106 protein-coding genes, 11 pseudogenes and 1 riboswitch (2 of these 118 only partly in view) are annotated in these 115,343 nt (G+C 44.3%); of the genes and pseudogenes, 78 read left to right on the forward strand and 39 right to left on the reverse strand.

What is annotated here, in order from left to right; genetic code table 11:
• From V9W66_RS10335 to V9W66_RS10405, 15 genes are all read right to left on the reverse strand, one after another.
• On the reverse strand, positions 1-273 hold the 5' end (the start) of the coding sequence (locus V9W66_RS10335; RefSeq protein ID WP_144094172.1) for a type IA DNA topoisomerase. 1,827 nt of this gene lie to the left of the window's left edge; the window shows 273 of its 2,100 coding nt (coding positions 1-273); it begins with the start codon at positions 271-273; its stop codon lies beyond the left edge, outside the window.
• Positions 266-1,342: a CD1107 family mobile element protein gene (locus V9W66_RS10340; protein ID WP_144094171.1), complete on the reverse strand. Its 1,077-nt coding sequence runs from the start codon at positions 1,340-1,342 to the stop codon at positions 266-268. Before V9W66_RS10340 ends, V9W66_RS10335 begins: the two co-directional genes overlap by 8 nt.
• On the reverse strand, positions 1,332-1,604 hold the full coding sequence (locus tag V9W66_RS10345; RefSeq protein ID WP_005541834.1) for a DUF4315 family protein: 273 nt from the start codon (positions 1,602-1,604) through the stop codon (positions 1,332-1,334). Before V9W66_RS10345 ends, V9W66_RS10340 begins: the two co-directional genes overlap by 11 nt.
• 26 nt (positions 1,605-1,630) lie before the next feature.
• Positions 1,631-3,610: a C40 family peptidase gene (locus tag V9W66_RS10350; protein WP_144094170.1), complete on the reverse strand. Its 1,980-nt coding sequence runs from the start codon at positions 3,608-3,610 to the stop codon at positions 1,631-1,633.
• Complete coding sequence (locus V9W66_RS10355) at positions 3,607-4,629, reverse strand: DNA cytosine methyltransferase (RefSeq protein WP_144094169.1); 1,023 nt, start codon at positions 4,627-4,629, stop codon at positions 3,607-3,609. Before V9W66_RS10355 ends, V9W66_RS10350 begins: the two co-directional genes overlap by 4 nt.
• Positions 4,622-4,795 carry a hypothetical protein gene (locus tag V9W66_RS10360; protein ID WP_007705948.1) on the reverse strand — a complete coding sequence of 58 codons (174 nt, stop codon included), beginning with the start codon at positions 4,793-4,795 and terminating at the stop codon, positions 4,622-4,624. Before V9W66_RS10360 ends, V9W66_RS10355 begins: the two co-directional genes overlap by 8 nt.
• On the reverse strand, positions 4,788-7,217 hold the full coding sequence (locus V9W66_RS10365; RefSeq protein ID WP_186290069.1) for a VirB4-like conjugal transfer ATPase, CD1110 family: 2,430 nt from the start codon (positions 7,215-7,217) through the stop codon (positions 4,788-4,790). Before V9W66_RS10365 ends, V9W66_RS10360 begins: the two co-directional genes overlap by 8 nt.
• A complete protein-coding gene (locus tag V9W66_RS10370; RefSeq protein WP_186290068.1) occupies positions 7,135-7,569 on the reverse strand; it encodes a PrgI family protein in 435 nt (144 codons plus the stop codon). Before V9W66_RS10370 ends, V9W66_RS10365 begins: the two co-directional genes overlap by 83 nt.
• A gap of 14 nt (positions 7,570-7,583) precedes the next feature.
• On the reverse strand, positions 7,584-8,453 hold the full coding sequence (locus V9W66_RS10375) for a VirB6/TrbL-like conjugal transfer protein, CD1112 family (RefSeq protein WP_021739912.1): 870 nt from the start codon (positions 8,451-8,453) through the stop codon (positions 7,584-7,586).
• Positions 8,454-8,473: 20 nt separating this feature from the next.
• Positions 8,474-8,689 carry a Maff2 family mobile element protein gene (locus V9W66_RS10380; protein WP_005541840.1) on the reverse strand — a complete coding sequence of 72 codons (216 nt, stop codon included), beginning with the start codon at positions 8,687-8,689 and terminating at the stop codon, positions 8,474-8,476.
• A 36-nt stretch (positions 8,690-8,725) separates the two neighbouring features.
• Entirely contained in the window at positions 8,726-10,483 is a 1,758-nt protein-coding gene (locus V9W66_RS10385) for a VirD4-like conjugal transfer protein, CD1115 family (protein ID WP_144094168.1), read from the reverse strand.
• On the reverse strand, positions 10,480-10,971 hold the full coding sequence (locus V9W66_RS10390) for a PcfB family protein (protein ID WP_007705957.1): 492 nt from the start codon (positions 10,969-10,971) through the stop codon (positions 10,480-10,482). The genes V9W66_RS10385 and V9W66_RS10390 overlap by 4 nt, the downstream gene beginning before the upstream one ends.
• A complete protein-coding gene (locus V9W66_RS10395; protein WP_144094167.1) occupies positions 10,972-11,868 on the reverse strand; it encodes a DUF6017 domain-containing protein in 897 nt (298 codons plus the stop codon). It lies immediately after the preceding gene.
• Between the two features lie 170 nt (positions 11,869-12,038).
• Positions 12,039-12,560 (reverse strand): DUF5720 family protein, encoded by a 522-nt coding sequence (locus V9W66_RS10400; protein ID WP_117907916.1) that lies wholly within the window; start codon positions 12,558-12,560, stop codon positions 12,039-12,041.
• Positions 12,561-12,632: 72 nt separating this feature from the next.
• The gene (locus V9W66_RS10405; protein WP_114000934.1) at positions 12,633-12,830 is read right to left on the reverse strand and encodes a helix-turn-helix domain-containing protein; all 198 of its coding nucleotides are present in this window, start codon (positions 12,828-12,830) and stop codon (positions 12,633-12,635) included.
• 631 nt (positions 12,831-13,461) lie between these two features.
• Here V9W66_RS10405 and V9W66_RS10410 point away from each other — a divergent pair.
• Positions 13,462-14,022 (forward strand): annotated as a pseudogene (locus tag V9W66_RS10410) (replication initiator protein A); the annotation flags it as partial.
• Here V9W66_RS10410 and V9W66_RS10415 read toward each other — a convergent pair.
• Together V9W66_RS10415 and V9W66_RS10420 are read right to left on the reverse strand one after the other, a co-directional pair.
• A pseudogene (locus V9W66_RS10415) lies at positions 14,021-14,938 on the reverse strand (IS91 family transposase); the annotation flags it as partial. The pseudogenes V9W66_RS10410 and V9W66_RS10415 sit on opposite strands and share 2 nt — an antisense overlap.
• On the reverse strand, positions 14,935-15,783 hold the full coding sequence (locus tag V9W66_RS10420; protein WP_144094166.1) for a tyrosine-type recombinase/integrase: 849 nt from the start codon (positions 15,781-15,783) through the stop codon (positions 14,935-14,937). The gene V9W66_RS10420 and the pseudogene V9W66_RS10415, both read right to left, overlap by 4 nt.
• A 326-nt stretch (positions 15,784-16,109) precedes the next feature.
• Here V9W66_RS10420 and V9W66_RS10425 point away from each other — a divergent pair, with 326 nt between their 5' ends.
• Complete coding sequence (locus tag V9W66_RS10425) at positions 16,110-16,319, forward strand: DUF6219 family protein (protein WP_008392833.1); 210 nt, start codon at positions 16,110-16,112, stop codon at positions 16,317-16,319.
• Between the two features lie 105 nt (positions 16,320-16,424).
• Here V9W66_RS10425 and V9W66_RS10430 read toward each other — a convergent pair whose 3' ends face one another.
• From V9W66_RS10430 to V9W66_RS10440, 3 genes are all read right to left on the reverse strand, one after another.
• Positions 16,425-16,694, reverse strand: coding sequence for a hypothetical protein (locus tag V9W66_RS10430; RefSeq protein ID WP_243121734.1), 270 nt, complete (start codon positions 16,692-16,694; stop codon positions 16,425-16,427).
• A gap of 168 nt (positions 16,695-16,862) precedes the next feature.
• Complete coding sequence (locus V9W66_RS10435; RefSeq protein WP_243121732.1) at positions 16,863-17,177, reverse strand: ImmA/IrrE family metallo-endopeptidase; 315 nt, start codon at positions 17,175-17,177, stop codon at positions 16,863-16,865.
• Between the two features lie 91 nt (positions 17,178-17,268).
• Complete coding sequence (locus V9W66_RS10440) at positions 17,269-17,727, reverse strand: helix-turn-helix domain-containing protein (RefSeq protein WP_005423558.1); 459 nt, start codon at positions 17,725-17,727, stop codon at positions 17,269-17,271.
• Between the two features lie 249 nt (positions 17,728-17,976).
• Here V9W66_RS10440 and V9W66_RS10445 point away from each other — a divergent pair.
• The 7 genes and pseudogenes from V9W66_RS10445 to V9W66_RS10475 form a co-directional block, all read left to right on the forward strand.
• A pseudogene (locus tag V9W66_RS10445) lies at positions 17,977-18,324 on the forward strand (DNA repair protein); the annotation flags it as partial.
• Positions 18,324-18,596 (forward strand): annotated as a pseudogene (locus V9W66_RS10450) (PDDEXK nuclease domain-containing protein); the annotation flags it as partial. The pseudogenes V9W66_RS10445 and V9W66_RS10450, both read left to right, overlap by 1 nt.
• An 80-nt stretch (positions 18,597-18,676) precedes the next feature.
• Positions 18,677-18,844 (forward strand): sigma factor-like helix-turn-helix DNA-binding protein, encoded by a 168-nt coding sequence (locus V9W66_RS10455; protein WP_243121730.1) that lies wholly within the window; start codon positions 18,677-18,679, stop codon positions 18,842-18,844.
• A 228-nt stretch (positions 18,845-19,072) separates the two neighbouring features.
• On the forward strand, positions 19,073-19,696 hold the full coding sequence (locus V9W66_RS10460) for a TetR/AcrR family transcriptional regulator (protein ID WP_055066854.1): 624 nt from the start codon (positions 19,073-19,075) through the stop codon (positions 19,694-19,696).
• Between the two features lie 110 nt (positions 19,697-19,806).
• Positions 19,807-21,579 (forward strand): ABC transporter ATP-binding protein, encoded by a 1,773-nt coding sequence (locus tag V9W66_RS10465; protein ID WP_144094165.1) that lies wholly within the window; start codon positions 19,807-19,809, stop codon positions 21,577-21,579.
• A gap of 1 nt (position 21,580) precedes the next feature.
• The gene (locus tag V9W66_RS10470) at positions 21,581-23,314 is read left to right on the forward strand and encodes an ABC transporter ATP-binding protein (protein ID WP_144094164.1); all 1,734 of its coding nucleotides are present in this window, start codon (positions 21,581-21,583) and stop codon (positions 23,312-23,314) included.
• A gap of 19 nt (positions 23,315-23,333) precedes the next feature.
• A pseudogene (locus tag V9W66_RS10475) lies at positions 23,334-24,139 on the forward strand (class I SAM-dependent methyltransferase).
• 454 nt (positions 24,140-24,593) lie between these two features.
• Here the strand turns inward: V9W66_RS10475 and V9W66_RS10480 are convergent.
• Both V9W66_RS10480 and V9W66_RS10485 read right to left on the reverse strand, forming a co-directional pair.
• Positions 24,594-24,842, reverse strand: a pseudogene (locus V9W66_RS10480) (ATPase); the annotation flags it as partial.
• A 36-nt stretch (positions 24,843-24,878) separates the two neighbouring features.
• Positions 24,879-26,639, reverse strand: coding sequence for a diguanylate cyclase domain-containing protein (locus V9W66_RS10485; protein WP_144100484.1), 1,761 nt, complete (start codon positions 26,637-26,639; stop codon positions 24,879-24,881).
• A 371-nt stretch (positions 26,640-27,010) separates the two neighbouring features.
• Here V9W66_RS10485 and V9W66_RS10490 point away from each other — a divergent pair, with 371 nt between their 5' ends.
• The 13 genes and pseudogenes from V9W66_RS10490 to V9W66_RS10550 all read left to right on the forward strand — a co-directional run bounded on the left by V9W66_RS10490 (position 27,011) and on the right by V9W66_RS10550 (position 34,049).
• Entirely contained in the window at positions 27,011-27,148 is a 138-nt protein-coding gene (locus V9W66_RS10490) for a hypothetical protein (protein WP_207705773.1), read from the forward strand.
• Complete coding sequence (locus tag V9W66_RS10495) at positions 27,111-28,208, forward strand: RNA-guided endonuclease TnpB family protein (protein ID WP_439362776.1); 1,098 nt, start codon at positions 27,111-27,113, stop codon at positions 28,206-28,208. The genes V9W66_RS10490 and V9W66_RS10495 overlap by 38 nt, the downstream gene beginning before the upstream one ends.
• A 741-nt stretch (positions 28,209-28,949) precedes the next feature.
• On the forward strand, positions 28,950-29,078 hold the full coding sequence (locus V9W66_RS10500; protein WP_015526470.1) for a hypothetical protein: 129 nt from the start codon (positions 28,950-28,952) through the stop codon (positions 29,076-29,078).
• Positions 29,079-29,117: 39 nt separating this feature from the next.
• Complete coding sequence (locus V9W66_RS10505) at positions 29,118-29,333, forward strand: hypothetical protein (RefSeq protein ID WP_015526469.1); 216 nt, start codon at positions 29,118-29,120, stop codon at positions 29,331-29,333.
• A 21-nt stretch (positions 29,334-29,354) separates the two neighbouring features.
• Entirely contained in the window at positions 29,355-29,492 is a 138-nt protein-coding gene (locus V9W66_RS10510; RefSeq protein WP_243121710.1) for a hypothetical protein, read from the forward strand.
• A 1,036-nt stretch (positions 29,493-30,528) separates the two neighbouring features.
• Entirely contained in the window at positions 30,529-30,939 is a 411-nt protein-coding gene (locus V9W66_RS10515) for a peptide deformylase (RefSeq protein WP_015526465.1), read from the forward strand.
• A 56-nt stretch (positions 30,940-30,995) separates the two neighbouring features.
• Positions 30,996-31,364: a VOC family protein gene (locus V9W66_RS10520; protein WP_144094058.1), complete on the forward strand. Its 369-nt coding sequence runs from the start codon at positions 30,996-30,998 to the stop codon at positions 31,362-31,364.
• Between the two features lie 10 nt (positions 31,365-31,374).
• Positions 31,375-31,785, forward strand: a complete 411-nt coding sequence (locus V9W66_RS10525) for a DUF188 domain-containing protein (protein WP_330575340.1) — start codon at positions 31,375-31,377, stop codon at positions 31,783-31,785.
• Between the two features lie 72 nt (positions 31,786-31,857).
• Entirely contained in the window at positions 31,858-32,010 is a 153-nt protein-coding gene (locus V9W66_RS10530) for a DHHA1 domain-containing protein (RefSeq protein WP_144094067.1), read from the forward strand.
• Between the two features lie 17 nt (positions 32,011-32,027).
• Positions 32,028-32,606: pseudogene (locus V9W66_RS10535) on the forward strand (DNA methylase); the annotation flags it as partial.
• Positions 32,602-32,748, forward strand: coding sequence for a hypothetical protein (locus V9W66_RS10540; RefSeq protein ID WP_243121712.1), 147 nt, complete (start codon positions 32,602-32,604; stop codon positions 32,746-32,748). The pseudogene V9W66_RS10535 and the gene V9W66_RS10540, both read left to right, overlap by 5 nt.
• Before the next feature lie 261 nt (positions 32,749-33,009).
• On the forward strand, positions 33,010-33,696 hold the full coding sequence (locus tag V9W66_RS10545) for an MBL fold metallo-hydrolase (RefSeq protein ID WP_144094068.1): 687 nt from the start codon (positions 33,010-33,012) through the stop codon (positions 33,694-33,696).
• Positions 33,693-34,049: a VOC family protein gene (locus V9W66_RS10550; RefSeq protein WP_015541530.1), complete on the forward strand. Its 357-nt coding sequence runs from the start codon at positions 33,693-33,695 to the stop codon at positions 34,047-34,049. The genes V9W66_RS10545 and V9W66_RS10550 overlap by 4 nt, the downstream gene beginning before the upstream one ends.
• 108 nt (positions 34,050-34,157) lie before the next feature.
• Here the strand turns inward: V9W66_RS10550 and V9W66_RS10555 are convergent, their stop codons facing one another.
• The 3 genes from V9W66_RS10555 to V9W66_RS10565 form a co-directional block, all read right to left on the reverse strand.
• Complete coding sequence (locus V9W66_RS10555; protein WP_144094059.1) at positions 34,158-34,562, reverse strand: HI0074 family nucleotidyltransferase substrate-binding subunit; 405 nt, start codon at positions 34,560-34,562, stop codon at positions 34,158-34,160.
• On the reverse strand, positions 34,543-34,824 hold the full coding sequence (locus V9W66_RS10560; protein WP_092071024.1) for a nucleotidyltransferase family protein: 282 nt from the start codon (positions 34,822-34,824) through the stop codon (positions 34,543-34,545). Before V9W66_RS10560 ends, V9W66_RS10555 begins: the two co-directional genes overlap by 20 nt.
• A 137-nt stretch (positions 34,825-34,961) precedes the next feature.
• The gene (locus V9W66_RS10565) at positions 34,962-35,477 is read right to left on the reverse strand and encodes a helix-turn-helix domain-containing protein (protein ID WP_144094060.1); all 516 of its coding nucleotides are present in this window, start codon (positions 35,475-35,477) and stop codon (positions 34,962-34,964) included.
• 421 nt (positions 35,478-35,898) lie between these two features.
• Here V9W66_RS10565 and V9W66_RS10570 point away from each other — a divergent pair, with 421 nt between their 5' ends.
• From V9W66_RS10570 to recD2, 6 genes are all read left to right on the forward strand, one after another.
• Positions 35,899-36,138: a hypothetical protein gene (locus tag V9W66_RS10570; RefSeq protein WP_186290061.1), complete on the forward strand. Its 240-nt coding sequence runs from the start codon at positions 35,899-35,901 to the stop codon at positions 36,136-36,138.
• A gap of 195 nt (positions 36,139-36,333) precedes the next feature.
• Positions 36,334-36,759 (forward strand): GNAT family N-acetyltransferase, encoded by a 426-nt coding sequence (locus V9W66_RS10575; protein ID WP_144094061.1) that lies wholly within the window; start codon positions 36,334-36,336, stop codon positions 36,757-36,759.
• Between the two features lie 159 nt (positions 36,760-36,918).
• Positions 36,919-37,731, forward strand: coding sequence for a purine-nucleoside phosphorylase (locus tag V9W66_RS10580; RefSeq protein WP_022427082.1), 813 nt, complete (start codon positions 36,919-36,921; stop codon positions 37,729-37,731).
• A gap of 38 nt (positions 37,732-37,769) precedes the next feature.
• Entirely contained in the window at positions 37,770-38,960 is a 1,191-nt protein-coding gene (locus V9W66_RS10585) for a phosphopentomutase (protein ID WP_015526454.1), read from the forward strand.
• A 12-nt stretch (positions 38,961-38,972) separates the two neighbouring features.
• Positions 38,973-39,641 carry a deoxyribose-phosphate aldolase gene (deoC, locus tag V9W66_RS10590; protein WP_144094062.1) on the forward strand — a complete coding sequence of 223 codons (669 nt, stop codon included), beginning with the start codon at positions 38,973-38,975 and terminating at the stop codon, positions 39,639-39,641.
• A 415-nt stretch (positions 39,642-40,056) separates the two neighbouring features.
• A complete protein-coding gene (recD2, locus tag V9W66_RS10595; protein ID WP_144094063.1) occupies positions 40,057-42,687 on the forward strand; it encodes an SF1B family DNA helicase RecD2 in 2,631 nt (876 codons plus the stop codon).
• A gap of 29 nt (positions 42,688-42,716) precedes the next feature.
• Here recD2 and V9W66_RS10600 read toward each other — a convergent pair.
• A pseudogene (locus V9W66_RS10600) lies at positions 42,717-42,800 on the reverse strand (AsnC family transcriptional regulator); the annotation flags it as partial.
• A 35-nt stretch (positions 42,801-42,835) separates the two neighbouring features.
• On the opposite strand from V9W66_RS10600, the gene V9W66_RS10605 reads away from it, so the two are divergent.
• Both V9W66_RS10605 and V9W66_RS10610 read left to right on the forward strand, forming a co-directional pair.
• Positions 42,836-44,170, forward strand: coding sequence for an MATE family efflux transporter (locus V9W66_RS10605; RefSeq protein WP_144094064.1), 1,335 nt, complete (start codon positions 42,836-42,838; stop codon positions 44,168-44,170).
• A gap of 39 nt (positions 44,171-44,209) precedes the next feature.
• Positions 44,210-45,166 (forward strand): 2-hydroxyacid dehydrogenase, encoded by a 957-nt coding sequence (locus V9W66_RS10610; RefSeq protein ID WP_144094065.1) that lies wholly within the window; start codon positions 44,210-44,212, stop codon positions 45,164-45,166.
• Between the two features lie 70 nt (positions 45,167-45,236).
• On the opposite strand, the gene V9W66_RS10615 is transcribed toward V9W66_RS10610, so the two are convergent.
• Together V9W66_RS10615 and V9W66_RS10620 are read right to left on the reverse strand one after the other, a co-directional pair.
• On the reverse strand, positions 45,237-46,433 hold the full coding sequence (locus V9W66_RS10615; RefSeq protein ID WP_144100411.1) for an MFS transporter: 1,197 nt from the start codon (positions 46,431-46,433) through the stop codon (positions 45,237-45,239).
• Positions 46,434-46,436: 3 nt separating this feature from the next.
• A complete protein-coding gene (locus tag V9W66_RS10620) occupies positions 46,437-46,589 on the reverse strand; it encodes a hypothetical protein (RefSeq protein ID WP_015526448.1) in 153 nt (50 codons plus the stop codon).
• Positions 46,590-46,740: 151 nt separating this feature from the next.
• On the opposite strand from V9W66_RS10620, the gene V9W66_RS10625 reads away from it, so the two are divergent.
• A complete protein-coding gene (locus V9W66_RS10625; protein WP_227573957.1) occupies positions 46,741-47,628 on the forward strand; it encodes an AraC family transcriptional regulator in 888 nt (295 codons plus the stop codon).
• A gap of 69 nt (positions 47,629-47,697) precedes the next feature.
• On the opposite strand, the gene hcp (V9W66_RS10630) is transcribed toward V9W66_RS10625, so the two are convergent.
• The gene (hcp, locus tag V9W66_RS10630) at positions 47,698-49,272 is read right to left on the reverse strand and encodes a hydroxylamine reductase (protein ID WP_144100413.1); all 1,575 of its coding nucleotides are present in this window, start codon (positions 49,270-49,272) and stop codon (positions 47,698-47,700) included.
• A 149-nt stretch (positions 49,273-49,421) separates the two neighbouring features.
• Here hcp (V9W66_RS10630) and V9W66_RS10635 point away from each other — a divergent pair, with 149 nt between their 5' ends.
• The 6 genes and pseudogenes from V9W66_RS10635 to V9W66_RS10660 all read left to right on the forward strand — a co-directional run.
• Positions 49,422-50,114, forward strand: coding sequence for a Crp/Fnr family transcriptional regulator (locus V9W66_RS10635; RefSeq protein ID WP_144092701.1), 693 nt, complete (start codon positions 49,422-49,424; stop codon positions 50,112-50,114).
• A 109-nt stretch (positions 50,115-50,223) separates the two neighbouring features.
• Positions 50,224-50,913: a Crp/Fnr family transcriptional regulator gene (locus V9W66_RS10640; protein WP_144092699.1), complete on the forward strand. Its 690-nt coding sequence runs from the start codon at positions 50,224-50,226 to the stop codon at positions 50,911-50,913.
• A gap of 20 nt (positions 50,914-50,933) precedes the next feature.
• Positions 50,934-51,932, forward strand: coding sequence for an anaerobic sulfite reductase subunit AsrA (gene asrA / locus V9W66_RS10645; protein WP_144092697.1), 999 nt, complete (start codon positions 50,934-50,936; stop codon positions 51,930-51,932).
• 1 nt (position 51,933) lies between these two features.
• Complete coding sequence (asrB, locus tag V9W66_RS10650; protein ID WP_144092696.1) at positions 51,934-52,722, forward strand: anaerobic sulfite reductase subunit AsrB; 789 nt, start codon at positions 51,934-51,936, stop codon at positions 52,720-52,722.
• Positions 52,723-52,736: 14 nt separating this feature from the next.
• On the forward strand, positions 52,737-53,702 hold the full coding sequence (gene asrC, locus V9W66_RS10655; protein WP_118064000.1) for a sulfite reductase subunit C: 966 nt from the start codon (positions 52,737-52,739) through the stop codon (positions 53,700-53,702).
• Between the two features lie 153 nt (positions 53,703-53,855).
• A pseudogene (locus V9W66_RS10660) lies at positions 53,856-54,206 on the forward strand (GNAT family N-acetyltransferase); the annotation flags it as partial.
• A gap of 60 nt (positions 54,207-54,266) precedes the next feature.
• On the opposite strand, the gene V9W66_RS10665 reads toward V9W66_RS10660, so the two are convergent.
• Positions 54,267-56,027, reverse strand: a complete 1,761-nt coding sequence (locus tag V9W66_RS10665) for a diguanylate cyclase domain-containing protein (protein ID WP_144092692.1) — start codon at positions 56,025-56,027, stop codon at positions 54,267-54,269.
• Between the two features lie 234 nt (positions 56,028-56,261).
• Between V9W66_RS10665 and V9W66_RS10670 the strand changes: the two genes are divergently transcribed.
• Positions 56,262-56,816, forward strand: coding sequence for an MATE family efflux transporter (locus V9W66_RS10670; RefSeq protein ID WP_243121593.1), 555 nt, complete (start codon positions 56,262-56,264; stop codon positions 56,814-56,816).
• Positions 56,817-56,844: 28 nt separating this feature from the next.
• Complete coding sequence (locus V9W66_RS10675) at positions 56,845-58,182, forward strand: MATE family efflux transporter (protein WP_186289978.1); 1,338 nt, start codon at positions 56,845-56,847, stop codon at positions 58,180-58,182.
• 90 nt (positions 58,183-58,272) lie between these two features.
• On the opposite strand, the gene V9W66_RS10680 is transcribed toward V9W66_RS10675, so the two are convergent.
• Positions 58,273-61,092, reverse strand: a complete 2,820-nt coding sequence (locus V9W66_RS10680; RefSeq protein ID WP_144092688.1) for a bifunctional diguanylate cyclase/phosphohydrolase — start codon at positions 61,090-61,092, stop codon at positions 58,273-58,275.
• Between the two features lie 308 nt (positions 61,093-61,400).
• Here V9W66_RS10680 and V9W66_RS10685 point away from each other — a divergent pair, with 308 nt between their 5' ends.
• The 3 genes from V9W66_RS10685 (at position 61,401) to V9W66_RS10695 (ending at position 63,668) form a co-directional block, all read left to right on the forward strand.
• Positions 61,401-61,622: a hypothetical protein gene (locus tag V9W66_RS10685; RefSeq protein WP_144092686.1), complete on the forward strand. Its 222-nt coding sequence runs from the start codon at positions 61,401-61,403 to the stop codon at positions 61,620-61,622.
• 2 nt (positions 61,623-61,624) lie between these two features.
• Complete coding sequence (locus V9W66_RS10690; protein ID WP_144092684.1) at positions 61,625-61,837, forward strand: hypothetical protein; 213 nt, start codon at positions 61,625-61,627, stop codon at positions 61,835-61,837.
• A 313-nt stretch (positions 61,838-62,150) separates the two neighbouring features.
• Complete coding sequence (locus tag V9W66_RS10695; RefSeq protein WP_144092682.1) at positions 62,151-63,668, forward strand: CoA-acylating methylmalonate-semialdehyde dehydrogenase; 1,518 nt, start codon at positions 62,151-62,153, stop codon at positions 63,666-63,668.
• 227 nt (positions 63,669-63,895) lie between these two features.
• Here the strand turns inward: V9W66_RS10695 and V9W66_RS10700 are convergent, their stop codons facing one another.
• Together V9W66_RS10700 and hcp (V9W66_RS10705) are read right to left on the reverse strand one after the other, a co-directional pair.
• The gene (locus tag V9W66_RS10700) at positions 63,896-64,660 is read right to left on the reverse strand and encodes a DeoR/GlpR family DNA-binding transcription regulator (RefSeq protein ID WP_144092680.1); all 765 of its coding nucleotides are present in this window, start codon (positions 64,658-64,660) and stop codon (positions 63,896-63,898) included.
• 94 nt (positions 64,661-64,754) lie between these two features.
• Entirely contained in the window at positions 64,755-66,395 is a 1,641-nt protein-coding gene (gene hcp, locus V9W66_RS10705) for a hydroxylamine reductase (protein WP_144092678.1), read from the reverse strand.
• Positions 66,396-66,649: 254 nt separating this feature from the next.
• Here hcp (V9W66_RS10705) and V9W66_RS10710 point away from each other — a divergent pair, with 254 nt between their 5' ends.
• The 5 genes from V9W66_RS10710 to V9W66_RS10730 all read left to right on the forward strand — a co-directional run bounded on the left by V9W66_RS10710 (position 66,650) and on the right by V9W66_RS10730 (position 71,078).
• Complete coding sequence (locus V9W66_RS10710) at positions 66,650-67,066, forward strand: Fur family transcriptional regulator (RefSeq protein ID WP_015526434.1); 417 nt, start codon at positions 66,650-66,652, stop codon at positions 67,064-67,066.
• A gap of 17 nt (positions 67,067-67,083) precedes the next feature.
• The gene (locus tag V9W66_RS10715; protein WP_420313819.1) at positions 67,084-68,013 is read left to right on the forward strand and encodes a metal ABC transporter substrate-binding protein; all 930 of its coding nucleotides are present in this window, start codon (positions 67,084-67,086) and stop codon (positions 68,011-68,013) included.
• 39 nt (positions 68,014-68,052) lie between these two features.
• Complete coding sequence (locus tag V9W66_RS10720) at positions 68,053-68,715, forward strand: metal ABC transporter ATP-binding protein (RefSeq protein ID WP_114002505.1); 663 nt, start codon at positions 68,053-68,055, stop codon at positions 68,713-68,715.
• Positions 68,712-69,509 (forward strand): metal ABC transporter permease, encoded by a 798-nt coding sequence (locus V9W66_RS10725; RefSeq protein ID WP_144092674.1) that lies wholly within the window; start codon positions 68,712-68,714, stop codon positions 69,507-69,509. The genes V9W66_RS10720 and V9W66_RS10725 overlap by 4 nt, the downstream gene beginning before the upstream one ends.
• Positions 69,510-69,605: 96 nt before the next feature.
• Positions 69,606-71,078 (forward strand): S1C family serine protease, encoded by a 1,473-nt coding sequence (locus V9W66_RS10730; protein ID WP_144092672.1) that lies wholly within the window; start codon positions 69,606-69,608, stop codon positions 71,076-71,078.
• 137 nt (positions 71,079-71,215) lie between these two features.
• Here V9W66_RS10730 and V9W66_RS10735 read toward each other — a convergent pair whose 3' ends face one another.
• Positions 71,216-71,974, reverse strand: a complete 759-nt coding sequence (locus V9W66_RS10735) for a helix-turn-helix transcriptional regulator (protein WP_144092670.1) — start codon at positions 71,972-71,974, stop codon at positions 71,216-71,218.
• 308 nt (positions 71,975-72,282) lie between these two features.
• On the opposite strand from V9W66_RS10735, the gene V9W66_RS10740 reads away from it, so the two are divergent.
• From V9W66_RS10740 to V9W66_RS10765, 6 genes are all read left to right on the forward strand, one after another.
• Positions 72,283-73,638, forward strand: coding sequence for a Na+/H+ antiporter NhaC family protein (locus tag V9W66_RS10740; RefSeq protein ID WP_144092668.1), 1,356 nt, complete (start codon positions 72,283-72,285; stop codon positions 73,636-73,638).
• 12 nt (positions 73,639-73,650) lie between these two features.
• On the forward strand, positions 73,651-75,267 hold the full coding sequence (locus tag V9W66_RS10745; protein WP_144092666.1) for an amidohydrolase: 1,617 nt from the start codon (positions 73,651-73,653) through the stop codon (positions 75,265-75,267).
• A gap of 12 nt (positions 75,268-75,279) precedes the next feature.
• Positions 75,280-76,761 carry an aldehyde dehydrogenase family protein gene (locus V9W66_RS10750; RefSeq protein ID WP_144092664.1) on the forward strand — a complete coding sequence of 494 codons (1,482 nt, stop codon included), beginning with the start codon at positions 75,280-75,282 and terminating at the stop codon, positions 76,759-76,761.
• A 109-nt stretch (positions 76,762-76,870) separates the two neighbouring features.
• Positions 76,871-77,485 (forward strand): AAA family ATPase, encoded by a 615-nt coding sequence (locus V9W66_RS10755; protein WP_144092662.1) that lies wholly within the window; start codon positions 76,871-76,873, stop codon positions 77,483-77,485.
• 101 nt (positions 77,486-77,586) lie between these two features.
• Positions 77,587-78,447, forward strand: a complete 861-nt coding sequence (gene aguB / locus V9W66_RS10760; RefSeq protein ID WP_144092660.1) for an N-carbamoylputrescine amidase — start codon at positions 77,587-77,589, stop codon at positions 78,445-78,447.
• 124 nt (positions 78,448-78,571) lie between these two features.
• On the forward strand, positions 78,572-79,684 hold the full coding sequence (locus V9W66_RS10765; protein WP_144092658.1) for a 4-hydroxybutyrate dehydrogenase: 1,113 nt from the start codon (positions 78,572-78,574) through the stop codon (positions 79,682-79,684).
• A gap of 61 nt (positions 79,685-79,745) precedes the next feature.
• Here V9W66_RS10765 and V9W66_RS10770 read toward each other — a convergent pair whose 3' ends face one another.
• Positions 79,746-80,753, reverse strand: coding sequence for a LacI family DNA-binding transcriptional regulator (locus tag V9W66_RS10770; protein WP_144092656.1), 1,008 nt, complete (start codon positions 80,751-80,753; stop codon positions 79,746-79,748).
• Between the two features lie 408 nt (positions 80,754-81,161).
• On the opposite strand from V9W66_RS10770, the gene V9W66_RS10775 reads away from it, so the two are divergent.
• The 6 genes and pseudogenes from V9W66_RS10775 (at position 81,162) to V9W66_RS10800 (ending at position 86,922) form a co-directional block, all read left to right on the forward strand.
• The gene (locus V9W66_RS10775) at positions 81,162-82,562 is read left to right on the forward strand and encodes an L-fucose/L-arabinose isomerase family protein (protein WP_144092654.1); all 1,401 of its coding nucleotides are present in this window, start codon (positions 81,162-81,164) and stop codon (positions 82,560-82,562) included.
• Positions 82,563-82,679: 117 nt separating this feature from the next.
• Entirely contained in the window at positions 82,680-83,510 is an 831-nt protein-coding gene (locus tag V9W66_RS10780) for a transketolase (protein ID WP_144093824.1), read from the forward strand.
• A 2-nt stretch (positions 83,511-83,512) separates the two neighbouring features.
• Positions 83,513-84,445: a transketolase family protein gene (locus V9W66_RS10785; RefSeq protein ID WP_144093825.1), complete on the forward strand. Its 933-nt coding sequence runs from the start codon at positions 83,513-83,515 to the stop codon at positions 84,443-84,445.
• Positions 84,446-84,455: 10 nt separating this feature from the next.
• Complete coding sequence (locus tag V9W66_RS10790) at positions 84,456-85,976, forward strand: FGGY-family carbohydrate kinase (protein WP_144100415.1); 1,521 nt, start codon at positions 84,456-84,458, stop codon at positions 85,974-85,976.
• Between the two features lie 165 nt (positions 85,977-86,141).
• Positions 86,142-86,368, forward strand: a pseudogene (locus V9W66_RS10795) (gamma-glutamyl-gamma-aminobutyrate hydrolase family protein); the annotation flags it as partial.
• Entirely contained in the window at positions 86,365-86,922 is a 558-nt protein-coding gene (locus tag V9W66_RS10800) for a TIGR00730 family Rossman fold protein (protein WP_144092705.1), read from the forward strand. The pseudogene V9W66_RS10795 and the gene V9W66_RS10800, both read left to right, overlap by 4 nt.
• A 198-nt stretch (positions 86,923-87,120) precedes the next feature.
• On the opposite strand, the gene V9W66_RS10805 is transcribed toward V9W66_RS10800, so the two are convergent.
• Together V9W66_RS10805 and V9W66_RS10810 are read right to left on the reverse strand one after the other, a co-directional pair.
• Positions 87,121-88,533 (reverse strand): alanine/glycine:cation symporter family protein, encoded by a 1,413-nt coding sequence (locus V9W66_RS10805; RefSeq protein ID WP_186289980.1) that lies wholly within the window; start codon positions 88,531-88,533, stop codon positions 87,121-87,123.
• Between the two features lies 1 nt (position 88,534).
• Positions 88,535-88,642, reverse strand: a riboswitch (glycine riboswitch).
• Between the two features lie 175 nt (positions 88,643-88,817).
• Positions 88,818-89,717 (reverse strand): LysR family transcriptional regulator, encoded by a 900-nt coding sequence (locus V9W66_RS10810; RefSeq protein WP_144092709.1) that lies wholly within the window; start codon positions 89,715-89,717, stop codon positions 88,818-88,820.
• Between the two features lie 331 nt (positions 89,718-90,048).
• Here V9W66_RS10810 and V9W66_RS10815 point away from each other — a divergent pair, with 331 nt between their 5' ends.
• The 14 genes from V9W66_RS10815 to V9W66_RS10880 all read left to right on the forward strand — a co-directional run bounded on the left by V9W66_RS10815 (position 90,049) and on the right by V9W66_RS10880 (position 108,705).
• On the forward strand, positions 90,049-91,314 hold the full coding sequence (locus V9W66_RS10815) for an SLC13 family permease (RefSeq protein ID WP_144092711.1): 1,266 nt from the start codon (positions 90,049-90,051) through the stop codon (positions 91,312-91,314).
• 216 nt (positions 91,315-91,530) lie between these two features.
• Positions 91,531-92,436 (forward strand): L(+)-tartrate dehydratase subunit alpha, encoded by a 906-nt coding sequence (ttdA, locus tag V9W66_RS10820; RefSeq protein WP_144092713.1) that lies wholly within the window; start codon positions 91,531-91,533, stop codon positions 92,434-92,436.
• Positions 92,437-92,456: 20 nt separating this feature from the next.
• Positions 92,457-93,089 carry a L(+)-tartrate dehydratase subunit beta gene (ttdB, locus tag V9W66_RS10825; RefSeq protein WP_144092715.1) on the forward strand — a complete coding sequence of 211 codons (633 nt, stop codon included), beginning with the start codon at positions 92,457-92,459 and terminating at the stop codon, positions 93,087-93,089.
• A 341-nt stretch (positions 93,090-93,430) separates the two neighbouring features.
• On the forward strand, positions 93,431-94,072 hold the full coding sequence (locus V9W66_RS10830) for a YczE/YyaS/YitT family protein (protein WP_144092717.1): 642 nt from the start codon (positions 93,431-93,433) through the stop codon (positions 94,070-94,072).
• Positions 94,073-94,847: 775 nt separating this feature from the next.
• The gene (locus V9W66_RS10835) at positions 94,848-95,768 is read left to right on the forward strand and encodes a hypothetical protein (RefSeq protein ID WP_144092719.1); all 921 of its coding nucleotides are present in this window, start codon (positions 94,848-94,850) and stop codon (positions 95,766-95,768) included.
• A gap of 320 nt (positions 95,769-96,088) precedes the next feature.
• Entirely contained in the window at positions 96,089-98,161 is a 2,073-nt protein-coding gene (locus tag V9W66_RS10840) for a beta-galactosidase (RefSeq protein ID WP_144092721.1), read from the forward strand.
• 101 nt (positions 98,162-98,262) lie between these two features.
• Positions 98,263-98,784: a cysteine hydrolase family protein gene (locus tag V9W66_RS10845; protein ID WP_144092723.1), complete on the forward strand. Its 522-nt coding sequence runs from the start codon at positions 98,263-98,265 to the stop codon at positions 98,782-98,784.
• A 31-nt stretch (positions 98,785-98,815) separates the two neighbouring features.
• A complete protein-coding gene (locus V9W66_RS10850) occupies positions 98,816-100,816 on the forward strand; it encodes a CHAP domain-containing protein (RefSeq protein ID WP_186289981.1) in 2,001 nt (666 codons plus the stop codon).
• 213 nt (positions 100,817-101,029) lie between these two features.
• Positions 101,030-102,637, forward strand: a complete 1,608-nt coding sequence (locus V9W66_RS10855; protein WP_144092725.1) for a response regulator — start codon at positions 101,030-101,032, stop codon at positions 102,635-102,637.
• 21 nt (positions 102,638-102,658) lie between these two features.
• Positions 102,659-103,510 carry a sensor histidine kinase gene (locus tag V9W66_RS10860; RefSeq protein ID WP_144092727.1) on the forward strand — a complete coding sequence of 284 codons (852 nt, stop codon included), beginning with the start codon at positions 102,659-102,661 and terminating at the stop codon, positions 103,508-103,510.
• Between the two features lie 5 nt (positions 103,511-103,515).
• Positions 103,516-104,937, forward strand: a complete 1,422-nt coding sequence (locus V9W66_RS10865) for a hypothetical protein (RefSeq protein WP_144092729.1) — start codon at positions 103,516-103,518, stop codon at positions 104,935-104,937.
• Positions 104,938-105,109: 172 nt separating this feature from the next.
• Positions 105,110-106,624: a sugar ABC transporter ATP-binding protein gene (locus V9W66_RS10870; RefSeq protein WP_144092731.1), complete on the forward strand. Its 1,515-nt coding sequence runs from the start codon at positions 105,110-105,112 to the stop codon at positions 106,622-106,624.
• Positions 106,621-107,583, forward strand: a complete 963-nt coding sequence (locus tag V9W66_RS10875) for an ABC transporter permease (RefSeq protein ID WP_118608938.1) — start codon at positions 106,621-106,623, stop codon at positions 107,581-107,583. Before V9W66_RS10870 ends, V9W66_RS10875 begins: the two co-directional genes overlap by 4 nt.
• A 51-nt stretch (positions 107,584-107,634) precedes the next feature.
• Positions 107,635-108,705, forward strand: coding sequence for a sugar ABC transporter substrate-binding protein (locus V9W66_RS10880; RefSeq protein WP_243121594.1), 1,071 nt, complete (start codon positions 107,635-107,637; stop codon positions 108,703-108,705).
• Positions 108,706-108,946: 241 nt separating this feature from the next.
• Here V9W66_RS10880 and V9W66_RS10885 read toward each other — a convergent pair whose 3' ends face one another.
• Positions 108,947-110,272, reverse strand: coding sequence for an IS4 family transposase (locus tag V9W66_RS10885; protein WP_186290058.1), 1,326 nt, complete (start codon positions 110,270-110,272; stop codon positions 108,947-108,949).
• Between the two features lie 237 nt (positions 110,273-110,509).
• Between V9W66_RS10885 and V9W66_RS10890 the strand changes: the two genes are divergently transcribed.
• From V9W66_RS10890 to V9W66_RS10905, 4 genes and pseudogenes are all read left to right on the forward strand, one after another.
• Positions 110,510-111,427 (forward strand): sugar phosphate isomerase/epimerase family protein, encoded by a 918-nt coding sequence (locus tag V9W66_RS10890; protein WP_144092942.1) that lies wholly within the window; start codon positions 110,510-110,512, stop codon positions 111,425-111,427.
• An 86-nt stretch (positions 111,428-111,513) separates the two neighbouring features.
• Positions 111,514-111,834, forward strand: a pseudogene (locus tag V9W66_RS10895) (glucose PTS transporter subunit EIIB); the annotation flags it as partial.
• A gap of 121 nt (positions 111,835-111,955) precedes the next feature.
• Positions 111,956-113,056 (forward strand): YibE/F family protein, encoded by a 1,101-nt coding sequence (locus tag V9W66_RS10900; protein ID WP_144092944.1) that lies wholly within the window; start codon positions 111,956-111,958, stop codon positions 113,054-113,056.
• Positions 113,053-113,832, forward strand: a complete 780-nt coding sequence (locus V9W66_RS10905; protein WP_144092940.1) for a YibE/F family protein — start codon at positions 113,053-113,055, stop codon at positions 113,830-113,832. The genes V9W66_RS10900 and V9W66_RS10905 overlap by 4 nt, the downstream gene beginning before the upstream one ends.
• Positions 113,833-113,848: 16 nt before the next feature.
• Here the strand turns inward: V9W66_RS10905 and V9W66_RS10910 are convergent, their stop codons facing one another.
• Positions 113,849-114,283, reverse strand: a complete 435-nt coding sequence (locus tag V9W66_RS10910; protein ID WP_144092937.1) for a Fur family transcriptional regulator — start codon at positions 114,281-114,283, stop codon at positions 113,849-113,851.
• A gap of 193 nt (positions 114,284-114,476) precedes the next feature.
• Between V9W66_RS10910 and V9W66_RS10915 the strand changes: the two genes are divergently transcribed.
• Positions 114,477-115,343: the 5' portion of a metal ABC transporter substrate-binding protein gene (locus tag V9W66_RS10915; protein WP_144092935.1), read on the forward strand. 120 nt of this gene lie beyond the right edge of the window; the window shows 867 of its 987 coding nt (coding positions 1-867); it begins with the start codon at positions 114,477-114,479; the stop codon falls past the right edge of the window.

Consider the following 115,343-nt stretch of genomic DNA (forward strand, 5'->3'; position numbering starts at 1 on the left):
CATCAGAGCACGGAGATTTTCAAAGGCGTCCTCTTTACCCGATGCCAGCACATAGCGGAACGGCTCCGGCAGAATGGGGAGATCGTCATAGCGCCATTTCTTGAAATTCTCGTCATAGCCGCCCGCATCCATCGGGGATACCAGGTGTCCCACGCACCAGGATACGAGAAGGCCGCTGCCCTCATAAAAGCCATCGGCCCTGGATGAAGCACCCAGGGCCGACGCGATAGATTTTGCTACACTTGGTTTTTCTGCGATAATCAGTTTACTCATTCTTTTCCTCCGTTTCCTCGTCCTCGGTCAGATATTCTTCTTCATCCTCCAGGTCGAAATCATCCAGATCAGCGGGAACTTTCTTGCCCTGCTTCGGTTTCAGCACCAGGAAATAGACCGCCGCGCCGCCTCCGGCTGCCAGGATCAGCAGCACCGCCAGGATCGCCCCGGCATTACTTTTCTTTTCAGGCTCCGGATTCTCCGGCTCGGTGGGCTCCGCAGCTTTCTGTTCTGTGCCAACACATTCACTAAAGTTTTTTACGCAGACCGGGCAAGCGGTATTGACCGCTCCGGCCTGGCACTTCTCCGTACAGGTGCAGACAATAGGCGTTTCCGCCTTTTCTCCGTCCTCCGTGAGTGCCATGAGATCGGCTTCATCCACCTGGTTCAGAAAATGCACGGTTTCCTCGCCCTCATCGTCACGGTCGATAATGAGATAGAACACATTGCCGTTCTTCGTTTCCACTGTAATAAACTGCTTGCCGCTGGCGGTCGGGCTGCCAATATCGTCGATCAGTGACAGGTTCCCATCCGGCGTCAAAGCGGCACCGCCATTCAAACCACCGCCCAGCATACCCAGCAGATTTTCCAGCGTTTCCGTGTCCAGAGAGAAAGAACCTCCCCCGGAGCCAGCCTCGCCGTCACTTACCGTCATGTAGCCGGAATAGACATAGCCGACTTTCTCCGGCAGGATGACCTTCAGCCAGTCGCCGTCCGTGCCGATCACCTTCACGGTCGTTCCATTGGGAAGCTGGGTGAAGGCGGTATAATCCATTCCCGCACCCGTGCGGACATTCAGATTGCCGCCGCCCGTGGTGACGGTGCCGGTCTGCCCGGAGTCATTTTCGCCGGAACTGAACTGGATACCATCCTCGGTGACGGATACCGTGACCTGGCTGCCTGCCAGAGCGGAAAGCAAATCAGAAACTTCCTCGGCTGTTTCCTGCTCAGCCACGGACACGGTGGTTTCCTCGCCGCCGCTGGCAAAGGCGGTGATAGAAAAAGCGGCAGTGCTGAGCACTACCGCCAAAAGAGCCGATGCCATTTTTGTCATAAAGTTATGCTTCATCCTCGTATCCCTCCGTTTCCTCATTCTCGGTGTTGCCCTCCTGCAGCATACCTTCCGGCAGGGAGATCATGCCGCTGGCATAGGCTTTCAGGAAAGCGGTCAGTTCCTTGTTGTCCATCTTCACGGCTTTCACCATGCGGACGATTTCCAGATTTTCTTCCTCCGCAAGCTGAGCCTCCAGCGCACGAAGGCGTTTCTGCTGCTCCGCGATCTTTTCTTTGGTTTTCGCAATGTCATTGCGGATCTTCTGTGTCGTTGCCATAAATCAAATTACCTCCATATCGTTTTTTAGTTGTAGGGTGGTCGCCCGAAAGCGTAAAAGTGGGATTGCCAGTAGCTTGTGTTGATATCTGCATACTGGATGGGGTCGCCGCAATGCAGCATTTTTCCACCGCCCACATAGATACCCACATGGGAAACGCCCGGTGTATCGTAAGTGCCGACGAAAAAGATCAGGTCGCCGGGTCTTGCGTTGGCAGAGGATACCGGGGTTGAAATATTGTAGAGTCCTTGGGCTCCCAGTCTGCCCGTATTGCAGACGCCGCTTTGCGTCAGCACCCAGGATACGAAGCCGGAGCAATCAAAAGAAGTGTTCGGATTGCTGCCGCCCCAGACATAGGGATAGCCGATGTACTTCTCCGCCTCGGTAATGAGCGCTGCAAAGGTTTCATCTTCCAGTGCGGAAGGCGGAATATCATAGGTGGTGGGCGGTTTGGTGTACTTGTCTACATAGCCGGAGCCTGGAAACAAATCTTCCCGGTTCCCCAGCGTTGCCATATAGACCGCATACAGGGAAAGAGTTTCTTCGTCCATGATGTAGACCGGCACATGGGAAAGGTCAAAGTTTTCCAGCTTTACCTTGCAGATATAGTAGTTGTACGGTACTTCCACGTCATAGTCGTTTCCCTCGCTGTCTGTCCGCGTCTCCGTCCGATAGCGTACCTCCACCTCCACGGTCTGCGTCAGGATGTACTGCTTTTCAAAGAGCATTTGCAGCTCCGCCTGAACCTCATCGATGGTGAACACCCCTTCATGGAACGCCGTGAGAATGGAGATCAGCACATAAGGGTCATGCTCGATCTCGTCCAGGTCAAAACGGTATTCGTCATATCCGGGATGCAGAGCCTCATAGTGGTCCAGCTCATATTGAAGCTCCTGCTCCAGTTCGCAGTAGGCCGCCTCCGCAGCCAGCATATCCGCGTCCTCGGAGAGATAAGAAGAAGTGAATACACCGCCCACGCCGGAGCCTGCCATCATGGAACAGGAAGATACCCCGCCAAACAGCAGGGCAACACAGGTGCCAATGCCGATCACCAACAGCACCGCCCGGCTATGGTGCTTGATGTAGAGGAATGTTTCCTTGAAGGCGTCCTTTGCTTTCTGCGCTGCACTTTTCGCCGTGGCCGCTGTGTTCTTTGCGGTTTTCTCTGCCTGTCGCAGCTCCTTTGCATAGTTCCGCCTGATCCGCTGTTTCTGCAGAAAGCGGGATACCGGGTTAGAAGCCGCCAATGCAGGATCATCATGCAGTGCCTTTTGGTAAAGGTAGTCGGCGTTTGCCTTAAAAGAAGCCTGCTCTGCCTTCGCCGCGTCACGCCAGGGCTTTGTGCGGTGATGGTGGACGGCGGCACGGACTTTGCCTTTTCCGTAGGCAAGCCCGCGTTCCGTCAACACCTCGCCTTTGTGTCCGGCCTCTACACCCACATTTTCCTGCTCTACCTCATGCACCTTCGCATGGGCAGCGTGGACGATCTCATGGACCGGCCGAGAAAGCGGATTGTGCCGCAGGCGTCCATTGGGGCGTTTCTCTACTTCTTCAAAGTGAAGCTGCGTTTTGCCTTTTCCGGCTGTCTCGTCAAAAACACGCTCGGTACGGAGAACTTTCTTTGTGGGGATAGCGGCCGTTGCCGCATCCAGCCGATCCGCCGCACGGTCGGAACGGTCAATGTATTTCCCAAGTGCGGGATCGGCACGTTCTTCCTCGGTGAATTGCAGACGGGAGGACGGGCGCTGCCTTGCAGCAGAACCATCCCGCACCGCCTGGGTATCAGCCTTTTCAGCCTTTCGTGCGCTTTTCTTCTCATGGTGCTCCGCCGCACGCAGGGCAAGATCAGCCGCAGCGCCAGCGGATTCTTCCGAAGAAGCGGACAGTTCCGTTTCCGGCTCCCGGCTGCTGATATGTTCCACCTCTCCCGTGGCAAGGTTTTCCGATACCGCACCGTCACGGGTCATTTTCTGCGCGATCTTATCGGTCGCTTTCAGTTCCCTCATAGGCAGTCACCTTCCTTTCCATAAGGGCAAAAGTCGCCGCAGGTGCCATTCTCGATCATGGCGATATAGCGGAAAATGGGATAGGCCTGGGGCGGGCAGACCGCATTTCCCAATGTTTTCAGCCGCAGCGCCCGGTCATCCATGCGCTCGGTCATGCGGGGGATTCCTTCCGGTTCGGCGGCCCAGAGGATACGTCCGTCCATCCTTTCGGAAAGCCCATGAGCCATTCCACCCAATCCGGGTTCAGTGCTGCCGTTTCGGACACCGGCCGCTCCTGGGAGATGATCTGCGCCGACAGGTTCCCGTCCTTCTTCGTCGGATCGAAGGCCGATGGCTTCAAGGTTGAGCGGAAACCGTCCGACGCCACCGGGGTCAGATAGAATACCGCCGCCGACAGGCTCAGGCTCCAAATCGCCCCGTTTCGGTTCCTCTTGCGGAATATCCCATTGTCCGACAGGAACACATCCAGGCTTGCCGCGTCCCTGGCGGTGTTGTTGTCGGAGGCAAGGGGTGTGGGAAACATCAGCCGCGACGATAAAAGTTCGCTGGCGCTCATGCCATGCGCCGACGCCGCAAGCCGGAAATACGAATGGGAGAACAGCGTATCCCGCTTTTGCCAGGTCAAAGATCGTTTTGTCGAGCCCCATATTGATGAAGCCAGCAACATTTTCCCCAAGCACCCAACGGGGCCGCAGCTCGGTAATAACGCGGCACATTTCCGGCCACAGGTAGCGTTCATCCGCAAAGCCCTTCCGTTTTCCGGCGGTGGAGAAGGGCTGACAGGGAAAGCCGCCTGAGATAACGGTAACTGTTTCAAGTCCTGTTTTTTCAAAAAACGCCTCCTTCGTAAAAGTAGTAATATCCCGGAACCTGGGAACATCCGGCCATCGTGCGGAGAGGACGGAGTGCGGAAAATCCGCCCACTCACACTGGCAGACGGTTTCAAACCCGGCAGCCTCCGCCGCCAGGTCCAGACCGCCAATGCCGGAAAACAGGCTCACATGGGTCAGTTTATTCATGGCCCTTCGGTACACGGAACGGTTCGATCTCACTTTCCAACTCCGCAAGGACCGCCTCCATATCCGCCGTGACCGCCTTACTTCTGGCAATCAGCCGGTTCATCACATCAAAGAAGGTTTCGCCCTCCTGTTTTTCTTCCGTATGCAAATAGCGGGGATCATTCATGTTCGTTTTCTCCTTTCCCGGTTTCACCAAGTTTTGTTGTCATAATGCTGTAAAGTTCATTGTCCTTCGGGAAGTCATCCACAAAAGGCAGAATCACATTACCAAAGAAGATCAGCCCCTCGCCGGGGCCTGCGTTGCTGATATGCGCCGCCTGCTGGTTGGAGATATTCAGGCGCTCGCAAAGGATTTTCCTGTCTCCGCTGGCCTGGTTCAGAAGGTACACAAAATCGCTGTTTTCAAAGATATTCTCGATCTCCGGGGAGGAAAGCAGGTCCTTGATGTTCTGCGTGATTCCCGTGGGGATACCGCCCCATTTGCGAAAGCGTTTCCAAATCTCTACGCTCCAGGAACCAACCTCGCCGCGCAGCAGAAGGTGGAACTCGTCCACGAAATACCAGGTGGATTTGCCCTGATCCCGGTTTTGGGAAACACGGTTCCATACCTGGTCCTGGATCACCAGCATACCCAGGCTTTTGAGCTGCTTTCCCAGCTCCTTGATATCAAAGCAGACAATGCGGTTGTTGATATCCACATTGGTACGGTGGTTAAAAACATTCAAACTGCCATGCACATACAGTTCCAGTGCCGCCGCGATCCGCTGCGCCTCCGGCTCCGGCTGCCGTTTGATCTCGTCATACAAATCTTCCAGCAGCGGCATATTCTCCGGGCGGGGGTCTGCGATATAGGGGCGGTACACGATCCGCACGGCACGGTCAATGACCGTCTTTTCCACCGGCTCCAGACCGTTCCGGCCACCTGCCGCCAGTTCGCAGAATGACAGGATAAAGTCGGATTTCAGTGCCAGCGGGTTATCGTCCTCGCTGTAATTGAGGTTGATATCCATAGGGTTCACATACTGCGTGCTGGTTGGAGAGATTTTGATGACCTGGCCTTCCAGCCGGTTCACCAGCGGAAAATATTCCGCCTCCGGGTCGCAGATCAGGATATCGTCCTTTGTGTTCAGGAACACACCCACGATGGAACGCTTTGCGGAAAAGCTCTTGCCGCTGCCGGGCGTACCTAAGATCATGCCGTTGGGCGTTTTCAGCTTTTTGCGGTCGGCAAGGATCATATTGCCGGAAGTGGCATTGAGCCCGTAGTAGAGGGCTTCGCCGCCGTGGAAAATCTCCTGTGTGGTGAAGGGAACGAACACCGCCACCGCCGAAGTGGTAAGCCCGCGCTGTATCTTAATGCGGTTGACACCCAGTGGCAGAGCCGACACGAAGCCGTCCTCCTGCTGAAAGTCCAGCCGCACCAGGGAGCAGTTATATTTCTGTGCCACGCTTGCCGCACGGAGAAGGTCATTCTCCAGCTTTTGCTTGCTGTCTGTAAAATTCACCACCAGGAAGGTCATCAGGAACATTCGCTCATTTCTGCTTTGCAGGTCACGGAGGATATTCTTTGCCTCGCCGGCATAGGTGGCAAGATCGGTGGGGATGATATCCATATCGAAACCTTCCCGCACCGCCTTTTTCTGCGCGTCGATCTTCATACTGTCAATGTCGGTGATCTTCCGCTTGACCGTTTTGATCGCCTCGTTCTGGTCCATGCTGCGGATATGGAGGCTGACAAGCAGCCCGCTATCCGTATCCAGCAGTTCGGTGAGCATACGGTCATCCATTTCCGGTGCGCTGATCTGCAGAAAAGATGCGGCACAGAATTTATCCGCCATCGTGAACTTCCTTGCTTCACCGAAGCGGAAGGAGGAAGGTGCGATAAAATCCTGGAGCGACAGGCCGGAAGGGGCAAGCCAGCTCCATTCAAAGGCAAACCGTTCCCCGTCCGGGTGCAGGATGCCGTGGAGCATTTCCAGCCACTCCTTGCCGCCAAGCTCCTTTGCCAGAGCGCCCATGACCTTGAAATGGTTGAGGGCGTCCATGACGATCCGGGAAAATCGTGCCCGTGCGGTTTTGCTGTCCCGTGCCTCGATGGTGAGGGTCAGGTACTTTGTTTTGATAAGACCGTTGTTGCCCCGTTCAAGCTGCTTGCGGAGCATCTGCGTGTAAAGCTCACGGATATGGTCGAAGTGATCTCCCTGCACCGCGATCTCGATACGCTTTACAAAATCCTCCCGGTTCATGCGGCGGCTCACAAGGGAGAGCTGCATCCCGATAGAAGCGTCATGGGCGTTATACATATCGCAGAGGGCTTCAAAAATCGCTGTTTGATCGTCAGGTTTCGCAAGCTGATAATTCACATCCTCGAACTCGATACACTTCGACCAGGTGTGGTCGTCCAGCTTGCACAGGCCGTCCGGGTACATCTGGCGGAACGGTAAGGTGTCCTGTGCAGAATGTACCTTGCCGTCGCCTCTGGCAGTTTCCAAGATACGGCTGATCTCACGCTTTTCTGCGGCGGTGAGCTTTACCGTGGGTTTTGCCGCCTGTCGTGCCTGCGGCTTTGGCTTTCGCTTTCTGAACAATGGCTTTCACCTCCTTTTCCGCCTGGACCTGCCGCTCCAGGGCTACATAGAAATTGTTTGTCTGGTAAGGCCGCTCTTTCGTCCGCAGGAACATACAGCGGATGACCTGTCCGGCCACCACTTCAAGAGGTTGGCCGTGCCGCTCATACATGGCGAGCAGAAAGAACGGGAGCATGACGATAATCATGCAGAACGCGGCGGCGCTGTTGCTGGCCGTGCGTCTGAGCAAAAAGAAAAGCGGTACTCCGATGAGTGCCGCCGCTCCGAAACATATAAGCTGCCGTTTGGTAAGCCCAAACAGCACTTTGGATTTTACTTTCGTCAAATCCTTTGGAATGGTTACATACGCCAATTTATCAAGCCTCCTTAATGCGCTCCGAACAGGCTCTTAGAGAGACTGCCGGTCTTGAACAGGGCGAAGCACAGCAGGACCGTGTAGCCCATGCAGGCCCATATTGCGCCTGAAATATTTCCGTCCGTGGCGATACTCTGTACCAAAACAGAGTAGATTCCCACGCACACCATGATTAGAAATGCCTGGAATGCCAATGCAAACAGGGATTTCAAGTAGTTCTGTCCTGTATGGCTCCAATCCCGGTTTGTCATAGTGGCAAGCGGAATCGGTCCAACGGAAGTCGTCAAATACACCTCAATCATGCGGCCGTAGATGACAAGCATGATACAGATGGAAAGGGCGTTCATGGTAAGCCCCACGAAAAGGGACTGGAACCACAGCCCGAACAATTCTCCCGTGCCCAGGGCTTCAAGCTGCGCCTCCATATCCGTGATGACGCTGCTGATATCAATGGAGGTATTCCCGATGATGACGCCTGCGCTGCTGTTCACAACGCTTTGCCCCACATCGAAGATACCCATGACGATATTCCACGTGTTTGTCACAATGAGAACGGCACAGAAAGTCTTGAAAATCCACTTGAAGAACATCCATGTATCTACATCGTGCAGATTGTTTTTCTCTGTCACAAGCTGGATCAGCTCATAACACATTACAAATGTCAGGATAACCCCGGCGATTGGAACGATCACCGTTTCAGAGAGGTTTCGGATCATAGAAAAGACGCCGCTGTTCCACGCCAGCGGCGTCTGGCCCACTTCACCGGCGATCTCGCCTACTTTGGTATTGACCGTATCGAACATGCCCGACAGGTTTCCCGTGATCCCCTCGATGAGCAGACCTCGGAGCCATTCATCGAGTTTGTCGAGTATGCCGCCCATAAGCGATCACCGCCGGACGATCAACCGAACAGGCCGGAGAGCAGAGGTACAAGGGTGATGCCGATGAGGGCGACACCGCCGCCGGCCATCAACTGTTTCATACCCTGGCTTTTGGAAGCAGGGTTGTCCTGGCCGTAACCTTCCAGAAGGTTGATAACGCCCCAGATACCAAGACCTGCGCCCAGGGCCACTACGAGAGTCTGCAAAACACCAACTGCACTGTTGAAAAATTCCATAAAATAATCCTCCTAAAAAATGTTTTTGATTTTGGGTTAAGTTGTTGCGTCAATCTCGTACACATCGAAGGTGTCCGTGGGTTTTACCACGGCACGCTGCTTCTTCATGTACCGTTCCATGTCAAAGACATTTTTAGGGTCGGCGTCGGCCGTGTATCTGTAATTCGGGTGCCGGGTGAGGTCGTACTTGTCCGAAAGGAACGGACGCACGCCTCGCAGCATGAAGATACACTTGCCGCCGTCCATCACTGCCAATTCGTCCTGGGTCATCAACTCCTTTCCTAATTTCTGATAACTGAGGCCGTGGGAAACCTGGCTGCCCCGGTTTTCGGACTGGTTATAGAGATCAATGGTCTCTTTCCCCAGCAGCTCCGAAATTTCCTTGAGCGTGGATTTCTCCTTGCCTCCCAAAAACAAAGTGCTGTCACAGTTACCGACAATAGTATCTGCGGCGTCCTTGTAGATGGTCTTTAACTGGCTCTGCGATTGCAAAATAATAGAAGCCGATATTTCACGGCTTCTAATGGTGGCGATCAGCTTATCGAAGTTCGGTATCTGGCCGATGTTTGCGAACTCGTCCAGGATCAGGCGTACATGGACAGGCAGTCGCCCGCCGTAGAAGTCATCCGCCTTGTCGCAGAGCAGATTGAAAAGCTGACTATACATGAGGGCGGCCACGAAATTGAAAGTGCTGTCCGTATCTGACAGGATCACAAACAGCGCCGTCTTTTGGTCGCCCAGGGTATCCAGTTCCAGTTCGTCATATTCCATCAGGTCCCGCAGCTCCTTGATATCGAAGGGAGCAAGCCGGGCGCCGCAGGAAATGAGGATGGATTTTAAGGTCTTGCCCGCCGCCATCTTGAATTTGCGGTACTGCTTCACGGCGAAGTGGTCCGGCTCCCGTTCTTCCAACTGAGAAAAAAGCAGGTCCACCGGGCTTTGATAGGTTTCGTCATCCTCTCTGGCTTCACTGGCATTGATAAGGTCCAGAAGTGTGATGAAGTTCTTTTCTTCCTCCGTGGCCTCGTACCAGATGTAGCCGATCAGCGCGGAATAATAGAGGCGTTCCGCTTTGACCCAGAAATCTTCCGAAGATTTTTCGCCTTCGCCCTTCGTGTTCATAATCAGGGCGTTCACCAGCTTTAAGATATCCTTCTCTGACCGAATGTAGGCCAGTGGGTTGTATCTCATGGATTTTCGGAAGTTTATCAGGTTGAGGCACTTGATACGGTATTTCTTCCGTTCCAGGAAAGTGCCGATCTCCGGCAGCAAGGTTCCTTTCGGATCGGTGCAGACATAGGACGAATGGGCTTGCAGCAGCGACGGCTTACAGAAGAACCGCGTCTTGCCGCTGCCGGAACCGCCGATCACCAGAATGTTTTTGTTTCTGGCATACTTCGGCTGCTTTGGACGGCTCGCCATTGTGATCCGCTCCGTCTGCGTCATAGGGATGTTCTGGAAAAAGTCCTTGTCCATGTAGGGAGCGATATCTGCCGCTGTTCCCCAGCGGGCAGAACCATATTCGATTCCGTGGCGGTATTTCTTTGCGTTCTTGCCTTTCAGATAGACCGCCATGCGAAGGATCACCGCACCCGCTATGCCGATCAGCAGGTCCGTGGGATGGAAACTGAGCCACGGGGAGGAAATGGCTGCCGTGAAGCCGTCCCCAATGGAGAGCAGCTTGCCGGAAAGGTCAGCACCGGGCGCAAGCCGGAAAGCCTGTGCCAGCTTATCGAAGGGATACACGAACAGAAGATACGGGAGATTCAGCAAAAACAGTTTTTTCATGTTCATCTCTGCACGCTCCGATCTTTGACCTTTACTTTCTCCCGGTCAATGGTGCGGTGTTCCGTTTTCTCCGCCGCCTGTTCCTTCGCCTGGGTCAGCCGTTCCCGGATGGAGGGCTTTTCCTCACGGCTCATTTTCCGGCTGGCAAACTCCTGAAATGCCGCTGTGATGGCATCCGCGTCCCGGCTTTTGAAAAAGACCAAGTAACGGGGCTGCTCTGCGGCGGTGTCCTTCTTCAAGGCAAAATCCACATGGTATTTCTTCGCCACACGGGAGAAAGCCTTGATATTCTTGTCACTGATCTCGATATTGGCAAGACCGGCGTTCTGGCTGGCAAGCTGTTTAAGGCTCTGCCTGCCGCGGTAGATTTTGGGCTTCTGGCTTTTCTGGATTTCCTCCAGGAATTTTTTGACGGCCTTTTCAAAGACCTGCTCACTTAGCTTGGCTCCGTCAACAATGAGTGTCACGGCGCCCCGCGTTACTTCCTCCTGCATTTACCCTCGCCCCCTTTGCCCGTCCCCGTACATATCGTGCTGCACCAGGGAAGAATAATAGCTGTTGATGGTGGTCGGGGCGTTATACAGCGCCGCCAGCAGATATTTCTTGATGTTGCGGACATAGGAGGTATTCTCCTTCATGCAGTCTATGACATACTGCACATGGGAACTGTCCAGCTTCATAAACCGGGACTTTACTACCTCCGCCGGATAATCATCTCCGGCAATGCGGATGACTTTGCGGGCAGAACATACGGTATCCACGATCAGGTCAACGATCTCGTCAAGCTGCTCACGGTCGATATGGCTGTCCTGCACCAGATAGCTGTACTCGATGTTATCCAAAATCACTTCACGATAGCATTCTCTGGCTCCCATCCGATCCATTCCCATCCTTGCCCCTGCGGGGGTAGGGGGATTTGATTGGATAGGATTTGATATCTCCGTACTTGATAAATCAGTCTTTGTTTGATTAGTATTTAATTGTGCGGGGTTTTCCGTACACGGTTCCGCCGTATCCGGGACACCCATATCCGGGTTTTCCGTATATGGCTTTGCCGTACCCGGTAAAGGCGTACCTGGGCTTGACGGCGGCTCGCACTGAGGCATTTCGTAAATGACATACTCGGTATCCGTGATCTTGCCTTTTTCATCCCGAAGCTGGGTGCGCCGGATATACCCGTGGGTTTCCAGCTCCTTCAATGCCGCACCGATGCTGTCCACACCTTCCCGGCAGATCGCCGCAAGACCTCTGGTGGTGTAATTCCACTCGTCAGGGAGCGACAGCATCATGGACAGCAGCCCTTTGGATTTCAGGGTCAGCGTTCGATCTTTCAAGTGATGGTTCGACATGACCGTATAATCACGGGTCTTTTCAATACGAAAAACAGCCATCTTCGTACCTCCTTCCTGTGAAAATAAAAAGTGTTGATTATAAGCGGTTTATCCGTTTGTACGCCTCCATAGCCTCCCACATGGGAAAACATCTACACCCTGTTCAGAACGCAAGCCACGGAGGAAGAAACAGAAGATTTTCCGCTGATTTTGATACATTTTGGGGGCGACTACCTCTCACGGTCTTTATGGTCATAGTGGAGATCGCCAGAAAGCACTTTCGCATGGTTACGGATTTTGATATGTCCCTTTTCCTGATTTTCCAAAGCCTTGCTGTATCCGGTGTCGGTCAGGAACAGGCGCATTTTCTCACCCTTCCAGCCAACAGGCGAGTCATGGGTAAGCACATCAAAGACGATCATGTGCCTGGTTGCCGGGTCGAAACGCTCCAAAGCCATAATGTCATGGCCGGATAACTTCTGCGCCCCGGATCGTTGCCTGGCTTCTGCCAGCATTTCCCCGATGGTGCGGGCTTTCTCCGGCAGACGGTATTCGGCCTGCACCTTGCGGATCAAATCCATGCACTCCTGATCCGACAGTGGGCGGAGCTTGTCCAGAAGGCCTTCCGCCGTTTCTTTCGTTGCCGGGTTCGGCGCATAGCGCCATGTCATGTAAATCTCATTCAGGGCAGCGTTCTGATTGGTACTTTCAATCTGAAACACCATCCTCATTTCTGCTTCTGTCAGTTTCATTGCCAGCCTCCTTCAAAAATGGGTATAAAAAAACGCCATAGGTTTTTGAGCCTACGGCGTTTCTTGCGATATTCACAATTCCAAACTTTCCAGCCACTCGTCAAAAGATTTCTTGGAGACGCGGATCGCATTTCCGATGCGGACGATCCTGAACTCCTCCTGCTTGACGAGCTGATATGCGGTTGTGCGGCCAATGTTGAGCATGGCCGCAATCTGTTCCACGGTATATGTGCGCGGTTCCGGCAGTGACTTTTTCTCTTTCTTGTCCATAGTAACCTCCATGTATTTGCCTTGTCATTTTGACTAAGGGAGTGAAGAATGGCAGTAGCAATCGGCTTTGGCTGGGTGTCCTCTTGCTAAGAATTTGCTAATAGGACCACCCAACGGACACATAAAACTGCGTCAGAATAGGTGTTTTGCACCATAAAGTTCGTTTACTACAAGTCATTCTGCGTAAGGGATGATATTGGAAGTTACATCCGAACCGTGTATCACATGGTAAGCCATACTCCTAAGCGAGGGGTCGGAGGTTCAAATCCTCTTGGCGACGGGCTTCAAAGCGTTCGAAAATGTTAGCTGGATTAGCTGAAAACGAACGCTTTTGTTATTTTCAAATCACGTTCGTGACACAAAATTCCATTCAAAATGATCAATTTCCAGCTAACACAATCCGATTTTTGTTAGCTGACAGCTAATCAAAATTACCGGTCTGCAAACATGGGTTTTAGAAAGTCCAGCTAACATTTGGGTTCCGCTCTGTTGTCACCCCTTATTCGGCGATGTAAATCAGAGAAAAGCCGGGAAAAGAAACAATCTCTCCCAAACCTGCAAACATAAATTAGCTGAAACAGTATTCAATTCTATTAGCTACAGCTAATGGTCAAACAGCAATGTCTGTTTGGAACTTTACTATGGACTGATGTTGGATCGAATGTCTCTTTCCATCAAGAATCAGTGGTTTGACGAGAAAAACAGAGCATATATCTACTTTTTCATCGAAGATATCATGGAATTACTGAACTGTGGCAGAAATAAAGCCATCAAATCCATGAGAGAACTGGATGACGAAACAGGAATTGGTCTGATTGAGAAACGAAGACAGGGATTTGGAAAGGTGAACGTCATCTACGTGAAAACCTTTATGTCTGAGAAAACAGATGAGAAAAAATTTGAAGAGGAATTAAAGAAGTTTAAAAAACAAACTTCTGTGGAAAATGAGGAACCTACAGAAGTTTACAATTCAAACTTCATGAAGTCCCAAAATCAAACTTCTAGAAGTCCCGAAAACAAACTTCAAGAAGTTTACTTTTCAAACCCTAATAATACTAATCTTAGTGATACTGAAATGAATGATAATAAATCTAATCATATTGTATCTGTGGATGAGGAAAGATTTGATAGCGATAATTGCTCTGAGGATTATCAGACTTATGAAAACCTTGTCAAAGAAACCATTGATTATGCATTAAAAATCGACGGATAAATTCCTCGCTGGATAAGGTGATCTCTTTCCAAAGCCCTTGGTTTTTGTAATCTTTAGCAGAAAATGTAACTGTAGATTCTGTCATGTCTTTGATACGGTAGTTGCTGATAGCAATCCGGTGGGTGTATTTTCCAAGGTATCTGATGACAGATTCGGCACCGTCAAATGGTTTCTTGCAATAAGGAATCCATTCCTTTGCATAGCAGGTATTTAACAATTCCTTGAAAGTATAGTAGTTTTTGTAAGGTGCAGCCGATCCATGAAATTCAAGCCTGTCATTTTCCCAGAGCTGCTTAAGTTCAGCCATGTATTTTCCACGAAACGTTTTTGAGATTACCTTAATCGGAAGGAAAAAATCTTTCCCATTGTCTTTCCAATGATTTTTCACATCCAGCCCTCCACCAAGAACAATCGCATGGATATGAGGATGAAAGTTCATGGTACTTCCCCATGTATGGAGAATACCAATATAGCCGATATCAGTCCCAAGGTATTTACTGTCAGCAGCAAGTTCACTGAGAGTATCTGAAGCCGCATGATAAAGAACAGCGTATAAGAATTTCTGGTTGCTGTAGATAATGGGATTGAGTTCTTCCGGAACTGTAAAAACCACATGGAAATAAGGAGCATCTAAGATATCCTCACGCCGTGCATCTACCCATTTTTCTTTTGGAAATTCCTGACACATAGGACAGCACCTGTCACGGCAGGAGTTATAGTGGACTGACATGCAGCCGCAGTCCTCGCATACGCTTACATTCACACCAAAGGCACCAGTTTTGCAATTCATGATGTGATAAGCGGCCTTTCGCTGAGCGGGAGAAATACTATGTGTGGATTCAAAAGATGAATAAAAACGATGAAAAACATCCTGAATCGTACAATCCTTACTCATGATTCACCACCTTCCGGGTTGTCGAACGGGCTGCGGATTCCAAGAAGTGTCTTGTTGCTCACATGAAGGTAAACATCTGTAGAGCGAGGATCAACATGTCCCAGAAGTGACTGGATATATTTTATATCTGTGCCATTTTCGAATAAGTGGCTGGCAAAACTATGACGGCACGCATGAGAGGAAACATGACGGTTAATGCCGGCGAGTTTAGCACTTTTCTTAAAGAACTGGTTAACACTGGCTATATCAAGATATCCACCGGGCCAGGAACTTGGGAAAAGGATATCTTTAGGGCGGCCACATTTGTACCAATACTCTGTGAGAAGGTCTAAATTCTTTTGAGACAGAATTGTATACCTGTCAATTCTGCCTTTGGTTTCACGAACATGAATTGTCATGTTGGTACGTGAAATGTCATCATAGTGAAGATGGATCACTTCAGAAACCCTCATGCCAGAAGAATACATGATTGCGAACATAGCCTTATATTTGATGTCGTCAACAGCAGATAACAAACGGTCAATCTCAGAGGCGGTCAGTACAGTCGGAAGTTTATGTTCCAGGATCATACGAGGAACTGTGATATCATCCCAAAGGATATGCAGGACATTCCGATAGAAAAAACGGATAGCAGAATTATAGAGATTCAGGGTTGTGGCTTTCAGTCCTTCCTCTTTTTTCGCAAGCAAAAAAGTCCTGACATCCTGACAGGTAAGCTCTTCAGGATTCTTATTCTGATATTTCAGAAAATAAGAGACATAGTTTTTATAGCAGTTGATGGAACGTTCTTTAAGGTTATGGATTTTTCCGGCTTCCTCAAGCTGTTCTAAATATTTTTCATACATAATAAAATCCTCCATATAAAATCAGTAGTTATCCGGAACACTGCTTTATATGGAGGTGCATTTGGGTCATAAAACCGCTTGCCAACCAAGCGGAAGGGTGGTATTCTTTTCATAGGCAGTGGGAAGGTCGATCCTGTTTGATTGTTTCGTTGTGGTGACTTAACAATACTACCTTTAGGACTTGCTTTCCACTGTTTTGTTATAGAAAAAAGAAAATCGCTATGCCATAGCCTTGGTAGGCCATCGCGCAGCGATTTTGTTCAATTCCAGTTTGTATATATCTTTTAAAAGGTATATGATTAAGAAAAACGGCAGGAGGTATCTGAATGAAATCACATAAATATTGGTCTATCGGTGCACTGATTACAATGCTTGGAACTTTTTATACAGGTTATAAGGGATCAAAAGAAGGCCATAAGTACTTTGCAGCAAGTTCTTTGCTTTGCATGATTATGGCTATTTATACAGGACACAAGATGATTTCTGGTAAAAGTAGGAAGAAAAAAGAAGTTTCAGTAGAGAGTGTTGAAGATTAAAAAACAAAATATTTTAATAAATAACGCCAGTGCGGGATTTTTGATATCCAGTACTGGCGTTATTTATTCTACAGGGGCTTGGGGGTGTAGCCACCAAATATATTATTAATTTTCTTCTTCGGTAAGTTTGTTAAGGATCCACTCCCTATTGATAACAATATCCTCATCATCGCGGAGATCTTTGAAATCAGTGCAGTGTGAAGAAGCAAATTCATACATATTGTCAATGTCAACTGCACCAGTGATTTCACCCTTATTAATGATTATAAGAATATTTGTTCCGTCGTCGTCGACAGCAAAGCGCAGTTCATCAAATTCTTTATTAGGATTATTCTCGTGAAGAGAATCTGCCACAAGTAATTTAACAAGTTCCATTATCCTGTCATCTTTACCTGCATCAAAAATCTGTATCTTTTCAACGAGCTGACTTTGGTGATGTTACGATTCGGGCTAAATATTTTTTAGTACGAAAATCAAACAAAGCATTTTCACCATAAAACATTTCATATGTCTTCTCTACTTCTGATTCAGAAACCAGATAAATCATGATAAGATCTTCCATCTGGTGATATTGTAGAGGGTATCATCTTGCACCGGAGCCATTTTCAGCTGGGAACGATGCAGGATGATATGCCCTAATTCATGGGCGGCAACGATCATCTTTTCTTCTTCTGAAAGGAAACTGCTGATCATGACATAGATCGTCTTGCAGCTCATAAAACAATATCCTTTCAGTGTCTTATATCTGGAAGTTTCCCCGACAACAATGTTCATCTGATCCATGATCTCAAATGGATCTCGGGTTCCATATTTCTTGATTAATTTCTTTGTTTCTGTATATATGTAAGTGTTTCTCAAATAAATCACCTCAAAAGTAAAAAATAAAAGGGCAGAAATATCCTTGTAACTATAAGGTAACAGATTAGGTGTACAATAATCCCGCCTTCTATTATTTTTCCTCTTGGTTTTTCAGATATTTTTTCGGTGTAAATTTCTTTGCACGTCTTTTGGAATCCAGATAAAGGCTCTGGATCTCATCCATAAAAGCTATTTTATCTTCGTCTGTCAGTGATCCACCGGCAAACATAGCTGCAGCCTGTTCCAGGATCTGCTGAGCCTGTCTGGCACCACGGTTACCAAACTGTTCGGATGCTTCTGTGATAAAAGCTTCATTCTCACTCATGAGATAAGAAACGTCACACTGTAATGCATCTGCCAGTTTCTGATACAGAACATTTTGTTTTGGAAAACGTCCTTCTACTTCCCAGGATCGAATGGTCCTATATGAAACACCAACCATACTGGCCAGTTCCTGCTGACTCATCTTTTTTTCTTTTCTTAATGATCTTACTTTTTCACCGAATGTCATAAACATACCTCTTTCTAAACCTTGTCTTATAAGTTTCATTAGCCGCTTCAAGGCAAAACGGGAAATGTGTCTCCCAAAAAAAATAAAAATTAATCTTAACAAAGGGAAATATCTCTCCTATAATGTGAATCACAGATAAGGGAAACATCTTTCCTATAAGATGCACAATATTTCCTCTTTTGTCAATGAATATGTGAAATGAATTTCCTGTATTTTGAAGAAAACAGGAAAGATAGACAGTCATTGATAGTTAAAATGGGATACGTGTTACAAAAAGAGGAAAGACGTATGGGAGGTGGCAATGTGAGTCAGGATCAGACTTCTATTATCTGTATTGATCTGAAGTCCTTTTATGCTTCTGTAGAATGCGTAGAACGTGGACTGGATCCATTTAAAGTAAACCTGGTGGTTGCAGATCCGACCAGATCAAAGTCAACAATCTGCTTGGCAATCACTCCGGCTATGAAGTCTCTTGGCATCAAGCACCGGTGCCGGATCCATGAGATACCGGATTGTGTGAAGTACATTACAGCCATGCCGAGGATGCAGTTGTACATGGATTATTCCGCAAAGATCTATGGAATCTATCTGCGGTATGTCTCAAAAGAAGATATCCATGTGTACAGTGTTGATGAGAAATAAAAACAGGAAAATTTGATTCTTCTTATGCAGGTCAATTGGGAACTTATGTTGTGGCTGTTAATCATCAGATGAAAACAGAAGCCGATAATCCTACATTGGGACTTCTGATTTGCAAAGATATGGATAAAGTAGAAGCCCAGTATGCATTAGAATCTACTAGCCAGCCACTTGGTATTTCTAGCTATGAATTATCAAAACTTATACCAGAAGAGTTTAGAGGTAGTATGCCTACTATTGAAGAGATTGAGGCTGAATTAAATGAATAATTTTTAGTTTGGGAAACTTGTTGTTGAGTTAAAAATGAATTTAAGTTCGTGAAATCATAGAGTGTATTGAGAATCAGGAATTGTATCATGTACTGATCACCGTGGACAGGCTTACCCTTCAGATCGTTCTGATGAAGATCCAGGGGTATAGCACTCATGAAATCGCCAGGTATCTGAAGATTACCGAAAAGGCGGTTTACAGGCGTATGGACAGGCTGAAAGAAAAAGTGAAGAAGATCTTTGGATAATTCATGATAATCACAAAGCAGGGTGTGAGAACAATCTCCGCCCTGCTTATCATTTACTAGAAAAAATAAAACTGTTATAAAAACCAGTATTTAAAAATTTTATCAGTAATAAAGTGCAGAATGATGTTTGGATTGCTGTTTTTATGCAACTATTTCTTGTTGCTCTTGACAAAATCATTTTTAGAGATTAAAATTATAACAGTGTTATATAGCGCTGTTATATAGGAGGTGTGCAAAATAAACGGAAATGGAACGACTTTAGAAAATATCCACCGGGCAGCGAAAGCAGAATTTTTAGAAAAAGGATATAAAGACGCTTCCCTGCGGAATATTGTGAAATCCGTGGGAATGACTACCGGAGCCTTTTACGGATATTACAAAAGCAAAGAAGAACTTTTTGAAGCCATCGTTGGTGAGCATTACGAATATATTCGTAACCGTTTTATAAAGGCACAGCAGGAGTTCGCCGAACTACCAGCTGCCCAGCAGCCGGAAGTCATGAGTGATATTTCGGGAATCTGCATGTACGATATTCTCTATTATGCGTACGAACATTTAGAGGAATGTAAACTGATCCTCTGCTGTTCGGAAGGAACAAAATTTGCCGGGCTAATTGATGAAATGGTGGAGATTGAGGTAGATGGGACGCATGCCTATCAGGATGTCTTAAGGCAGCTTGGACGGTCCTCTCCGCATATCGATCCTTCGCTGGAGCATATTCTGATCACCGGAATGTTTCATACTTTTTTTGAATTGATCATCCACGAAATGCCGCTCAAAGATGCCGAAAACTACGTTAAAGAAATGCGCGCCTTTTATACAGCGGGATGGATGAAAATTATGGGGCAGTAATGCCTTATAATTTTTGTTCAGCAGTTAACTATAACTAACCTAAATTCGGATATTGTAAGAACATAGACGTGTTCTCTTTATCATAAACACAAAGAAAAGGAGGGATTTTTTTGAAAAAGCAATCCAATTTATCACGCCTGCTGGAAATTGCAGGCAGCCATAAGTACCTGACCTATGCTTCCTGGGTGCTTTCTGCCATCAGTGCCCTGATTGCTCTGGTACCATTCTATTACATCTGGAAAATGATCAAGGAAGTATTGGAGGTGGCACCGAATTTTAGTCAGGCACAGAACCTGACCGGTAATGGCTGGATGGCAGTATTGTTTGCGGTTATAGCGGTGCTTGTCTACATAGCAGGGCTGATGTGTTCACATTTGGGTGCATTTCGTATTGCTACAAACCTGCGTATCCAGACCATGGAGCATATTGTTAAGCTTCCTCTTGGATTTGCCGAGAGTTTTGGCAGCGGAAAACTGCGCAAAATCGTCAACGAATCCAGTGCAGCCACCGAAACCTATCTCGCCCATCAGCTTCCCGACAGAGCCAATGCCATTGCAACCCCCTGCGGTCTTTTGGTGCTGTTGTTCGTGTTTGACTGGAGACTGGGACTGTTGAGCCTTGTTCCGGTTGTGCTGGGCTTTCTGATCATGATGGCAATGACCGGAAAGCAGATGCAGGAAAAGATGAAAGAATACCAGAATGCGCTGGAGGATATGTCCAATGAAGCGGTAGAGTATGTCCGCGGGATTCCGGTGGTAAAAACCTTTGGCCAGACGATCTTTTCCTTTAAGAAGTTTAAAGACTCCATCGACCGGTATAAAGTATGGGTGATCGCCTATACCAAGCAGCTTCGGACGCCGATGATGTTCTATACAGCTGCGATCAACGGAGTTTTTGCCACACTGATCGCCGGAGGACTGTTGCTTACACAAGACGGTGTGACTTCCGGTTTCTTACTGGATCTCATTTTCTATATTATCATTACACCGGTTATTTCTGTTACACTGACACGCATCATGTTCCAAAGTGAAAATGCCATGATCGTAGATGACGCTTTACAGAGAATTGACAGCGTTTTGCATTTGAAGCCTCTGGAGGAAACCAAACACCCAATGCATCCGCAAAATGCTTCTGTGGAACTGAAATCGGTTCATTTCAGCTATGATGGAAAAAAAGAAGTATTAAAAGATATTTCACTGACCATTCCTGAAGGACGAACCGTAGCTTTTGTCGGCCCGTCCGGCGGTGGTAAAACAACCCTTGCCAACCTGATTTCCCGATTTTTTGATCCCCAGAGCGGAATGGTAAAAATAGGTGGTGTCAATGTGAAAGACATCCCGAAAGAGGAACTCATGAATACGGTGTCTTTCGTATTTCAGAACAGCCGTCTGATCAAGGCGTCCATTCTGGAAAATGTGCGTATGGGGAAACCGGAAGCTACCCGTGAGGAAATTCTGGCTGCCCTTCATCACGCCCAATGCGATGATATTCTGGAAAAACTCCCACAGGGTGTGGATACGGTTATCGGTACAAAGGGTGTCTATCTTTCCGGCGGCGAGCAGCAGCGAATTGCCATTGCCCGTGTAATGCTGAAAAATGCTCCGATTATCATTCTGGATGAAGCCACTGCCTTTGCTGACCCGGATAACGAAAGCCGCGTACAGGCTGCTTTCTCAAAACTTTCCGAGGGAAAAACGGTGATTATGATTGCCCACAGGCTTTCTACCGTAACAAATGTGGATCAGATATTTGTCATTTGCGACGGACAGGTTGCCGAGTGCGGCAACAGCCGTGAATTGCTTGCAAAAGACGGCATTTTCAGCCGTATGTGGAAAAATTACCAGACTTCCGTGCAATGGAAGGTAACAAAGGAGGTGCAGTGATATGATCAAAAAACTGCAGAAAAAATATGCCCTGTCTGAACAGGGAGCAAAAGACCTGATCAAAGGCTGCCTGGCCTGTGTCCTTCAGAATCTGTCTTTGATGTTTCCGGTAGGACTTTTATATTACCTGGTCAGCGATCTGATGAACGGGGGTGTTCCCGGTGGGAAAATTCCATTTTATGTGGCAGGCTGCGTGGTGTGTATCGGCCTGATACTGCTGACTACTTTCTTTCAATACAATGCCACCTATTTTGCCACTTACAAAGAAAGCGGTATCCGCCGTATTACTCTGGCAGAGCATCTGCGCAAAATCCCCCTTTCTTTTTTCGGGAAAAAGGATTTAGCCGATCTTACCAGTACGATTATGGCGGACTGTACCTTTCTGGAACAAAGTTTTTCGCATTTTATCCCTGAGCTTGCAGGTTCGATCATTTCTACGGTTCTGATTTCCATCGGTCTGCTCTTTACGGACTGGAGAATGGCACTGGCTGCCTTATGGGTTCTGCCGGTTGCCTTTGCGATTGTGGGATTTTCCGCTAAGATTCAGGAAAATCTGAACCAGAAAGCGATGGACGTGAAGATGGCCTGCGCAGACGGGATACAGGAGTGCATTGAAACGGTTCGTGACCTGAAAGCGAACAATGCGGAGCAGGCATATTTAAAAGGTCTGGAAAAGAAGATCCGTGCCGTGGAGCATCGTTCCATCCTCAATGAATTCGGCCTTGCTGTTTTTGTGGTTTCCGCATCGCTGGTGCTGAAGCTTGGTATTGCAACGGTTGCGCTGGTGGGAGCTGTTCTGCTCATGCAAGGGAGCCTCTCCGTGCTTACATTCTTTATGTTCCTTCTGGTAGTATCCCGTTTGTATGACCCTCTGCAGGGCGCGCTCCAGAATCTTGCGGCAGTCATCAGTACACGAACCAACATTGCCCGTATGAATGAGATTCTCGATCATCCGATCCAGCAAGGCAGTGACAGGCTTTCCAATCAGGGGTATGATATTGTCTTTGACCATGTTGGGTTTGCCTACAATACCGGAGAAACCGTATTGAAAGATGTTTCCTTTACGGCAAAACAGGGAGAGGTTACGGCTTTGGTCGGCCCATCTGGCGGCGGAAAAACAACCGTATCCCGGCTGGCAGCAAGGTTCTGGGATATTAACAGAGGAAAGGTTACCGTGGGAGGCATGGATGTATCCCGAATTGACCCGGAAACACTGCTTTCTCTGTATTCCATCGTATTCCAGGATGTCACACTGTTTGACAATACGATTCTGGAGAATATCCGAATCGGAAACAAAGACGCCACAGATGAACAGGTCATTGCGGCTGCGAAACTTGCCAATGTGGATGAATTTGCGGAAAAACTGCCGGATGGATGGCATACCAATATCGGGGAAAATGGCTGTGAACTATCCGGCGGAGAGCGCCAGCGTATCTCTATTGCCCGTGCATTTCTGAAAAATGCGCCGATCATTCTTCTGGATGAAGCGACTGCTTCCCTGGATGTGGAAAATGAAACTCTGATACAGACAGCCCTTTCCCGTCTGATCGCAGATAAAACTGTTCTGGTTATCGCCCACAGAATGCGTACCGTAGCCGGAGCGGATAAGATCGTTGTCCTTTCTGATGGCACCGTGGCAGAAGAAGGATCACCAAGGGATCTGGAAGAAAAGAATGGTGTATATGCCCATATGGTAAAACTGCAGACAGAAAGCCAGAACTGGAAACTTGCATAAAGAAAAAGGAGGGCTGGTTATGCAAACATTAGGCGTTGTGGAGGATACCCTGTTTGTCCCTATGCTGGGCAGAATCTATGCCAGTGAGCATTGCCCACAAATTGTATATGATAGAAAAACATTAGAATTGAAAAACAGGCTGCCTTCAGACTTGATTAAACAGAATATGCAGAACCAGTACACCCTCTTGGCCTCTGCTTCCCGGTCTGCCAATATGGATTGGTTCATTCGATCTTTTCTGGAACGCAGACCGGACGGTGTGATTGTCCAGCTGGGCTGTGGCCTGGAAACAACCTATCACCGATGTGATAACGGAAAAACACACTGGTATGCCGTGGATCTGCCTCATGTAATCGAATACCGGCGAGGACTTCTTCCCGAACCGGAGCGGGAATTCTATATTTCAGGGGATGCCTTTGTGAAGGACTGGATCATAAAGGTTCGCAATGATGTACTTGATGCTCCTATTCTCGTTACTGCAGGCGGGTTGTTTCATTATTTTGAGGAACATAAGGTCATTGCCCTTCTGCGTATGATTGGGCAATTTGGAAATATGGAAGTTGTTTTTGATACGGTGAACAAAAGAGGCATGACCATGATGAAGAAAAAATATATGAAACAGGTCGGCCATGCCGATGCACAGATGTTCTTTTATGTGGATTCAGCGGAAGAACTGGCAGCAAAAATCGGGGGTAATGTGAAAGTGATTGCGGAGGAACCATACTATCGTTACATCCCTAAAACGGCTTAAAGTTGTTCACAAAGGTCAGTATGGCGGTTTCTGATCAATTCAAGATGGTAAAGATGATACATCTAAAACTATAGTGGATATACAATATCAGAGGGATAGAAATTTATTGTCGAACGGAGTATTTTTACTGTTAAAGAGTTGGAGAAGAACAAAATAGGCGATATAATAAACAGTGGTTAGTTATTGCTGACCACTGTTTATTTAAAAGAGAAGATGATATCAATGGCCAAAAACACAAATAAGATGGCTCTTCCTCAAAGGGTTGCCATGCTTCATGGAACTGGTTTTGGTGCAGAAATCATTTTGTTCATCTTCTAAAAAGTGAAGCAAATTGTTTTGTTGAAGTAATGATCTCATTCATCGTGAGGAGCAGAGCCTATTTCTATTGTTTCATAAAAATTCAAAATCCAAATGGAGTATATAAAACTCTTTTCGTAGGATGCTTCGTCTGAATTCATCTGCAATCTCCGTCATAATAAAAATATCTCCATCATTTCAAAAGAGAATGCTGGAGATATTTCGTCTTGCTTATTCTTGTAGTAAACAATCGGCTATATCGTAAATTACGATTCCTTCATAGCTATATTGGGGATGTTTGGTTCTAGCAATAATCATTTTCGGATAAGCATCTCGAATCTGAAGCCGAGGAAAGCATTCTCTCTCAAATGTTTACTGCCCGGAAATGTTGTCGCTGATCTGAATATAAAACTTCTCGTTGCTTCTCTGAGCAATAAAGTCGATTTCCTTTTGATAGAGCTTGCCGACATAAACATTATGTGAAAATAGATCATACGCTCTGTTTTTTGCAATATTTTATCTTGCGAATTTATCATTGTAACGAATATGCATATCTTCCCAATCCATGAACAATACATAAAATACTTTCCCGTATTGCGGGCTCTCTACAATTCTTCCATGATCAAGAACAGAAAAATAAGTTCCGTCAGCTTTTCGAAGATGAAAGTGAATATAGTCATTTTCATTGCCGTTGTCAATCTGTTCCCAGATACTTGATTCTATCTGTTGCTGTTCATCTTCACGAACCAAGTTGCGAAAACTTTTCTCAGTAAGTCTGAACAGTTCATCTATATCTTTATATCCGGATATATGAAGAAATTCATCATTTGCAAAAAATAGTTCATCATCTTCTTTGTCAGCTCTGTATATGATGAATGCACCTGGAAGATGTTCAGAGATATCCTTGAATGCGAATCCAAGTTGTTTGCGGGCACCTGACCGAAGTCCTTCTCTGTAGACCATACATCCATTTTTTCCATGAAGTTTTATTTCATAAAGAGCGGCATCTGCGCAGCGCATGAGTTGTGAACGATTGGATGCAAATGTTGGATATTCTGCATATCCTAGAGAAATATAAAATGCATGTTCCTTACCATGGTATGAGAATGATTTAGGAAGTTTGGTGAATTTCTGCAGCTGTATAGCTGCTTCTGCAAAGGTACAATTTGGTAAAAGAATGCAGAATTCGTCACCACCATTTCTTCCAAGTAATGCATCGGATGGGAAAAAAGTCTTCATGCTGTCTGCAAGATTCTTTAGTGCCCTGTCTCCGTAATTATGTCCATAGATATCATTAATAAACTTGAAATCATCGATATCAAGGAGAGCAGCCACAAAATGTGCTTTTGGATTTTTTTGAATCATTTTTTCTGCAAATTCATCAAATCCATAGCGGTTATAAATATTTGTAAGAGAATCTGTGCGCGCCAGTATCTGAAACTTTTTCTTATGTTCTTTTGCTACTAACCATACTCTGGTAAGAACTGACAGGAGAAGGCTTATTGTAAGAAACATTCCGATGATGATTATCAGTAGTGTGGCATTTCTCCATCCACTTTTAGGAGTTACTTCAAATTTCCAGTTTTCATCTCCTATTGTAAATGTATAAGAAACAGGACGATTTATTTGCCCATCTGATTGATAAACCACTTTATAAGTATCGCTCCATGGAGCGTCTGTTTTTGAAATTTTGTATTCGTATCCAAAATTTGAAAGTGCACTGATTGAATCTGAAAAAATATCCGGAACACGCAGGATAACAATAGTAAATCCCCAGAAATACTCATGTCCATTTTTATCTTTCAGGTATACGGGATTGCGGACTGCAATTCCATATCCTCCCTGTTTTAATTTGAAGGGGCCCTGCGTAATGATTGTATGGTTGTCTCTTGCGTAACAGGAAATTTTTCCGCGGTCTTTATCATGGATCAAATCAATCTTACCTGTCTCATTTCCATTAGCCGGATAAATATCTGTAACAACACCATTAGGAGCGAGCTGTACACTTTCAATAGAATCAGACATAAGATTTCCTGCAATTGTTTCAAACTGATGGATGTCGCCATCTTCACTTATTAAGATTTGCTTCAAGGTATCTGTGATCTCAATTCCATTTGTAATTTCATTCTTTATTTGTTCGCCATAGGTGGCTACGTTTAATTGTGCTGTTATGTGTCTCTGCTCTTTTTCGTGGGTGTCTGTTTTGTATACAATCAAACTAACAAGGCATATGCCCAGTAAAAAAATGATAAGAGGCACAAGTGTTTTCTTTTTCACTTGGTTCACCTTATTTTGTCCATGGAAATTATTATAATAAAGCATTATATCACAGAAGTTGAAAAACAGAATAAGTTTTATGAAAAAAACGAACTGTGCAAAATCTTTATACATCTATGACAGAAGAATGTATATCGATAGGGATTTGTGAAATCTATATATTTTAACAAATGTAGCAAGAATTCTCCCACCTCTTCAGGTGGGGAGATGAATTGCACATCTGAGCATATCTGCTCAAAAAAATCTCTATAGTATAAAAGAAACACTTGTTCTCCCTTCCTTGATGTAGTATACTGAAAAAGAACAATTAGTTCATAAATACATATCCGTCGATATAAGAAAAAGGATGATAAATATAATGGAGTTAGACCATGAAAGATGCATTCTGGGGTCAGATCTTCTGTCTGCTCAATGCAGGCGGAGCAACGATTGAAACGATACGGCAGTATATAGAAAGCCAGGGTGAGAAGAATGAACCGCGCCGTAAAAATAAGGATTTATCCAAATAAAGAGCAGAGAGTTCAGATAGAGCAAACAATCGGCTGCAGCCGCTTTATCTATAACCAGATGCTTGCAGATAAGATCAGCTATTACCAGAAAGAAAAAAAGATGCTCCGGAACACACCGGCCGGATATAAAAAGGAATATCCATGGCTGAAGGAGGTGGATTCCCTTGCCCTGGCGAATGCGCAGCTGCATCTGGAAAGTGCGTTCCGGAAGTTTTTTCGGGAACCAGCCTGTGGATTTCCACATTATAAATCAAAGAAGCATGCAAGAAATTCATATACGACCAATGCACTAAACGGAAATATCCTTTTGCAGGATACCCATCTGAAACTTCCAAAGATGTCCGTCATAAGGATAAAACTTCACCGTCAGATTCCATCAGACTGGAAACTGAAGTCTGTAACTGTGAGCCGTGAGCCATCCGGGAAATATTTTGCCAGCCTTTTGTTCTGCTGTGAGAACCAAACAGTGGAAAAAAGACCGGCAGAGAGATTTCTTGGGATCGATTTTGCCATGCAGGGAATGTGTGTATTTTCTACAGGAGAAAGAGCCGGGTACCCTATGTTTTACAGAAAAGCAGAGAAAAAACTTGCAAGAGAACAGAGAAAGCTCTCCCACTGTGAAAAAGAAAGCCGGAACTATCAGAAACAGAAAAAAAGGGTAGCTTTATGTCATGAAAAGATAAAGAACCAGAGAAAAGATTTCCAGCATAAGCTCAGTAGGGAGCTTACGGAAAGATATGATGCAGTATGTGTGGAAGATCTGAATCTGAAGGGAATGTCCGGAGGGCTGCACCTTGGGAAAGGTGTGCAGGATAACGGGTACGGTCAGTTTCTGTTCATGCTGGGATACAAGCTGGAAGAATGCGGAAAACATCTTATAAAAGTAGACCGTTATTTTGCATCCAGCAAGATCTGCAGTGTATGCGGACATAAGAAAAAGGAACTGGCATTGTCGGATAGAATGTATGTTTGTGAATGTGGAAACAGGATGGACCGGGATGTGAATGCAGCAGTCAACATCCGTGAAGAAGGAAAAAGAATCTATAAAGAATGTGCCTGACGGCACAAGAAAAAAATCCGTAACCGGATAAACATAAAAAACAAAACCGCGGGACACGCGGGGATAGCCTGTTTTAGCTTTGCCCTAAAGGGTAATCGAGCAGGAAGCCCCCACTTCAAAATCGTAAGATTTAAGTGGTGGGAGAATGTCACGAAGGAGCCTTGGAATCATCATAAATATCCTGTATTTTTGCTTTTACAGCTTTACGACGTTTTTCTGTATCAGAAGGTACGTGGTGGAGCCATGCAAGATATCCTGAGCGAGAGACACCTAAAAATTTCAACATTCCGGAGACGGAAACCCGACGTCCAGCCTTTTTGGCAGCTTCCGTCTTCTCAGACACTTCAAGATAAATGGCTTCCGTCATTTTCCCAGAATGTTGATTGCTTTTTTTAACACATCAAGTGCATCTTGGGAATCACGTAATTCACGTCTGCACATATTCAAGCACATGGAAGTTTTCGATACTTTTCGCATATTTTCTGTTTTCATTTTGCAAGTTTTTAATTCGCATAGCATAATCTCCCTTTTAATAATAATTTATGATGTTGCTCGGATATGCTTATTATAAAAAAGGCAGCATAGATAGGAAACAATTCGTGCAGAGAAATATAAAGACAGAATTCTCAAAATTCGAGAAATATAAAGATGCAATTCTTCATGGTGGATGTGTATTATGAAAAATAAATTTGTTATAGTGACAATATCAACAAAAAAACAGAATATAAATGGGGTGATCAGATGGAAGCGGCACAGAGAATTCGATTAATCCGGATAATAGAAAAAATGGAGAAAAATCCGGCATTCAGTAATAAGCTTGGCATAAAGAACACATCTGAATATTTAGCAGAAAAAGAACAGAAAAAATGAAAGACACATATCAGAATGAGTTTCAGAAGGAGTAAAAAAATGTTATCGTTATTATTTGCAATTTGTATGATTTGGTTTGTTGGAAAATTTTTTGTTTTTGGGTTAAGAGCATCCTGGGGAATTATGAAATTACTTTGCACAGTTATTTTCTTCCCGGTGATATTGATTGGTATGGTTGTAGGTGGACTGATGTACATTGCTTTTCCATTGTTGATTGTCGGTGGCATTATAGCATTGGTGACGTCACATTCATAATCGATCAGGATGAGCAAACGAGTGGGATATGATATTGAAAAAGAAAAAAGAGAAGCAATGGAAGCTGGACGTAGAGCTTTGAACAGTCTTCAGGCAGCAAAAGAGAATTTAAACAGTGCAAAGAACTGGGGACTGGGTGGTCCAGGATCGAATCAATAATGCAAAAAGACAGGTAGAAGAAGCTATTCGAAGAACAGAAAGTATCGTCAATCAATTACAGCGTATGTAAAGGAAAAGGCAATGAGTCAGAAATGGTTCATTGCCTTTCGTCGCGTTATGGCTTATTTTAATTTTTCTTTTTTGGCATTTAAGAGCTCAAGATTCTTGGTGAAGGCGCTTTCTCCGGAACCTTGATACCAGCTTTGCAGATCATAGCATCAAAATTTTTTCAATTATATGCAGGGTATTCTGTTGCTTCTGGAGATCCTGCTTTTCTTTTTTTGCTGAGGACAGTTCTTCTTCCAGTTCCATCTGTTGGCGCTGCAGTTTTTCAGCCGACGGAAGTTTGTGAATACCAAATTCTGAGCACGTATGATGTCACGACAGGCCCGATAGACTTCACAGTGTTTCTGAATTACTTGTTGATTTTGAATTGCCAGCCTCGTTTGTTGAATCTTATTATCGGTGGCATGAATGGAAGCCTCCAAATCTGCAGCATGATTTTGGAATTCTTCGTAGTTTAGTTGGCAATTAAAGGCCTTTAATCAGCGTTTAATCTGCCATAGGACCCAATTATTCCCGCCATAAAACCAGTTGGTTGTCGGGATTTTCGCACAGCCATTTATTGTAAGATGATAACATCAAAAAAGAAGAAAAATCCAAGGAGGACTGGCAGATGAAAGGTTATAACACAAGGTCAGTATGGATAATATCAGCAGAAATAAGGTATCTGCTGTCGGAACAGAAAAAGTTTCAAAATAAATCAAAAAATATTGATGAAGTCTACCAATCAGTGTTTTTTCGTTGTATAATGTTTTTGTCGTACAGGGTCACTTTCCTTTGTAATGTTTTGGGTCAAATTCATTATACATCAGAAAGTCCTGTACGATATTTTTTTATGAAAAAGTTGTAAAGTGGTGTTAGATAATAAAATATTGGAATAATGAAAGAGGAACAGGAAATATTTGAGCGAATTGTTATGACGAGAAAGATTTCTGGTCAAGATAGATAAGAATTAGAGTACAGGAGAAAGTAAATGGTAAAACAAATAGTAAGAGATGTTTTCTTCTTAGGCCAGCCATCTGAACCGGCCACGAAAGCTGACATCCAGGTTGGAAAGGATCTGCAGGATACGCTGCAGGCGAACAGAGAACGTTGTGTTGGTATGGCGGCGAACATGATTGGTGTAAAGAAGAATATCATCATTGTGAATATGGGATTCATAAATGTTGTGATGTTCAATCCGGTGATTGTTTCAAAACGTGACATGTATGAGACAGAAGAAGGCTGTCTGTCGCTGGATGGTGTTCGTAAGACGACCAGATACCAGGAAATAGAAGTAGAGTATTATGACTTCAAATGGAAAAAACAGCGCCAGAAATTGTCAGGATGGACAGCACAGATCTGCCAGCATGAAATTGATCATTTGTCCGGAAAGATTATTTAACCGCATGAGGATTGCGAATATTCGCTTGACTCAAAGCGGATTGCGAGGTGTCTGACATGTTAAAAAACGTACTGATCGTGGTGGATGATATAGAAAAATCCATAGAGTTTTATAGGGACTTATTTGGACTGCAAGTGATTCTTAAGAATGAAGGTAATGTGATCTTATCGGAGGGACTTGTTTTGCAGGATGCCGACGTATGGGGGAAAACATTGAATGAAACTTCTACGCCATTCAATAACATGATGGAATTGTATTTCGAGGATTTTGATATAGATGGATTGCTTGCAAAATATGAATCTGGTAAGTATTTCGTCCGATATGCCACTGAACTGACAGAACTTGCAGGTGGGCAGAAGCTTGTAAGGCTGTATGATCCGAGTGGTAATCTCATCGAGGTTCGTACGCCATTTATGTGTAATTAAAGGAGAAGATATGCAGATTTTTGTTGATGCAGATGCCGTGGATTATAAACTGATCAGCATTTGCCATAAAGGCGATATTGTTGTATCACAGGATTATGGAGTTGCGGCAATGGCATTAGGAAAAAATGCGTATGCGATTCATCAATCCGGGAAATGGTATACCAATGAGAATATTGACCAGATGCTTATGGAACGGCATCTGAATAAGAAGGCACGAAGGGCATCCGGAAAGAATCACTTAAAAGGCCCACGAAAACGAACAGCAGAAGATGATGAGCATTTCAGAGTGTCTTTTGAGAAAATGATACATATGGCAATGAAGGTGCTGGAAAACCCGCAGGTGATTAAGACACCGGTTGTCCGTAATGGAAAACAATCCACTCTTGGATATCAGCCGGATATCTGGAAGGCGTGGAAGTAAGAAACAGGATGTTTTACCATGTATGAGGAAGAAAATCGCTGGCGTTGTTCCTTCTGATCTGATGGAAAATGGATCAATGTAAACGAACTTCTGCAGACGTTAGGCGGAGGTGGACATGCTGCAGCAGCTGGTGTGCGCAAACGGACGAATGATGTTGAAAAATTCAGGCAGGAAATCCTTGAGCGGATTGTTATGATGAGAAAGTTTTCCGGGCAGGATAAATAAGAATTAGAAACAGAACACAGGAGAATCGGGATCCTTTGACGACCAATCTTGTGGTTGCAGATAAAAGCAGAACAGAAAAGACAATCTGTCTTGCGGTATCGCCAGCCTTAAAGTGTTATGGGATACCAGGAAGGGCTCGTTTATTTGAGGTTGTTCAAAAAGTAAAAGAAGCCAACAGCGCCTGCAGGTGGAAAGTGCCGAACAGAACTTTTATCGGAGCCTCTGATGACAGCACAGAATTAGATACCAATCCGGAACTGGAGATAGATTATATTGTTGCTCCTCCCCGGATAGCTCTCTATCTGGAATACAGCACCAGAATTTACAGTATTTATCTGAAATATATTGCGCCGGAAGATATTTTCCCGTATTCGATCGACGAAGTATTTATGGATGTAACGGATTATCTGCATACTTATAATATGACAGCAAGAGAACTTGCAATGACCATGATACAGGATGTGCTGAAAACGACAGGTATAACGGCAACTGCTGGAATCGGAACGAATATGTATCTGTGTAAGATTGCGATGGATATCGTGGCGAAGCACATTAAAGCAGATAAAGATGGTGTACGGATTGCAGAACTGGATGAATCATTATGACAGTAGAGGCCACAAGGTTGGAGAAACAAGACCGGGATTCTCTGGCGGAATGAATCATTATGATGACAGCGGTCGCAAGACTGGACACAGTGACAGGAATTTCCTGGGAGACAGGAATCATTATGATGATTAATAAAAAAAGCTGGAATGATAGTTACATCGAATGAAAACTGGTATAGGAATTGTTTTTTAAAAATGTGGACAATGTCAGAAATAGCTGTTAAAATTTTATAGGAAAACTTTGATACGGTAAAGTAATAATCATAAGCCGTTGATCAAAAAAGAAACGAGGAACAAGAATAGTCCAATCGGTCGTATTGTAGAACCGGAAGAAATCGCAAAGGCTGTTTATTTTATGGCAATCGATCTTTTAAATACTATTACAGGTGATATCATGAAAATTACTTACATTAACCACAGTGGATTTTTGGTTGAAACCAGAGATTGCTACTATATTTTTGATTATTTCAAGGGTGAATTACCGTATCTTGACAAGAAAAAAGAGGTAATCATCTTTTGCAGTCACTTCCATAAGGATCATTTTAACCCACAAATCTTTGGGATCCTTGATGATATGGGGATGACGTATCAGGCAGTTCTGGCGAATGATATACGAAAAAGGAATCATTTGTCGGATATGAAGATCACATATGTTTATCATGATCAAACTTATAATCTGGATAATGATACCAAAGTCGATACATTGCTATCTAACGATAGTGGTGTAGCATTTATCGTTAAAACAAAAGAAGGCACCATTTATCATGCCGGTGATTTAAACGACTGGTATTGGGATGGCGAGCCGAAAGCTGACAACCAGAGACTTACTTCAGCATATCATGCGGAGATCAGGAAAATCAAAGGTATGCATTTTGACGCTGCATTTGTCCCCCTAGATCCGAGACAGGGAGATCACTATGCTGATGGGATCCTGTATTTTCTTAAAAATATAGATTGCAATGTCATTTTTCCAATGCATTACTGGAATGATGCCAATGTAATTAAGCGGTTTATTACTGAATATCCGCAATATAAGTCACGTATTAAAAACACAGAATGTACAAAAGGAGAAGAATTATGAAATTTAAGATGATTCATGAAAACTACAATGTATCAGATCTGGACCGATCTATTAAATTTTACAACGAGGCCCTTGATCTGCACGAAGTGAGAAGAACGACTACCGATGATTTTATCATTGTGTATCTGAGCAACAATGTAAGTGATTTTGAGTTGGAGCTTACCTGGCTTAAAGATCATCCACAGCCATATAATCTGGGTGAATGCGAATTTCACCTGGCATTTCAGGCAGAGGATTACGAAGCAGCGCACAAAAAGCACGAAGAGATGGGATGCATTTGTTTCGAAAATGAAGCAATGGGAATCTATTTCATTGTAGATCCAGATGGCTACTGGCTTGAGATCCTGCCGTAAATTTGGTTGGAAAATCTAATAAAGCGGATGTATATTGACAATTTTAAAATCACCTTCGGGCTATAATAAACAAAATAGTCTGAAGGTGATCCTTCTACGAAACACAGTTTACTGCTTATAATATTTCGCAACATCGTTTTTGAATTTTTCAAAAAGAGGATAATAAATATTTATAATGTCCTGAAATTTCTCTGCGGCGAAAGTACCATCGTAATCATGAGACAAATGATTTCTGGATTTCAGCATTTGCAGCCAGGTGTCATCATCAATAATACCATTGGTAAATGCCTGCTGCAGAGTTTCGCGTGGAGAGCCAACTGCAAAATCAAGAATTCCCATTTTTTTGATCAGAATATCTTTCATAACTTTCCAGGAGATGTCGAAAGTAAGACTGAAATTGAGAACAGTTCCTTCGAGAACAAAATCGGTCTTGGAGTCGGCTGTTTTGCTTTTGGCAAGATTGGAGAGACTTTTACAGAAAGTGTTATAGCGGTTAATAAATTTGTTTTCCATATTTTTTTATATCCTCCAATAAATACTCATTTTTTATACTGTCAAAGTCAAAAATATCAATTTTCCTTAGCGTTTCAATCTGCTGAAGATCATCTTCTAACTGCATTAGATTATCACAGCCGTATACTACAAAATCAATATCACTGGTGGGGGTCGCAGTGCCTGTGGCGAAGGAACCAAATAAATCAAGGCGCTTTACATTATTTTTTTTGCAAATCATGGTTACTTTTTCGATGATTTCGGAAATGGGCATTACGTTCATGATCCACTCATGTCCTCCTTTACCTGGAAAATTCTGATAAAAATATGATAGCAGTTTCTATAGATTAATTCAACTTTAAAGACACCGACTGCGGTTGGTGTTATTCTATAGTCGTAATCCTTTCGTGGTGTTATGGATTATTTTAATTTTTCTTTTTCGGCATTTAAGAGTTCAAGATTGAGCTCCTGTTCTCCAGCTGTTTTATCTACCCAAAGATTCAAGGAGTCTATGGCTAAAGAAATTTCATCAAGTTTTTTACTGATATAAGCAAAATCTTTCATTTCATCATCGCTGATCTTACCGTCACGGGCAATCTGGATCAGACGACCGGTAAGAGGATTGATTTCATTTAGACTGGCAATTGTCTCCAAAATGATATTTGACAGATCGGTCATTTCTATTTCTGGAACATAACGATAGCCGATTTCGCATTTGTGAGAGCAATAATAATTGCAAAGATCTGGTCTTTTATAGGCATCTGCCATCTGGAGGATATCATAAGGCGTAGGTTCTTGTGTTTCATATTCAAATTTTTCAATTTTTGAATCAGAGACAGCATCCATTCTTTCACTGGCTTCTGCTCTTGTAAGTCCTGCCGCTTCTCGGCAAAGCTGGTAAATTGTTTTGTTTTCCCTGGTGGATTGTTTACCCATGAGAATTTCCTCCTCGTATATCGCTAAACTTGCGGATTATTTATGTTCCAGGCCGCATGCTGAGTGTGTATTTCTTATATTAATTTTATTATACATAAATTATGAACTAACAACAAGTAATAGACTTTGTAAAATTACCTATTTTATAAATCATTTCACGGGAATTTTTTACAATTAAATAATCCATTCCAAGGAAAAGCCAGCCCAGCTATTCATTGGAAAGACCATAGAAAAGACAGGTTCAGATACACTGATTAACCTCAGTATGTCCGGAACTGTTTTTTTGTTGCTATCGTTACTTTCGGGTGCCTTTGCCACGCTTGCTTCCTGGAGATTTCAATGACAAACCCTCTCCCATAAGGTATAATAAAGCAGAGTATTTTGTTTTGTTCACCACGAAACGAGAGGGAGATCTACATTAATGGATGCGAATGTGATCAATGAATTGAAAAGCGGCTTAAATGCTGCTTATATAAATGGTTCTGTGGCAGCAAATCTGGCGTATAAGCCAGCATTTGTGTCGAATAATCCGGAAGATGGGAAGAAAGTTATTTCATCTGTGGAGGATGAATTGCTGCGCTGTGATCAGTTTCAGATCAGTGTTGCATTTATCACGATGGGTGGTGTGACACCGCTCCTGCAGACCTGGACAAAACGATAGAATATTATAATCAAAATGTGGATATGTTTGTCCAGGGGACTCGTTTGGTAGATTTTACGGTTGTACAGGAGCGGTTCACTAAAATGCTTCCGGTAGGTTCAAGGATATTAGATTTTGGTTGTGGTTCTGGTTGAGATTCACGATATAGCTGATTGGTTGTTACAGAGAAATCAAAGTTGATGGAGAATATTTGTTATGATCAGAAAGATGCAGAACATAGATATTGATAGAGTCGCTGACATATGGTTAAAGACTAATTTAAAAGCACATTATTTTATTCCTGGGCAATATTGGACAAGTAATTATGAATTAGTGAAAGAAATGATGTTACAAGCGGAAGTCTATGTGTATGAAGATGATAAAATGATTCAGGGATTTGTCGGATTAAGTAACGAATACATGGAAGGTATTTTTGTTTCTGATGAAATGCAGTCATGTGGTATAGGTAAACTTTTATTAGAGTATATCAAGAATAAAAAAGTTAGATTGCGATTAAACGTATACCAGAAGAATGCCAGAGCCATCTCTTTTTACCAAAGAGAAGGGTTCGATATTCAGTGCGAAGGATTCGATGATGCTACTGGTGAAAAAGAATACACAATGTTGTGGCAACAGAAATAGAAAGCGGATTTTTGGGGAGGATTTTATATGGAGTTTAACAATAAGGTAGTGATTGTGACGGGAGGCGCGCAGGGCATTGGAAAGACCATTGCAGAGGAATTGCCTTTATGAAAAAACATAAATATAATGACAACACCCAAAAGAAAGGAAGAGGTAATCATGTATAAAAAATTAATGACATGCCTGGAAAGCGTAAGAAAGAAAATTGATTTCAAACCAGAAGTTGCACTGATCCTTGGATCCGGACTTGGAGATTTTGCAGATGGAATTCAGATTGAACAGACCATCGACTATACGGACATCGAGGGATTTCCGGTTTCTACTGTAAAAGGGCATAAGGGACGTTTTGTGTTTGGGTATGTGGAGAAAACACCGGTTGTAATCATGCAGGGACGTGTTCATTATTATGAAGGATACGCAATGTCAGATGTTGTTCTTCCAACGCGTCTTATGGGAATGCTCGGTGCGAAAAAAATCCTTCTCACTAATGCAGCAGGAGGAGCTAATCCTTCCTATAAACCGGGAGATTTCATGATGATCACAGATCACATTACAACGGGAGTTCCAAGCCCTCTGATAGGACCGAACATGGATGAGCTGGGAACCAGATTTCCGGATATGAGTGAGGTATACAGCCGCCGTCTTCAGGATGTGATCCGCAAATGTGCAAAAGAATGTGACATCAAACTTCAGGAAGGTGTTTATGTACAGTTTACAGGACCAAATTATGAGACTCCTGCAGAAGTAAGACTTGCACAGAGATGGGGTGGAGATGCAGTTGGAATGAGCACCGCATGCGAAGCTATGGCTGCCCGGCACATGGGAATGGAAATCTGTGGAATTTCCTGCATCACAAATATGGCAGCAGGAATTTCCCAAAAAGAGCTTAACCATAAAGAAGTGCAGGAAACAGCAGACCGCGTAGCGAAATCCTTCAAGGAATTAGTAACAAAAGTTGTTGTAAATATGTAAGACCCATAAGTAAGACAACAGAAAGGAGACAAAGAATTATGAAGAAATATAAGAGAATATTTACTATTGTAATAGACTCCTTTGGGGCAGGAGAAATGCCGGACGCAGCCCAGTACGGAGATGAAGGAACAGATACTATGGGACATATTTCCCAGAATGTAGATGAATTTACGATTCCAAACCTTCAGAAGCTTGGAATTGCAAATCTTCATCCGTTGAAACAGGTTGCAGCAGTGGAGCGACCAATGGGTTATTATACATTTTTAAAAGAAGCCAGTACCGGAAAAGATACTATGACAGGACACTGGGAAATGATGGGGCTTCACATCACAAAACCGTTTAAGACTTTTACAGAGACCGGATTTCCAAAAGAGCTGATCGATGAGCTTGAGAAGAGGACGGGACATAAAGTAATTGGAAACAAGAGCTCCAGCGGAACAGAGATCCTGGATGAACTGGCTGAGGAAGAAATCGCTACCGGTCATATGATCGTTTACACATCTGCTGATTCTGTATTGCAGATCTGCGGAAACGAGGAGACTTTCGGACTGGATGAACTGTATCGCTGCTGTGAGATCGCCCGTGATATCACCATGAGGGATGAGTGGAAAGTCGGACGTGTTATTGCAAGACCTTACCTTGGTAAGAAAAAAGGTGAGTTCAAACGTACCAGCAACCGCCATGATTATGCACTGAAGCCCTACGGAAAAACTGCGCTTAATGCATTGAAGGATGCAGGTTATGATGTGATCTCCGTTGGAAAGATTTTTGATATTTTTGACGGCGAGGGACTGACAGAGTCCAATAAGTCAAAAAGCTCTGTTCATGGAATGGAGCAGACAATTGACATTGCGAAAAGAGAGTTTGAGGGGCTTTGTTTTGTAAATCTTGTAGATTTCGATGCTCTTTGGGGACATCGACGCAATGTAAAGGGATATGCAGAGGAACTTGAAAGATTTGATGTAAAACTTGGTGAACTTCTTGATGAGCTTCGTGAGGATGATCTTCTGATCATTACAGCTGACCACGGAAATGATCCGACGCATACAGGAACTGATCACACAAGAGAAAAAGTACCATTTTTTGCTTATTCCCCATCTATGGAGGGATACGGAAAACTGGAAGATCAGAATACTTTTGCAGTAATCGGTGCAACGATCGCAGATAATTTTGAAGTTAAGATGCCGGAGGGAACAATTGGAAGTTCTCTTCTGGATGAGCTGAAGTAAAAGGAACGTAAAATGGATAAAAAAGATATATTAAAAAAGGTGGATCACACATTACTTGGACAGACTGCAACATGGGATGATATTCGAGGAATCCTGGATGATGCCATGAAATATGAGGCTGCATCTGCATGTATTCCGGCTGCTTACGTAAAACAGGCAGCGGAATATGTAGCGGGAAAACTTCCGATTTGTACAGTGATCGGTTTCCCGAACGGATATAATACAACTGCTGTAAAGGTATTTGAAACAAAAGACGCCATTGCAAATGGTGCTTCAGAAATCGATATGGTTATTAACATCGGATTTTTAAAGGATGGAAGATATGAGGAAGTAGAGAATGAGATTCGTGCGATCCATGAAGCTTGTGATGGAAGAATCCTCAAAGTTATCATTGAGACATGTCTTCTCACCGAAGAAGAGAAAATTAAAATGTGTGCGATCGTTACAAATGCAGGAGCAGAATTTATCAAAACTTCTACCGGATTTTCTACAGCGGGAGCAACTTTTGCAGATGTAGAGCTGATGAAGAAATATATTGGAAAAGATGTAAAAGTAAAGGCAGCAGGTGGAATTTCATCTTTCGATGATGCAGAAAAATTTATCAGTCTTGGCGCAGAGCGTCTTGGAACAAGCCGTCTTATTAAGATCCTGAAAAATACGGACACTGGCGCAGGATATTAACGCTGTGAAAGAGGACTGTCAAAGACAGGATTATACATAAATTATGAACTAACAACAAGTAATAGAATTTGTAAAAGTATCATTTCACATTTTTCTACCAGCTGTGGATAAAGGATGGACGGAATCTAAAAAATACGATAAAATCTGTATTAGAAATGCTGTTGTCGTGAAATTTACAAACGCTCGAAAAAGGAAAAATAAACATGGCAAAGAAAGATTTGCTATCCGGTACCGGCGTTAATTTATACAGGTGATATTATGAAAATTACTTACATTAATCACAGTGGATTTTTGGTTGAGACCAGAGACTTACTTCAGCATATCGCGCGGAGATCAGGAAAATAAAGGGTATGCATTTTGACGTTGTATTTATTCCGTGGTCATTTGTGATGAATTATGAGAGAAGGAGACGGGCATGGAGCACTTACGTTGTGTGGTTGAAAGAATTACATATCAGAATGCCGACAATGGCTACACGGTTCTGAAATGTGCGGTGAAGAATTACAGTGATCTTGTCACAGTAGTTGGCACGATGCCGGATACCCATGTTGGTTCTGTGCTGTCTCTGGAAGGTATGTGGAAGATGGATGCCAAATATGGGCGGCAGTTTTTGGTGGAGAAATTTGAGGAGACACTTCCTGCTACAGTATATGGAATCGAAAAATATCTTGGTTCCGGTCTGGTGAAGGGCGTTGGTCCAAAGTTTGCAAAAAGAATTGTGGAAAAATTCGGGAAGGATACACTGGATGTTATTGAAGAGACACCAGATGAACTGCTCAAAGTATCAGGTATAGGAAAAGTACGTGTAGACCGGATCAAAACAAGCTGGCAGGAGCAGAAAGAGATCAAGAATATCATGCTTTTTCTGCAGAGTCATGAGGTCAGCACCTCTCATGCGACAAAGATTTTCAAGACATATGGAAGTGAGAGCATTGCGATCGTAAAGGAGAACCCATACCGGCTTGCAGATGACATCTGGGGAATTGGATTTAAGACAGCGGATTCCATTGCACAGAAGATGGGGATTGACAAAGGCAAATTTGTCCGTCTGCGCAGTGGTATTTTTTATACATTGAATAAGCTGGCAGAAGCAGGTCATTGTTATACAACAAGAGAACAGCTGACTGGAAGGGCAAAGGAACTTCTGGAAGTGGAAGAACCGGAGCTGGAGATCACCTTGGATGAGATGATCCGCACGAATGATGTGATCAGAGATGAAGCAGAAGATCGGGAAGCAATCTATCTGCCCCCATATTATTTTTCAGAAAGTGGCTGTGCAAAACGGCTGCTTCGGTTGATGTCCTGTGGAAAGAAGAAATCTGAGGATACGGAAGAAATATTGAAGAAAGTAGCAGCTTCATCAGAAATTACTTATGACGAGATTCAGTGGCAGGCGGTAAAGACAGCAGTTTCCTCTAAGGTCATGGTGCTGACCGGTGGACCTGGAACCGGAAAGACTACAACAACTCTGGGAATTATTTCTGCATATAAGCAGGCTGGATGTCAGATCATTCTTGCTGCACCGACTGGAAGAGCAGCAAAGAGAATGTCAGAAGCAACTGGAATGGAAGCAAAAACGATTCACCGGTTATTGGAATATAAACCTCCGGAAGGCTATCAGAAAAATGAAGAACATCCGCTGGAAGGAGATGTGCTGATACTGGATGAATGTTCCATGATCGATATTATGCTGATGTATAATCTTTTAAAAGCATTGCCGCAGCAGATGTCTCTGATTCTGGTAGGCGACATTGATCAGCTGCCAAGTGTCGGAGCGGGCAATGTTCTCAGAGATATTATTGATTCCGGATGTGTTCCTGTAGTTCGTCTGACACGGATTTTCCGTCAGGCACAGGGAAGTCGGATCATCATGAATGCACACCGGATCAATAGAGGGGAAGGCATTGATATGAGAGGTGGGAAAGATGCCGACTTTTTCTTTGCCACCAAAGAGAGTAATCAGGAAGTGGTGGATACTATCGTCCAATATTGTAAGACGAACCTGCCGAGATACTATCATGTAGATCCACTGCAGGATATTCAGGTGCTGACTCCGATGCAGAGAGGCGAATGTGGGGCAGTAAATCTGAACCAGGTGCTGCAGGAAGCCATGAATCCGTCAAAGATCTTTCTGCGGAGAGGCGGCACACAGTACCGGCTGAAGGATAAGGTGATGCAGATCCGGAATGATCACGATAAGGAAGTATTTAACGGAGATATTGGTACTATCACAAAAGTTGACGTGGAAGAACGGGAACTGACAGTTCTGTTTGATGAACGGGAAGTAGTCTATGATGTGACAGAGCTGGACGAACTGGCGCTTGCCTATGCAGTAACGATCCACAAATCCCAGGGAAGCGAATATCCAATCGTTGTCATGCCATTTACCATGAGTCATTTTGTCATGCTGCAGAGAAATCTCCTTTATACGGGTGTGACCAGGGCGAAAAAGATCCTGGTACTTGTCGGAGAGAAGAAAGCTGTGTATTATGCGATAAAAAATGAAACGACAACTGGCAGAAATACATGTCTGGCAAGACGTCTGCAGCCGGACAGCAAAGAAGCACAGGAAGTGAAGGCACAGCTTTTGAAAGAAGCAGTAGACGAGACCGCAAATGAGAACGGAAGTGACAGTAAGAAGATGATCGTCTATAAGGGCAGCATCCAGCCTTCTATGGTATGTGAGACACCGGCAGTTTATGAGGGAAATCTCTGGAAACGCCTGTCGCAGTCAAAGTTCAGAAGCAGTTTTTCCCTGAAGGCAAACGATCGGAGTTATGTATCAGAAAAGGGAATGGAGAAAGTACGTGAGCATGCCTGTGATTTTATCAGAAAGCGTCTTGCACCGGCAGAAATACCAAATGATGGAAAACAGACACCGATGAGAGGGCATCCGGTTTTTGTAGCCCAGCATGCCACAGCTACCTGTTGCAGGGGATGTCTGGAAAAATGGCATCATATTCCGAAAGGACGGGAATTGACAGAAGCGGAGCAGGAATATATTGTAAATGTGATCATGGAATGGATCGGTCGGGAAATTCATTGAGAGAATGTCTCAGCTTTGGGGCCTGATTTCTATAGCCGCAACCCTTTAATATCTTTAATATGTGATAAGATCGTATTGCAGCTGCAGCTGATAACGCCGGGCAGTGTAGCAATAAATGAAATTATGAAACCTGTGGAGGAATATGATAATGTCAAAAGATGAATATTTGATCACAGATGCGCCTCTTAAAGCGCTGACGGTTTTTGCAATGCCAATGATTTTGGGCAGCTTTTTTCAGCAAATATACAATATGGCTGACTCTATCATCGTCGGCCAATTTGTTGGTTCCTCCGCACTTGCAGCTGTCGGGGCCTGTGCAGCGCTGACCAATGTTTTTATTTGTGTGGCACTGGGGGCAGGTGTCGGTGCCGGTGTGCTGGTGAGCCGCTATTTCGGTGCCAGGGAGTATGGAAAAATGAAGACCATCGTGTCAACATCCTTGTTTAGCTTTTTAATTCTAAGTATAGTCCTTGGGGTTTTTGGATTTTGCTTTTCCCACTGGATGATGAGTGTGTTACAAACCCCTGGCGATATACTGGATGATGCAGTGTTATATCTGAGGGTCTATTTCGTGGGATTTCCGTTTCTGTTTATGTATAACATTCTTTCCAATATGTTTACTTCCATAGGCGAATCAAAAATCCCGCTGGGGCTCCTGATATTTTCGTCAATCTTAAATATTTTTATGGATCTCTGGATGGTGGCCGGACTTGGTCTCGGTGTGTTTGGTGCAGCCCTTGCGACTCTTATAGCACAGGGAATTTCTGCGGTGTTTTCACTTTTGCTTTTCCTTAGCCGGATGCGTCGATATAAAAGTCGTTTTGACTGGTTTGACAGGCAGGAGTTACATTCCATGCTTCAAATTGCGGTACCTTCGGTTCTTCAGCAGTCTACAGTGTCCATTGGTATGATGATCGTACAGGCTGTTGTAAATCCCTTCGGTACACAGGCACTTGCGGGGTATGCGGCGACGATGCGGGTAGAGAATGTTTTTTCATTGATTTTTGTATCCATTGGCAATGCGGTTTCCCCATATGTTTCCCAGAATCTTGGCGCAAAGAAAATTGAACGGATCAAAAAAGGATATCACGCTGCACTGGTGTTAGATGTATGTTTTGCAGTTCTTGCTTTTATAGTCATTGAAACACTGCACACGCAGATTTCCTCGCTATTCCTTGGTAAAGATGGAACTGCCCTGGCCTATCAGGTATCCGAGGGTTATATGAGATGGCTTGGTTACTTCTTCATCTTTATGGGAATCAAAATGGCAACCGATGGGGTTCTTCGTGGTCTTGGGATCATGCGCCCGTTCCTCATTGCAAATATGGTGAACCTGGCGATCCGCCTGTCTGTTGCTTTGATCTGTGCACCGCGTTTTGGCATTGTATTTGTCTGGCTTGCTGTACCAGCCGGTTGGTTTGCAAACTTTTTAATATCCTATGTGGCTCTTCGGAGATCATGGCCGACTGATAAAGAGGTATAATCCCGATAGCCTAAAGTAATTTAAGGAGGAATTTATAGTATGAACGATAAATGTGTGGTATTGAATGCAAAGAAAATGAATTTTGATGGGAAGCTGGATTTTTCCGTTTTATCTTCTGATGTTACAGTATATGATGATACAACAGAACAGCAGCTGTCAGAGCGTATTCAGGGTGCAGATATCATTGTAACAAAGGAGATGTCTGTGAGTGCAGAAATGATACAGAAATTCCCGGAATCTGTTAAACTGATCTGCGAGGCAGGTACAGGATATAATAATATTGATCTTGAAGCAGCACGGAAGAAGGGGATTACAGTCTGCAATATCCCGGCATACAGCACAGAACGTGTGGCACATACTGCGATTATGATGATATTAAATCTGAGTTCTGCAATGCAGGTACAGATGAAGATGCTGGCATGCGGAAATCATGACAATTTTACCAGAAATCTTCAGGTTCCGCATGTTGAGGTAAATGGTAAAACACTTGGTGTTATAGGTGCAGGACATATTGGCAGGAAAGTTATCCAGATCGCACAGGCGTTGGATATGAACATACTTGTATATACCAGGACACCGAGAGAGGATGAGAAAGGTATCCGCTATGTATCGCTTGAGGAATTACTCAGGAATAGTGATTATGTTTCCATGCACTGTCCATTGACGGAAAGTACAAAACATATGATCAACAAAGAGGCTTTATCACTTATGAAGCCCTCAGCGTTTATCATTAATACCTCAAGAGGTGCACTTATTGATGAGGCTGCTCTTATAGAAGCATTGGAAAATGGTACGATTGCAGGAGCCGGACTTGATGTTCAGGAAACCGAACCACCTGAAGAAACCAACCCTCTTTATACTATGGATCATGTCCTTTTGACGCCGCATATGGGATGGAAAGGACTTGAAACAAGACAGCGGCTGGTTTCTATTCTGGCGGATAATATAAAGAAGTTTATGGAAGAGGATCCGATCAATGTTGTATCAGGTCTATAGTATCTGGCAACAAAGTGATGATACAGCTTCCGGGTTTGCAGAGTGAAAAAATATAATTACAATCAATAAGTCAGTGCTTTGATATCTTCTTCCGATACAGCAGGAATAACATAAACAATAGAATTACTGGAAAAATAAGTCCGAATCCCATGCCGATCTTAATATTATTTCCAGCATTCTGAGTGATACGACCAACAATTCCAGGTCCAATGCTGCCACCTAAATCTCCTGCCATGGCAAGAAGAGAGAACATAGCCGTTCCACCTGTTGGAAAAGTTTTTGAGGAAATACTGATGGTTCCAGGCCACATGATTCCAACTGAAAATCCACATGCAATACAACCGATCAGTCCGATGATCGGGTTGGATGACAAAGCAGTAAGCAGATAACAGACAACGCATAATATGCCTGAACCACTCATAAACTTTATTAAATCTAACTGTTCTCCATATTTACCAAAAATTATACGGCTGATTCCCATTGTTACTGCAAACATACATGGACCTGTTAGATCTCCCAGAGCTTTTGATAATCCCAGTGCTGATTCTGCATAAGCAGATGCCCATTGAGCCATTGCAAGTTCAGAAGCTCCGGAACAGATCATCAGACATATTGCAACCCAGAAAAATGGCTTGGAAAACAGATCCTTAATTTCCATTCCAGAACCATTGTCAACCAGAGATTCGATGGGACAGGTCATGAAGTTATAAGTATTAATTGCAGGAATGATTGCCCATATTACGGCGAGCCACTTCCAACTGTCTATTCCAAATATCAGGAAAAATAAGCTGGAAATCAAAATTGTCCCAACAGCTCCCCAACAGTAAAATGAATGGAGCAGACTCATAGTTGCTTCTTTGTTTTCAAACGGACAGGCCTCGATAATAGGACTGCAAAGTACTTCTATTAAACCGCTTCCGATGGCATAAACAATAACACTACATATAATTCCAATAAAAGGATCAGGTAAAAAATCAGGTAAAAATGCCAGTCCAAGCAGACCCAATGCAGCAAATATTTCTGATGCAACAATGCACACACGATATCCGATATGATCTACGAATTTGGCACAGAACAGATCAACCAGAAGCTGTGTGAAAAAGAAGAAAGTGGATATCAGAGCAATGTTACCGAGAGAAATATGGTAGTCACTGTGAAATTTCAAAAAAAGAAGCGGTGTGAAGTTTGCCGCAATAGCCTGTGTGATAAATCCCATATAACAGGCTATTTTTGTCTTATGGTAGTTAGTTTTTTTTACAGCATTCATTTTTTATTTTCCTCTTCTAATGTTTTTAACAGTTTTATGTTCAATCTTCACATTCATCAATACTTCCACAAAAAAGTCTGTTCTGGGTGGTGCGGTTATTTCAATTTTGTCGCCCTCAATGTTGATCTCACTTTCATTCATCCATTTAAAAATCATAAGAATACCTCTTTCCTTTTTTTACTTGATTATATAGCAAATATCAGATATATACATTGAATTAAATTATAGAAATACTGTATAATATCGTAAAAAAGAAAGAACGTGATATGGGATGGATTATAATAAAATACTTACAGACGAGGAGTTCATGGAAATTAAACAGCATGGAAGCAGTGATTATCCATTCCAGTATTATTATGATAATCTGGAATTGTTTGATTTTCATTGTATTGAGTGGCACTGGCACAGAGAATTTGAGTTTTTATATGTCGAGTCCGGACAAGTTACATGCGGAATAGGAGAAAAACAGATTATATTGTCAGAAGGAGAAGCAATTTTTATTAATTCTAAAATATTGCACCGCTTTTACGCATCATCAGGTGGTATCATTCCTAACTTTGTATGTATGCCGGAATTTATTGCGCCGGAGAACAGCCTGATCTATAAGAAATATATCTTGCCAATCATTTCATCGAATATATATTTCCAGCGTTTTCAGCCTGATGAACTATGGCAAACAAAGATTATACAAACTATGATAAAAATAATGGAAATACAGAGGAATGAGAAAATAAAAGAACTTGCTACTTTGGCATTGCTGCAGGATTTATGGCTGACTTTTTATGAAAATGTAAAGTTATCTGATAAAGGAGATGTACAGACAGTGGATGAAGTTGCACAGAAAAGAGTGCAGTTGATCATGCAATATATACATGAAAACTATAATCGCAATTTGTCTCTGGATGAAATTGCTTCGCATATAGGAATCAGCAAAAGTACTGCACTTAATTTGTTCCACCGTTTTTTACATACTACACCGGTTAATTATCTGATAGGATATCGACTTCAGGCAGCTTCCTGGTTATTGAAAAATACGAATAAAAAAGTAAAAACGATCGCTTATGAAAGCGGATTTCATAACGTTGATTATTTTTGCAGATTGTTTAAAAAACGTTATCATTTAACTCCATCAGAATATCGCTGCACATGTTTAAAAGTGTTGTCGGCTGATCCGAGTCTTCAGACCTGTAAATAAAGCCGATGCAGGACTTTTGGAATCCTGTATCGGCTTTGTTGATTTTGTAAAGGCTTTGAAAAATTTATTTTACTGGTTCATCAGTGCTTTGATATCTTCTTCCGGTGTGGTGATAGGTGCAATACCATAATTTTCAACCAGGAAGTTCAGAATATTAGGAGAAAGGAACGCCGGAAGAGAAGGACCAAGACGGATATTTTTGATACCCAGATGCAGGAGGGTTAACAGGATACAGACTGCTTTCTGTTCATACCAGGAGAGTACGAAGGAAAGCGGAAGCTCATTTACAGAACATCCAAATGCATCTGCAAGTGCCACAGCAACCTGGATCGCACCATAAGCATCATTACACTGACCCATATCCATCAGTCGTGGCAGACCACCGATCTCTCCCAGATCGAGATCATTGAAACGGAATTTTCCACATGCCAGGGTGAGAACGATACTGTCAGAAGGTGTCTGCTTTACAAATTCCGTATAATAGTTTCGACCTGGCTTGGCACCATCACAGCCGGCAACCAGGAAGAAATGGCGGATCGCGCCTGATTTTACAGCCTCTACCACAGTACCTGCATGGGACAGGATAGCTGCATGACCAAAACCAGTTGTCACTTTTTTACCACCGTTGATACCGGAGAACATCTGATCTTCTTTGTAACCACCCAGCTCCAGTGCTTTTTCAATAAGCGGTGTGAAATCTTTCTTCTCGTCAATATGGACAGCTCCCGGGAAGGCAACCACTTCTGTTGTAAACACTCTGTCAGCGTAGCTGCTTTTTGGAGGCATCAGACAGTTGGTAGTGTAGAGGATCGGGGCCGGAAGATGGTCAAACTCTTTCTGCTGATTCTGCCATGCAGTTCCGAAATTGCCTTTCAGGTGAGAGTATTTCTTTAAGAATGGATAGGCATGTGCAGGGAGCATTTCACCATGTGTATAGATATTGATTCCTTTTCCCTCAGTCTGTTCAAGTAAAAGCTGCAGATCTTTCAGATCATGTCCGGTCACGACAATAAAAGGCCCTTTTTCTACCGTAAGTGTAACATCAGTTGGCTCTGGTGTTCCATAGGTTTCTGTATTTGCCTTATCAAGAAGTGCCATGCACTTCAGATTGATCTCTCCTGTTTTGAGTACTGTGGAAAGCAGTGCTTCTGTGCTTTCTTCATAACCGATCTTAGATAATGCCTCGCAGAAGAACTGATTCACTTCGGCATCTTCATAATTCAGAACATTTGCATGATAGGCATAGGCAGCCATTCCGCGGATACCAAAGAGAATAAGAGACTTCAAGGAGCGGATATCTTCATTGGCATTCCACAGCTGCTGAAGATCATATTCCTCTGTTCTGCAGTCAGGAACCAGTCTTTCTTTTTCAGCTCTGACTTTTTGTATCATATTTTCGATTGCTGCATTGTCAAAACTTACATTTGTAACTGTAGTAAACAGTCCTTCGATTATGATCTGTCCGGTCCTTTTTGAAATAGTTTCCGTGCTGTCGGCAGCTTTAGCCAGACTGATCAATGCACCTGTTAACTCATCCTGTAATTTCGCTGTATCTGCTTTTTTTCCGCAGACACCGGCATTTCCTGTACAGCCGGTACATCCGGCTGTCTGTTCACACTGGAAACAAAACATTTTTTTATCCATTATTGTATTCTCCTTTTATTCTGTGATTTTTCCGAAGGATCTTTCTTATTATTTTATCCTCGGTCAGTAGTATTTATCCTTGGTTTCTGTTAGGAGTATAGTATAATAATTACAACGTGTATGTTTGATTTCCAACAGGAGGATTAATTTTGAAAAAATATTTACCCATTCTAAGAACGAGCCCTTTCTTTAAAGGTCTTACTGATAATGAGATATTATCCATACTGCATTGTGTAAATGCAGCAACGATCTCCAGAAAACGGGATTCTTATATTTTCAGAGCCGGAGAATCTACCGAAGTAATGGGACTTGTGGTGTTAGGCTGTGTTCTTGTTATTCAGGAAGACCTGTGGGGACATCGGAATATTCTGTCAAAATGTCATGCAGGAGATTTTTTTGGTGAACCATATGCAGCAAGTCCGGGAGCTGTTCTGAATGTCAGTGTGGTAGCAGACGAAGATTGTGAGATTATTTTATTAAATGTTCAAAGGCTTCTGGTTTCCTGCCCAACAGTATGTGACCATCATCAGAAGCTGATCCGTAACCTGGTCGGTGTCCTGGCAAATAAGATCCTGATCCTCAACGATAAGATCACACATGTTGGCAAGCGAACGACAAGGGATAAGCTGCTGTCCTATCTGTCGTCGGTATCTATCAGACAGGCATCGTTATCCTTTGATATTCCTTTTGACCGGCAGCAGCTGGCAGATTATCTTTGCATTGACCGTGCGGCAATGTCTTCGGAGATATCAAAGCTGCAAAAAGAAGGGCTTATAAAAACAAACAGAAACCATTTTGAGCTGACTGTCTGTAATGATACGGATTCAGGAATAAAAATGTGATATACATCACGGAAAACGATAAACTTTTTCATTATAATACAAAAGGAAAGCGAGACAAGAGTAGTTTGTTATCAGAAACTGCAAAAGCTATACCAGTGAGGTTGATACAATGGGACAGATAACACTCAGGGAACTGGAGAAGATGGATTTTTTTAAAGAAATCCCAAAGGATATTCTGCAGAATCTGCTTAATGAAAGTGAAGTTGTTTCTTATAAGAAAAAAGAAGTGATTTTTCATTCACGCAGCAGAACCAAAACAGTATATTTTGTGTATTCCGGCGAAGTGATGCTTTATAATCTGACCAAGCATGGAAATCGAAAGGTGATTTTTATCCTGGGAAAAGGGCGGCTTTTAAATCAGAGCATTGTAAGCAAAAAGCCGAATGCACTTTTTTGTGAGGCTGCCTGTCCGGTGCAGGTGATAGAAATTGCAGAAAAACAGTTTCTTCAGCTTATGGAACAGAGCCATGCTTTGACAAGAGCTGTTTTGAGAGAGTATGAGAGAAATCTCTGGCGAATGGGGCACCAGCTAAAGAATACGACCGGAAATATGCAGATGGAGCGAAAAATAGCTGCAAAATTATGGAAGCTCGGTCGTGATTTTGGCGTAGATACGGAAGACGGGGTGATGATAGATATTGATCTTACCATTACCCTGATGGCAGATCTGGTTGGTGCACCAAGGGAAAATGTATCTCGTGCCTGTAAGGTTCTTACGGACAGAGGTCTGATCCGTTATGGTAATAAGCGCTTTATTCTGATAGATTTTGATGGTCTTGCAGAATTTTATAAAATGTGATTATGAGAAAGGGGTATCTGATGGGAAAACGAGTCAGCAGTGATGAGATGCAGAATGTTTTTGAAATTTTGCAGAAATCCTATGATGTGTATGGACCGAAAATTTACCAGGGGACAGGATGCTTTTCAGATACAGATGTAGTTCGTTATGGTCTGCTGAACAGCTGGGAAGAAATTGTCTGGAATCAGAAGTCGGATTACAGCTTTAAGGAGGTACTGTTTCCGATTTCAGAGACGATTCTTTATTTTACGGAGAATGAGATGAAAACAGCAGACGGGGCGGCAAGACAGAGGTTGATTTTCTTGAAAAGCTGTGATTTTCATGCCCTGAAACGTCTGGACGACATGTATTTGAAAAATGGTGCAGAGGATTATTATTACAGAAGAATGCGGGAAAACACGGTTTTTGCTGTGATGGGGTGTAAGGAATCCGGAAAAAATTGTTTTTGCGTAAGTATGGGAACGAATCGTTGTGAAGAATATGATATGTATATTTTTCAGGATGAAGATGGATGTTACATGGAGCTGAGATGCAGAGAACTGGAAGAATTATTATGGGATTATGGACAGAATGTTCAGGAGAAACCGATTTTTGTGGAAAAAAATGAGGTTCATATAGAGGTTCCGGAAAAACTTTCAAATACAATTCACCAGGATTCCATGTGGCAGGAATATGGCAGTCGATGTATTGGCTGTGGCCGCTGTAATTTTGTCTGTCCTACGTGTACCTGTTTTACTATGCAGGATATTTTTTATAAAGATAATCCAAAGGCCGGAGAGCGTCGCCGTGTATGGGCTTCCTGCCAGGTAGATGGATATTCTGATATTGCCGGAGGACACAGCTTCCGCCAAAGTCAGGGTGAAAGAATGCGCTTTAAGGTATTACATAAAATTTCAGATCATAAGAAAAGATTCGGATATCATATGTGCGTCGGCTGCGGGCGTTGTGAAAATGTCTGTCCGGAGTATATTTCCTATATCGAATGTCTTCAGAAACTGAAAGAAAAGGAGGGAAAGTAAGATGACGAATGAATATATTCCTTTCTTATCTAAGATAAAAGAAATCGTGAAGCATACAGAGACAGAATATACATTCCGTATGACATATGTGGGTGAAGTAAGACCGGGACAGTTTTTTGAAGTTTCTATTCCTAAATATGGTGAGGCACCGATTTCTGTCAGTGGTATAGGAGAAGATTATGTTGATCTGACCATACGCAAGGTTGGCAAGGTGACCGGAGAGATTTTTGAACTGAATGAGGGAAGCTGTTTTTTTATGCGTGGCCCGTATGGAAACGGTTTTGAGAAGGAGAATTATCAGGGAAAAGAACTGATCGTGGTAGCTGGTGGAACAGGAGTATCTCCTGTGAGAGGAGTGATCAGTTACTTCGGTGAGCATCCGGATGAAGTGAAAAAATTACACACGATCCTTGGGTTTAAATCGCCGTCAGATATTTTGTTCCGTGAGGATCTGAAGATCTGGGAACAGCAGATGGAGCTGATCCTGACAGTGGATTCCGCTGATGACGATTCTTATAGGACAGGACTTGTTACAAAATATATTCCGGAACTTGAGCTTGATAATATCCATGAGACTGCAGCTATTGTTGTCGGACCACCGGTCATGATGAAATTTGCAGTAGCAGAGCTTTTAAAGCTGGGAGTGGAGGAAGAACAAATCTGGATATCTCAGGAGAGAAAAATGTGCTGTGGACTTGGTAAATGCGGGCATTGTCGAATGAATGATACCTATATTTGTCTGGATGGTCCGGTATTCTGTTATTCAGAAGGCAAAAAAATGTTTGATTAGGGGAGGAAATCGTAATGGATATCAATACAAAGAAACTAAAGAAAAATGCCTTCCGTGTATCAAAGGTCCGTGGGCTTACGGCTTCCAGAGTTCGTGTTCCGGGAGGGTGCTGTAATGCAGACGTTATGCAGCAGGTGGTGGATATTGCCAGAAAATATGGAAACGGACAGATCCATGTTACCACTCGTCAGGGATTCGAAATTGAAGGAATCCATATGGAAGATATGGATAAAGTTAATGAGATGCTTCAACCGATCATTGATAATCTTCAGATCAATCAAAATGAGGCAGGCACCGGGTATTCAGCATCAGGAACCAGAAATGTCTGTGCATGTATCGGAAACAGAGTCTGTCCTTTTGGAAATTATAATACAGCAGCTTTTGCGAAGAGAATCGAAAAGGCTATATTTCCTAATGATCTTCATTTTAAAATTGCACTTACAGGTTGCGCCAATGACTGTATCAAAGCAAGAATGCACGATTTTGGAATTATCGGTATGACAGAGCCACAATATGACCCTGATCGTTGTGTATCCTGTGGCGCCTGTGTAAAAGGCTGTGATAAGCTTTCGGTGGATGCGTTAAAGATGGATAATTACAGAATCGTGCGCAATGAAGAAAAATGCGTAGGCTGTGGAGTATGTGTGACAAAATGTCCTACCAGAGCATGGACCAGAAGTGAAAAAAAATATTATCGTCTGACACTTATGGGACGAACTGGAAAGAAAAATCCACGTCTGGGAGAAGATTTTTTGATCTGGGCAGATGAAGACACTATCGTCAAGGTTATCCTGAACACCTATAAATTTGTAAAAAAATATATTGATCCAAATGCGCCTGGCGGCAAGGAACATGTGGGATATATTATTGACCGTGTAGGGTTTGCAGAATATAAAAGGTGGGCGTTGGATGGTGTAGTACTTCCGCAGGAAACGATAGTGAAAGATAATATTTACTGGAGCGGAATACATTACAGATAATTATAAATAAGATAATTCCAATATAAGGAATTTTGCAAAAGAAGGTTGACCGGAAAAAAACCTGACCGTTTAAAAGGATGCTATTGTTATAAGCCTTCCTTTATCTGGAATCCACACGATGGTATTATGGTATGTATAAAGAATCTGTGAAACCAGTTATTGAAAAACAGGAGGAAAAAATGCTCATCAGAAAAGCCAATATATGTTGCAGCGGATGAGGCTGATGTTTGTGTGGGGTATGCATTTTGTCAATTAAAGGAGCAGCCTTTTTCAAACAATATGGTACCGTTTAAATCTCTTTTTATAGATGACCTGTGTGTCGATCAGGAGACACGAGGTCAGCATATTGGGGAAAGCCTGTTTGAATATGTAAAAAATAAAGCAAAGCAGCTGGGATGCTATGAAGTGACATTGAATGTGTGGGCAGGAAATACTTCAGCAGAAAAATTTTATGAAAAAATGGGAATGCGGACAAAAGAAAGGCAGATGGAATACATATTATAAGATGTTGAATTGTTCAGGAAAAAAACAGCCGGCTAAGATACAGACTGAGATGTCTGTACCTTAGCCGGAAAATTTATCGCTGTAATGAATATGCATGGCTTCCCAGTCCATAAACAATACATAAAATACTCTTCCGTATTGCTGGCTTTCCACGATTCTTCCGTGATCAAGCACAGAAAGGTAAGTGCCGTCTGCTTTTCGAAGATGAAAGTGGATATAGTCATTGTTATTGCCGGCATCGATCTGTTTCCAGATGCTTGTTTCTATCTGCTGTTGTTCATCTTCCCTGATCAGGTTGTGGAAGCTTTTCTTTGTAAGGCTGAAAAGTTCATCTATATTTTTATATCCGGTCATTTGAAGGAACTCACGGTTTGCATACAGGAGCTCATCATCATCTTTGTCCGCTCTGTATATGATAAATGCACCCGGAAGGTGTTCAGAGATATCCCTGAATGCGAATCCGAGCTGTTTGCGGACTCCTGACCGGAGCCCGTCCCTGTAAGCCATACATCCGTTTTTTCCGTGAAGCTTTATTTCATAAAGTGCTGCATCTGCACAGCGCATGAGCTGTGAGCGTGTGGATGCAAAGGTTGGATATTCTGCATATCCGAGAGAAATATAAAACGGATATTCTTTTCCCTTGCATGAAAAGGTCTTTGTAAGATTTGTGAATTGCCGCAGTTGTTTTTCTGCTTCTTCATAGGTATGATCCGGCAGAAGAATGCAGAATTCGTCACCACCGTTTCTTCCCAGTAATGTATTTGGCGGGAAAAAAGCTTTCATGCTATCGGTGAGACTCTTTAATGCTTTGTCTCCGTAGACATGTCCGTAAATATCATTAATAAACTTAAAGTCATCAATATCAAGGAGTGCGGCCACAAAATGCGCTTTTGGATTTTGGGTGATCATCCTTTCGGCTAATTCATCAAATCCATAGCGGTTGTAAATATTGGTGAGAGAATCTGTGTGTGCCAGTATTTGAAATTTGTTTTTATTTTCTTTCGATACTAACCATACCCGGGTAAGACCTGAGAAAAGTAAAACGATAGCAGTAAACATTCCGCCGACGATTACCAGTAATTTAAGGTCTCGCCACCCGCTTTCAGGAGCTACTTCTAATTTCCAGTTCTCTTCCCCCATCGTAAAACCATAAGAAACAGTATGAGTAAATTGGTCATCTGACTGATAAACAACTTTATAAGTATCGGTCCAGGGAGTATCTGTTTTTGAAAGCCTGTATTCATATCCGAAATCCGAAAGAGAATTGACCGCATCTGAAAAAATGTCAGGAACACGCAGGATAACAACGGTAAATCCCCAGAAATATTCCTGGTTGTTTTCATCTTTCAGGTAGACTGGATTGCGGACAGCAATTCCACGGCCGCCCTGTTTTAAATCGAAAGGACCTTGTGTAACGATCACGTGATTGTCTCTTGCGTAACAGGAAATTTTGCTGCAATCTTTATCCTGGAGCAGATCGATCTTACTCGCTTCCATTCCCTTGGAAGGATAAATATCTGTCACAATACCATCCGGAGCAAGCTGTATGCTTTCAATAACGTCAGACATAATATTTTCCGCAATTGTGTCAAACTGACGGATCTTTCCGTTTTCACTGATCAGGACCTGCTTTAGCGTATCTGTGATCGCAATTCCATTTGTAATTTCATTTTTTATACGTTCGCCGTAGGTTGTTGCATTTAATTGTGCTGTTATGTGTCGTTGTTCAGTTTCATGTGAGTCTGTCTTGTATACAATTAAACCAATAATGCATATGCCCAGTAAAAAAACGATAAGAGGTACAATTGTTTTTTTCTTCACCTGCTTCACCTCGTTTTATTAGTTTCACAATAAAGTATTATATCATAGAAGTAAAAAAATAGAATGATTTTTTGCGTTAAAGTGATATTGTTTTTTTATGTACAATGGAAATATGACCAGTGGGTGAAATATAGTATATAATTAAGTAATATAATGGAAAGAATACTGAAAAAGACTCGCGGTTTTGTAAGGTATATGATATACTGTCCTTTATAAGTAAACATTTTATCGGATATGGTTGCTGCAAATGCCGTTGCTGTTATGGTAGTAAATATTGGTGCCATCGCCTGTCGCGGGTTTGCCAACGCTACTACCATCATTATCAGCCAGGAGCTTGGTAAAGACCACAAGGATACAGCAAGAGAATATGGGAAACGTATGCTGAGAATAACAATTATCGTAAGTCTCATCGGATGCGCCATTATTCTGGCAGTCCGCCCTATGATACTGGATTTCTATCGGGATAAACTGACAGAGACGGCCATTTATTATCTTGGTATTTTTATAATCATGACAACCTGGCGTCTTGTGGGAGAGGGTATCAATACCTGTCTTATATGCGGATGCTTCAGAGGAGGTGGCGATTCCAGGTTTGGAATGATCGTAGATTCCATATTTATGTGGCTTGTTGCAGTTCCTCTGACCTTTCTTGGCGCGTATGTTTTAAAACTGCCGCCTGTCTGGGTATATTTTATAATGACCCTGGATGAATTCGAAAAAATGCCTGTGGTGTTCATCCACTATTTCAGAAATAAATGGCTTACGAACATTACCAGAGATTTTGACTGATCAGGGGGGGAAGCAGGAGACTAAAAAAATGAAATATTTTGAAGCAAAAATGTCTTATCCTCAGTTTTTAAAATATCTGGTCCCATCGGTACTGACTATGATCTTTTTATCATTTTATACAACGATAGATGGATTTTTTGTATCACGGTATGCAGGCTCTGACGCGCTTGCAGGGATTAATATTGTTATTCCGATCACCTGTGTTATTTTTGGAACGTCTGTCATGCTTGCAACGGGATCAGGTGCCATCATAGGAGAGAGGATGGGACAAAAAAGAGAACAGGAAGCAAATGAGATATTTACTTTTATAACGATCGTGCTGTTCGTACTTTCGGTTGCTTTTACAGCTGTGGGAATCCTTTTTCTGAAACCGATCTGTATTTTTTTAGGAAGCAGTGAGCGCCTGATGGAGCATGTGGTGCCATACGCATTTGTCATATTTTTAGGATCGGTTCCTATGTCATTCAAGCTATTTTTCGAATATCTTGTGAGGACGGATGGGAGATCGTACATCGGAATGATCATGTCTCTGACCGGTCTGGCTTTTAATATTGTTTTCGACTATATTTTTGTGGCTGTATTCGGACTGGGAACGCTTGGAGCTGCGTGGGGAACATTTCTCTCCATTACAGTAAGCATGTTGATTGGCTTTATCTATTTCCTGAAATACAGCCATATAAGGTTTTGCAGACCGAAGGCAGATTGGCGTGTTCTTCTGAAATCCTGCACCAATGGAAGCAGTGAAATGCTGACGGAGATGTCTACCGGGATCACTACATTTTTATTTAACCTTATTATCATGCAATATTTTGGTGAAGATGGAGTTGCGGCTGTGACGATCATTATGTATATTTACTATTTCTTCATCGCTTTTTATATGGGAATTGCCGTTGCAGCGGCTCCGATCATAAGCTATAATTATGGCTCTGAAAATCATGATAAGATCAGAGAAATAACACGATATAGTTTTATTACGATTGCCATCAGTTCAGTATTGATCCTTACAGTATCACTTGTATTTGGAAAACAGATCATCCATTTATTCGTCGGAAGCGGAAATGTATTTACATTGACATGGGATGGCCTGAAGCTGTTTAGTCCGGTTTTCCTGTTTATTGGTTTAAATGTATTTCTTTCCGGATACTTTACTGCCTTGGGAAATGGTTTTATTTCGGCACTGATCTCATCAATGCGTTCTTTGATCCTGGTGGCTGTGTTCATACTGATCCTGCCGAAGCTTATAGGTGTGGCCGGTGTCTGGATGACGATGCCGTTGGCGGAAACCGTGACTATTTTCATGGCTGTTTATCTGTATCGAACATACGGAAAAAGTTTCATGCAGGAAAATTCCAGAGCCACGTCTTGATGATATTTTGCAAAATTCTAACGAAAAAGAGGCCGTCAAGTACGACCTCTTTTTCGTTATGGCTTTATCATGTCCATGTCATGGTAGTATTTATAACTCCTGTGGAGATATTTCCAGGTATTCATAGGATGGCTGGAAATCATGGCTGTCATACTGACGGTAATATTGGGTAAAAACACGTTCTATGATGTCCGGGATATGCGTTTCGTCAGGTTCAAACAGTATGATGAGATACTGCAGGGAGCTGTAGCGTGTACAGATATCCACACGGCGGATATTCTGCCGGATGGCCTGTTCCATATACTCCAGAGCCTGCTCAATGGATTCGATATCAGGAATTGTATCCACAAGTGCTTCGATGGTGATCATTGCCAGATAACATCTGCACTGGCTGCGTGTGACAAGCTGGCTCATGTATTCATACTGGCGTGCGAAATCCCGGTAATTCAGATTAAGAGCACCTACATAGATACCGCTTTTCTGAAGGGACTCTGCCACAAGCTCCAGATCCTTTCCGGAACCGGATGCCGCAAGAGTGCTGCGGTCGATCTGCTGGTAGAAAAAGAACTGGTTCTTGCCGTTTTGTTTTACGTAATACAGAGCTTTATCTGCTTTGGAATAGCAGTCTTCAAAGGAATCATCGGTGCTGCACAGACACAGGCCTGCGGACAGTGTGGCAAACCGGAGTTCCGGATCATCGGTAGTGATGGTGTGAAATTTCTGGAACAGATTGTCCATCTGCAGAGACAGGGAATCAGGATCCGTGTCCGGAAGGAACATCAGGAATTCATCGCCTCCAAGTCTGCAGGAAATTCCCTGATCTGCCCGTTTCTGGAGCAGCTTTCCAAGACATTTCAGTGCACGGTCGCCGGCCTTGTGGCCATAGATGTCGTTGATCTTTTTCAGGTTATCCATATCAAGGAATATCAGACATCCATCATGTGTCTGCATAAATTCTGCGGTAAGACGTTCGCCCAGATTACGCATGGGAAGACCGGTAAGGAAATCATAGCTTTTTGCGTCTTCCTGGCTTTTTATCGTGGCCATTATGTCAGAGATGAATTTGCTGACGGTAAGCTGCATATCCGGAAGGCTATAGGTGTCCGGTTCTTCCTGGGAAGGATTCCACTGAGACAGCCGCTTTTCATCAAGCAGTCGCAGAAAGATGTCGGTGATCTCCGGGTCGAACTGTGAACCACGGTTTTTTCGGAATTCTTCGTAGATAATCTCCGGTGGAAGTGCATTACGATAGATCCGGCGGGAGTTCATGGCATCGTAGCAGTCTGCCACTGCTACGATCCGGGCATGGATGGGGATTTCTGCTCCGGCCAGTCCGTCCGGATAGCCTTTTCCGTCATAACGCTCGTGGTGACTTCTTGCGATTTCTGCCGCATGTGGGATCAGGGTTATATCCTTCAGGATCTCGGCGCCGATAACGGTGTGTTTTTTTATAAGGTTGTATTCATCATCGGTCAGCTGTGCCGGTTTATTCAGGAACGGATCCGGGATACCGATCTTACCGATGTCGTGAAGGTGAGTAGCACGTCTCAGATTCAGAATTTCCTCCGGTGTCCAACCCAGCTCCTCTGCAATCAGGGATGCATATTGTGCAACCCGGTAGGAATGGCCGCGGGTGTACACATCCTTTGCCTCAATGGTGGTGGAAATGGTCTGTATCATCTGCAGAGACATTTTTTCATTCTGTTCCTGGTTTTTGCGGATTTCGCTCTGCTGGCGTTTCAGTTCCATATCCTGGACATTTTTGATGGCTCTTACAATATTGAGAAAAAGCAGGACCAGCATGCCAGTGCCCACAAACAGTCCGGACATCAATGTGACAAAGTATACGGAGGTTGCTTCAACGGCAATACACAGGATTGCTGCCAGCAGACCAATGAGCAAAAGCCGGTCGGCCCTGTTTTTTTCGGTGCGTATATATTGGAAAAGGTGTACAAATATTGTGGCAACGGTGATCGCCAGGATTCCGAGACTTACAGGCATGGTTTCGATATAATCTGCGATACCGACAGCAGTGAGAATCGTACAGACTGCAAAATTTACCATTGCGATGCTTCCAAGACAGACATAAAATCTGTGATGCAGCCCTTTCTGGAGACTGTCCGCAAAAAACAGGATCGGGAGCGGACACAAAAGGATCATAACGAAGCACAGAGATCCGAGAGCGGAAGCGTTGGGGACCAGGAACTGACGGAGCTTAGATTCACCCAGCATCCAGACGGCGCCCATGACCATGCACCATCCAAGATATTCCATGTCAAATTGTGTATGATAGACCAGTCCCAGAGCGAGGCTGAACAGGATCGTGACGATTCCGGCAAACAGGATAAAAAATGCAATGTAGGTTTCCAGTCCGTATCTGCTGAAAATGTATATCCAGATATCTGCCTTGTCTCCGCAGTAAACAGGATTGACAACTCCGGTGTAATTGGAGGTGTAAGTGGTCAGTTCAATACGGAGCTCCTTGCCGGCATCGGAAGCATAAACCGGGCAGAAAATATAACGGCTGGCGGAGTTTTTGCCCACAAGCCTTGTTTTACGCGTGGAATAGCTGGTTCTAAGGCTATCCCCTACATAAAAATTCACATCCTGCAGGGAAGAACGGATGGCAAAGCAGGTATCTGTAAGATCATCGGGAAGCTGGATGGTAAGGACCATCGTGTCACCGACGGGAACCTTGTAGGTGCCCGGAACGGAGATTTTCTGGGTGGTTCCATCCGGTTTCTGCCAGGTAACGGTACCGGAATAGATCACAGAGGCTGCTGGGGTGTCGGAAGAACGTTCATTCGCACCAAAGATCTGCATAAAAATAAACCAGCCAAGGATGGCGAACATCAGAATATAAAAGAAATATCTTTTTCCCTGGTTAAAGGTTTCTGTTTTTTCTTTCATGGCAATATGCCTCCTTGTAATGGGAAAGGAGTGTTTTGTAAATTGAAAAACTCCTTTAGATCAATTATACCAGATCGGAGTGGAAAAATCAGTATAAACAGACTAAGACGGGTAATTTGGTAAGATTTTACCAAATTTTTTATGATTTCGATGGTATTATATAAAGCAGAGAGAAAACATATCCGATGTATCTGCGCACAGGATATGGTACAATGGGTAAATGTAGAGTATGACATATGCAAAGCATGATATATGCAGGATAAAAAATCCGAACAAAGAATGCGAGTAAAGAAACAGGAGGAAGGATCATGAGTAAGATCGTAAATATCACATCAAAAGAGGATAAAGATCAGAAGCTGCAGGACATCGCAAATTCACTGGAAGAGCTGAAGGATGTGATGGCCGAGGTGATAGATGCCTATGAGGAAGAAAATGCGGACAGCCGGAAGATGGACACGCTGACAGAGGCACTGGATGCGCTTGAGGACGCTTATGAGGCCGTTAATGACGTGCTGCTGGAGGAAATCTGATCATGCAGTACAAGGTTCTGAAAATAGAAGAAGACATGGATTTCGGCTGTGAAGAGCGGCAGCAGGGCGAAGTGCTTATGGCGGTAGTGCTACTGGAAGATGAGAGTGGAAACGAAACAAGTCTGCGACATGATGACGGTCTCCTGTATGAAAGAGATATCAATGAGGGCGATCTTGTTACCATGGACGGGCAGCATCAGCTGTGGAAATTGTAAAACAGAAAGGGAGTGTTATGAAAATAACAAAAATGAGTAACTTTTGATCTCACAATGGAATAAAAAACGACAAGACACTATGCGGTTTTATGGCTGTAAATGCATGCGTTTCAAGAGTTTATACAGGGAACATGAAATACCATGAAATGTGAATAAATTAACACACAATTTTGAAGAATATACTCAAAATATAACCATGCTATATTGACAAAGCTAAAAAATAATGATAATATGTAACCAGAACAAAACGAGAATGACTAAAATTTTTATGAAGTTAAGAATAAAAAGGTAAGCACGAAAGGAGTATCTTAAAATGGCTGAGATCAAAAAAATGGGTTACTGTGTAAACGGTGAGTGGAAAGAGTCAGAGGCAGAGAAATACATGGATGTTACAGATTCCAGTACAGGTGAGGTGATCGCGCAGGTTCCCTGCTGTACACCGGATGAGGTAGAAGAGGCGATCGCTTCCGCACAGGCTGCATTCCCGGAATGGTCCTCACTTTCTCTTGCAAAGAGACAGCAGTATATGTTCAGATGGAGAGATGTTCTTTATGCTCATAAGGAAGAGCTTTCCGTACTTTGTGCAAAAGAGCTCGGAAAGAATATCAAAGAGGCAAGAGGAGATGTTCAGAAAGCAATTGAGCCTACAGAAGAGGCATGTGCACTTCCGACAATGATCCAGGGCGATGCTGCAATGCAGGTAACTACAGGATATGATACAGCTACATATCGCAAACCACTTGGAGTAACTGCTGGTATTGTTCCGATGAACTTCCCGGCAATGATCCCATGGGGCTGGATGGTTCCGCTTTCTATTGCATGTGGAAATACAGTAGTACTGAAAGCAAGCTCCCAGACACCACTTACAGCTATGAGGATCATGGAGCTCTTCTATACAGAGGGCGGATTCCCGAAGGGTGTTGTAAACCTTGTGACCTGCAGCCGTGTAGAGGCTGATATCCTTCTTACAGATGAGAGAGTAAAGGCTGTTACATTCGTAGGAACAACAGGTGTTGGTAAACAGGTATATTCCAAAGCAGCAGCTCATGGCAAACGAGTTCAGGCACAGTGTGAGGCAAAGAACCATGCACTTGTACTTGAGGACTGCAACCTTGAGGCTACTGTTAATGCGATCATCAACTCTACATACGGATGCGCAGGTATGAGATGTATGGCTCTTCCGGTTGTATGCGTGCAGGAGAGTATCGCAGACGAATTTGTTTCACTTCTTAAGAAAAAAGCAGAGGCTATGAAGCTTGGCTGTGCATATGATGAAGATACCGATCTCGGCCCGGTTGTAAATGCAGGTCATAAGGAGAAGATCTGCAACTGGATCCAGAAGGGTATCGATGAGGGTGCGGAGCTTGTACTTGACGGACGTAATGTAGTAGTTCCGGGATATGAGAACGGATTCTTCGTAGGACCGACAATTCTTGATCATGTAACACCTGAGATGACAGTTGGAAACCGTGAGATCTTCGGACCGGTAACCTGTATCAAACGAGTAAAGGATTACGAGGAAGGCATCGCAGTCATGAATGCCAATCCATTTGCAAATGGTTCCTGTATCTTTACACAGAGCGGATATTACAGCCGTAAATTCGCTATGGAGACAGACGGCGGTATGGTAGGAATCAATGTAGGTATCCCGGTTCCGACAGCATACTTCCCATTCTCCGGAAACAAGGATTCCTTCTTCGGTGATCTGCATGTTCTCGGAAAAGACGGCTATCGTTTCTTCACAAGAGCAAAAACAGTTACAACACACTGGTTCGATGAAGCTGCCGGAAAGAGAAAGGTCGGCACATGGGAAGGAAGTACTGAGGCATAAAAACGCTTCGTAAATAAATCTATGACACTGTAAGGCAGACCACGTAAGGTCTGCCTCTCAGATAAAATCCTCTATTGAAAAGAACATATTCAAAAACGGTGCATCTGCTGAACTCCCGGCAGGTGCACTGTTTTTATGTAAAGAAAAACGTGTATCTGTAAATTCCTTTCTGGGGAATTTCGGTACAGATACACGTTTTCTGATGTCAGAATAAGTGGTTATTTTGTTCAGTCAGTGGTCATAACACGAATACCATGCTCCTGGCAGAAAGTGTCGTATTCTTCAGGCAGTGGCTGGTCTGTGACGATAGCATCCAGCTTTTCTATCGGAGAATAGGTCATAAGCGAGATCCGGCCGAATTTGGAATGATCTGCAAGAAGGATCATGCTGTTGGCGTTTTCCGCAATGGCTTTCTTTGTGATGTATTCCTCGGCGCTGGCATTGGTAAGTCCGCTCTTCATGGTTACACCTGTGCAGGCCATAAAAGCCATGGAAATGTTGTAGGTCTGCAGATAATCATTGATATCCGGCCCTGTGAAAGACAAGGTCTTGCGGTTCAGTTTTCCGGGAACGGAAATAATGTCCAGGTTCGGATAGGATGCTGCCTTGTTGAAGATAAGCAGGCTGTTGGTAAGGATTGTGCAGTGCTTATCCGCAATAAAATCAACCAGGTTCAGGCAGGTTGTGCCGGTATCGATATAGATAGTGTCGTCTTCTGCTACAAGTTCTGCGGCACGGCGGCAGATTTCTTTCTTTTCTTCCGGAAAACGTCCGCCACGCTCTTCATAAGACAGAAGGGGGAGTGTCTGTGGAGTCTCAAGTGCTGCGACACCGCCATATACTTTCATGATACTGCCACGTTTCAGAAGGATGTCGACATCTCTTCTGATGGTGTTTTTGGATACGTTGAATTTCTCACATAATGTATCGAGAGAAGCGTTCTTATGCTCCAGCACATATTCTTCGATCATGTCCAGTCGCTGTGATTTCATAGAGGTCTACCTTCTTTCTGTTGGTTAAGTCTTGGTTATATTTTATCATAAAAGAAGGCAAAGATAAAGTGCTTTTATACGAACATACCAAAAATTATTTCTCGAAAAACAGTTCCATATCTTCCTCCACACGGTTAATTCCTGCGATACCAAAATTATTAATCAGAATTTTGGTTACATTTGGAGAGAGGAATGCCGGAAGCGTTGGTCCAAGGTGGATATTTTTTACTCCGAGGGAAAGCAGCGCCAGGAGAACAATTACGGCTTTCTGCTCATACCAGGCAATGTTGTAGATGATCGGAAGTTCATTGATATCCTCAAGGCCAAAAACTTCCTGAAGTTTCATGGCGATCACTGCAAGGGAGTAGGAATCGTTGCACTGGCCTGCATCCAGAACACGTGGGATTCCGTTGATGTCTCCAAGGTTCAGTTTGTTGTAACGGTATTTTGCACAGCCTGCGGTGAGGATCACGGTGTCTTTTGAGAGGGCCTGGGCAAAATCGGTGTAGTAGCTTCGGGATTTTGCACGTCCGTCACAGCCGGCCATAACTACGAATTTACGGATGGCGCCGGATTTTACAGCGTCTACAATCTGGTCAGCAAGGGCGATCACCTGATTGTGGGCAAAGCCGCCGACGATTTCGCCATGTTCAATTTCTGTTGGAGCTGCACAGCGTTTTGCGTGGCTGATGATCTGGGAGAAATCTTTTTTGCCGTCAGGCCCTGGTGTGATGTGGGTGCAGCCTGGATAACCGGTAGCACCTGTGGTGTAGATCCGGTCTTTGTAGTTGTCCTTTGGTGGAACGATGCAGTTGGTGGTCATGAGGATGGGACCGTTAAAGCTTTCAAATTCTTCTTTCTGTTTCCACCAGGCGTTTCCGTAGTTGCCTGCAAAGTTCGGATATTTTTTGAATGCCGGATAGTAGTGGGCCGGAAGCATCTCGGAATGGGTGTAAACGTCAATGCCGGAGTCCTTCGTCTGCTCAAGAAGCATTTCCAGATCGTGAAGGTCGTGTCCGGAAACCAGGATTCCGGGATTTTTGCCTGTGCCGATATTTACCTTTGTAATCTCCGGATTGCCGAAAGTTTCAGTATTTGCCTGGTCGAGAAGAGCCATTCCACGGACACCGAATTTTCCGGTTTCCAGAGTGAGAGCTGTTAATTCTTCAGCGGTGAGACTGTCGTCCAGGGTTTTTGCCAGAGTGCTCTGGATAAAAGCGTCCAGTTCCGGATCTTCGCGGAGAAGGGCGTTTGCATGGCTGGTGTAGGCACAGAGCCCTTTCAGGCCGTAGGTGATCAGCTCGCGGAGGCTTCGGATGTCCTCGTTTTTTGTGGCAAGAATGCTGGTGACATATCCCATGGATTCATAGTCCGCAGGGCTTTCCGGATGCCAGAGTGCGGCAGCGGGAAGGCTTTTTCTGTCAGAAAGCTGTGCGAGAAGCTGCTCTTTGGCTGAGAGGGTTTCGCTGATCTTTGCAACGATGGAATCTTTGTCGAAATTTGCATTTGTGATGGTGGTGAAAAGATTCTGAATCACCATGTGGTTAATATCAGAAGGAATTTCCCGGCCTTCACTCCGGAGTGCGGTGGTGATGGCAGAAAGTCCTTTTGTTACGTAAACAAGAAGATCCTGCATGGCGGCTACGTCAGGTTTTTTGCCGCAGACACCGGAGATGGTGCAGCCGGAACATCCGGCGGTTTCCTGACACTGATAACAAAACATTTTTGGTTCCATAATGTATACCTCCTGTGGTAAGTGAGTGGGTCTTTGAAAAGGAAGACCTGCTTTTTTTATTGTGATTGATTTTGTGTTTTTTATCCCTGTCTTCAGGTGATGGGGAAAGGATAGCATACGCCAGTGGAAAAATCGGTAACATATGATACGAAAAAGACCTTGACGAAATTCTTATTTGAATGTAATATGAAAACGGTTTTCAAATTCAAATCTGCCATGTAAGGTGCAGTTGATAGAAGAGAGTAGGAAATATAATGGAAGAAAAAATGAAATACAGCACCAGGCAGCAGAAAATAATTCTGGAATGCCTGCAGGAATATGGAGATACATTTTATACCATAGATCAGTTTATGGAGCTCCTTCGTGGAAAAGAGATCCAGATCGGAAGGACAACGGTATACAGAGGACTGGAGCGGCTGCAGAAGGAGGGAGCGGTGCTGAAGGTTCCGTCTGTGGAGGGAGCGCCTGCCCAGTATCGTTTTATACGTGATGAGGAGCGGAAGAATTACGGTAAGCTTGTGTGTCTGGAATGTGGGCATACGATTCCTCTGCAGTGTGGATGTATCGATCATTTTGTGGGACATGTGCTGGATGAACACGGGTTTGAGATCGATCAGAGCCGGACGATCTTTTATGGATATTGTGACAGCTGCAGGAGGCTTAAAAAATGAACGCTAAAAGAGGGAAGATGACAGCGGCAGCAGTTCTGGCGGTGACGCTTCTTGTTGTGGGCGGTGTGACCGGATATGGTTTGCACAGGGCCGGAACGGTGGGACAGCCATTTGTGGAGGATGGCCGACTGAAGGTGATGGCCAGCTTTTATCCCATGTATGATTTTGCCCGGAAGGTGGGCGGCGATAAGATCCAGGTGAAGGATATGGTTCCGGCGGGAACGGAGCCCCATGACTGGGAACCTGCGGCAACGGATATCCGGAATCTTGAGGATGCGGATGTTTTTGTCTACAATGGCGCAGATCTGGAACACTGGGCGGAGGATGTGCTGGACACCCTGGAGAATCAGGATCTGGTGGTGACGGAGGCATCAGATGGTGTGGAGCTTCTGGATGGAGGCCACGACCATGAGCATGGCGATAGCGGAAAAGATCCTCATGTCTGGCTGGACCCTATGCGGGCAAAGCAGGAGATGGAGAATATTAAGGATGCTTTTGCAAAAGCGGATCCTGAGAACCGGGATTATTATGAAGCAAATTATGAGAAATATGCAGGTGAATTTGATGAGCTGGATCAGGAATTCCGGGACGGCCTGAAAGGTACGAAGAGCCGGGATATCATCGTGGCCCATGAGGCTTTCGGGTATCTGTGTAATGCCTATGACCTGACGCAGCTGGCCATTGAAGGCCTGACACCGGATTCAGAGCCTGATCCTGCCAAGATGCAGGAAGTGATCGAGTATGCGAAAAAATACGACATCCATACCATATTTTTTGAGGAGCTGGCGAGTCCCAAGGTGGCGAAGACAGTGGCGAAGGAAGTGGATGCGGTGACTGCTGTGCTGAATCCGATCGAGGGATTAAGTGAGGAGGATATAGAGGCCGGAGAGGATTATTTTTCTGTGATGAGGAAGAATCTGGAGGCACTCAGGAAGGCATTGAACTGAAGGTGCAGGACAGCAACTGTAACAAAAAAAGGAGAAATTATGGGAATTTTAATAGAAAATCTTTCGTTTCACTATACAGGGACATCTGTGCTGGATCAGGTGAACCTGGAGGTGAAGGATGGCGATTATGCCATCCTTACCGGTGAAAACGGAAGTGGAAAAAGTACATTTCTGAAGCTTCTTCTGGGCGAACTGAAGGCGCAGGAGGGAAGTATCACTGTAAATGGAAAGGATATTTCTGCCACATTCGGAAAGGGAGATCTGGGATATGTTCCACAGAACAGTATCAGCAGAAACCAGAATTTTCCGGCGACTGTGGAAGAGATCATGATGACAGGGGTGTATTCCTCTTCCTGGAAGGCACGTTTCCGGGCAAAAAAAGAGATCCCGCGTTTGAAAGCCGCACTTGCGGAAATGGAAATGGAAGAGTTCTGGAAAAGAAGGATCGGAGATCTTTCCGGAGGACAGCAGCAGAGGGTTATGCTGGCACGTGCGCTGGCAGGAAAACCGAAGATCCTGATCCTGGATGAGCCTACCACAGGAATGGATATGGTTTCTGTGAAAACACTTGCAGAAGTTCTGAGGAAGCGGAATGAGGAACAGGGGCTGACGATCCTTATGGTTACTCATGGAAATTCCGGTGAGTTTAAAGGAGCAAACCGGTTCTTTAAAGCGGAAGAGGGGAGGATCGACGAAGTATGAGTATTTTACAGTATGGATTTATGCAGAGGGCTTTTCTGGTGGGAATCCTTCTGGCTGTGATCACGCCCTGCATCGGGATCACCATTGTTCTGAAACGGATGTCCATGATCGGAGATGCGCTTTCCCATTCTTCACTGGCCGGTGTTGTGCTGGGACTGATACTTGGAGTGAATCCGGTAGCCGGTGCAGTAGTGATGTGCATCGTAGCTGCTCTTGGAATTGAGGCTATCCGCAAAAAAATCCCGCGTTATTCGGAGGTGGCGATCTCCATCGTCATGTCTGCCGGGATCGGACTGGCCGGTGTGCTGTCCGGCTTTGTGGAAAACGGTGCCAGTCTGAACAGCTTTTTGTTCGGAAGTATTGTGTCCATCAGTGAAGGAGAGCTGGTGCTGGTAGTTGTGATCAGTGTGCTGGTACTGGCAGCAGTGCTGTTTTTTTACAGGGAACTGTTTTATATCGGATTTGATGAAAATGCGGCAAGGATCTCCGGTGTTTCCGTGCGGAATATTAATTTTCTTTTTACTATTCTGACGGCTCTGACAGTTTCCATTGCGTCCCGTACAGTAGGAACCCTGATCGTTTCCTCCATGCTGGTAGTTCCGGTGGCGTGTGGGATGCAGATGGCAAAAAGCTATAAGGGTACACTGATCTGTGCCATTATCGTGGCGGTATGTACCACCATTGCCGGACTGTTTCTTTCCTATTATGCCGGACTGAAACCAGGTGGAATGATCGTTCTTCTTGAGGTTGCGTGGTTTGTAGTTGTGATGACAGTGAAAAGTTTTAACAAATAAAACACATTTTTCCCACAAAGTAAACACAATTAACCCATATACTTTGGAGCATCAAAAGGAAACAGAGAAGAAATTTTTCCCAGGGAGGACTTAACCATGAACAATAACAGAAAATTAAAAATAAAGAAAATGATGAAAAAGGGTGCAACCATCAGCCTGTGTGCAGTACTTGCCGGCGGCATTGGAGTTGGTGCATATGAAGGTATAAATTATTTCTCCGGTGCACAGTCCGTACAGGCGGCAACCGACAGCTCCGAGAATCTGACTCTTATGAAGTCTGATAAAAAATCAAATAAAGACAGCGAAGATACAGAGGCTACAAAATCCTCCGATACAAAGGGCAGTCTGGATGTATCAGATGTTGCTAAGGAGGCAATGCCTTCTGTAGTTGCCATCACAACCAAGTCCGTTCAGGAGGTTCAGGATTATTACAGCATGTTTGGTTCCCAGTATGCGCCGAGCCAGGAGCAGGAAGTTGAAGGAAGCGGTTCCGGTATTATCATCGGAAAAACAGATTCTGAGCTGCTGATCGCCACAAACTATCATGTTGTGGATGGTGCCGATACCTTGTCAGTTGCCTTTGCAGATGGCAAAGCTTATGAGGCTACGGTAAAGGGCTTTGATGAAAACGAGGATCTTGCAGTTGTTTCTGTTGCAACGAAGGATGTTTCGGATGATACAATGGATGCAATTTCTGTTGCAAAGATCGGAAGCTCTGATGATCTGAAGATCGGTGAGCAGGTTGTTGCCATTGGTAATGCACTTGGCTATGGCCAGTCTGTTACTACCGGTATTGTCAGTGCAAAGAACCGTACGACAGATGCATCAGGCCAGATCGAGTCTGGTGATTCTACAGATAACAGCAGCAGTATCAACAAGGGCGTGAACCTGATCCAGACAGATGCGGCTATCAATCCCGGTAACAGTGGCGGTGCGCTTCTGAATATGGATGGTGAGGTTGTTGGTATCAACTCTTCCAAGCTTGCTTCTACTGAGGTTGAAGGTATGGGTTATGCCATTGCGATCTCTGATGTTGCGGATTCTCTTGAGAACATGATGAATGCCAAGGCAAGGGATAAAGTGGATAATCATGGTATCCTTGGTATCACAGGCAGTACAGTAAGTACGGAGGCAGTACAGATTTATGGTATCCCGCAGGGTGTATTTGTTACGGAGGTAACCGAGGGCGGCCCTGCCGATGATGCAGGTATTACCAAGAATATGGTCATTACAGAGTTTGATGGTAAAACGATCACCAGTATCGATCAGCTGGTTGAGCTGCTTCAGTATTATGAGCCGAAGGAAAAGATCGATGTGACGGTTGCAGTTCTGGATGGTAATGAATATAAGGAGAAGACACTTACTGTAAAACTTGGTAAAGATGACAGTTCCAGCAAGGATAGCAAGGACAGCTCTGAGGATAGCACGTCCCAGGATTCCCAGGATGCAGATATCCCAGATATCCAGGGAGGACAGGATGACTCCGATCAGGGGGATGCAGATGCATTTGCTGATGATGGAGAAGCCAGCCTGTTCAGAGATTTTGAGCAGAATGGCTTGCGTGACTGATCAATCCTAAATTGAAGACTCTGTAGTTAATCCGAGATTAGGAAACTACAGAGTCTTTTTCACCCCATCATTTGAAAAAAACAGCCAGAGAGGCCACGCCTCCCGGGCGTCCCTTATTCGAATTTTTTCCAACCTCACTAATGCATACGCAATCGCAAAAGCTCCCACCGGGAAGTTACATTAGTTTTTCGAAAAATATTCTGCAGATGCTTCTGCAAAGTGTTTTCACGGATACCCAGGGACCGGGCAATCTCATCATTGTTTCGATACTGAAAGATCAGCTCGGCGATCTGAAGCTCTCTGGCAGTAAGATGGTTATTGGCCTTCAGGAGCCCGAGGGTTTGCTTAAGACTGTTAGCCTGAGGCTGCTGTTGGACAATCTGATAAAGTACTGCGTTCAAGTGCATGCCAATAGCCTGAAGGAAGAACATATCTTCATTGGTAAAAGGCTCATCCTTCTCCGTGCGAAAGAGCGTAAGGACACCCAGAAGTTCCTGATGGTAGACACTGGCGTACTGCATGGAATCAAAAATGTGGAATTTCCGGTAGCAGTGAACATAGAGCGGAGAGTTCAGACGCTGCTGATCCTCCATCAGATCGCTTTCGCGGACAAGACGAGGTTCACGAGAGTGGAGCAGCCAGAGGAGATGATCTTCATCGGCTACCTTTATGTATTCATTTTCGGCTTCGATGAAGGCTTCCGGGATACAAATGGGACTGGTGAGACGGATGGTGTCGGGATCTTCAGTATTTTCATGGAGAAGGATGCTAGCGTAGCTGTAAGGGATCACCATTTTCAGGCGATGCAGAAATTTAGCCTTGATCTCGTTGAGGCTGGTGCAGGAATAAAGATCGTAGATTATGTCGTTGATCATCAGAAAGGTATTTTTTTCCATGAGGGATCTCCTTTTCTTCAAACAAGATTTTATTAAAATCAGTATACTATCACATATACTTAAAATCAAGTATGCATACTTGAAAAAGATTAATTTAACTCCCAAAATTAAGCATTGTATCAGAGACTGAAAAATAATAGTATATCAGTATCAAAATAATAAAAGCACGAAACGTACGATGGTGTATTGATTGCGGCAGCGCAATGAATACGCCATTTTTTGTTTCACGAAAAGTCTGTTGATGCAAAGGGGCATATCCGTTAAACTGGTATGCCCCTTTTTCATTCACAGAAAGAAAGGGGAAAAAAATGAATACTGGACTGATTGCAATTTTAATTCTTCTGGTAATTATCGTCGGTGCGATCGCAACCAGAAGATGCGTGGAATTTCTGATCGGAGGCTCTCTTCTGGCGGCCATATTTATGTATGGGAAGGATTTCCTGCCGCAATGGTGTACGCTGATCCAGGATGTGCTTGCCGAGAATGTATGGATCGTTCTGGTGTGTGGACTGTTTGGAAGTCTGATCGCTCTTCTTCAGGAGTCGAAGGGTACATTTGGTTTCCAGAAGCTGGTTTCAAAATTTTGTAATACCGAAAGAAAAACCCTTCTTACTACTTTTATTATGGGCATTCTGATCTTTGTGGATGATTACCTGAATGTGCTTTCCATTGGTGTCTGCATGAAAGGTGTCTGCGATAAACGTAAGATCCCGAGAGAGGCACTGGCGTATATGCTGGATGCAACAGGTGCTCCTGTATGTGTATTGCTTCCGTTTTCCACATGGGCAGTTTTTTATGCAAGCCTTTTTATCGATCAGGGAAGTGTAAAGGCACTGGGCTTTAAAACAGGTATTCAGGCTTATATACATGCGATCCCGTATTGCTTTTACCCGATTCTTACCATTGCCATAGTTTTCCTCTTTGCGCTGGGTGTGATGCCGAAGATCGGTGCCATGAAAAAGGCTTATAAGCGTGTGGAGGAGACCGGCAAGGTTTACAGCGATGCCAGCAGAAAATATAACCACGATGACAGAAAGGGCTATGAGGAGGATGGTAATATATGGAATTTTGTGATTCCTATGGGTGTACTGGTTGCCATCGCTATTGCCACCAGTAATCTTCTTCTGGCGGTTGTAGTTTCCCTGATCGTCTGCTTCGTGCTTTATGTACCGCAAAAGGTAGTTGCACTGGATGATTTCTTTAACCTGATCGTCCGTGGCTTTGCGGATATGCTTCCGATCCTGATCCTTCTGGTCATTGCCTTTGTTCTTCAGAAGGTGACAGAGGGAATGGGGATGACAGACTTTATTATTTCTGTTGCAAAGCCGCTTCTCTGGGGGCCTGTTTTCCCGGCCATCGCTTTTGTTCTGGTTGCGGCACTTACCTTTACGACCGGTTCTCTCTGGGGCATGAGTGCAGTAGTTGCGCCCATCGTATTTCCTCTTGGTGCAGTAATCAGTGCAAATCCGATCCTGATCATGGCAGCGATCATTTCCGGAGGTGCATTCGGAAGTCATGCCTGCTTTTATACAGATGCAACACTTCTTTCTTCCCAGAGTGCGGGAATTGATAATATGGAGCATGCGCTGACACAGCTTCCATATGTCATCATTGCAAGTGTACTTTCTGTTGCAGGATTTCTGATCTGTGGTTTTGTGATGTAGGAGGAATGGCTTATGGGAAGATTTATTCTGAGAAGCAAAGCTGTTTTTACAGGCCTTGAAGATTTCCCCAGACCGGCAGCGATTGCAGTAGTAGATAAAAAAATCCAGGCAGTTCTTCCCTGGGATTATCACAGAGATAAGGCTTATGCGGACTGGCCGCTTTACGATTACGGAGAAAAAATGATCATGTCTTCTTTTCTGGATGCACATACCCATCTTTTTTCCGGGGCCGTTGACGGAAGCAGATATGTGTGCTCGGATCTGGGGCGGGGACGCTCCCAGGCGGAATGTGTGAAGATCATTAAGGAATTTGCAGATGCACATCCAGATTATAAAAGGATCCGGGGCTCCGGATGGTTTATCACAAACTGGGGCGATGAGCCTCTTCCGGATAAAAGACTTCTGGATGAGGTCATTCCCGACAGGCCTGTATATCTTTTCTGTGCAGATTGCCACAGCATGTGGCTGAATTCCAGAGCGCTGGAAGAGGCGGGGATCGATCCTGAACGAAAAATGGATAACGGTGTAAATGTAAAGTTTGAAAATGGTGAATTAAGCGGCCTTCTTCTGGAACCGGCGGCCTGTGAACCGGCACAGAAGAAATATATGGAGTTTTCGGAGAAAGAGATGCTGGAGATCCACCGGAATTTCCAGGAGGTTCTGGCTGATTCTGGGATCGCAGCAGCAAGTGAAATGTTTGCAGATGATTACACGGAAGAAACCATGAAGAAATATGACATCCTGAAAAAACTGGATGAGGAAGAGGGGCTTAAAGCACAGATCTTTTCTTATATGAAGCTTTTCGGATATACGGAATTTTCCGGATATTTTAAATTTCAGAAGCATTTTGATTCTCCGCATTTTCACATTGCAGGGGTAAAAGGATTTATTGATGGTGTGACAGAGACCTACACTGGTCTTCTTCTGGAGCCTTATACCGATAAGCCTGAGACCTGCGGTGAGGGACTTCCGTTATGGCCGGAGCGAAAAATGAAAAAAGAGATCATTGCGGCAAACAAGGCGGGGATCCAGGTAAGGCTTCATTGTATCGCAGATGGTTCCGTGCGGATGGCGTTGGATCTTTTTGAAAAATCTGCGGAGGTAAACGGAGCGCATGGTCTTCGAAACACAATAGAGCATATCGAAAATATCCATCCCGATGATCTGGATCGTTTTGCGGAGCTTGATGTAATTCCTTCGGTCCAGCCCTATCATGTAACTCTTGCGGCAAATGGAAAGGTAAACCAGATCGGAGAAAAACGGGCAAGGCTTCAGTGGCCGTTCCGGACTTTGCTGGAGCATGAAGGTGCGCTGGCACTTGGAACGGATTATCCAGTCGTGACCATAGATCCCTTTACGACGATCTATGCGGCAGTTACAAGAAGAGATGATGAGGGAAAGCTGACATCCACAAATCCCTGGGAAAAAATTTCCATGGCAGATACGCTGAAAGCTTATACTTCCGGCGCAGCCCGTGTTTATCATGTGGAAGATTCCATGGGAACCCTGGAGCCGGGAAAAATGGCAGATATTATTGTTCTCAGCGGAGATCTTTTTGAAGTGGATAAGGAAGAGATCCGGATGATGAAGATAGAAGCAAATTATTTTGAAGGTGAAAAGATTAGATAAAGGAGGACGCTTATGGAGCTTCAGAAAATGTTTATTGATGGTGAATGGGTAGAAGGCAGCACAGGAAAATCAGTTCCTACATTAAATCCTTCAAATGGTGAGGTTCTTGCCATGGTGACGGAAGGAAATGCGGAGGATGTTGATAAAGCGATCGCAGCAGCGAGGAGATCTTTTTATGTGACAAGGGAATGGCGTGACATGGATTCCCAGACAAGAGCGGATATCCTTCTTCAGATCGCAGATGCCATTGATGCGGAAAAAGAGGATTTTGCGAAGCTGGACTGCATGGATCATGGAAAGCCGTTAAGAGAGGCAGAGGCTGATGTGGATGACGCAGTGCACTGTTTCCGTTATTATGCCGGAATCTTAAAAATGCCTCATGGTGGTGTTTATGAAGTAAATGAGGGATTTGGAAAAATGCATTCCTATACGGTTCATGAGCCGGTTGGTGTGTGCGGACTGATCACTCCCTGGAATTATCCGCTGCTGATGGGGGTGTGGAAGCTGGCTCCTGCTCTTGCAGCCGGCAACAGTGTGGTATTTAAACCAAGCTCCAACTGTGTGCTTTCCTGCGTGAAGCTGTTTGGAATCTTTGAAAAGATCGGAATGCCGAAGGGCAGTGTGAATCTGATCCTGGGCCCCGGTGGAATTACAGGAAACCGTATTGCGGAGAGTAAAGATGTGGATATGGTCACATTTACCGGAAGTACAGAGGTTGGACAGAGTATTATGCGTGCGGCAGCAGGCAATGTAAAAAAGATCGGCCTCGAGCTTGGCGGAAAATCCCCGAATGTGATCTTTGCAGATGTAGATCTGGACGGTGCTGTGGAATGGGCCATGATCGGTGTTTTCCTGAATCAGGGCGAGGTGTGCTCCGCAGGCTCCAGAATCATCATTGAGGAAAGCATCAAGGATGAATTTGTGAAACGTCTTGCAAAGAAAGTAAATGCCATTACCATTGGAAATCCTATGGAAAATCCGGATATGGGCCCGCTGGTGTCTGAGAGCCATATGAATAAAGTTCTGGGATACATTAAGAAGGGTGTTGAGGAAGGTGCGGCTCTTGTGTGCGGAGGTGAACGCTACACAGAAGGAGAGTGTGCGAAGGGCTTTTATGTAAGACCGACCATATTTGATAACTGTACTCCGGATATGACTATTGTCCGTGAGGAGATTTTCGGACCGGTTGTGACGATCCAGACCTTTAAAACAGAACAGGAGGCCATTGACATGGCAAACGATACGGAGTATGGTCTGGCCGGAGCAGTATTTACTGCTGATGGTTCCAGAGCTCTCAGGGTGATCAAAGAGATCCGTGCAGGTATTACCTGGGTCAACTGTTACAATCCGACGTTTAACGAGGCTCCGTGGGGCGGCTACAAAAAATCCGGAATCGGCCGTGATCTTGGTGTTCAGGGCCTTGAGGAGTATCAGGAGATCAAACAGATCAATATCAATCTGAATCCGGGGATCGTCGGATGGTATGAACATTAAATGTGAAGGGAAAGCGGAATGAAAATGTCCGCTTTGCCGTTTTTCAGGGATGTATTTTTCGGGATATATCAGAAAATGTATCCTTTAGCTTTAATCGGGAGGAACTTATATGGGAAAAAGTAAATATGTAATTACGATCACCAGACAGTTTGGAAGCATGGGTCGTCCTATTGCAAAAAAAATGGCGGAAAAGCTTGGTGTTGAATATTATGACAGGGATATTGTGGATCAGGCTGCAGAGAAGCTGAATCTTCCGGTATCTGTTGTGGACGAAGTGGAGGAGACAGCGAAAAAGGTCAAAGTAAGTCCTTTTGCAAGGATGATGTTTCCTCTTGGAAAAGGAACCAGTAATACGCAGGATAAGATTTTTGAGGCGCAGCAGAATATCATTAAATTCCTTGCGGAAAAAGAGACCTGTATCATTGTTGGAAGGTGTGCGGATTTCACTCTGGAAGAGATGGAAAATGCCATGCATATTTATATTTACGCACCGTATGAGGTTCGTGTGGAGCATTGTGTGAAAGATCTGAATATTGAGGTTGAAGAGGCCAGAAAAATGATCGTGGCTGTTGATGAAGCCCGTGATTCCTATCACATGCAGTATGCAGGCTATCATCCGGATGATAAGAATCATAAGAGTATTCTGGTGGACAGCAGCTTCCTTGGTGTGGAAGGTACGGCAGATTTTCTGGTGGATGCTGTTAAAAGGAAATTTCAGCTGTAGGATATCATGAACTGCAAGAAAAAAAGACAGGTATGATCGCAGACAGGCAGTGAAGGGATGAAGTGCCGTAGTTTATGAAAAAAGAAAGGACTTGATAGATTATGCGGAAATTAACAGTAGCAGCTACGCAGATGGCGTGCAGCTGGGATAGAGAAGCAACACTTGCGAAGGCAGAAAAGCTGGTGCGTGAGGCAGCTGCCAAGGGGGCAGATATCGTTCTTCTGCAGGAACTTTTTGAGACACCGTATTTTTGTCAGAGACATGATTTTGAATATATGGAACTTGCCACAACACTGGAGGATAATCCGGCCGTGAAGCGTTTCCAGCAGGCGGCAAAAGAACTGGATATTGTGATTCCTGTGAGCTTTTTTGAAAAGGCAGGAAATACTGCGTTTAATTCCATTGCGATAATTGATGCGGATGGTACAGTTCTTGGAAAATACAGAAAAACCCATATTCCGGACGGCATGCCTTATGCGGAGAAATTTTTCTTCACACCGGGAGATACAGGTTTTAAAGTGTGGAAAACAAAATATGCGACTATTGGTGTGGGGATCTGCTGGGATCAGTGGTTCCCGGAAGCTGCCAGATGTATGGCACTGCTGGGCGCGGAGATCCTTTTTTATCCGACTGCTATCGGCAGTGAGCCGGTTCTTCAGACAGATTCAAAACCGCACTGGCAGAGATGTATGCAGGGACATGCTGCTGCAAATATCATGCCTGTGATCGCATCTAACCGAATCGGTCATGAGGTGCAGAAGGATTCAGAGATGACGTTTTACGGTTCTTCTTTTATTGCAGATGAGACCGGTGGACTGGTGGCTGAAGCCGACAGAGAGACGGAGGGTGTGATCACTGCAGAGTTTGATCTTGATGCTATCGCACAGAAGAGACGGGAATGGGGCGTTTTCCGGGATCGAAGACCGGAGATGTATGGTACACTTCTGACACATGGCTGCTGATCAAGTGTTTTATAAAAGAGCAGGTGGCAATGCGGATTGCGGATGGCTGCCGGCCTGTGCTATTATAGTTATAAAGAAATATAGAGAGCTTCTGAGAAATACGGGGCTGACAGGAGAATGAATTATGCAGGAACTGATGATCAGGCCGACGATTTACAGCTTTGATAATTGCCGGCAGTTTGCGGAGGAATTTAAGCTTGGTGAGGGAGATTTGCTGTTTACAAATAAAAGGCTGTTTAAGAAGTTTTTTGAGCCGTTGAGTCTTGGCTGTGATGTGATCTTCCGTGAGGATTATGGTAAAGGTGAGCCTACAGATGTGATGGCTGAGGCAATCTGGAAGGATGTGCCGAAGGATGCGAAGCGTGTGGTTTCTGTTGGCGGGGGCAGTATTCTGGATCTTTCCAAGCTGTTTGCACTGGAGAATATTTCTCCGGTTACGGATCTTTATGACGGGCTGCTTCCGATCGTGAAGAATAAGGAGCTGGTTCTGGTTCCGACTACCTGTGGTACGGGTTCTGAGGTGACGAATATTTCGATCCTTTCTCTGACTACGAAGGGTACGAAGAAGGGGCTTGCTGTGGAGCAGCTTTACGGGGATTCTGCGGTGCTGGTCCCGGAGCTTCTGGAGGATCTGCCATTTCAGTTTTTTGCTACCAGTTCGATTGATGCGCTGGTGCATTCTGTGGAGTCCAGTCTTTCTCCTAAGGGGAATGAGACTACAAGGATGTTTGGATATAAGGCGATCGAGATGATCCTGAAGGGTTATATGGAGATCAGGGATCATGGGCAGGAGGCCCGGATTCCGTTGATGAAGGATTTTCTGATGGCGGCTAATTATGCGGGTATTGCCTTTGGTAATGCGGGGTGTGCGGCTGTGCATGCTTTGAGTTATCCGCTGGGTGCTAAGTATCATGTGGCTCATGGGGAGTCGAATTATGCGATGTTTACGGGTGTGCTTAAGAATTATATGGAGATTAAGAGTGACGGAGAGATTGCACGTCTGAATAAATTTATGGCGGAAATTCTTGGATGCGATGTGGATGTTGTTTATGCAGAGATGGAGAAGCTGCTTAATGTGATGATTCCGAAGAAGGCGCTGCATGAATATGGGGTGTCTGAGGCGGAACTTGAGGAGTTTACGGATTCTGTGCTGGAGAACCAGGGCAGGCTGATGGCGAATAATTTTGTGGAATTGGATCGGGAGAGGGTTTATAAGATTTATCGGGAGTGCTTCTGAGCGATTTCCTGGATGCTGGTTTTGGCGAACGGGTCGGTGTGGGTGCCGGCCTGTTCTTTTTTTATACAGAGAACCGTTTGATCAATGTGGTGGATACTTCGATTTTTACGGAGTGGAGGACGGGGGTTTGGATCTCCCGGATCAGCTGGGCGGCGGCTGTCTGGCCCATGAATTTTCGGGGGACGTCGATGGTGGTGAGAGCGGGGTCTATGACGCGGCCTTCGGAGATGTTGTCGAAGCCTGCGATGGCGATGTCTTCGGGTACTTTGTAGCCGCGGAGTTTCAGGGCTTTGATGGCGCCGATAGCGATGAGGTCGTTGTCTGCGAAGTATGCACCGGCAAGAGGGGTTCCGCTGTCTATGATCTCCAGCATGTCGGAGAAGGCTCCTTCGATGGATGGGGAGAGTTCGTGAATGATGGATTTTGCAGTGGACATCCCGTGTTCACGCACTGCCCGGTGAAAACCGTGTGTCCGTTCGCGGAAGTTCGTGATCCTGTAGGAAGAGCAGAGGTGTCCCGGCTGGCGGCCGCAGCGGTCGATGAGGTAGCTGGTGGCCAGATAGGCTCCCTGTGCGTTGTTGATGAGTACACAGCTGCAGTCCGCAGAGTCAAAGTAGGAGTCCAGAAGGATGACAGGGACGGAGAGCTGAAGGAATTCATGACATACGGAAGCAGAGACTTCGGTTCCCAGAAGGATAACACCTGCACACTGGGAAATGCGGAGTTCTTCGATATATTTCTGGAGATCATCGACTTTTTCATAAAGCTGGAAGGTTTTCAGATGGTATCCGTTTTTTCGGCATTCCTGTTCCAGGCCATCGGTGAGTTCTGAAAAGATCGGTGTATAATTTAAGATCGCGTTGTGCGCCCGGCAGATGATGCAGTAGATATCTCCGGACGCATTTTTTTTCATGGAAAGTCGGCTGAAGTCATAGCCGGCTTTTTCTGCTTCCCGGATGACCAGTGCTCTGGTTTCTGTGCTGACGCCGGGTTTTCCGTTCAGTGCCATGGAGACAGCTGTGGCGGAGAGATTTAATCTGGCAGCCAGTTCTTTTGCGGTGATTCCCATATATAAGTTCCTCCGATTTTATAATAAAAAAATTAATCAAGTCAGGTAATCTACCTGGGGTGTAAATATAGCCTGTCCCCAAATAACGAAGTGGATCACGATATCCATCCGATCTGAATTAAGCAAGGTTCCTACAGTGTGTGAATGTTCATCTACTACAGATAATGCAGCAGATTATGAATACCTGCTTTATTCACTGTAGTACATTTTAAAATTGTTTCAATTATAATCTGTTTTTTCCATATTTACAATAATAAAGCGGGAAATAAAGTATAAATAACTTTATTATTCATATAAATAAAGTAAATATCAGGATATCATACAGATAACAAAGATGAACAGAAAAAAATGAATCACATAAAACGAATGTAAACGAACAAACATGGATTTCACGAAAGGAGTTCAAAAATGGACAAGATCAAAATTGGTTACGCACCAACCAGAAGAAGTATTTTCAGCGCACCGGATGCAGTAAAATATCGTGGACTTACTGCTAAGAGACTTGAGGAGCTTGGCGTTGATTTCGTAGATATCACAGACATTAATGATGAGGGTCTTCTTTACAATGATGAGGGGCTTGAGAAGATCATCGCCAAATTCAAAAAAGAGAAGGTTGACGGACTTTTCCTTCCACACTGCAACTTCGGTACAGAGTATGAGTGTGCAAGACTTGCAAAAGCGCTTGATGTTCCGGTTCTTCTGTGGGGACCTCTGGATGAGAGACCTGAGCCGGACGGAACAAGACTTCGTGATACACAGTGCGGACTTTTTGCAACAGGTAAAGTTTTAAGAAGATTCCGTGTCCCATTTACATACATGACAAACTGCAGACTGAATGACCCGGTATTCGAAAGAGGGATCAAAGATTTCCTTGCTGTCTGTAATGTAGTAAAAACATTCAAAAATATCCGTATCCTTCAGATTTCCACAAGACCGTTCGATTTCTGGACAACCATGTGCAATGAGGGCGAGCTTCTTGAGCAGTTCAACATCCAGCTTGCACCGATCCCGATGCCGGAGCTTACTGATGAAGTAAAGAAAGCAAAAGCGGAGCAGACAGAGGTTCAGGAGGTTATGCAGTACTGCCGCGACAACATGGAGATCTGCATCAAAGAGAATGAACTTGAGAATGTAGCTGCTCTTAAGGTTGCCATGAAGCATCTGGCAGAGAAATACGGCTGCAAAGCAATCGCGATCCAGTGCTGGAACCAGCTTCAGAGCGAGCTTGGAATCATGCCATGTGCAGCAAACTCCCTGTTAAATGACGAGGGTATCCCGACTGTATGTGAGACAGATATCCACGGGGCGATCACAGCTCTTATGGTAGAGGCAGCAGGTATGGGTGAAACAAGAAGCTTCTTCGCTGACTGGACTATCCGCCATCCTGATATAGAAAACGGCGAGCTTCTTCAGCACTGCGGACCATGGCCGATCTCCATCGCAAAAGAGACACCGAAGCTTACTTACCCGCTGGCATTCGAGCATCCGGGAAGCATCACAGCTGAGGCAAAACACGGCGATGTTTCCCTGGTCCGTTTTGACGGAGACAACGGAGAGTATTCTCTTCTTCTTGGAAACGCAAAAGGTATCGACGGACCGAAAGGTATGGGAACTTACCTCTGGGTTGAGGTTGAGAACATCAAACGTCTTGAGGCTAAACTGGTTGAGGGACCATACATCCATCACTGTGTCGGTATCCACAAGAACGTTGTTCCGGTACTTTACGAGGCATGCAAATATATCGGCGTAACACCGGATCTGTATGACCCCATCGAGGAAGATGTAAAAGCTTATCTTCGCGGAGAATGATATAGATAAAAAACAGCAGCATATTTTTTCAGGACAGGGAAAATCCCCGGTATAAAGGAAAAATATGCGTGAAGCTGTGAGACATATAAACTGAAAAAAGAAAGGACAGGAATCAGCATGGATTTTAGAGAATTAAGCAAACTTGCGTATGATCTCAGAAAAGACACCGTAGATATGATCGTTGCCGGCAAAGGCGGACATATCGGTGGTGATATGAGTGTTATGGAGACTCTGGTCACACTGTATTTTGATCAGATGAATATTTCCCCGGAGAATATGAATGATCCGAACAGAGATCTTTTTGTTATGAGTAAAGGTCATTCCGTAGAAGCTTACTATGCAGTACTTGCAAAGAAGGGATTCCTTGATATCAAAGAAGTAAACGAGAAATTCAGTAAATTCGGAACACAGTATATCGGACATCCAAACAACAAGCTTCCGGGAATCGAGATGAACTCCGGTTCTCTGGGACATGGACTTCCGGTTTGTGTAGGTATGGCACTTGCAGGAAAAATGAACAAGAAAGACTACCGTGTATACACAGTAATGGGTGATGGTGAGCTTGCAGAGGGTTCTGTATGGGAAGCAGCTATGGCAGGACACCAGTACAAACTGGATAACCTCTGTGCAATCGTTGACCGTAACAGACTTCAGATCTCCGGAAACACAGAGGACGTTATGGGCCATGACGATCTTCATGAGCGATTCAAAAGCTTTGGATGGCATGTGATCGATGTTGCTGACGGAAACAGCATTGAGCAGCTTCATGCAGCATTTGAGGAAGCGAAACAGACAAAGGGCCAGCCCACAGTCCTGATCGCAAACACTGTTAAAGGTAAAGGCTCCGCAGTTATGGAAGATAAGGCATCCTGGCATCATCATGTACCGAGTCAGGAAGAGTATGAGCAGATCATGAAGGATTTTGAAGAGAGAAAGGAGCAGCTGTAATTATGAATAAGATTCCAAACCGTAAAGCAATTTGTGACGTACTTTTAAAAGAAGCGGAAACAGATAAAGATATCGTTGTTCTCTGCAGTGACTCCAGAGGATCTGCATCTTTAGCACCTTTTGCAGACACATATCCGGAGCAGTTCGTTGAGATGGGAATCGCTGAGCAGGATCTTGTAAGCGTATCTGCAGGTCTTGCGCACTGCGGCAAAAAAGCTTTCGCAGCTTCTCCTGCATGCTTCCTTTCCACAAGAAGCTATGAGCAGTGCAAGATCGATGTTGCATACTCCAACACAAATGTAAAACTGATCGGAATCAGTGGTGGAATCAGCTATGGTGCTCTTGGAATGAGCCATCATTCTGCACAGGATATTGCAGCTATGTCTGCAATCCCGAACATGAGAGTTTACCTTCCAAGTGACCGTTTCCAGACTGCAAAGCTGATCGAGGCGCTTCTGAAGGATGAGAAACCGGCATATATCCGTGTAGGAAGAAATCCGGTTGAGGACATCTATACAGAGGACAACTGCCCGTTTGAAATGGATAAGGCAACTGTTCTTGCAGAAGGAACAGACGCAGCGATCATCGCATGCGGCGAAATGGTACGCCCGGCTTACGAGGCTGCCAAACTTCTTGAGAAAGACGGCATCCATGCAACAGTTCTTGATATGTATTGTGTAAAACCGCTGGATAAAGAAGCAATCGTAAAAGCTGCATCCAATGCAAAGGTTGTTGTAACTGCTGAGGAGCATGCGCCGTATGGCGGACTTGGTTCTATGGTAAGCCAGGTTGTCGGCGCTGAGTGCCCACGCAAAGTCCTGAATATCGCACTTCCGGATGCTCCGGTTGTAAGCGGAACCTCCCAGGAAGTATTTGATTACTATGGAATGAACGCAGAAGGAATCGCAAAAACCGTAAAGGATGCGCTGAAATAAGGGGAAAGCTATGGAAAAAAAATATGTTCTTGCGGTTGATCAGAGTACCCAGGGAACAAAGGCGATCCTGTTCGATGTGAATGGCGATCTGGTCTGCAGAACAGACCTTCCTCACAGACAGCTGATCAACGAAAAAGGCTGGGTTTCCCATGATCTTTTCGAAATCTACAGCAATACGATCCAGGTTGTAAAGAACCTTGTGGAGAAAGCCGGGATCCGGAAAGAAGAGATCGCGTGTCTCGGAATCAGCAATCAGAGAGAAACATCTGCAGCGTGGAGCCGCAGCACAGGCGAGCCTCTGGCACCTGCCATTGTATGGCAGTGCTCCAGAGCTTCCAGGATCTGTGAGCGGATCAAAACAAACGTGATGATCGATCCGGACCGCGAGCAGAAGAAAAACGGCGGTGTGGCAGAAATCATCCGTCAGAAGACAGGAATGCACCTTTCTCCATATTTCCCGGCAGCGAAGTTTGCATGGCTTCAGGAAAATGTGGAGGAAGTAAAACAGGCAAAAAGAGATAACGATCTCTGTCTGGGAACCATCGACACCTGGCTTCTGTTTAAACTGACAAAAGGCGAGGTTTATGCAACGGATTATTCCAATGCATCCAGAACCCAGCTTTTCAATATCCACAACCTGAAATGGGATAAAGAGATCTGTACCTGGTTCGGCATCAACGCAGATATGCTTCCGGAAGTATGTGATTCCAGCAGAGAATACGGTGTGACAGATTTTAATGGATATTTTCAGACACCGATCCCAATCTGTGGTGTGATCGGAGATTCCCAGGGGGCACTGTTCGGACAGGGCTGCATCGAAAAGGGAATGGTCAAAGCTACATATGGAACCGGTTCCTCCGTTATGATGAACGCAGGAACAGAACCGATCATGTCAGATCTTGGTCTTGTGACTTCTCTTGCATGGGGACTTAACGGCAAAGTTACCTATGTACTGGAAGGAAATATCAACTACACAGGTGCAGTGATCACATGGCTGAAGGATGACATGGGACTGATCACGTCTCCGGGAGAGACTCAGGAAATGTCAGAGCAGGCAAATAAGAACGACACTACTTATCTGGTTCCTGCATTTTCCGGTCTGGGAGCACCTTACTGGAAATCTGATGCAAAAGCCATTATCTATGGAATGAGCAGAACAACCGGAAAGAAAGAGATTGTAAAAGCAGCCCTGGAATCTATTGCTTATCAGATCGCAGATATCGTTGAGATGATGAAGGCAGAAGATGGAATGACTGTAAAAGAACTCTGTGTAGATGGTGGCCCTACAAGAAATCAATACCTGATGAAGTTTCAGAGTGATATCCTCGGAACAAAAGTAAGCCTTCCAAGATGTGAGGAGTCTTCCGCATTCGGAGCTGGTCTGATGGCTGGTTTAAGCTGTGGACTTTATAAGATGGAGAGCATTTTCGAGGTGAAGAACCGCAATCAGTTCATCCCCTCCATGAATCCGCAGGAAAGAAACCAGAAATACAGCGGATGGAAAGACGCAGTAGAAAAAGTTCTTGTATAAGCATAAAAATTTCTCAATATAAAAAAGGTGTTGCTGATCACAGAGTGAGCAGCAACAAAACGGGAGCTTCAGGAAACGACAATTGCTTGACCCCATGTGTATGTCAGATTATAATAAAATAACAGGCATTTCCGGATGCATTCCAGATGTATGGGAAATGACGGAAAGCCGATCCTCGGGATCTGCCGTGGCATTCAGATCATGAATGTGGCCTGCGGCGGAACCTTATATCAGGATCTGGAAAAAGAGGGCGGTTTTGAACATCATTTCGGGGATAAGTACCATTTGCAGTAGCTGTGCAGTGGCATCCGGAGATGATGTATGATTCTTCAGAACAGCTGAAGCTTCTCCGGGCATTTGCGGAGGCAGCAGGGAAGGAGACGGAAGCATGAATATTTGTATCTATGGAGCGTCCAGCGCAAAGCTGAAAAAGATCTATTATGAGAAAACGGAAGAACTGGGACAGCTGATGGGGAAACGTGGCCACGGCCTTGTTTTCGGAGGTGGAAAAGAGGGACTGATGGGGGCGGCAGCCCGGGGCGTTGACAGAGAAAAAGGCTATATCCTGGGTATCGCACCGAGATTTTTTGACCAGCCGGGAGTGTTGTATGAGCATTGTACAGAGTTTATTTTTACTGAAAATATGCGTGAGAGGAAGCATCTGCTGGAAAGCCGCTCGGATGCGACTATCGTGGTACCTGGGGGAATTGGCACTTATGAGGAGTTTTTTGAGATTCTGACATTGAAGAGTCTGGGACGGATCGACAGGCCGATCGTTCTTTATAATATTCAGGGATATTACGACAGCATGCAGGCACTCCTGGAATACACAGCCGGGGAAAAATTTATGTCCAGAGCTGTTGTGGGTATGTGCCGGTTCATGAAAGACCCGGAGGAGATCCTGGATTATATTGAGAATTACCGGAATTATGGGGGAAGGCTATAAAGAAAATAAAGTGAGAAAGTTCATAGTCAGGCGGATACTTTCCTGATCCGGGTAAATGATCAAGGGAAACCAACAGTTTACATATAAAAAAGACGCGGCCTTTTATCGGAGGATAAAAAGGTTCGCGTCTTTTTTTGTATGATATTAGGGGATCATTATGGGTTTATGTGTGTTTACATTTGATTACGATATTTGGGATCAGAATTCGTAATTTTTATGTCTTTTGAAGAAATCCTTAGTTTCCCTTACAACCACACCGCTCAGGGCAAGAAGAGCGATCAGGTTCGGGAATGCCATCAGGGCATTGAAGATATCTGCGATGTTCCATACAGCTGCTACAGTCATATATGGTCCGATGAATACGCAGATGATGTACAGCCAGCGGTATGTTGCAACTGCGGCTTTGTTTCTGTTGAACAGGTATTCCAGACATCTTTCACCGTAGTAATCCCATCCAAGGATTGTTGTGAATGCGAAGAATACCAGGCACAGCATCAGTGAGAAGGATGCTACAACCGGCGGGAAAGGAAGTCCTTTCTGGAATGCGGCTGTTGTGATGGCAACACCCTCAAGACCTGTGTTCCATGTTTCTGTAATGACGATGGAAAGACCTGTCATTGTACAGATAACGATAGTATCAATGAATGTACCTGTCATGGATACAAGACCCTGACGTACCGGCTCCTTTGTCTGAGCTGCAGCGGCTGCGATCGGGGCACTACCAAGACCGGACTCATTGGAGAAGATGCCTCGGGCGATACCCTTCTGCATAGCTACGACCATGGTTCCCATTGCGCCACCTGCAAGTGCGCTTCCTGTGAAAGCAGATTTTACGATAGTTACGATCGCTGCAGGTACTGCAGTGATGTTTGTGATCACGATGATCAGTGCCAGTGCAACATAGAGAACTGCCATAAACGGTACAACGATCTGGGATACCTTTGCGATTCTCTGGATTCCGCCGAGAACGACAAGTCCTACACATACGGTAAGTATCAGACATGCAACTACAGTTGCCCAGGAATATGTATTCCCGAAAAGTGCTACTGTGTGTGCTTTATCCGGGTCAAAGAAATTGGTAACTGCAGATGAGATACCGTTTACCTGTGTAAAGGTTCCGATACCGAAAAGTCCCACACCTGCTCCGAAAAATGCGAAGATCTTGGCAAGCCATCTCCACTGTTTTCCCATACCGTTTTCGATGTAGTAGAAAGGTCCGCCGAGAACGTGGCTTTCTTTGTCAATGGTACGGTACTTGATCGCCAGAAGTCCTTCTGCGTATTTGGTTGCCATTCCGAAGAATGCGGCTACGATCATCCAGAAAAGTGCTCCTGGTCCGCCGGCTGCGATAGCAGTTGCGACACCTACGATATTTCCGGTTCCGATGGTTGCTGAAAGCGCAGTACACAGAGCTCCGAAGCTTGTGACCTCACCATCGCCGCCTTCTTCATTTTTTACCATGAATTTCAGTGCCTTTCCGAGGTGCCTTACCTGTAAAAGACCTAACCGAGTGGTTAACAGAATTCCTGTGAACAGGATCAGAATGATCAGCGGAAGTCCCCAAACGACTCCGTCAAACCATGTGATAAAGTTGTTGATTTGTGTAAACATTACTCTTTCCTCCATCCTTTTGCCTGAGAGATTTACAGCATTTTGTGTGCTGCGTACACCTTCGGCGCTCTTCCCTTTTGATTTGAAGAGACTCTCCTGAGTTTTTTTATTTTTGAATGATGCCAGAATCCTTTTTTTTGTGTACGGTGGTGACGGTCATTCGTTCTGTGTAGAAAAACACTGTAACACAGAGTATCACATGAATTGATGGATTTCAATGGTTTTTTAAAAAAAATTGCATTTATTAGAAAAATTAATCGACATATAATTGGGAGTTTTGGGATTTACTTTTCTATCAGCGGATGTTCTTTGTAATACATGCGGGTGAAATGCAGAAATGTCAGCATATCGCCGCTGATATATTTGCTTTTTTTCCATACCATGCCGATTTTTATGCGGACAGGTGGATTGAGTGGGATACCGGTAATATTGAAATCGGAAAATTTATCGGTCATGCTGGAGTAAAGAAAGCAGCCATATTTTCCGGTTTTTACAAATTGTAAGGTGGTGTAGATCTGGCTGCTCCGCATAACGATATTGGGTGTGTGGCCATCCATCTCAAAACGCATTTTCAGGATCTGATTCTGGACGGAGTCAGCGTTGAAAAAGATCAGCTGCTCTTTTGCCATGTCTTTTGTTGTGACTGATCTTTTTTCTGCCAGCCTGTGGTCGTTGCTCACACAGAAAACCACCTGGTCGTTGGCCAGGACGGTGTTGTGAAATTTATCTATATTATACTGTTCCATATTGACCAGAGCTACATCCAGGGTGTCATTCTGTACCAGATTGCAGGCACGGACAGATCCGTATTCTTCCAGTACTATGGCAATTTCCGGGTGCTTTTCGTGAAACGCCGTAAGCAGCTCCGGAAAAAATACGGTACTCAGCATGGGAGGGATCCCGATGCGAAGAGGGGGCTTTATCCTGGACATGCTGGAGTAATCGGCCTGAAGCTCATTACAATATTGAAGGATATAGGTAGCTTTTTTGTAGAAGGACTCTCCCTCCTGGGTCAGACTCAGCTGATTTCCTTTTCTGGAAAAAAGACTGATTCCGAATTCAATCTCCAGATCGCGGATAGCCATGGAAATGGTGGGCTGGGTCACATATAATTCTTCGGCTGCCTTTGTGATGCTGTGGCAGCGGCTGGCTGTGCAGAAATAGCGTAGTTGATTCAGTGTCATGATAAACCTTCTCTCGATGTATTGTCAGATTAAATTTTTTAGTAAAGTTTTTCATTTCCGTCCGGAAAAGATGTGACAGAGTATTTGGGTGTCTACATAAAAATAGCATAGAAATATAATATTTGCCAGATTCATTTGCTGATACGCTGATTTTATGTTAGTAATGTACAAAAATTATCATTAAAAACTGATACTATAAATATTTTTTATGCGGATATATGTTTCATTAATTTGTTTTTTTGTATGTACACAAGCTATAATAAAATCATCAAAAGAAACGTGTACGGCCTATACTTTTCAGGAAAAAACCAAATGGAAGGAGAGTACAGAAATGTCTCAGACAACTATAACATTGCTGTTTCTTGTGTTCACCATTATCAGTTTCATCCTTGAAAAAATTCCTCTTGGACTGACTGCTTCAATCTGTGCCATCGGTCTGACACTCACAGGAGTTGTGGATGCAACAACAACATTTTCACAGTATGTAAACAGTAACGTAATCCTTTGCGTTGGCATGTTTGTAGTAGGCCAGGCATTGTTCGAAACAGGAATGGCGAATAAGATCGGAGGACTGGTCACGAAATTTGCCAGAACAGAAAAAACATTGATCATTGCGATCATGGTGATCGTAGGTGCAATGTCCGGATTCTTATCTAATACAGGTACCGCAGCAGTGCTGATCCCGGTAGTCTGTGGAATCGCCGATGAGTCCGGCTATTCCAGAAGCCGTCTTCTGATGCCGCTGGTATTTGCAGCAGCACTTGGCGGAAACCTTTCTATTATCGGTGCACCCGGAAACTTGATGGGTGTGAATGCACTTCAGGAGATGGGGCTTTCCACAAGCTTCTTTATGTATGCACCGGTTGGAGTTCCGATGCTTCTGCTCGGAATCATCTACTTTGTCCTTATTGGATATAAATTCCTTCCGGATGGTAAGAATGCATCCGATGCAGCTCTTGAAGATCAGCAGGATTTCAGCCATGTACCGAAGTGGAAACAGACCGTTTCCCTAGTAGTGCTGATCCTTGTGATCCTTGCAATGATCTTTGAGAAAGAGATCGGCATCAGCATTGAAGTTTCCGCATGTATCGGAGCAATCCTCCTGGTTCTGACAGGAGTTATTTCCGAGAAAGACGCACTGAAGTCTATTGACCTGAAGGTTGTATTTCTTTTCGGTGGTTCTTTGACACTTGCAAAAGCATTGGATACAACCGGAGCCGGAGAGCTGATCGCAGATAAGATCGTAGGACTTCTTGGAGCAGATCCGAGTCCGATCCTTCTTCTTCTGGTAATCTTTGTTGTAACCTGTGTGCTGACGAATTTTATGTCAAATACAGCAACCACAGCACTGATGATCCCCATTGCGGTATCTCTTGCAAACAACCTCGGAGCAGATCCGAGAGCCGTTGTCATCGCAACTGTTATCGCAGGTTCCTGTGCATATGCAACACCGATCGGTATGCCGGCAAACACCATGGTAGTCGGTCTTGGAGGATACAAATTCAAGGACTATGTGAAATCCGGTCTGCCGCTCATCCTGGTATCTTTTGTGATCTGTATGATCCTGTTGCCGATCCTGTTTCCGTTCTATCCGTAAGGAGAGAAACTTTTGAGTTACTGTTCACTTTGTGACAGTAACACTTTTAATTAAGTTCATTCCCTTCTGCACTGACCATACAGTGAAGGAGAAATGATAAATAAGCCAAAAAAGCCATCTTAACCATTAATCAGCCAAAATTAATGATGAAACAACCAACAAAAACCTATGTAACTAAAAAACATTAAACCATCGAACCATATCAGGAGGTAAATCATGACTAAGGAAAATGGAGTTAAAGTATTGACAGACATGGTAGCAGATTTTGTTGCCCATATTGGAAAAAAATTACCGGATGACGTAGTTAATAAACTTGAAGAGCTTGGGTCACAGGAAACAGCTGCACTTCCAAAGGTTCTTTATGAAACCATGACAAAGAACCAGGGACTTGCTGTAGAGCTGAACCGCCCAAGCTGTCAGGATACGGGAGTTCTTCAGTTCTGGCTGAAATGCGGAACAAATTTCCCGTATATCAATGAGCTGGAAGCACTTCTGAAAGATGCCGTTGTCCAGGCTACTTTTGCAGCACCGTTAAGACATAACTCAGTTCAGACTTTTGATGAGTACAATACAAAGAAAAATGTTGGTAAAGGAACCCCGACTGTATGGTGGGATATTGTTCCCAACAGCGATAAATGTGAGATCTACGCATACATGGCAGGCGGCGGATGTACCCTTCCGGGAAAAGCAATGGTTCTGATGCCGGGGGCAGGATATGAAGGTATTACAGATTTCGTTCTTGATCAGATGACAACCTACGGACTGAATGCGTGTCCTCCACTTCTTGTTGGTGTTGGTGTAGGAACATCTGTAGAGACAGCTGCTCTGAACTCCAAGAAAGCGCTGATGCGTCCGATCGGTTCTCACAACGATAACGCAAACGCAGCAAAAATGGAGAAGCTTCTCGAGGATGGTATCAATGCCATCGGCCTTGGACCGCAGGGTATGGGCGGAAAGTATTCTGTAATGGGTGTTAACATTGAGAATACTGCACGACATCCATCTACCATCGGTGTTGCAGTAAATGTTGGATGTTGGTCCCACCGTCGTGGACATATGGTTGTAAATCCGGATCTTACAGTAACCTGTGATACTCATTCCACATGGAAATTTAATGCATAATATAAACGGAGGGAAAAATCATGATCGAAATCAGAGGAGATAAAAAAGTTCTTATTACACCTGTAAGCGCAGAAGACCTGGCTGATATCAAAATCGGTGATATTGTATGGTTGGACGGAGATCTGATGACCTGTCGTGACGTTGCTCACCGTCGTCTGGTTGAGTATGGAAGAGAGCTTCCGTATGATATCCGCAACAAAGCTATTTTCCATGCAGGCCCGATCGTTCGCAAGATCGAGGGTACAGAGGATGATTATGAAATGGTTTCTGTAGGACCGACAACCTCTATGCGTATGGAGAAATTCGAGTATGAGTTTACCAAGCTTACTGGCGTCAGAGTGATCGTTGGTAAGGGTGGTATGGGTTCGAACACTGAGCGTGCCTGCAAAGAGTTCGGTGCAATCCACTGTGTTTTCCCGGCCGGCTGTGCAGTTGTAGCTGCTACAGAGGTTGAGAAGATTGCTGAGCATCACTGGGATGAGCTTGGAATGCCTGAGACCTTATGGTGTAATAAGGTTAAGGAGTTTGGACCGCTGATCGTGTCTATCGATGCTCAGGGCCGCAACCTGTTTGAGGAGAACAAGGTTGTATTTAATGAGCGTAAAGAGGCTGCCAAGCAGGCAATTTATCCTGAGGTTAAGTTCATTAAATAATATTGGATATTGAAAAAATTTTTCGGGATATTTGAAATAACGAGGCTCTGCCATGAGAGCTTCGGGATTGACTGGTGATTGTGAAATTGAATTAACAGCGTGATATGAAAAAGAGAGATGTCCGGCAGATCATATAATGTGGTCTGCAGGATGTCTTTTTTTGTTGCTTTTTGTTGTTTCTTGGGGTTTTTGTGTTTTACAGGGGTGAGGTGGTGTGATAGAATATAAGCGTTGCAGCAGGCTGGTCATTAAGGTATTATCTGGTATGGATTTTGCGCAGTGAAGGTGGATCGTGGATATCTGCCTGACAATATTTTCAGAGAGGATGAGGTATGAGGTTTATGGGGGATTTTTTGAAGAACATTAACTGGAAGCATGTTCTGATCATGTGTATCGGAAATGTTTTTGCAGGTATGGGGATTGGAATTTTCAAGCTTTCCGGGCTTGGAACGGATCCGTTCAGTGGAATGAATATGGCGGTTGCGGATATGATTGGTATGGCGTATGGTAATTTCCAGCTGATTGTAAATATCGTGTTATTGATCATTGAGATTGCTTTTGGCAGAAGGTTCCTGGGGATAGGTACGGTTGTGAATGCGGTTTGTCTGGCTTATATTACTACTTTCTTTTATAATATTTATACTGGTGTTTTTGGATTGGAGCTTGTGGCGCTGCCGGTACGTTTGGTGGCACTGTGTGTGGGTGTTGTGATCATTTGTTTGGGATTGTCCATGTATCAGATGCCGGATGAGGGGGTTGCGCCGTATGACAGTTTGTCGCTGATTATGACGGATAAGTGGCCGAAGATTCCTTATTTCTGGCACAGGATGTCTAATGATGTGGTTTGTGCGCTGATCTGTTATCTGGCTGGTGGTGTGATCGGGATTGGTACGCTGGTGACGGCTTTTGGGCTGGGGCCGGTGATCCATTTCTTTAATAGGGTTTTTACCGGGAAGCTGCTTGCCTGGGTTGATGGTGAGTGAGTTTGTAGTTGTATGGGTTGAGCTGAACTGGCTGCGGGATGTGGCTGGTTCAGCTTTTTTGGTTAAAAGGGACGCCCGCAAGGCGTGTGCTGCCTGTCGCCGGGGCTTCGTCGGGGGCTGGCTTCTAAGCCGCTGAAAATCTGCTAAAACCGCTTCAAAAATTCTCGAACTCGCGTCTTGCAGCCGCTCAAACAGCGAGAATTTTTGAAGCAACGCAGATTTCCACCGACTAAGAATCAGCTCCCCTCCTGCAGGGTCCATCGACAGGCAGCACACGCCTTGCGGGCTGGCTTTTCAGAGTGGGAGGTAGGGGGGACTTCCGGCAGGGGATGGGGCATCAGCGCTGCGCTGGATGCCTGGAGCGAAAGGCTGAGTTTCCTGGTGGTCTGACGGGATGTGTGTGGGCCGAGGCGCTTCGCTGTCGGCTTGTAGTGTGGATAAAGGTGCGTTGTTGTTGGCGTGAGGTGTGGGCCGAGGCGCTTCGCTGTCGGCTTGGGATGTGGATAAAGGTGCTTTGTTGTTGACGGGAATGTGTATTGAGATGTTTCGGTGTCGAATTGTGTTGGAATTTTTGGATGAAATTCTAGTGTTTTTTATTATAGTATGTGGTATGGTTATTATATCTTATAAGATCTTTTGTCTGTATGGACATTCTTGGAGCTTCGGGTTCTGAAGCATTTTTCACTTTTGTTACTGTGAATTTTGTGAAAGACTGGTTTATGGTGTTTCATATTTTATTTGTGTGGTATAATTACTAATACCAGTAGGAGTGTTAATGACCAATAATACTATATTTGACGATGTTTTCCGGACGATGGTGGAGAAGATGACTTATCTGGTTGTTCCGCTTATTAATGAGGTGTTTCATACTTCGTATCCGGAGGATGTGAAGATTGTGCATCTTCGGAATGAGCATCAGATGGAGGATGGGGAACTGATTACGGATGCCCGGCTGCTGATTGGGGATAAGGTGTATCATATTGAGTGTCAGAGTGTGGATGATACTACGATGTCAATCCGAATGTTTGAGTATGATCTCGCGATCGCGCTGGAGAACAGGCGGAAGGTTGGACGGAGGTTCTTTGTGGAGTTTCCGAGATCCTGTGTGATTTATCTGAGGACTACGAGGAATACGCCGGATGTTGAGGAAGTGGAATTGCTGTTTCCGGATGGACAGGTGTGTGTATATCGGGTGCCGACGGTGAAACTGGAGCGTTATACGAAGGATTCTATTTTTGAAAAAAATCTGTTGCTGCTGCTTCCGTTTTATGTGATGAGGTATGAGGATGCAGCGCATACGATAGGGGAAGACTCTGAGAAATTACAGGGATTATTAAAGGAGTACGAGGATATCAGGATAAATCTGGAAAAAGAGCTTTCGACAGCTGGAAGGTCAGAATTATATACAGATCTGAATAAGTTAATTATAAGGATATCGAATTATATTTTTCGAGAAGAAGAAAAAGTTAGGAAAGGAGTGGATGAGGTTATGGGTGGAAAAGTTTTGCAGCTGGAGTCGGAGAGACTCCGTGAGGAGGGTATGGCGATTGGAAAAGCCGAAGGAAAAGCAGAGGGAGAAGCACGACTGAGTGCGCTGATCAACCGGCTGATCCTGGAGGGGCGTTCGGATGAGATTCAGAAGGTTGTTACGGATGTGAACAGAAGACAGGAGTTGTATTCGGAGTATAAATTATAAATATGGATGATAAGAGCAGTGGCTGGGGTGATCTGGCCGCTGTTTTTTTGTGGTGCAGGAAATTACTCCGTAATGTTCCTATAACATAAAAAAGCCCTCCGGGCAGGATCGCACTGCGACGGAGAGGAATAATGTCGCTGAAGCGACCCGTCGCAGGCGGAGAATCCTGCAAGCAGGATTCTTTCTTATAAGGATATTGGGAATTTTTCAGGCAAGTGATACGGATGTGGGATCAATGATAATTATATTAAATAAATGATATTCTGTGCAGGAAATTTCTGCTAAGATAGGATTATCAAAACATACAGTGGGAGGCAGAGATGAGAGAAATTCTTTTTGGTGTGGCATACTACGACGAATACATGCCGTATGACAGACTTGATAAAGATATAGAGATGATGAAAAAAGCCGGGATCAATACGGTGCGTATTGCGGAGTCTACGTGGAGCACCTGCGAGCCCCAGGATGGGTTGTTTGATTTTTCCCACGTGGAGCGTGTGATGGATGCCATGGAGGAAGCCGGAATCAATGTGATCATCGGAACGCCTACGTATGCAGTGCCTGCGTGGATGGTGAAGGCTCACCCGGATGTGATCGCTACAACGAAAAAAGGCGCAGGGATCTATGGGGCAAGACAGATCATGGACATTACCAATCCGGTATATCTTTTTTATGCGGAGCGTGTGATTCGCAAGCTGATGGAGATCAGTGCCCACAGGAAATGTGTCATAGGTTTCCAGGTGGATAATGAGACAAAATATTACGGTACAGCAGGTAGGAATGTGCAGCTGTCTTTTGTGAAATATTTAAGAGAAAAATTTCATGATGATCTGGATGCCATGAATTATGAATTCGGGCTGGATTACTGGAGCAATCGGATTGATGCCTGGGAGGATTTTCCGGATGTGAGAGGAACCATCAACGGCAGCCTGGGAGCAGAGTTTGAGAAATTTCAGAGGGCTCTGGTGGATAGATTCTTAAGCTGGCAGGCCGGGATCGTCAGTGAGTATAAGAGAGAAGATCAGTTTATTACTCACAACATGGATTTTGAGTGGAGAGGTTATTCTTACGGAGTGCAGCCGGATGTGAACCATCTGCATGTTTCGGAGGCTCTGACCATTGCCGGAACCGATATTTATCATCCCTCCCAGGATGAGCTGACCGGTACGGAGATCGCTTTTGGTGGGGATATGATCCGCAGCCTGAAGCATGATAATTATCTGGTGCTGGAGACCCAGGCGCAGGGATTTCCATGCTGGACGCCATATAAGGGACAGCTTCGGCTTTGTGCTTACAGCCATCTTGCATTCGGGGCCAACAGTGTGATGTACTGGCACTGGCATTCTATCCATAATTCATTTGAGACATACTGGAAGGGGCTTCTCAGCCATGATCTTGCGGAGAATGATACTTACCGGGAGGCTTGCATCATTGGAAAAGAATTTCGGGAAAAAGGCAGTCATATGGTAAATCTCAAGAAGAAAAATGATGTAGCTGTGATGGTGAGTAATGAGGCTCTGACTGCACTGAACTGGTTTGGTATCCAGGCGACTTCCGGGGATAATGGAGAGATCCGATACAATGATGTGGTGCGTTGGATCTACGATGCACTGTACCGGATGAATGTGGAGTGTGATTTCGTCTGGCCGGAATCTGAGGATCTTTCTCAGTATAAGGCGATTTTTGTACCGGCGCTTTATGCTGCACCTGACAGCACTTTAGAGAGGCTGAATCAGTATGTGAAAGACGGTGGTACGCTGGTCGTGACATTTAAGAGCGGTTTTGCCAATGAAAATGTGAAGGTTCATGCAGATGTACAGCCGCATATCCTTAAAGATGCTCTGGGTATCAGCTATGATCAGTTTACCTTTCCGCACAATGTGAAGCTGTCAGGAAAACTGTATGGTGCGGAAAGTTTGGATGATTTTGCAAGGAGTGCAGGTGCAGATATAAATTCTGATGATGCGGATTCGGCAGAGATTGGAGAAGCCAGGGTCTTTATGGAACTTCTCAAACCGGAAGGTGCAGAGGTGCTTGCAGGATATGAACATTATAACTGGAAAGGATATGCTGCAATAACCAGAAACCAGTATGGAAAAGGTATGGCATACTATCTGGGATGCATGACAGATGATGCCACACTTCAGAATGTGATAAAAGCTGCTCTTGGCGATGCAGGGGTAAAGTTATCCGGTTACGGATATCCGGTGATCGTTCGTGAAGGAACGAATGATCTTGGAAAAACTGTCCGGTATTTTCTGAATTATTCTGCAAAGGAGCAGTCTGTTGCGTATAAATACAGTGATGGAGAAGACGTACTTACCGGTGAGGCGATCAAAGCGGAGTCACTGCTGATCATTCCTGCGTGGAATGTACGGATTGTTGAAGACTGAGAGATTTTTCTTTATCTTGACATCTTCTGCGAGAGTATGCACAATAAAGGTATCATAAACTTGCCGGACAGAAATAAATTATGAAACAAGGGGTGACAAACATGCAGAACATTCTCATTGTAGTAGACATGCAAAATGATTTCATCGATGGTGCACTTGGCACGAAAGAGGCAGCTGCCATTGTTCCGAAGGTGGAGGAGAAGATCCGGAATTTTGAAGGAAAGGTATTTTTCACAAGGGATACCCATGAAACGTATTATCTGGAGACACAGGAAGGGAAAAACCTTCCGGTTCCTCACTGTATCCGGGGCACAGATGGATGGCAGATCCGGGAAGAACTGGACACCTTAAGGAAAACAGAACCCATTGACAAAGAAACCTTCGGCTCCACAGATCTTGCCGGGGAATTGACTATGATCGATGAAGATGAAGGAATCGGAAGTATTACTCTTGTGGGACTTTGCACAGATATCTGTGTGATCTCCAATGCCCTTCTGATCAAGGCATCCCTTCCGGAAGTGCCGATCTGTGTTGATGCCACATGCTGCGCAGGTGTAACACCGGAGAGTCATGAGAATGCACTGAAAGCCATGGAGGCGTGCCAGATCAGGATTATCCGGTAAGAAGGATGAAACCGCAGGAAAAGAGAAAGCTATGAAAAAGAAGCTTCTGAAAAAATTAATGGTCCTTGCGCTGTCCGCAGTAACTGCCTTCAGTGCGGTACCGGCAGCAACGGTAACAGCAGCAGGTAATCTTTATCCTACAACACAGGATGTGGATCGAGATGGCTTATACGAGATCCCCTGCACACGCTTTGCATGGCAGTGCGTGTATGACAGACAGGGAATCGCATTGCCTTCATGGGGAAATACGGTAAACTGGTGGCAAGATGCTATCAATCAGGGCTATGCAGTAGGAAATGAGCCTGTTCCCGGTTCTATTGCTGTATGGAGCGGAGATTATTACGGACATGTTGCTTATGTAACAGCTAATCTTGGAAACAACAGATTTACGGTAGATGAGGGAGGAAGAACGGACAAAGATCAGACATCCTCTCATGGAGTTGCATATGGATATACACTGACCAATGCAGTCGGAGGAAGGCGCCCTTATGATTCCAACAAGGTGCTGCTTGGCTTTATCTATCCGGGCGTTCGTGTACCGGGCAAGCCATATGTGAGCGTGAATCCGGGAAAAGCGAATCAGACCACAACGTTTTCCTGGAATGCAACAAGCTATGCCAGATATTATGATGTATATGTGTATAAAGCAGGAGAATCCAATCCGACGCAATTTCAGTATGGAGTGAATGGAACAAGCTGGTCCTGCACACTGCCGGCGGGGAATTACAGGGTAGCGGTGGCATCTGTGAATCATGCACAGTATGCGTATACATTTTCGGATTCTGTGAATTTCACTGTCCAGGCAGCTCCGGTCACACATACACATAGCTATCAGAGAGTAACAGTAAAGGCAACCACCACTGCCAACGGATATACACAGGAGCAGTGCAGATGCGGAAGTATACAGAATAAACAGACCATCTATTATCCGAAAAAAATACAGCTTTCCAGAACAAGCTATACTTATAATGGAAAAGTAAAAAAGCCAACGATAAAGGTTACAGACAGCAACAATAAGGTGATCAGTGCAGACAACTATACAGTTACCTATTCTGCCGGAAGAAAATATGTTGGAACTTATCGGGTAACAGTTCGGTTTAAAGGCAATTACTCGGGAACTGTTACAAAAACCTTTAAGATCACCGGAAAAGCTCATAAACACAGCTACAAAAAACAGGTGAAGAAAGCAACTACATCCAGGAACGGATATGTGCAGTATCTTTGCTCCTGCGGTGCGGTGACCGGAAAGAAAACCATCTATTATCCGAAGACAATAAAGCTTTCTGCCACAAGCTATACATACGACGGAAAAGTAAAAACACCGAAGGTAAAAGTAACCGGTGCGAATAAAAAAACCATCAGTTCCGGCAATTACAAGGTGTCATATTCCCGGGGAAGAAAAAATGTTGGTACTTATAAGGTAACGGTGAAGTTTAAGGGGAATTACAGCGGAACCGTAACAAAGACTTTTAAGATCAAGGCGAAACCTAAAAACTGGGTTTATGTGGATACTCTTCCAAAGAATATCACTTCCGATAAATATACGATCCAGTATAAACACACCTATCAGAAAACAACCTCCAGTTATATCAATGATGGTGGTGTTTATGAGTCTGTAAGACCACTGGAGACATCTGCTTCCAGACAGCTGGTGGGATATTATTACTATCATTTCTGTGGACCGAATACCGGACAGAATGTAAACTTCGCACAGACGGGCTCTTATGTACATTTTGACAGTGTGGCAGCCAGTCAGGTAACCGTAGCTGCTTCCGGCGCAGATGGAGATGACCCGAGCATTACCTATTATCTGCTGAACTGGAAAGGGAACGGCAGCCGGGTATGGTGCTCCAGCGGAACTACCTGTAACGGCGCCTATGGAAGCCACGGAGCCAGAGGCCAGGCCTGGTACCGCATGAACCAGTACCAGAACAAAAAACTCCAGACTCAGACCACCACCTCCGAAAGTGATTGGACAACTGTTAAAGACAGCACAGCAGTAAAAACCGTTTACCGTTATAAAGCAAAATAGATCATAGATCAGTCATAAATCAGAAACTCCCTCATGTATCAGAAAAAACTGATATGTGAGGGAGTTTTTTTGATAAATATGAAGGAACTTATTTCAAAACGGATTGAAATTTTGCAGTAAGCGACCGACAAAGCTTTACATATATGGTATAATCTGTAAAAATACAAGCAAAAAGTGCCGATAAAAATCGTAACAAAAACAACGGGGGAAATTATGTTAAAAGTAATCATTGCAGATGACGAGCCGAAGGTAAATCTTTTGCTGCAGAAGATCGTGGACTGGGAAAAGCTGGGTTACCAGATCGCAGGAACTGCAAATGACGGGGAAAGAGCACTTCAGCTTATTGAGGAGGAGAAGCCGGATGTTCTGATGACAGATATCCGGATGCCGGGAGTGGATGGAATGGAACTGATCCGTCGGGCTAAGGAAATACGGCCGGATTTGGTTTTTATCGTGGTAAGCGGATACCGGCAGTTTGAGTATGCACAGACTGCGCTGAAATACGGAGTGACCGATTATCTTCTGAAGCCGGTCAATGCGGAGGAACTGACACAGCTTCTTATCCGTATCAGAGAAGAAGAGGAAAAGAAGAAACGACTGGATACATGGACAGCGTCTGTGGACCGGCAGCTTCGTGAAAACGAGTGGAAGAAACGGGAACAGCTGGTAGATAATCTGCGGGAATACGCACAGGAAAACAGAGAACTGAACGGTTATGAAAGCCTGAATCAGGAATATGGCTGTGACTTTCATGAAGGTATTTATCAGGTGATCATTATAAAACCGGATATTCCTTCTGCGGAAGAACATGAGGATGCATACAGGATCATGATGAAACGGTCTTTGTCTGTAGTCCAGAAAGCGCTGGAACAGTTTGCGGATGAATCTGCGGCAGCTGTTCATGCGGAAGGAATCATGGTCGTGATCTATAAAGAAAAGTATGACCCGGTACAGCTGCGCCAGTTTCTTACACGAGTCCGCAGAGAGATTGAAAATCAGAGAGATCTTTTCTGGGGAATCATTGTCACCATGGCAATGGGTGGCGAGAAACACAGAATCCAGGAACTTCCACAGTCCATGAAAGAGGCTGTACAGCTCTGCAAAAATCGCATCACCGGCGGAAAAGGCGGCTGGCTTTCCTGGGATGACGGGGACAATGTGACGAAGGAAGATTATGAGATGCTTCCGGAGGAACGGAAATATTTCCAGGAGATCGGAGAATATCTGGACAGCAAAAAAATCTCCATGGAGGTTGCCAGAACAGAAGGAATCATGACAGCTCGCAGGGCATCCGGAAGTCAGATTTATGACTGCTATATGGAAATTTCCGATGCAGTCCTTACAGGAATCCGTCAGAATGAAAAACTGGATATTGACAAAATTCGAAAAGCTCTGATCTATGGATTTTACAGGTGTACCACAACCTCCGAAGTGTTTGGGCTCCTGAGAAAATATACTTGCGATCTGATCGAAAACTTTGAGAAGAAAAAAGAAACAAAAGAACAGAAACCCATCACAGAAGCCAAAAAATATATCCAGGAGCATTACCTGGAGCCTCTGAAGCTGGAAGATGTAAGTAAACACATCGGATTTAACGCTACATATTTTTCTTCGGTTTTCAAGAAGGAAACAGGGAAGAACTTTCTGGACTATGTAACAGAGCTTCGCATGAACAAGGCAAAACAGCTCCTCTGCAGCGGTGAGATGTCTGTGAATGATGTGGCAGAGGCTGTAGGCTATCAGGACCTGAAATATTTTTCCAGATTGTTCAAAAAGAATGCCGGGATCAGCCCATCCGATTATAAGAAAATGTATCAATAGGAGGAGGCCTGTTAGAGTGCAATGAGCCGTTTTATGACATACATTCGTTTTATTAAAAAACTGAAGCAGTTTCATAAAGACCGAAATCTGGAAAATGTGCTTCGGGAGGACTGGTCGTCATGCAGAGAGCTGGAAGAATTCTGCAGGGATATCACAAGCATCACGGAGGCCGGACCGGAAATGCGTTTTCAACAGAAGCAGGCGGAGTATCTGGCACTGCAGAACCAGATCAATCCTCATTTTCTTTATAATACCCTGGAAGCCATACGTGCGGATGCCCTGATCGCAGGGGTGGATCAGATCGCAGATACCACAGAAGCTCTGGCCACCTTTTTTCGTTATACCATCACGGATGTGGAACGGCTTGTGACCTTGTCTGATGAGCTGGAAAATGTGGAAGATTATTTTACCATTCAGAAATTCCGTTTCGGTGATCGGATGAATCTGGAACTGGAACTGAATGATGAGGAGCTCTTAAGCGCCAGGATGCCAAGGCTTGTGCTGCAGCCTCTTGTGGAAAATGCGGTTGCCCATGGCCTGGAAGAAAAGACAGGAGAGGGAACCGTGAAGGTGGTAGTGGAAAGCAGCCGAAATGTTCTTTATATCTATGTAAAGGATGATGGTGTAGGTATGGATACCGAACAGATGGAAAAACTCAACGAAATCTTCTCTGCGCAGAATCGTACCAGGAAACGCTTTGGAGACGGCAGGAACCGAAAGGGTGGGATTGCCCTTCCCAATGTAAACAGCAGGATCAAACTATTATTCGGAGAAGATTACGGGCTTCATGTGTTCAGTTCGGAAGGAATGGGAACCGAGATCCGCATGCTTCTCCCGCTGATCTACGATGACGGAGAAATCAATCTGAGGTAGCGTAAATGAAAGAAGAACTTCTTAGAATTGAAAATGGCCTTCTGCCTGTAAAAAATAAAAAGATCATTCTGGATCTGGAAATTTCCAGAGGAGAATGCGTGGGGATTTTTCCGGATAGTATTTCAGATTCCGATATGATCCTGAATTTTTTTCGCGGGACTATGGATCTGAAAATAGGAAAAGCTTTTATCTGTGAGAAACCGATGGACAGCAGCTCTATACACCGGGAAATTTCCAACAGGGTTGCGGTTCTGGAGCGAAAAACTAATTATTCACCGGAACTGACAGTCGAAGATTATCTGTTTTTTCTGAAAGGAAATCTAAGCTTTCTGGAACGTGCGGAAATGAAGAAACGTTTCCAAAGCCAGGAGGCTTTGGAAATGCAGGAGTTGTTGTGCAGGGATATCAGCTGGAAGGAACGCATTCGTGATTTAAGCCCGATTGATTACGGAAGAGTATTTTTGTTTCAGTGCTGGCTGTATAATGTGGATATTATGGTTTTCAGTTTTCTGACAGAGTATCTCCGATCAGATGATATTGAACATTTTATGGGATACAGTGAACTTCTGCTTCAGAGAGGAAAGGCTGTTTATATTCAGGACCAGAGCCATGAATTTCTGTTCCGCTATGCCGGAAGGATCGATATCCTGAAAAAAGGTCTGATCTGTTACCGGCTCAGTGTGGATGAGTACGAAAAAGAAAAAATGTATACAGCGTCTTCCGGTATGTGGAAAAGTACTGCACCGGTTACGATCGGAAGTGGAAGGATCATCCTGGAAATGGATCAGGTAAGCTTTCATGAACAGGATGAAGCGTCTTTTTCTCTGCAGGTGAGAAGCGGAGAGATCACAGTGATACGTGATAACGATTACAAAACTGCCAGCAGGCTGGTCAGTACGCTGACTGGCGGACAGAGGTGGAAGAAAGGGGAGATCCGCATTGACGGAAAGAAGGTAACCCCCGGAATTCTGAAAAATTACCTTGGAAAAAAGATTGGTATCCAGACCTCTGTTACCAGCAGAAAGGAAAGTACCCTGTTTAAAAATCTTACAGGCCTGGAAAATTTAAGCTTGGTTCTTGCATCAAAAGCCGGGAAGCGGCTGGTAAGAAAAAAACTGGAGCAGAATATCCTTCAGGAGAGCAGCCGCTGGTTTTCAGAAGAACAGATGCTGAAAAAAACAGGCGAGTGGTCCCAGAAGGATTATCTGATCCTTTCTTATCTGAAGTGGTATATGCTGAATCCCGGAATCCTGATCTGTTTTTTCCCTTTTAACGGTCTGGAATATTATCTGTATGACCAGGTTATGGAACTGATGCTGATGTGCCTTGGAAAAGGCATGGGAATCCTTCTTCTCACCGGAGAAGCAGGTGGGATTTCCAGCAGATGTAACAACAAAGAGTTCTTAAATCGCCTGTGTATTGTGTGAAAAATATAAAAATCCAAAAATCATCCCCCCTGATATGAAAAATGTCGGTTGGAAAGTGAGCATAAATTGTTTAATATATGCTCATAAACAAACCAAAACATTATCAGGAGGGATTTTTAATTCCCCTATATGGTTATTAAGCGAGGAAAAAGGAGAGGAAGGGAGAAAATCTATGGAATATGTTCTTGAGCTGAAAAACATCTATAAGTCATTTCCGGGTGTGAAGGTTCTCGAGGATGTTACCCTTCAGGTCAGACCAGGTGAGGTACACGCCCTGATGGGTGAAAATGGTGCCGGTAAATCCACACTTATGAAGATTCTCATGGGAATTTACAAGGCAGACCAGGGAAGTATCTTTCTGGAAGGTGAGGAAACTGTCATACATGGACCGAAGGATGCCATGAGCAAAGGAATTTCCATGATCCATCAGGAGCTGAACACGGTTCTTGACATGGAAGTGGCGGAGAACGTTTTTGTCGGAAGAGAGCTTCTCAAAAAAGGAATGGAGAAGCTGAAGATCGTAGATATCGCTAGGATGAGAGAGGAGACCGGCAGGTATTTCAGGGAAATGAATATCGACATTGATCCTCGTGCAAAGATGCGCACCCTGAGTGTGGCGGAAATGCAGCTGGTAGAGATCGTAAAGGCGATCTCGCTGAATTCAAAGATCATTGTTATGGATGAGCCGACATCTGCGATCACGGAAAAAGAAGCAGCAGTTCTTTTTACGCAGATCGAAAGACTGAAAAAACAGGGCGTTGCCATTATCTACATTTCTCATAAGATGGATGAGATCTTCCGCATATCAGATACCATCACAGTTCTGAGAGATGGACAGTGGATCGGAACCAAACCGGCAAAAGAGTTGGATAACGATATGCTGATCAAGATGATGGTAGGTCGTGAGCTGACTGACATCTATCCAAAGGATCTGGTAGAGATCGGAGATGTGATCCTGGAGGTGAAAAATCTTTCCAGAGGAAAGAAGGTACAGGACGCCAGCTTTTCCCTGAGAAAGGGCGAGGTACTTGGAATTGCGGGACTTGTGGGAGCCGGCCGGAGTGAGCTGGTGGAGACGATCTTTGGATTATATCCCAAAACCGGTGGACAGATTTTCCTTCATGGAAAAGAAGTACATATAAAAAATTCAGCAGATGCCATTAAGAATAAAATGGCTTTGATCACGGAGGACAGAAAGCAGACGGGACTGAACCTGATCGTTTCCGTAAAAGAAAACATTGCTTCGGTATCCATTGGAAAGCTTTCCACCCACGGAATCGTAAATGATAAGAAGATCAATGAGGTATCTGAGAAATATATCAAAGAGCTGAAGATCAAAACTCCTGACGGAAATGCCATTGTAGGTAATTTAAGTGGTGGTAATCAGCAGAAGGTAGTACTGGCCAAATGGCTTCTGGATGAACCGGATATCATAATCTTTGATGAACCTACCAGAGGAATCGATATCGGAGCAAAAAGAGATATTTACCTTCTGATCAACAATCTGGCAAAAGAAGGAAAAGCGGTGATCGTAATATCTTCAGAGATGGCAGAGGTTATGGGGATCTGTGACAGGATCCTGGTCATGGCAGAAGGAAGGATCAACGGCGAGGTCCGGAGAGAGGAGTTTTCTCAGGAAGTGATCATGGGATATGCCTCTAATATAACAGGAGGGAAACAGGAATGAAAGCAGCAGTGACTACAAAGAAAAAGATAAATTTTAAAGAATTTGGTATTTTTATAGCGTTTTTTGCACTGGTAATCGTATTGATGATCATTTCACCGGATGCATTCGCAAAACCACGAAACCTGATTAACATTATCAAGCAGGCATCAGTTAACGGTATTCTTTCCTGTGGAATGATGTTCGTGATCATTTCCGGAGGAATCGACCTGTCAGCCGGTTCCACCATTGCTTTTGCAGGTGTTGCAGCTGCCTATTGTGCACAGAATCCGGACGGAGGGATCCTTGTCCCGATCCTGGCAGCTTTGGCAGCAGGTGCTGTGGTAGGTCTGATCAACGGATTTGGTGTTGCATACCTGAATCTTCCGCCATTTGTTATCACATTGGCAACTATGACGGGAATCCGAGGCCTGGCACTGATCTTAAGTAACGGTTCTCCGGTTTACGGACTGAACAAACCGTTTGAGCACATGACAAGCTTTTTCCTTTTCGGAAAGATCCCGCTTCTGGCAGTTTACTTTATACTGATCGTTCTTTTCTGCGGATTCATTCTTACAAAAACGGTTTTCGGAAGAAGAGTATATGCGATCGGTGGAAGTGAGACAACCGCAAAGGTTTCCGGAATTAATGTAAAACGTTATAAACTGGCTGTTTATACTATCTGCGGTGTACTTGCAGGTATTGCCGGACTTCTGGTTGCATCCAGAACCGTTCAGGGTTCTCCGACAGCCGGTGAGGGATATGAGATGGATGCCATCGCAGCTGTTGTTATCGGTGGAATCAGTATGTCAGGCGGTGCCGGAAAATGGTACGGAACCATCATTGGTGCTCTGTTCCTGGCAGTTATCGGAAACGGACTTGATATCCTGGGTGTATCATCCAACTATCAGAAGATCATCAAAGGTGTGATCATTGCAGTTGCCGTATATGTAGACTTACGAGGCAAAGCAAAACAGGAATAAAAAATAATAGTGTAAGTATTAAAAATTAAATGTATAACGGAGGGAAAAGGTATGTTTAAAAAATTACTCGCAGCAGGACTGGGACTGGCAATGACAGTATCCATGATGACAGGATGCTCTTTGGTATCCGACGGAAGCTCTTCTTCTGACACAAAGACAGAGGAGAGTGCGGCAGCAGACAGCTCTGAGGACAGTTCCGAGGCAGACAGCACAGCAGATGCTTCCAAAGAGGAATCCGAGGATGCAGGAAGCGGAGATCTTATCGAAAAGAAAATGGCTCTTTTTATGACACATATGTCAAATGAGTTTACCGTTACTCTTTCCAATGCAGCAAAGGATGAGGCTGCAGAGAGAGGCTATGCGCTGAGTATCTACGATGCAAATCAGGATGCACAGAATCAGGCAGATCAGATCGAGCAGGCTATCACCCTTGGCGTGGAAGGTATCATCATCGAGCCGGTATCTGTTGACGGTGTCGTACCATCTGTTAAAGCTGCAAAAGAGGCAGGCGTTAATGTAGTTATCGTAAACCAGAGAATCAGTGATCCGGAAGCTGCTGACTGCTATGTAGGTGCAGATGCGGCAACCACAGGTTCCAAGCTTATGGAAGAGGTTATGAAGGACATCGGCGGAAAAGGTAATGTAGCTCTTCTCCTTGGACCGATGGGTTCTGACGGACAGGTTGGACGTTCTGAAGGATTTGACCAGGTACTTGCAGATTATCCGGATGTAACCGTAGCATTCCAGGATACTGCAGAGTGGCAGACAGAGCCGGCACTTACCATTGTTGAGAACTGGCTGAACGCAGGAAAAGAGATCAGCGCAGTAGTTGCACAGAATGACAGTATGGCTGTAGGTGCTGCGAAAGCCATCGCAGATGCACAGAAGACAGGAGAGATCAAAGTATATGGAATCGATGCTACATCGGAAGGACTTCAGGCAGTTCTGGATGGAAAGCTTCAGGGAACCATGGCACAGGGTACTGCTGACCAGGGTAAATTTGCAGCAGATGCATGCGCAGACCTTCTGGATGGCAAGGAAGTTGATTCCGAGACGATCGTAGATAACGTATACTACACAGCAGACAATGCTCAGGAAGCACTGGATGCCATTGCAAAATAAGTAAGACAGATACAAATATACGAAATATATGAAAACGGGCGGAAGGCGGGAAGGTAAATTTCAATGCCATTTAGATAGAACATTTTGTAGATGATTCTTTATGTTACATTCTGTAATGTTTTGATATTTGGAGTGCTTTGAGAGGAAAAAATACGCAAACTTCCCCTTTGGGGTAGAAATCGTACTTTTATCCTTTAAATAACTTGTGTTTTTATCCAAAAAAAGTTATAGTATTCTTATATTAGGACACTCGGTATGCAAAGCTTACAAAGCCTTTCCTCTTTTTGGTACGGGGAAATTTCCGGCCGGGCTTGACCGGGACCAGGTAGCGTAACAGGAGTGTCTCGATATGAGGCGAGATCGTAGGACTGCTTTTTTGAAGGAAAGCTTTACAGATATGTACAGCCATGGTGAAGTTCACCTGGTAAGCGTATTTTGTTTTTTTCTGATGAGTACTTACATGTGGGGTAACGGATTCACAGAAATTATACAGAATGACGCGCGCGTATATCTCCTGTTCTACGTATCCCGCCTTTTTTGAATGAAGCTGGGAAAGCCCCAGGCTATACTTTAATTTTCGGAATGATGTTTCGATTCCCCATCTCAAATGGTATAATTCCTTGATCCTCCACGGAGGGAATGCTTCTCTTTCAAGATTCGTAACGATACATTCGTATCCACCGGTATCCAGTAAAAACCGTACCATTCTTAATCTCATAGGATAGACTGCCTGTTTTCCGTCTTTTTCCAGATCCAGGAAATCAAACACGGAGCTTGAGGAAAGTTTTTTATAGTGGACAGGATCTTTTTTTGAATGTACCGTGCTCCGTGTGATAAAAAAATCCAGGTCTTCGTCCAGTTCCCTGTCAGGCAGCCGGAAACCATACGAGATCCCTCCCCTGCGGGAGATATCCTTTGTACGGATAACAAAAGACAGGCCTTTTGCCATGATATGGGCAAAAACGTGATAAGTTTCATATCCCCGGTCAGCCAGTATGATCGTTCTGGCAGGGGTGCTGATATTTCCCAGCATCTGTACCAGGGCACGGGATTCATTGCTGACCATTGTCTTTTCGATCCGTATATCTGTGTATCTTTTATTACAAAGATCATACAGCGCATGGAGATGGAGCTGGTTGGAGCCTCTTTTTCCATTGCCGGAAGGTTTACAGCTTTCTTTGTCCGCAGGGTCATAACAGATGTTCAGATCAGATCCGTCACAAGCCAGGAGCTGAAATCCATCATAAGTATGTCCTGCCGGAAGTTTCTGTGTAAAATGATAAAACAGGTAATTCATGGCATCTGGAAGAAGCTTGGCCCTTTGCTGGTGGATAGCGGAAAGAGAAGGGATATCAGCAGGAAGCCTGTGCTGGAAAAAGTCATGGGATGTAGTAGAAAGAGAGCCACCCTGCATGGTTAAAAGAGAGAGGATCGTATCCCGAAAAGAAATCTTACGTTTTCTCGAAAAATCAACGCCAGGGTGAAGGACAAAAGAATCCTTCTGAAGTTCTAATTCAGAAATAGCAGACAGGAGCAATTCATAACTGGAAGCAAAAGTAGAGTTCATAAGCGAGCCTCCTTTTGTATAAAAAAAGATTGCAATGTATAATTCTTTTTTACCATACATTGCAATCTTTTGGAATACTATGTTCTAACTAAATGGCATTGGGTAAATTTCCCGCCTTCTGTTTTCACTGAGAGATCATCTGAAAAATTTATATGAAAGATCAGGCGGATATCTGTGATCCGCAGAGGGCTTATTGGATTCGATTAAAATATAATGAAGACATTGGGAGGTTTTAACATGAAAATTGCATTTGATGTAGATGTTCTGGCAAAACAGATGGATATCAACCGTATGGTCCACCAGGTTGCTGACTGGGGTTACAAATATATTGAACAGTCTCCGCACCCCAGGATCAATCCTTTTTACAAGCATCCGCTTTTTTCGAAGGAATGTGAAAAGGAATACCGGGATGCATTGCGTGAGACCGGTGTGGAAATTTCTTCCTTCATCTGCGTTTACCGCTGGTCCGGTCCTACAGAGGAGGAGCGTCAGTTTGCAGTTGCCAACTGGAAAAAAATGATCGAGATTGCAGTAAACATGGGAGTTCCTGTGATTAATACCGAACTTTCCGGTGATCCGAACCAGTCAGAGATCTGCAATGGCATGTGGTTCCGATCCATGGAGGAGCTTCTTCCGATCATTGAAAAGGAAGGCCTTCGTGTGGAGATCCAGTCTCATCCCTATGATTTCTGTGAGCTGAATAATGAAACCTGCGATATGGTGAAATCCTTCCGCTCCAGAAACCTTGGTTACGTATATTCTTCCCCTCACGGATTTTTCTACGATCAGGGAAAGGGTGATGTGGAAAGTATGCTGAAATATGCAGGTGATGAACTGACTCATGTGCTTTTTGCAGATACCTTTAATCAGACTATGGACTGCCGGTACATTTTGAATCCGCCATCACTGAACGGAAGGGGAAAAGCAGATGTGACGGTGCATCAGCATCTGGCCATGGGCGAGGGAGATGTTGATTTTGACGGTATCTTCCGTACTTTAAGAGAAATGGATTTTGCAAAGAAGCAGCTTGCACCGGATGCACCGAAGGTGGGCGGTGACAATATTGCCTGTGTATCCATGTTCGGCTTCCCGGAGAAGATGAATAAACAGGCTCCGGAGGCAAGAGAAAGGATTGGAAAAGAACTGCTGAAGTAAACTGAATATTCTCACATAAGCTGTCGCATTAATGTGCTACAGCTTATTTTTTGAAAAATACCGATAAAAATGTGGACAAAACCGAAAAATTTGATCTGAAGACTCCGGGAAGAGAAGACGATGACGATCTTGAGGAAGAGAAGAATATCGAGCTTGCAAATGATGACTATACTGCTATTGCCGCGAAGATCCTTGAAGGCTGTGGCGGAAAAGAGAACATCACAAGCATCGACAACTGTATCACAAGACTGAGACTTGAGGTTAAGGATATTACAGCTGTAAATGATAAGGTGATCAAATCTGCAGGTGTTGCAGGCGTGATCAAACCTGGAAAAACTTCTGTACAGGTTATTATCGGAACCAAGGTTCAGTTTGTTGCAGATGCATTTTCTGCGCTTTGTAAATAATGGCTTTTTTGTATACCTTATATTGACCGATACTTTCAAAAAGCGTAAAATGTTATTTCGATAAAAAGCAACCGGTCAGTGCGTTTACGATTGCAATATTTCTACAGGGGGAATGAAGTTAATGAAATCCAGTGTATTTCATAAAAAATATCTTTTAGCCGGCATATATATTATTTTTGTTCTGTTTACCTGCTGTAATTCCCGATTTTATCATACACCGCTGGCAAAAATATGTTCCGTAACAGAAAAACAGACTCTGAGCAGAGAAGGAACCAGGGGCTCAAAAGAATATTACTATACTCAGAATATTACGGCACGGATATTAAACGGTTCGCATAAAGGGGAAAAAATAACGGTCTCTAATGAATATACATCTTCTCAGGTTCAGACCAAGAAATATCATAAAGGAGACACCGTTCTTTTAAGCGGTTCAAAGGAAAGCCCCGGAAAAACGATACGTTCTGTAAAAAGGGATGGGTATCTGGCCTTACTGGCAGGAGGATTATTTTTTCTTCTGATCTGCATTACAGGAAAGCAGGGATTTTACACGATCATATCACTGATACTGAATACAGTCATATTTGCGTATGGATTTCAGGCTTTTACAGGGGGAAAAAATATTTTAAATATCTGTAATGTCATCGCAGTTCTTTTTTCACTGACTACATTGATCTGCTTGAATGGAATTCACAGAAAAACATTTTCCTCAGTTCTTTCAACACTGTGTGTTCTGTTTCTGATCATGGCATTGTTTGAATTTTCTATTTATATGTACGGAGATCTGGATTATTCCAATCTGGAATACCTTGGAAGTATGGGCAATTCTGCGGATATATTCTGGGCAGATATTATGCTGACAGGACTCGGTGCAATTATGGATGTGACGGTGACGATCAGCGCAGCAATAGGAGAGATCGTGCGGAAAAATCCATCGGTTTCTCTGAGAAGACTGATACATTCCGGTCGTGAAATCGGATATGATATTATGGGAACCATGATAAATGTACTGCTGTTTGTTCTGGCAAGCGGCATGATTCCCATGTTCATACTTAAGATGAATAATGATGTAAGCTTTATAACGATCGTGAGATACCACATTCCATATGATATCTGTCGTTTTCTGATAGAAAGTATTGGAATTGTACTGGCAATACCGGTATCTGTTTTTATTGCTTCAGTGATTATGAAAATACCATCACGGAAAAGGGGTGTCAGAGAATGATCATTTTTCTTGCATTGATTTTAATTTTTCTGGTGATCTTGATTGGCGGAGAGCGTGGAGCCATGTCAATTATGACACTGGTGGGGAATATTGTAATTTTGTTTTTTTCAATTATGCTGATGTCTGCCGGTTTTCCTGTACTGCTCCTGATATTGGTGGCAGGTGCAGGTGTCTGTTATATTTCTCTGTTTTATCAGAACGGAAACAATCCAAAGACGCGGGCGGCTTTTCTGGCTACACTGCTGGTAATGTTATTTTTGTTTATTCCGATTTATATTATTACATGGAGATCAGGAAGTTACGGGTTAAATGAACTGCAGATTTCGGAAGACGATTTTATGTATTATTACAGTACGGATCTTCATATTAACATGCTTCATGTAGGAATATTTGTAACTGTTTTCAGTACTCTTGGGGCTGTTATCGATACAGCATTATCTGTAACATCTTCTGTATATGAAGTCTGGACTCATAAAAACAGTCTGACAGCGAAAGAGCTTACAGCTTCCGGCTATCAGGTTGGGAAAGAAATTATCGGTACAACGGTAAATACGCTGCTGTTTGCTTATCTTGGAGGAACTATTTTATTGTTTTCATACATTCAGACACAGCAATATACCCTGGAGATCATTCTTAATTCCCAGTTCCTATTCCAGGATGTTGCAGTCATGCTATCTGGTGCGGTGGCCTGCCTTATTACCGTCCCGGTATCGATCAGATGTATTATTCGACAGATACACCATATCGGTTCGGAAAAAAAATCTGAAGTTATATAACAGTCTTAAAAAACAGTCAGACCTGTGGAGAAGAATTCTCTTTTTCTTCACAGTCCTGGCAGATTCCATGAAGCATATCTCCACTGCACTGAAGACGGAATCCGTGGTCCCGATACAGATGCTCTTTTAATTCATCCATAAAATCGCAGTCCAGATGTACAACCTTACCACATCGGATACATTTGAGATGCAGATGCTCTGCACATTTCTTTTCTTCTCCTGCGAACTGAAATACAGCTTTGTCGGAATTCAGATCCGGATATTTGATTACGGTATGTTCGGCGCAGAGCTTGTCAAGGTATCTGTATACAGTCGTTGTATTCACCTTAATTCCCTCATCTTTTAAATACTTTTCAATATCAGCCACACTGACAGTGACAGCTCTCTGTTTTTTTAGATATTCCAGGATGATCTGTCTTGTTTTTGTGATATATGGTTTACGTTCGGCCATTTCTTTCTATTCCCTTCGTCTGTGCTTTTTTATTATTGTATCTTTTTATTTCATTTGAGTCAATTGTACTTTCTATAAAATGCAAATAATTTGCAAATTATATTGACATCCATATGGCTGTATGCTATTTTAATAAATGCAAATAATTTGCAATTTTTTAGGCGCATCAGAATTGTGCAGAAAGGACATTATTATGAAAAAAAGTTTATTAACTATAACAGCACTTGCAGCTACGGCAGCACTTGGCATTGGTTCTTTTAATCTGGCATATGCAGCAGGAACCGAGGATACTTCTTCTGAGAAAAAGCTGAATGTTATGGTAAGCTTTTATCCTATGTATGATTTTGCAACAAAGGTCGGCGGTGATAAAGTAGAAGTCACAAATATGGTACCTGCCGGAACAGAACCTCATGACTGGGAACCTGCCGCAACAGATGTTAAAAATCTGGAAGAGGCTGATGTATTTATCTATAATGGTGCAGGAATGGAGCACTGGACAGAGGATGTGCTGGGTGCACTGGATAATAAGGAGCTTAAAGTGGTAGAAGCTTCCAGGGGACTGACACTTCTTGAAGGAAAAGAAGAGGATGAGGAGGAAACGGAGGACAGTTCTTCAGACAGCGATGCTTCTGATGAGAGCACAGATTCAGAAATCACCTATGATCCGCATGTATGGCTTAATCCATTGAATGCAAAAGCAGAAATGGAAAACATCAAGAATGCGTTTGTAGAGGCTGATCCGGACAATAAAGATTATTATGAACAGAATTATGAAACCTATGCAGAAAAATTTGATCAGCTTGATAAAGAGTATAAGGATGGGCTTGCTGATACAAAAAGTAAGGATCTGATCACTTCCCATGAAGCCTTTGGATATCTGTGCCAGGCGTACGGGCTGAATCAGGTAGGCATTGAAGGATTATCTCCTGACTCAGAGCCGGACGCTTCCAGAATGAATGAAATCATTAAATTTGCAAAAGAAAATAATGTGAAAACGATTTTCTTTGAAGAACTTGTTAGCCCGAAGGTATCGGAAACGATCGCTGATGAGATCGGAGCA

The sequence above is a fragment of the Blautia massiliensis (ex Durand et al. 2017) genome, from assembly GCF_051861785.1.
GTDB lineage: Bacteria > Bacillota > Clostridia > Lachnospirales > Lachnospiraceae > Blautia_A > Blautia_A luti_A.

Coding starts and splice junctions, on each gene's coding strand:
- V9W66_RS10340 (WP_144094171.1), bottom strand. CDS start 1,342: ATGAAGCATAACTTTATGACAAAAATGGCATCGGCTCTTTTGGCGGTA.
- V9W66_RS10345 (WP_005541834.1), bottom strand. CDS start 1,604: ATGGCAACGACACAGAAGATCCGCAATGACATTGCGAAAACCAAAGAA.
- V9W66_RS10350 (WP_144094170.1), bottom strand. CDS start 3,610: ATGAGGGAACTGAAAGCGACCGATAAGATCGCGCAGAAAATGACCCGT.
- V9W66_RS10355 (WP_144094169.1), bottom strand. CDS start 4,629: ATGAATAAACTGACCCATGTGAGCCTGTTTTCCGGCATTGGCGGTCTG.
- V9W66_RS10360 (WP_007705948.1), bottom strand. CDS start 4,795: ATGAATGATCCCCGCTATTTGCATACGGAAGAAAAACAGGAGGGCGAA.
- V9W66_RS10375 (WP_021739912.1), bottom strand. CDS start 8,453: ATGGGCGGCATACTCGACAAACTCGATGAATGGCTCCGAGGTCTGCTC.
- V9W66_RS10380 (WP_005541840.1), bottom strand. CDS start 8,689: ATGGAATTTTTCAACAGTGCAGTTGGTGTTTTGCAGACTCTCGTAGTG.
- V9W66_RS10385 (WP_144094168.1), bottom strand. CDS start 10,483: ATGAACATGAAAAAACTGTTTTTGCTGAATCTCCCGTATCTTCTGTTC.
- V9W66_RS10390 (WP_007705957.1), bottom strand. CDS start 10,971: ATGCAGGAGGAAGTAACGCGGGGCGCCGTGACACTCATTGTTGACGGA.
- V9W66_RS10395 (WP_144094167.1), bottom strand. CDS start 11,868: ATGGCTGTTTTTCGTATTGAAAAGACCCGTGATTATACGGTCATGTCG.
- V9W66_RS10400 (WP_117907916.1), bottom strand. CDS start 12,560: ATGAAACTGACAGAAGCAGAAATGAGGATGGTGTTTCAGATTGAAAGT.
- V9W66_RS10405 (WP_114000934.1), bottom strand. CDS start 12,830: ATGGACAAGAAAGAGAAAAAGTCACTGCCGGAACCGCGCACATATACC.
- V9W66_RS10420 (WP_144094166.1), bottom strand. CDS start 15,783: ATGTATGAAAAATATTTAGAACAGCTTGAGGAAGCCGGAAAAATCCAT.
- V9W66_RS10425 (WP_008392833.1), top strand. CDS start 16,110: ATGAAATCACATAAATATTGGTCTATCGGTGCACTGATTACAATGCTT.
- V9W66_RS10430 (WP_243121734.1), bottom strand. CDS start 16,694: ATGGAACTTGTTAAATTACTTGTGGCAGATTCTCTTCACGAGAATAAT.
- V9W66_RS10440 (WP_005423558.1), bottom strand. CDS start 17,727: ATGAAACTTATAAGACAAGGTTTAGAAAGAGGTATGTTTATGACATTC.
- V9W66_RS10470 (WP_144094164.1), top strand. CDS start 21,581: ATGATCAAAAAACTGCAGAAAAAATATGCCCTGTCTGAACAGGGAGCA.
- V9W66_RS10490 (WP_207705773.1), top strand. CDS start 27,011: ATGAAAGATGCATTCTGGGGTCAGATCTTCTGTCTGCTCAATGCAGGC.
- V9W66_RS10495 (WP_439362776.1), top strand. CDS start 27,111: ATGAACCGCGCCGTAAAAATAAGGATTTATCCAAATAAAGAGCAGAGA.
- V9W66_RS10500 (WP_015526470.1), top strand. CDS start 28,950: ATGGAAGCGGCACAGAGAATTCGATTAATCCGGATAATAGAAAAAATG.
- V9W66_RS10505 (WP_015526469.1), top strand. CDS start 29,118: ATGTTATCGTTATTATTTGCAATTTGTATGATTTGGTTTGTTGGAAAA.
- V9W66_RS10515 (WP_015526465.1), top strand. CDS start 30,529: ATGGTAAAACAAATAGTAAGAGATGTTTTCTTCTTAGGCCAGCCATCT.
- V9W66_RS10520 (WP_144094058.1), top strand. CDS start 30,996: ATGTTAAAAAACGTACTGATCGTGGTGGATGATATAGAAAAATCCATA.
- V9W66_RS10525 (WP_330575340.1), top strand. CDS start 31,375: ATGCAGATTTTTGTTGATGCAGATGCCGTGGATTATAAACTGATCAGC.
- V9W66_RS10540 (WP_243121712.1), top strand. CDS start 32,602: ATGAATCATTATGACAGTAGAGGCCACAAGGTTGGAGAAACAAGACCG.
- V9W66_RS10545 (WP_144094068.1), top strand. CDS start 33,010: ATGAAAATTACTTACATTAACCACAGTGGATTTTTGGTTGAAACCAGA.
- V9W66_RS10550 (WP_015541530.1), top strand. CDS start 33,693: ATGAAATTTAAGATGATTCATGAAAACTACAATGTATCAGATCTGGAC.
- V9W66_RS10555 (WP_144094059.1), bottom strand. CDS start 34,562: ATGGAAAACAAATTTATTAACCGCTATAACACTTTCTGTAAAAGTCTC.
- V9W66_RS10560 (WP_092071024.1), bottom strand. CDS start 34,824: ATGAACGTAATGCCCATTTCCGAAATCATCGAAAAAGTAACCATGATT.
- V9W66_RS10565 (WP_144094060.1), bottom strand. CDS start 35,477: ATGGGTAAACAATCCACCAGGGAAAACAAAACAATTTACCAGCTTTGC.
- V9W66_RS10570 (WP_186290061.1), top strand. CDS start 35,899: ATGGATGCGAATGTGATCAATGAATTGAAAAGCGGCTTAAATGCTGCT.
- V9W66_RS10575 (WP_144094061.1), top strand. CDS start 36,334: ATGATCAGAAAGATGCAGAACATAGATATTGATAGAGTCGCTGACATA.
- V9W66_RS10580 (WP_022427082.1), top strand. CDS start 36,919: ATGTATAAAAAATTAATGACATGCCTGGAAAGCGTAAGAAAGAAAATT.
- V9W66_RS10585 (WP_015526454.1), top strand. CDS start 37,770: ATGAAGAAATATAAGAGAATATTTACTATTGTAATAGACTCCTTTGGG.
- deoC (WP_144094062.1), top strand. CDS start 38,973: ATGGATAAAAAAGATATATTAAAAAAGGTGGATCACACATTACTTGGA.
- recD2 (WP_144094063.1), top strand. CDS start 40,057: ATGGAGCACTTACGTTGTGTGGTTGAAAGAATTACATATCAGAATGCC.
- V9W66_RS10605 (WP_144094064.1), top strand. CDS start 42,836: ATGTCAAAAGATGAATATTTGATCACAGATGCGCCTCTTAAAGCGCTG.
- V9W66_RS10610 (WP_144094065.1), top strand. CDS start 44,210: ATGAACGATAAATGTGTGGTATTGAATGCAAAGAAAATGAATTTTGAT.
- V9W66_RS10615 (WP_144100411.1), bottom strand. CDS start 46,433: ATGAATGCTGTAAAAAAAACTAACTACCATAAGACAAAAATAGCCTGT.
- V9W66_RS10620 (WP_015526448.1), bottom strand. CDS start 46,589: ATGATTTTTAAATGGATGAATGAAAGTGAGATCAACATTGAGGGCGAC.
- V9W66_RS10625 (WP_227573957.1), top strand. CDS start 46,741: ATGGAAATTAAACAGCATGGAAGCAGTGATTATCCATTCCAGTATTAT.
- hcp (WP_144100413.1), bottom strand. CDS start 49,272: ATGGATAAAAAAATGTTTTGTTTCCAGTGTGAACAGACAGCCGGATGT.
- V9W66_RS10640 (WP_144092699.1), top strand. CDS start 50,224: ATGGGACAGATAACACTCAGGGAACTGGAGAAGATGGATTTTTTTAAA.
- asrA (WP_144092697.1), top strand. CDS start 50,934: ATGGGAAAACGAGTCAGCAGTGATGAGATGCAGAATGTTTTTGAAATT.
- asrB (WP_144092696.1), top strand. CDS start 51,934: ATGACGAATGAATATATTCCTTTCTTATCTAAGATAAAAGAAATCGTG.
- asrC (WP_118064000.1), top strand. CDS start 52,737: ATGGATATCAATACAAAGAAACTAAAGAAAAATGCCTTCCGTGTATCA.
- V9W66_RS10670 (WP_243121593.1), top strand. CDS start 56,262: ATGGTTGCTGCAAATGCCGTTGCTGTTATGGTAGTAAATATTGGTGCC.
- V9W66_RS10675 (WP_186289978.1), top strand. CDS start 56,845: ATGAAATATTTTGAAGCAAAAATGTCTTATCCTCAGTTTTTAAAATAT.
- V9W66_RS10680 (WP_144092688.1), bottom strand. CDS start 61,092: ATGAAAGAAAAAACAGAAACCTTTAACCAGGGAAAAAGATATTTCTTT.
- V9W66_RS10685 (WP_144092686.1), top strand. CDS start 61,401: ATGAGTAAGATCGTAAATATCACATCAAAAGAGGATAAAGATCAGAAG.
- V9W66_RS10690 (WP_144092684.1), top strand. CDS start 61,625: ATGCAGTACAAGGTTCTGAAAATAGAAGAAGACATGGATTTCGGCTGT.
- V9W66_RS10695 (WP_144092682.1), top strand. CDS start 62,151: ATGGCTGAGATCAAAAAAATGGGTTACTGTGTAAACGGTGAGTGGAAA.
- V9W66_RS10700 (WP_144092680.1), bottom strand. CDS start 64,660: ATGAAATCACAGCGACTGGACATGATCGAAGAATATGTGCTGGAGCAT.
- hcp (WP_144092678.1), bottom strand. CDS start 66,395: ATGGAACCAAAAATGTTTTGTTATCAGTGTCAGGAAACCGCCGGATGT.
- V9W66_RS10710 (WP_015526434.1), top strand. CDS start 66,650: ATGGAAGAAAAAATGAAATACAGCACCAGGCAGCAGAAAATAATTCTG.
- V9W66_RS10715 (WP_420313819.1), top strand. CDS start 67,084: ATGACAGCGGCAGCAGTTCTGGCGGTGACGCTTCTTGTTGTGGGCGGT.
- V9W66_RS10720 (WP_114002505.1), top strand. CDS start 68,053: ATGGGAATTTTAATAGAAAATCTTTCGTTTCACTATACAGGGACATCT.
- V9W66_RS10725 (WP_144092674.1), top strand. CDS start 68,712: ATGAGTATTTTACAGTATGGATTTATGCAGAGGGCTTTTCTGGTGGGA.
- V9W66_RS10730 (WP_144092672.1), top strand. CDS start 69,606: ATGAACAATAACAGAAAATTAAAAATAAAGAAAATGATGAAAAAGGGT.
- V9W66_RS10735 (WP_144092670.1), bottom strand. CDS start 71,974: ATGGAAAAAAATACCTTTCTGATGATCAACGACATAATCTACGATCTT.
- V9W66_RS10740 (WP_144092668.1), top strand. CDS start 72,283: ATGAATACTGGACTGATTGCAATTTTAATTCTTCTGGTAATTATCGTC.
- V9W66_RS10745 (WP_144092666.1), top strand. CDS start 73,651: ATGGGAAGATTTATTCTGAGAAGCAAAGCTGTTTTTACAGGCCTTGAA.
- V9W66_RS10750 (WP_144092664.1), top strand. CDS start 75,280: ATGGAGCTTCAGAAAATGTTTATTGATGGTGAATGGGTAGAAGGCAGC.
- V9W66_RS10755 (WP_144092662.1), top strand. CDS start 76,871: ATGGGAAAAAGTAAATATGTAATTACGATCACCAGACAGTTTGGAAGC.
- aguB (WP_144092660.1), top strand. CDS start 77,587: ATGCGGAAATTAACAGTAGCAGCTACGCAGATGGCGTGCAGCTGGGAT.
- V9W66_RS10765 (WP_144092658.1), top strand. CDS start 78,572: ATGCAGGAACTGATGATCAGGCCGACGATTTACAGCTTTGATAATTGC.
- V9W66_RS10770 (WP_144092656.1), bottom strand. CDS start 80,753: ATGGGAATCACCGCAAAAGAACTGGCTGCCAGATTAAATCTCTCCGCC.
- V9W66_RS10775 (WP_144092654.1), top strand. CDS start 81,162: ATGGACAAGATCAAAATTGGTTACGCACCAACCAGAAGAAGTATTTTC.
- V9W66_RS10780 (WP_144093824.1), top strand. CDS start 82,680: ATGGATTTTAGAGAATTAAGCAAACTTGCGTATGATCTCAGAAAAGAC.
- V9W66_RS10785 (WP_144093825.1), top strand. CDS start 83,513: ATGAATAAGATTCCAAACCGTAAAGCAATTTGTGACGTACTTTTAAAA.
- V9W66_RS10790 (WP_144100415.1), top strand. CDS start 84,456: ATGGAAAAAAAATATGTTCTTGCGGTTGATCAGAGTACCCAGGGAACA.
- V9W66_RS10800 (WP_144092705.1), top strand. CDS start 86,365: ATGAATATTTGTATCTATGGAGCGTCCAGCGCAAAGCTGAAAAAGATC.
- V9W66_RS10805 (WP_186289980.1), bottom strand. CDS start 88,533: ATGTTTACACAAATCAACAACTTTATCACATGGTTTGACGGAGTCGTT.
- V9W66_RS10810 (WP_144092709.1), bottom strand. CDS start 89,717: ATGACACTGAATCAACTACGCTATTTCTGCACAGCCAGCCGCTGCCAC.
- V9W66_RS10815 (WP_144092711.1), top strand. CDS start 90,049: ATGTCTCAGACAACTATAACATTGCTGTTTCTTGTGTTCACCATTATC.
- ttdA (WP_144092713.1), top strand. CDS start 91,531: ATGACTAAGGAAAATGGAGTTAAAGTATTGACAGACATGGTAGCAGAT.
- ttdB (WP_144092715.1), top strand. CDS start 92,457: ATGATCGAAATCAGAGGAGATAAAAAAGTTCTTATTACACCTGTAAGC.
- V9W66_RS10830 (WP_144092717.1), top strand. CDS start 93,431: ATGGGGGATTTTTTGAAGAACATTAACTGGAAGCATGTTCTGATCATG.
- V9W66_RS10835 (WP_144092719.1), top strand. CDS start 94,848: ATGACCAATAATACTATATTTGACGATGTTTTCCGGACGATGGTGGAG.
- V9W66_RS10840 (WP_144092721.1), top strand. CDS start 96,089: ATGAGAGAAATTCTTTTTGGTGTGGCATACTACGACGAATACATGCCG.
- V9W66_RS10845 (WP_144092723.1), top strand. CDS start 98,263: ATGCAGAACATTCTCATTGTAGTAGACATGCAAAATGATTTCATCGAT.
- V9W66_RS10850 (WP_186289981.1), top strand. CDS start 98,816: ATGAAAAAGAAGCTTCTGAAAAAATTAATGGTCCTTGCGCTGTCCGCA.
- V9W66_RS10855 (WP_144092725.1), top strand. CDS start 101,030: ATGTTAAAAGTAATCATTGCAGATGACGAGCCGAAGGTAAATCTTTTG.
- V9W66_RS10860 (WP_144092727.1), top strand. CDS start 102,659: ATGAGCCGTTTTATGACATACATTCGTTTTATTAAAAAACTGAAGCAG.
- V9W66_RS10865 (WP_144092729.1), top strand. CDS start 103,516: ATGAAAGAAGAACTTCTTAGAATTGAAAATGGCCTTCTGCCTGTAAAA.
- V9W66_RS10870 (WP_144092731.1), top strand. CDS start 105,110: ATGGAATATGTTCTTGAGCTGAAAAACATCTATAAGTCATTTCCGGGT.
- V9W66_RS10875 (WP_118608938.1), top strand. CDS start 106,621: ATGAAAGCAGCAGTGACTACAAAGAAAAAGATAAATTTTAAAGAATTT.
- V9W66_RS10880 (WP_243121594.1), top strand. CDS start 107,635: ATGTTTAAAAAATTACTCGCAGCAGGACTGGGACTGGCAATGACAGTA.
- V9W66_RS10885 (WP_186290058.1), bottom strand. CDS start 110,272: ATGAACTCTACTTTTGCTTCCAGTTATGAATTGCTCCTGTCTGCTATT.
- V9W66_RS10890 (WP_144092942.1), top strand. CDS start 110,510: ATGAAAATTGCATTTGATGTAGATGTTCTGGCAAAACAGATGGATATC.
- V9W66_RS10900 (WP_144092944.1), top strand. CDS start 111,956: ATGAAATCCAGTGTATTTCATAAAAAATATCTTTTAGCCGGCATATAT.
- V9W66_RS10905 (WP_144092940.1), top strand. CDS start 113,053: ATGATCATTTTTCTTGCATTGATTTTAATTTTTCTGGTGATCTTGATT.
- V9W66_RS10910 (WP_144092937.1), bottom strand. CDS start 114,283: ATGGCCGAACGTAAACCATATATCACAAAAACAAGACAGATCATCCTG.